Source organism: Bradyrhizobium guangzhouense (assembly GCF_004114955.1).
Taxonomy (GTDB): domain Bacteria; phylum Pseudomonadota; class Alphaproteobacteria; order Rhizobiales; family Xanthobacteraceae; genus Bradyrhizobium; species Bradyrhizobium guangzhouense.
Window position 1 is genome coordinate 3,621,291 of sequence record NZ_CP030053.1, and the last position, 112,584, is coordinate 3,733,874.

The 112,584-nt window shown below is 64.1% G+C and carries 104 protein-coding genes and 1 tRNA gene (2 of these 105 running past the window's edge); 62 read left to right on the forward strand and 43 right to left on the reverse strand.

What is annotated here, in order from left to right; genetic code table 11:
• From glmS to panE, 4 genes are all read left to right on the forward strand, one after another.
• Positions 1-1,521: the 3' portion of a glutamine--fructose-6-phosphate transaminase (isomerizing) gene (gene glmS / locus XH91_RS17530; RefSeq protein WP_128951723.1), read on the forward strand. 306 nt of this gene lie to the left of the window's left edge; the window shows 1,521 of its 1,827 coding nt (coding positions 307-1,827); the start codon falls outside the window, past its left edge; it ends in the stop codon at positions 1,519-1,521.
• A 79-nt stretch (positions 1,522-1,600) separates the two neighbouring features.
• Positions 1,601-2,371: a DUF502 domain-containing protein gene (locus XH91_RS17535; protein ID WP_128951724.1), complete on the forward strand. Its 771-nt coding sequence runs from the start codon at positions 1,601-1,603 to the stop codon at positions 2,369-2,371.
• Between the two features lie 105 nt (positions 2,372-2,476).
• The gene (locus tag XH91_RS17540) at positions 2,477-3,334 is read left to right on the forward strand and encodes an NAD(P)-dependent oxidoreductase (protein ID WP_128951725.1); all 858 of its coding nucleotides are present in this window, start codon (positions 2,477-2,479) and stop codon (positions 3,332-3,334) included.
• 83 nt (positions 3,335-3,417) lie between these two features.
• Positions 3,418-4,353 (forward strand): 2-dehydropantoate 2-reductase, encoded by a 936-nt coding sequence (gene panE, locus XH91_RS17545; protein WP_128951726.1) that lies wholly within the window; start codon positions 3,418-3,420, stop codon positions 4,351-4,353.
• On the opposite strand, the gene XH91_RS17550 is transcribed toward panE, so the two are convergent.
• Both XH91_RS17550 and recG read right to left on the reverse strand, forming a co-directional pair.
• Positions 4,350-5,738: a sensor histidine kinase gene (locus tag XH91_RS17550; protein ID WP_245470775.1), complete on the reverse strand. Its 1,389-nt coding sequence runs from the start codon at positions 5,736-5,738 to the stop codon at positions 4,350-4,352. The genes panE and XH91_RS17550 overlap by 4 nt on opposite strands.
• A 439-nt stretch (positions 5,739-6,177) precedes the next feature.
• Positions 6,178-8,286: an ATP-dependent DNA helicase RecG gene (recG, locus tag XH91_RS17555; RefSeq protein ID WP_128951728.1), complete on the reverse strand. Its 2,109-nt coding sequence runs from the start codon at positions 8,284-8,286 to the stop codon at positions 6,178-6,180.
• Positions 8,287-8,470: 184 nt separating this feature from the next.
• Here recG and XH91_RS17560 point away from each other — a divergent pair, with 184 nt between their 5' ends.
• The 3 genes from XH91_RS17560 to XH91_RS17570 all read left to right on the forward strand — a co-directional run bounded on the left by XH91_RS17560 (position 8,471) and on the right by XH91_RS17570 (position 13,704).
• Positions 8,471-8,761 carry an FAD assembly factor SdhE gene (locus XH91_RS17560; RefSeq protein WP_128951729.1) on the forward strand — a complete coding sequence of 97 codons (291 nt, stop codon included), beginning with the start codon at positions 8,471-8,473 and terminating at the stop codon, positions 8,759-8,761.
• A complete protein-coding gene (mfd, locus tag XH91_RS17565; protein ID WP_128951730.1) occupies positions 8,758-12,276 on the forward strand; it encodes a transcription-repair coupling factor in 3,519 nt (1,172 codons plus the stop codon). The genes XH91_RS17560 and mfd overlap by 4 nt, the downstream gene beginning before the upstream one ends.
• Positions 12,277-12,573: 297 nt before the next feature.
• Positions 12,574-13,704 (forward strand): acyl-CoA desaturase, encoded by a 1,131-nt coding sequence (locus XH91_RS17570; RefSeq protein WP_164934267.1) that lies wholly within the window; start codon positions 12,574-12,576, stop codon positions 13,702-13,704.
• A gap of 201 nt (positions 13,705-13,905) precedes the next feature.
• Here XH91_RS17570 and XH91_RS17575 read toward each other — a convergent pair whose 3' ends face one another.
• On the reverse strand, positions 13,906-14,259 hold the full coding sequence (locus XH91_RS17575) for a hypothetical protein (RefSeq protein WP_128951732.1): 354 nt from the start codon (positions 14,257-14,259) through the stop codon (positions 13,906-13,908).
• On the opposite strand from XH91_RS17575, the gene XH91_RS38870 reads away from it, so the two are divergent.
• Positions 14,258-14,416, forward strand: a complete 159-nt coding sequence (locus tag XH91_RS38870; RefSeq protein WP_164934266.1) for a hypothetical protein — start codon at positions 14,258-14,260, stop codon at positions 14,414-14,416. The two genes, XH91_RS17575 and XH91_RS38870, sit on opposite strands and share 2 nt — an antisense overlap.
• Positions 14,417-14,760: 344 nt before the next feature.
• On the opposite strand, the gene XH91_RS17580 is transcribed toward XH91_RS38870, so the two are convergent.
• From XH91_RS17580 to XH91_RS17590, 3 genes are all read right to left on the reverse strand, one after another.
• Positions 14,761-15,984 carry a GGDEF domain-containing protein gene (locus tag XH91_RS17580; protein ID WP_128951733.1) on the reverse strand — a complete coding sequence of 408 codons (1,224 nt, stop codon included), beginning with the start codon at positions 15,982-15,984 and terminating at the stop codon, positions 14,761-14,763.
• A gap of 85 nt (positions 15,985-16,069) precedes the next feature.
• Entirely contained in the window at positions 16,070-17,572 is a 1,503-nt protein-coding gene (locus XH91_RS17585) for a class I adenylate-forming enzyme family protein (protein WP_128951734.1), read from the reverse strand.
• A 4-nt stretch (positions 17,573-17,576) separates the two neighbouring features.
• The gene (locus XH91_RS17590) at positions 17,577-19,421 is read right to left on the reverse strand and encodes an extracellular solute-binding protein (RefSeq protein ID WP_128951735.1); all 1,845 of its coding nucleotides are present in this window, start codon (positions 19,419-19,421) and stop codon (positions 17,577-17,579) included.
• Positions 19,422-19,680: 259 nt separating this feature from the next.
• Here XH91_RS17590 and XH91_RS17595 point away from each other — a divergent pair, with 259 nt between their 5' ends.
• Positions 19,681-20,487, forward strand: a complete 807-nt coding sequence (locus XH91_RS17595) for an invasion associated locus B family protein (RefSeq protein WP_128951736.1) — start codon at positions 19,681-19,683, stop codon at positions 20,485-20,487.
• A gap of 154 nt (positions 20,488-20,641) precedes the next feature.
• On the opposite strand, the gene hspQ is transcribed toward XH91_RS17595, so the two are convergent.
• Entirely contained in the window at positions 20,642-20,974 is a 333-nt protein-coding gene (gene hspQ, locus XH91_RS17600; RefSeq protein ID WP_018317973.1) for a heat shock protein HspQ, read from the reverse strand.
• Positions 20,975-21,080: 106 nt separating this feature from the next.
• On the opposite strand from hspQ, the gene XH91_RS17605 reads away from it, so the two are divergent.
• Positions 21,081-22,034 (forward strand): AEC family transporter, encoded by a 954-nt coding sequence (locus tag XH91_RS17605; protein WP_128951737.1) that lies wholly within the window; start codon positions 21,081-21,083, stop codon positions 22,032-22,034.
• Positions 22,035-22,050: 16 nt separating this feature from the next.
• Here XH91_RS17605 and XH91_RS17610 read toward each other — a convergent pair whose 3' ends face one another.
• Positions 22,051-23,235, reverse strand: a complete 1,185-nt coding sequence (locus XH91_RS17610) for a UbiH/UbiF family hydroxylase (protein ID WP_128951738.1) — start codon at positions 23,233-23,235, stop codon at positions 22,051-22,053.
• A 140-nt stretch (positions 23,236-23,375) separates the two neighbouring features.
• Between XH91_RS17610 and pcsA the strand changes: the two genes are divergently transcribed.
• The 8 genes from pcsA (at position 23,376) to XH91_RS17650 (ending at position 30,422) form a co-directional block, all read left to right on the forward strand.
• Positions 23,376-24,101 carry a phosphatidylcholine synthase gene (pcsA, locus tag XH91_RS17615; protein ID WP_245470776.1) on the forward strand — a complete coding sequence of 242 codons (726 nt, stop codon included), beginning with the start codon at positions 23,376-23,378 and terminating at the stop codon, positions 24,099-24,101.
• A complete protein-coding gene (locus tag XH91_RS17620) occupies positions 24,098-24,826 on the forward strand; it encodes a TerC family protein (RefSeq protein WP_128951740.1) in 729 nt (242 codons plus the stop codon). Before pcsA ends, XH91_RS17620 begins: the two co-directional genes overlap by 4 nt.
• Positions 24,827-24,901: 75 nt before the next feature.
• Positions 24,902-25,876, forward strand: coding sequence for a quinone oxidoreductase family protein (locus tag XH91_RS17625; RefSeq protein ID WP_128951741.1), 975 nt, complete (start codon positions 24,902-24,904; stop codon positions 25,874-25,876).
• A gap of 408 nt (positions 25,877-26,284) precedes the next feature.
• Complete coding sequence (locus XH91_RS17630; RefSeq protein ID WP_128951742.1) at positions 26,285-26,662, forward strand: hypothetical protein; 378 nt, start codon at positions 26,285-26,287, stop codon at positions 26,660-26,662.
• On the forward strand, positions 26,659-26,922 hold the full coding sequence (locus XH91_RS17635; protein ID WP_245477136.1) for a DUF5985 family protein: 264 nt from the start codon (positions 26,659-26,661) through the stop codon (positions 26,920-26,922). The genes XH91_RS17630 and XH91_RS17635 overlap by 4 nt, the downstream gene beginning before the upstream one ends.
• Positions 26,919-27,188 carry a DUF5985 family protein gene (locus tag XH91_RS17640; protein ID WP_245477138.1) on the forward strand — a complete coding sequence of 90 codons (270 nt, stop codon included), beginning with the start codon at positions 26,919-26,921 and terminating at the stop codon, positions 27,186-27,188. Before XH91_RS17635 ends, XH91_RS17640 begins: the two co-directional genes overlap by 4 nt.
• Positions 27,189-27,190: 2 nt before the next feature.
• Positions 27,191-29,476: an alpha,alpha-trehalose-phosphate synthase (UDP-forming) gene (locus XH91_RS17645; protein ID WP_128951744.1), complete on the forward strand. Its 2,286-nt coding sequence runs from the start codon at positions 27,191-27,193 to the stop codon at positions 29,474-29,476.
• A 178-nt stretch (positions 29,477-29,654) separates the two neighbouring features.
• Positions 29,655-30,422, forward strand: a complete 768-nt coding sequence (locus XH91_RS17650; protein ID WP_128951745.1) for a Crp/Fnr family transcriptional regulator — start codon at positions 29,655-29,657, stop codon at positions 30,420-30,422.
• Between the two features lie 81 nt (positions 30,423-30,503).
• Here the strand turns inward: XH91_RS17650 and XH91_RS17655 are convergent, their stop codons facing one another.
• From XH91_RS17655 to XH91_RS17665, 3 genes are all read right to left on the reverse strand, one after another.
• A complete protein-coding gene (locus XH91_RS17655; RefSeq protein WP_128951746.1) occupies positions 30,504-31,700 on the reverse strand; it encodes an acetylornithine transaminase in 1,197 nt (398 codons plus the stop codon).
• Positions 31,701-31,971: 271 nt separating this feature from the next.
• A complete protein-coding gene (locus tag XH91_RS17660; RefSeq protein WP_128951747.1) occupies positions 31,972-32,613 on the reverse strand; it encodes a hypothetical protein in 642 nt (213 codons plus the stop codon).
• A 97-nt stretch (positions 32,614-32,710) separates the two neighbouring features.
• Complete coding sequence (locus XH91_RS17665) at positions 32,711-33,859, reverse strand: tetratricopeptide repeat protein (RefSeq protein ID WP_128951748.1); 1,149 nt, start codon at positions 33,857-33,859, stop codon at positions 32,711-32,713.
• Positions 33,860-33,984: 125 nt separating this feature from the next.
• On the opposite strand from XH91_RS17665, the gene XH91_RS17670 reads away from it, so the two are divergent.
• Positions 33,985-34,926 carry a hypothetical protein gene (locus XH91_RS17670; protein ID WP_128951749.1) on the forward strand — a complete coding sequence of 314 codons (942 nt, stop codon included), beginning with the start codon at positions 33,985-33,987 and terminating at the stop codon, positions 34,924-34,926.
• A gap of 169 nt (positions 34,927-35,095) precedes the next feature.
• The gene (locus XH91_RS17675) at positions 35,096-36,274 is read left to right on the forward strand and encodes a methyl-accepting chemotaxis protein (RefSeq protein WP_245470777.1); all 1,179 of its coding nucleotides are present in this window, start codon (positions 35,096-35,098) and stop codon (positions 36,272-36,274) included.
• Between the two features lie 138 nt (positions 36,275-36,412).
• Here the strand turns inward: XH91_RS17675 and rimO are convergent, their stop codons facing one another.
• A complete protein-coding gene (gene rimO, locus XH91_RS17680; RefSeq protein ID WP_128951751.1) occupies positions 36,413-37,738 on the reverse strand; it encodes a 30S ribosomal protein S12 methylthiotransferase RimO in 1,326 nt (441 codons plus the stop codon).
• Positions 37,739-37,849: 111 nt separating this feature from the next.
• On the opposite strand from rimO, the gene XH91_RS17685 reads away from it, so the two are divergent.
• From XH91_RS17685 to XH91_RS17705, 5 genes are all read left to right on the forward strand, one after another.
• Positions 37,850-38,440, forward strand: coding sequence for an ANTAR domain-containing response regulator (locus XH91_RS17685; protein ID WP_128951752.1), 591 nt, complete (start codon positions 37,850-37,852; stop codon positions 38,438-38,440).
• Positions 38,437-39,600: a CmpA/NrtA family ABC transporter substrate-binding protein gene (locus XH91_RS17690; RefSeq protein WP_128951753.1), complete on the forward strand. Its 1,164-nt coding sequence runs from the start codon at positions 38,437-38,439 to the stop codon at positions 39,598-39,600. The genes XH91_RS17685 and XH91_RS17690 overlap by 4 nt, the downstream gene beginning before the upstream one ends.
• A gap of 349 nt (positions 39,601-39,949) precedes the next feature.
• A complete protein-coding gene (locus XH91_RS17695; RefSeq protein ID WP_128951754.1) occupies positions 39,950-40,780 on the forward strand; it encodes a formate/nitrite transporter family protein in 831 nt (276 codons plus the stop codon).
• A gap of 13 nt (positions 40,781-40,793) precedes the next feature.
• Complete coding sequence (locus XH91_RS17700) at positions 40,794-42,596, forward strand: NirA family protein (protein ID WP_128951755.1); 1,803 nt, start codon at positions 40,794-40,796, stop codon at positions 42,594-42,596.
• A complete protein-coding gene (locus XH91_RS17705) occupies positions 42,593-44,203 on the forward strand; it encodes a sulfite reductase subunit alpha (RefSeq protein WP_128951756.1) in 1,611 nt (536 codons plus the stop codon). Before XH91_RS17700 ends, XH91_RS17705 begins: the two co-directional genes overlap by 4 nt.
• A 433-nt stretch (positions 44,204-44,636) precedes the next feature.
• On the opposite strand, the gene XH91_RS17715 is transcribed toward XH91_RS17705, so the two are convergent.
• The 3 genes from XH91_RS17715 to pxpB are packed head-to-tail and all read right to left on the reverse strand — an operon-like array spanning position 44,637 to position 47,203.
• Entirely contained in the window at positions 44,637-45,407 is a 771-nt protein-coding gene (locus XH91_RS17715) for a LamB/YcsF family protein (RefSeq protein WP_128951758.1), read from the reverse strand.
• A 30-nt stretch (positions 45,408-45,437) separates the two neighbouring features.
• Positions 45,438-46,475, reverse strand: a complete 1,038-nt coding sequence (locus tag XH91_RS17720) for a 5-oxoprolinase subunit C family protein (protein WP_128951759.1) — start codon at positions 46,473-46,475, stop codon at positions 45,438-45,440.
• Positions 46,472-47,203: a 5-oxoprolinase subunit PxpB gene (gene pxpB, locus XH91_RS17725; RefSeq protein ID WP_128951760.1), complete on the reverse strand. Its 732-nt coding sequence runs from the start codon at positions 47,201-47,203 to the stop codon at positions 46,472-46,474. Before pxpB ends, XH91_RS17720 begins: the two co-directional genes overlap by 4 nt.
• Before the next feature lie 247 nt (positions 47,204-47,450).
• Between pxpB and XH91_RS17730 the strand changes: the two genes are divergently transcribed.
• On the forward strand, positions 47,451-48,149 hold the full coding sequence (locus tag XH91_RS17730) for a ribonuclease activity regulator RraA (RefSeq protein WP_128951761.1): 699 nt from the start codon (positions 47,451-47,453) through the stop codon (positions 48,147-48,149).
• Positions 48,150-48,166: 17 nt separating this feature from the next.
• Entirely contained in the window at positions 48,167-48,571 is a 405-nt protein-coding gene (locus tag XH91_RS17735; protein WP_128951762.1) for a (R)-mandelonitrile lyase, read from the forward strand.
• A gap of 10 nt (positions 48,572-48,581) precedes the next feature.
• Here the strand turns inward: XH91_RS17735 and XH91_RS17740 are convergent, their stop codons facing one another.
• The 4 genes from XH91_RS17740 to XH91_RS17755 all read right to left on the reverse strand — a co-directional run bounded on the left by XH91_RS17740 (position 48,582) and on the right by XH91_RS17755 (position 51,471).
• The gene (locus tag XH91_RS17740) at positions 48,582-48,938 is read right to left on the reverse strand and encodes a hypothetical protein (RefSeq protein ID WP_128951763.1); all 357 of its coding nucleotides are present in this window, start codon (positions 48,936-48,938) and stop codon (positions 48,582-48,584) included.
• Between the two features lie 173 nt (positions 48,939-49,111).
• On the reverse strand, positions 49,112-50,017 hold the full coding sequence (locus tag XH91_RS17745) for a DUF2147 domain-containing protein (RefSeq protein ID WP_128951764.1): 906 nt from the start codon (positions 50,015-50,017) through the stop codon (positions 49,112-49,114).
• Positions 50,018-50,171: 154 nt separating this feature from the next.
• Complete coding sequence (locus XH91_RS17750; RefSeq protein WP_245477140.1) at positions 50,172-50,672, reverse strand: hypothetical protein; 501 nt, start codon at positions 50,670-50,672, stop codon at positions 50,172-50,174.
• Between the two features lie 4 nt (positions 50,673-50,676).
• On the reverse strand, positions 50,677-51,471 hold the full coding sequence (locus tag XH91_RS17755) for a transporter substrate-binding domain-containing protein (protein ID WP_164933971.1): 795 nt from the start codon (positions 51,469-51,471) through the stop codon (positions 50,677-50,679).
• A 114-nt stretch (positions 51,472-51,585) separates the two neighbouring features.
• Between XH91_RS17755 and XH91_RS17760 the strand changes: the two genes are divergently transcribed.
• Positions 51,586-52,083, forward strand: coding sequence for a DUF1993 domain-containing protein (locus XH91_RS17760; protein WP_128954887.1), 498 nt, complete (start codon positions 51,586-51,588; stop codon positions 52,081-52,083).
• A gap of 170 nt (positions 52,084-52,253) precedes the next feature.
• On the opposite strand, the gene XH91_RS38875 is transcribed toward XH91_RS17760, so the two are convergent.
• The 6 genes from XH91_RS38875 to XH91_RS17790 form a co-directional block, all read right to left on the reverse strand.
• Positions 52,254-52,850 (reverse strand): hypothetical protein, encoded by a 597-nt coding sequence (locus XH91_RS38875; RefSeq protein WP_430648521.1) that lies wholly within the window; start codon positions 52,848-52,850, stop codon positions 52,254-52,256.
• A 46-nt stretch (positions 52,851-52,896) separates the two neighbouring features.
• On the reverse strand, positions 52,897-53,886 hold the full coding sequence (locus XH91_RS17770) for a hydroxyacid dehydrogenase (RefSeq protein ID WP_128951765.1): 990 nt from the start codon (positions 53,884-53,886) through the stop codon (positions 52,897-52,899).
• A gap of 35 nt (positions 53,887-53,921) precedes the next feature.
• Positions 53,922-55,022 carry an ABC transporter ATP-binding protein gene (locus XH91_RS17775; protein ID WP_128951766.1) on the reverse strand — a complete coding sequence of 367 codons (1,101 nt, stop codon included), beginning with the start codon at positions 55,020-55,022 and terminating at the stop codon, positions 53,922-53,924.
• Between the two features lie 20 nt (positions 55,023-55,042).
• Positions 55,043-55,948, reverse strand: a complete 906-nt coding sequence (locus tag XH91_RS17780; protein ID WP_128951767.1) for a carbohydrate ABC transporter permease — start codon at positions 55,946-55,948, stop codon at positions 55,043-55,045.
• Positions 55,948-56,886: a carbohydrate ABC transporter permease gene (locus tag XH91_RS17785; RefSeq protein ID WP_128951768.1), complete on the reverse strand. Its 939-nt coding sequence runs from the start codon at positions 56,884-56,886 to the stop codon at positions 55,948-55,950. Before XH91_RS17785 ends, XH91_RS17780 begins: the two co-directional genes overlap by 1 nt.
• A 141-nt stretch (positions 56,887-57,027) precedes the next feature.
• Positions 57,028-58,368 carry an ABC transporter substrate-binding protein gene (locus tag XH91_RS17790; protein WP_128951769.1) on the reverse strand — a complete coding sequence of 447 codons (1,341 nt, stop codon included), beginning with the start codon at positions 58,366-58,368 and terminating at the stop codon, positions 57,028-57,030.
• Positions 58,369-58,854: 486 nt separating this feature from the next.
• Between XH91_RS17790 and XH91_RS17795 the strand changes: the two genes are divergently transcribed.
• The gene (locus tag XH91_RS17795) at positions 58,855-59,697 is read left to right on the forward strand and encodes a Spy/CpxP family protein refolding chaperone (protein WP_128951770.1); all 843 of its coding nucleotides are present in this window, start codon (positions 58,855-58,857) and stop codon (positions 59,695-59,697) included.
• Positions 59,698-59,825: 128 nt separating this feature from the next.
• Entirely contained in the window at positions 59,826-60,203 is a 378-nt protein-coding gene (locus XH91_RS17800; protein WP_128951771.1) for a response regulator, read from the forward strand.
• 83 nt (positions 60,204-60,286) lie between these two features.
• On the opposite strand, the gene XH91_RS38880 is transcribed toward XH91_RS17800, so the two are convergent.
• From XH91_RS38880 to glk, 3 genes are all read right to left on the reverse strand, one after another.
• Positions 60,287-60,442, reverse strand: coding sequence for a hypothetical protein (locus XH91_RS38880; protein WP_164933970.1), 156 nt, complete (start codon positions 60,440-60,442; stop codon positions 60,287-60,289).
• A gap of 146 nt (positions 60,443-60,588) precedes the next feature.
• Positions 60,589-60,792: a hypothetical protein gene (locus XH91_RS17805; protein ID WP_128951772.1), complete on the reverse strand. Its 204-nt coding sequence runs from the start codon at positions 60,790-60,792 to the stop codon at positions 60,589-60,591.
• A gap of 131 nt (positions 60,793-60,923) precedes the next feature.
• Positions 60,924-61,892, reverse strand: coding sequence for a glucokinase (gene glk, locus XH91_RS17810; RefSeq protein WP_128954890.1), 969 nt, complete (start codon positions 61,890-61,892; stop codon positions 60,924-60,926).
• 243 nt (positions 61,893-62,135) lie between these two features.
• Between glk and pncA the strand changes: the two genes are divergently transcribed.
• The 13 genes from pncA (at position 62,136) to XH91_RS17875 (ending at position 77,276) form a co-directional block, all read left to right on the forward strand.
• Positions 62,136-62,762, forward strand: a complete 627-nt coding sequence (pncA, locus tag XH91_RS17815; RefSeq protein ID WP_128951773.1) for a bifunctional nicotinamidase/pyrazinamidase — start codon at positions 62,136-62,138, stop codon at positions 62,760-62,762.
• Between the two features lie 13 nt (positions 62,763-62,775).
• Entirely contained in the window at positions 62,776-63,894 is a 1,119-nt protein-coding gene (locus XH91_RS17820) for an alpha/beta fold hydrolase (protein ID WP_128951774.1), read from the forward strand.
• 130 nt (positions 63,895-64,024) lie between these two features.
• A complete protein-coding gene (locus tag XH91_RS17825; RefSeq protein ID WP_128951775.1) occupies positions 64,025-66,058 on the forward strand; it encodes an NAD(+) synthase in 2,034 nt (677 codons plus the stop codon).
• 38 nt (positions 66,059-66,096) lie between these two features.
• On the forward strand, positions 66,097-66,480 hold the full coding sequence (locus XH91_RS17830; protein ID WP_164933969.1) for a GrlR family regulatory protein: 384 nt from the start codon (positions 66,097-66,099) through the stop codon (positions 66,478-66,480).
• A 105-nt stretch (positions 66,481-66,585) separates the two neighbouring features.
• A complete protein-coding gene (locus XH91_RS17835; protein ID WP_128951777.1) occupies positions 66,586-67,860 on the forward strand; it encodes a DUF1236 domain-containing protein in 1,275 nt (424 codons plus the stop codon).
• Positions 67,861-68,342: 482 nt separating this feature from the next.
• On the forward strand, positions 68,343-69,158 hold the full coding sequence (locus XH91_RS17840) for a sugar phosphate isomerase/epimerase family protein (RefSeq protein ID WP_128951778.1): 816 nt from the start codon (positions 68,343-68,345) through the stop codon (positions 69,156-69,158).
• 29 nt (positions 69,159-69,187) lie between these two features.
• Entirely contained in the window at positions 69,188-70,825 is a 1,638-nt protein-coding gene (locus tag XH91_RS17845) for an ABC transporter substrate-binding protein (RefSeq protein ID WP_128951779.1), read from the forward strand.
• Positions 70,826-70,829: 4 nt separating this feature from the next.
• Positions 70,830-71,813 carry an ABC transporter ATP-binding protein gene (locus XH91_RS17850; protein WP_128951780.1) on the forward strand — a complete coding sequence of 328 codons (984 nt, stop codon included), beginning with the start codon at positions 70,830-70,832 and terminating at the stop codon, positions 71,811-71,813.
• The gene (locus XH91_RS17855; RefSeq protein ID WP_128951781.1) at positions 71,810-72,802 is read left to right on the forward strand and encodes an ABC transporter ATP-binding protein; all 993 of its coding nucleotides are present in this window, start codon (positions 71,810-71,812) and stop codon (positions 72,800-72,802) included. The genes XH91_RS17850 and XH91_RS17855 overlap by 4 nt, the downstream gene beginning before the upstream one ends.
• On the forward strand, positions 72,802-73,731 hold the full coding sequence (locus XH91_RS17860) for an ABC transporter permease (RefSeq protein WP_164933968.1): 930 nt from the start codon (positions 72,802-72,804) through the stop codon (positions 73,729-73,731). The genes XH91_RS17855 and XH91_RS17860 overlap by 1 nt, the downstream gene beginning before the upstream one ends.
• A complete protein-coding gene (locus tag XH91_RS17865) occupies positions 73,728-74,588 on the forward strand; it encodes an ABC transporter permease (protein ID WP_128951783.1) in 861 nt (286 codons plus the stop codon). The genes XH91_RS17860 and XH91_RS17865 overlap by 4 nt, the downstream gene beginning before the upstream one ends.
• Before the next feature lie 275 nt (positions 74,589-74,863).
• On the forward strand, positions 74,864-76,714 hold the full coding sequence (ilvD, locus tag XH91_RS17870) for a dihydroxy-acid dehydratase (RefSeq protein WP_128951784.1): 1,851 nt from the start codon (positions 74,864-74,866) through the stop codon (positions 76,712-76,714).
• A gap of 235 nt (positions 76,715-76,949) precedes the next feature.
• Complete coding sequence (locus XH91_RS17875; protein WP_128951785.1) at positions 76,950-77,276, forward strand: hypothetical protein; 327 nt, start codon at positions 76,950-76,952, stop codon at positions 77,274-77,276.
• Between the two features lie 68 nt (positions 77,277-77,344).
• Here XH91_RS17875 and XH91_RS17880 read toward each other — a convergent pair whose 3' ends face one another.
• A complete protein-coding gene (locus tag XH91_RS17880; protein ID WP_128951786.1) occupies positions 77,345-77,761 on the reverse strand; it encodes a hypothetical protein in 417 nt (138 codons plus the stop codon).
• A gap of 214 nt (positions 77,762-77,975) precedes the next feature.
• On the opposite strand from XH91_RS17880, the gene XH91_RS17885 reads away from it, so the two are divergent.
• A tRNA-Ser gene (locus tag XH91_RS17885) sits at positions 77,976-78,065 on the forward strand.
• A 93-nt stretch (positions 78,066-78,158) separates the two neighbouring features.
• On the opposite strand, the gene XH91_RS17890 is transcribed toward XH91_RS17885, so the two are convergent.
• Positions 78,159-79,364 (reverse strand): MFS transporter, encoded by a 1,206-nt coding sequence (locus XH91_RS17890; protein ID WP_128951787.1) that lies wholly within the window; start codon positions 79,362-79,364, stop codon positions 78,159-78,161.
• 102 nt (positions 79,365-79,466) lie between these two features.
• Positions 79,467-79,886 carry a cupin domain-containing protein gene (locus tag XH91_RS17895; RefSeq protein WP_430648558.1) on the reverse strand — a complete coding sequence of 140 codons (420 nt, stop codon included), beginning with the start codon at positions 79,884-79,886 and terminating at the stop codon, positions 79,467-79,469.
• A 322-nt stretch (positions 79,887-80,208) separates the two neighbouring features.
• On the opposite strand from XH91_RS17895, the gene XH91_RS17900 reads away from it, so the two are divergent.
• Complete coding sequence (locus tag XH91_RS17900) at positions 80,209-80,925, forward strand: peroxiredoxin-like family protein (RefSeq protein ID WP_128951789.1); 717 nt, start codon at positions 80,209-80,211, stop codon at positions 80,923-80,925.
• Positions 80,926-80,965: 40 nt separating this feature from the next.
• On the opposite strand, the gene XH91_RS17905 is transcribed toward XH91_RS17900, so the two are convergent.
• On the reverse strand, positions 80,966-81,853 hold the full coding sequence (locus tag XH91_RS17905) for a LysR family transcriptional regulator (RefSeq protein WP_128951790.1): 888 nt from the start codon (positions 81,851-81,853) through the stop codon (positions 80,966-80,968).
• 190 nt (positions 81,854-82,043) lie between these two features.
• Between XH91_RS17905 and XH91_RS17910 the strand changes: the two genes are divergently transcribed.
• Together XH91_RS17910 and XH91_RS17915 are read left to right on the forward strand one after the other, a co-directional pair.
• A complete protein-coding gene (locus XH91_RS17910) occupies positions 82,044-82,868 on the forward strand; it encodes a 3-hydroxybutyrate dehydrogenase (RefSeq protein WP_128951791.1) in 825 nt (274 codons plus the stop codon).
• 70 nt (positions 82,869-82,938) lie between these two features.
• Positions 82,939-84,081, forward strand: a complete 1,143-nt coding sequence (locus XH91_RS17915; protein ID WP_164933967.1) for a patatin-like phospholipase family protein — start codon at positions 82,939-82,941, stop codon at positions 84,079-84,081.
• A gap of 80 nt (positions 84,082-84,161) precedes the next feature.
• Here the strand turns inward: XH91_RS17915 and XH91_RS17920 are convergent, their stop codons facing one another.
• The 5 genes from XH91_RS17920 to XH91_RS17940 all read right to left on the reverse strand — a co-directional run bounded on the left by XH91_RS17920 (position 84,162) and on the right by XH91_RS17940 (position 87,823).
• Entirely contained in the window at positions 84,162-85,220 is a 1,059-nt protein-coding gene (locus XH91_RS17920) for a class I SAM-dependent methyltransferase (RefSeq protein ID WP_128951793.1), read from the reverse strand.
• 69 nt (positions 85,221-85,289) lie between these two features.
• Positions 85,290-85,802, reverse strand: coding sequence for a DoxX family protein (locus tag XH91_RS17925; RefSeq protein WP_128951794.1), 513 nt, complete (start codon positions 85,800-85,802; stop codon positions 85,290-85,292).
• Complete coding sequence (locus XH91_RS17930) at positions 85,799-86,584, reverse strand: HvfC/BufC N-terminal domain-containing protein (RefSeq protein WP_128951795.1); 786 nt, start codon at positions 86,582-86,584, stop codon at positions 85,799-85,801. The genes XH91_RS17925 and XH91_RS17930 overlap by 4 nt, the downstream gene beginning before the upstream one ends.
• Positions 86,574-87,476, reverse strand: coding sequence for an MNIO family bufferin maturase (gene bufB / locus XH91_RS17935; RefSeq protein ID WP_128951796.1), 903 nt, complete (start codon positions 87,474-87,476; stop codon positions 86,574-86,576). The genes XH91_RS17930 and bufB overlap by 11 nt, the downstream gene beginning before the upstream one ends.
• A gap of 41 nt (positions 87,477-87,517) precedes the next feature.
• On the reverse strand, positions 87,518-87,823 hold the full coding sequence (locus XH91_RS17940; protein ID WP_128951797.1) for a BufA1 family periplasmic bufferin-type metallophore: 306 nt from the start codon (positions 87,821-87,823) through the stop codon (positions 87,518-87,520).
• A 296-nt stretch (positions 87,824-88,119) separates the two neighbouring features.
• Here XH91_RS17940 and XH91_RS17945 point away from each other — a divergent pair, with 296 nt between their 5' ends.
• The 4 genes from XH91_RS17945 (at position 88,120) to XH91_RS17960 (ending at position 92,949) form a co-directional block, all read left to right on the forward strand.
• Positions 88,120-90,213, forward strand: a complete 2,094-nt coding sequence (locus XH91_RS17945; RefSeq protein ID WP_128951798.1) for an adenylate/guanylate cyclase domain-containing protein — start codon at positions 88,120-88,122, stop codon at positions 90,211-90,213.
• A gap of 218 nt (positions 90,214-90,431) precedes the next feature.
• Entirely contained in the window at positions 90,432-91,517 is a 1,086-nt protein-coding gene (locus tag XH91_RS17950; RefSeq protein WP_164933966.1) for an AI-2E family transporter, read from the forward strand.
• A gap of 121 nt (positions 91,518-91,638) precedes the next feature.
• Positions 91,639-92,094, forward strand: a complete 456-nt coding sequence (locus XH91_RS17955) for a potassium channel family protein (protein WP_128951799.1) — start codon at positions 91,639-91,641, stop codon at positions 92,092-92,094.
• A gap of 204 nt (positions 92,095-92,298) precedes the next feature.
• Positions 92,299-92,949, forward strand: coding sequence for a MarC family protein (locus XH91_RS17960; RefSeq protein ID WP_245477141.1), 651 nt, complete (start codon positions 92,299-92,301; stop codon positions 92,947-92,949).
• 15 nt (positions 92,950-92,964) lie between these two features.
• On the opposite strand, the gene XH91_RS17965 is transcribed toward XH91_RS17960, so the two are convergent.
• Complete coding sequence (locus tag XH91_RS17965; protein WP_128951801.1) at positions 92,965-93,648, reverse strand: helix-turn-helix domain-containing protein; 684 nt, start codon at positions 93,646-93,648, stop codon at positions 92,965-92,967.
• A gap of 299 nt (positions 93,649-93,947) precedes the next feature.
• On the opposite strand from XH91_RS17965, the gene XH91_RS17970 reads away from it, so the two are divergent.
• Positions 93,948-94,571, forward strand: a complete 624-nt coding sequence (locus XH91_RS17970; protein WP_128951802.1) for a response regulator transcription factor — start codon at positions 93,948-93,950, stop codon at positions 94,569-94,571.
• 164 nt (positions 94,572-94,735) lie between these two features.
• A complete protein-coding gene (locus XH91_RS17975) occupies positions 94,736-95,059 on the forward strand; it encodes a response regulator (protein ID WP_347338592.1) in 324 nt (107 codons plus the stop codon).
• Between the two features lie 13 nt (positions 95,060-95,072).
• Here XH91_RS17975 and XH91_RS17980 read toward each other — a convergent pair whose 3' ends face one another.
• The 3 genes from XH91_RS17980 to XH91_RS17990 all read right to left on the reverse strand — a co-directional run bounded on the left by XH91_RS17980 (position 95,073) and on the right by XH91_RS17990 (position 98,250).
• Positions 95,073-95,597, reverse strand: a complete 525-nt coding sequence (locus tag XH91_RS17980; protein ID WP_245477143.1) for an invasion associated locus B family protein — start codon at positions 95,595-95,597, stop codon at positions 95,073-95,075.
• A 68-nt stretch (positions 95,598-95,665) separates the two neighbouring features.
• Positions 95,666-96,517 carry an alpha/beta hydrolase family protein gene (locus XH91_RS17985; RefSeq protein ID WP_245477144.1) on the reverse strand — a complete coding sequence of 284 codons (852 nt, stop codon included), beginning with the start codon at positions 96,515-96,517 and terminating at the stop codon, positions 95,666-95,668.
• A gap of 44 nt (positions 96,518-96,561) precedes the next feature.
• On the reverse strand, positions 96,562-98,250 hold the full coding sequence (locus tag XH91_RS17990) for an aspartate:alanine exchanger family transporter (RefSeq protein ID WP_128951804.1): 1,689 nt from the start codon (positions 98,248-98,250) through the stop codon (positions 96,562-96,564).
• 133 nt (positions 98,251-98,383) lie between these two features.
• Here XH91_RS17990 and XH91_RS17995 point away from each other — a divergent pair, with 133 nt between their 5' ends.
• The 5 genes from XH91_RS17995 (at position 98,384) to XH91_RS18015 (ending at position 105,832) form a co-directional block, all read left to right on the forward strand.
• The gene (locus tag XH91_RS17995; RefSeq protein WP_128951805.1) at positions 98,384-99,064 is read left to right on the forward strand and encodes a YoaK family protein; all 681 of its coding nucleotides are present in this window, start codon (positions 98,384-98,386) and stop codon (positions 99,062-99,064) included.
• Complete coding sequence (locus XH91_RS18000) at positions 99,061-100,767, forward strand: SulP family inorganic anion transporter (RefSeq protein ID WP_128951806.1); 1,707 nt, start codon at positions 99,061-99,063, stop codon at positions 100,765-100,767. Before XH91_RS17995 ends, XH91_RS18000 begins: the two co-directional genes overlap by 4 nt.
• Before the next feature lie 138 nt (positions 100,768-100,905).
• On the forward strand, positions 100,906-103,659 hold the full coding sequence (locus tag XH91_RS18005; protein ID WP_128951807.1) for a decarboxylase: 2,754 nt from the start codon (positions 100,906-100,908) through the stop codon (positions 103,657-103,659).
• An 18-nt stretch (positions 103,660-103,677) separates the two neighbouring features.
• The gene (locus tag XH91_RS18010) at positions 103,678-105,378 is read left to right on the forward strand and encodes an aspartate:alanine exchanger family transporter (RefSeq protein ID WP_128951808.1); all 1,701 of its coding nucleotides are present in this window, start codon (positions 103,678-103,680) and stop codon (positions 105,376-105,378) included.
• Positions 105,379-105,397: 19 nt separating this feature from the next.
• A complete protein-coding gene (locus XH91_RS18015; RefSeq protein ID WP_128951809.1) occupies positions 105,398-105,832 on the forward strand; it encodes a hypothetical protein in 435 nt (144 codons plus the stop codon).
• A 72-nt stretch (positions 105,833-105,904) separates the two neighbouring features.
• On the opposite strand, the gene ppk2 is transcribed toward XH91_RS18015, so the two are convergent.
• Both ppk2 and XH91_RS18025 read right to left on the reverse strand, forming a co-directional pair.
• A complete protein-coding gene (ppk2, locus tag XH91_RS18020) occupies positions 105,905-106,705 on the reverse strand; it encodes a polyphosphate kinase 2 (RefSeq protein WP_128951810.1) in 801 nt (266 codons plus the stop codon).
• Positions 106,706-106,745: 40 nt separating this feature from the next.
• Positions 106,746-107,198, reverse strand: a complete 453-nt coding sequence (locus XH91_RS18025) for a hypothetical protein (protein WP_128951811.1) — start codon at positions 107,196-107,198, stop codon at positions 106,746-106,748.
• Between the two features lie 161 nt (positions 107,199-107,359).
• Here XH91_RS18025 and XH91_RS18030 point away from each other — a divergent pair, with 161 nt between their 5' ends.
• The 4 genes from XH91_RS18030 to XH91_RS18045 all read left to right on the forward strand — a co-directional run.
• Complete coding sequence (locus XH91_RS18030; RefSeq protein WP_164933972.1) at positions 107,360-107,797, forward strand: hypothetical protein; 438 nt, start codon at positions 107,360-107,362, stop codon at positions 107,795-107,797.
• A complete protein-coding gene (locus XH91_RS18035; protein WP_128951812.1) occupies positions 107,790-109,022 on the forward strand; it encodes an HlyD family secretion protein in 1,233 nt (410 codons plus the stop codon). Before XH91_RS18030 ends, XH91_RS18035 begins: the two co-directional genes overlap by 8 nt.
• Positions 109,023-109,118: 96 nt before the next feature.
• Entirely contained in the window at positions 109,119-111,014 is a 1,896-nt protein-coding gene (locus tag XH91_RS18040) for a sensor histidine kinase (RefSeq protein ID WP_128951813.1), read from the forward strand.
• Between the two features lie 105 nt (positions 111,015-111,119).
• Positions 111,120-112,584 carry the 5' portion of a DUF3300 domain-containing protein gene (locus XH91_RS18045; protein ID WP_128951814.1) on the forward strand. Its footprint extends 260 nt past the window's final position, so only the first 1,465 of its 1,725 coding nucleotides appear in the window; the start codon lies at positions 111,120-111,122; its stop codon lies beyond the right edge, outside the window.

Below are 112,584 nucleotides of genomic sequence, written 5' to 3' on the forward strand. Positions count from 1 at the left end.
AATTTCCGCGAGTTGCGCGAGGAGCTCGAGAGGAAGGGCACGGTGTTCCACACCGAGACCGACACCGAGATCGTGCTGCACCTCGTCGACGATCTCCTCGCGCGGGGCAACAAACCCGTCGAGGCCGTAAAGCTCACGCTTGGACGGCTGCGCGGTGCCTTCGCGCTCGGCTTCATCTTCGCCGGCGACGACGACCTCATGATCGGCGCCCGCAACGGCCCGCCGCTCGCGATCGGCTATGGCGACGGCGAGATGTATCTCGGCTCGGACGCCATCGCGCTCGGCCCGTTCACCGACACGATCAGCTATCTCGAGGACGGCGACTGGGTGGTGCTGACCCGCAAGGGCGCCGCGATCTTCGACAAGGACGGTCAGGCCGTCGAACGCGACAAGATCAGGCATGCCGCCTCGACCTCGCTGGTCGACAAGGCGAACTACCGTCACTTCATGGCCAAGGAAATCCACGAGCAGCCGGAAGTGGTCGGCCACACGCTGGCGCGCTATGTCGACATGGCGACCGAGCGCGTCTCGCTGCCGGTCAAGCTGCCGTTCGACTTCAAGGACATCCAGCGCATCAACATCACGGCCTGCGGCACCGCGAGCTACGCCGGCATCGTCGCCAAATACTGGTTCGAGCGCTTTGCGCGCCTGCCGGTCGAGGTCGATGTCGCCTCCGAATTCCGCTACCGCGAAGCGCCGCTGCGCAAGGGCGATCTGGCGATCTTCATCTCGCAATCCGGCGAGACCGCCGACACCCTGGCGGCGCTGCGCTACGCCAAGGCGGAGGGCGCACACACGATCGGCGTCGTCAACGTGCCGACCTCGACGATCGCGCGCGAGAGCGAGACCGTGCTGCAGACGCTGGCCGGCCCCGAGATCGGCGTCGCCTCGACCAAGGCTTTCACCTGCCAACTCATGGTGCTGGCAAATCTGGCCATCGCGGCCGGCAAGGCGAGAGGCGTATTGTCCGATGACGACGAGACCAAGCTCGTCCACGGCCTCGTCGAGATCCCGCGTCTGATGTCGGACGCGCTCACCACCGAGCTTCAGATCGAGAAGCTCGCGCACCGGATCGCCAAATCCCGCGACGTGCTCTATCTCGGCCGCGGCACCAGCTTCCCGCTGGCGCTCGAAGGCGCGCTGAAGCTGAAGGAAATCTCCTACATCCACGCCGAAGGCTATGCGGCCGGCGAGCTCAAGCATGGTCCGATCGCGCTGATCGACGAGACCATGCCGGTCGTCGTGATCGCGCCCTATGACCGCGTGTTCGAGAAGACCGTCTCCAACATGCAGGAGGTCGCCGCCCGCGGCGGCAACATCATCCTGATGACGGACGCCAAGGGCGCGGCGGAGGCGACGGTGAATTCGCTCGTCACCATCGTCATGCCCGACATGGCCGCGGCTTTCACACCGATGGTCTACGCCGTCCCGGTCCAGTTGCTTGCCTATCATACGGCGGTCGTGATGGGCACCGATGTCGACCAGCCGCGCAATCTCGCCAAGTCGGTGACCGTGGAATAGGCACAAGGGATCAGGTCGCGCTCTTCCAAAACCTGCTAGAAGACCCTAGCTTGACCGAAGCGACCGACCTGGAACCCGAATGACCGCCCGCGACGACGCGCCTGCGCCTCTTGATCCCGCCCCGGAACCGCATACCGGCCTGATGGGCCGGTTTCGCAACTATTTCCTGACCGGGCTGATCGTCACCGGCCCGATCGCGATCACGCTGTATCTGGTCTGGTGGTTCGTCACCTGGGTCGACGGCGTGGTGCGGCCATTCGTGCCGCTCGCCTACCGGCCGGAAACCTATCTGCCTTACGGCGTTCCCGGCTGGGGACTGATTGTCGCATTCTTCACGCTGACGCTGGTCGGCTTCCTCGCGGCGAACCTGATCGGCCGCACGCTGGTCGATGTCGGCGAGACGTTCCTCGGCCGGATCCCAGCGGTGCGCGCGATCTATCGTGGCCTGAAGCAGGTGTTCGAGACGTTGTTCTCGGGCAAGGGTTCGAGCTTCCGCAAAGTGGGCCTCGTCGAGTTTCCCTCGCCCGGCATGTGGTCGATCGTGCTGATCTCGCAATCGCCGAACGAAGAGGTCTCGCGCAGCCTGCCGGGGCAGGAGGAACATGTCTCGGTGTTTCTGCCGTGCTCGCCGAACCCCACTACCGGCTTCTTCTTCTATGTGCCCAAGAGCAAGATCATCGAGGTCGAGCTCACCGCCGAGGATGCCGCAACGCTGATCATGTCGGCCGGCGTGGTGCAGCCCGGCTCGGCACCCGACCCGAAGAAGGCGGCCGCGCTCGCGGGCATGGCCAATGCCGCGCGCATCGCCAATGCCTCCACGCTCCAGCCCGAGCCTGCGAAGGCGGAGTAGGGCTATTCCACGGCGGGATAGAATGCGGTCAGCGGGCGATCGCGTCCTCTGCTATTGTTCCGGTCGGACCGAGCGTCGCGCTCGGAAGTCGAACTGGAGTGCCCGATGTCGAAGACCATTGCGATCCTCGCGCCCGGTGCCATGGGCAGCGCGGTGGCCCGTCGCCTGAGCGAGAACGGCGCGCGTGTGCTGACGTCTTTGAAGGGACGCAGTGAGGCGACGCTGAAACGCGCGGCGGTTTCAGGCATGATCGGCGCCGAGGACGATGCGATCGCGGATGCCGATATCATTCTCTCGATCGTGCCGCCGGGCGAGGCGGAGGCACTGGCGCAGCGGCTCGCCGCATTGATCGTGAAGCGCAACAAGAAGCCGGTCGTGGTCGACTGCAACGCCGTCAATGTCGACACGGTGAAGCGGATCGAGGAGATCATCGGCTCGGCGCAGGCGCCCTTCGTCGACGGCGGCATCATCGGCTTCCCGCCGCAGCCGGGCGGCAAGAGCCCGGCCTTCTACATGTCCGGCGCGCACGCCAGGGATATCGCCGTGCTCAGGGATTTCGGGCTCGACATCCGCATCGTCGAAGGTCCGGTCGGTGCGGCCTCTGCGCTAAAAATGTCCTATGCCGGCATCGTCAAGGGTCTCGCCGGGATCGGCTCGGCCATGGTGGTCGCGGCGACCAAGGCGGGGGCCGCGGATGCGCTCCGCGACGAGCTCGCGCTCAGCCAGCCCGCGATCCTGGCGCGGCTCGAGGTCGCGCTGCCCGACATGATCCCGAAGGCCTATCGCTGGATCGCGGAGATGCACGAGATATCAGGCTTCCTCGGGCCCGATCATCCGGCAAGCCAGATCTACGAAGGCTTTGCCAAATGGTTCGAGCATCTGGCCGCCGATGCCGGGGGCGACGCGGTCGATGCGTCGCTGCTGAAGGCGTTCGCGGCCGGTATCGCGAAGAAGAAAGTCTGATTTCGAAGCATTCGCGATCGAAGCGTCAGTCCGGCTGAACCAATCGGCGATGGCGGAATATCGCCAAGGACGCAGGAGATGGAATGAGAGTATTGGTGATCGGCGCGGGAGCGCTCGGAGGCTATTACGGAGCCTGCTTGGTCCGAGCGGGCGCCGACGTGACTTTTCTGGTGCGGTCTGCCCGCGCGGCGCAATTGCGCCGCGATGGATTGCAGGTCAAGAGCCCGCACGGCGACTTCACCGTGCAGCCGAAGATCCTGATGGCGAACGAGCTGAGAGAGCCCTTCGACGTCGTTCTCGTCGGCGTGAAAGCCTATTCGCTCGATGACGCCATGAGCGAGTTTGCTCCGGCCGTTGGCCCGGGCACGATGGTTCTCCCCATCCTCAATGGATTGAAACATATCGACGCCCTGACCGCGCGGTTCGGCGCGGCGTGCGTCCTCGGTGGGTTGGCCAATGTCAGCGCCGGGCTCGATGCGGATGGCCGTGTCGTTCAGTTCATGGCCAACCAGACCATCGTCTTCGGCGAGACCAAGGGGTCGCTGAGCGAGCGCACGCTCGCTCTGGAGAAGCTGCTCAATGTCCGCGGGATCGACGTGCGCGCCAGCGAAGCGATCATGCAGGACATGTGGGAGAAGTTCGTCCAGCTCTCGACGCTCGCCGGCATCACCTGCCTGATGCGCGCCAGCATCGGCGACATCCTGGCGGTGCCGAACGGTGGGCAATCGATCTTCCGCCTGTTCGCGGAATGCTGCACGGTTGCGACCGCCTCGGGATTTGAGCCGCGCGCCCCGTTCATCGAGTTCGACCGAAAACTGTTCACGACCATGGACTCACCGCTCAAGGCCTCGATGCTGCGCGACATCGAGCGCGGCTCGATGACCGAGTCCGAGCATATCCTGGGTGATATGGCCAATCGCGCCCGCAAGCTTGGCATCGACACGCCACTGCTGGATCTGGCACGGGCGCATGTGGCGGCCTATGAAGTCGGGCGGCGGAGAGCTTCAGGAGGGAGCTAGCTCGCTTCCATCAATGTCACATCGTGGTCGGCCTGGTCGCGCGACCAGAACTGCATGAGACAGCGAAGTCCTCCCGGATTGAAATCCAGGCTGACCGACCAGCCGGCTTCGCCGGCGAACATACCGGTGATCATCTTCGTTCCAAAGCCGCGACGCGTGGGCTTGTGGACCAGCGGGCCACCTCTCTCGGTCCAGGACAGCCGCACCAAACCTGTCTCGTCGACATTCCAGGATAGGTGCAGCTTGCCCGACGCGACCGAGAAGGCGCCGTATTTTGCCGCGTTCGTGCTGAGCTCCTGGAGCGCGGCGGAAATCGCCAACGTGAGTTTGGGCGGCAACAGAATATCGGGGCCGTCAATTTCGAGACGTTCAGGACCGGCGTAAGGAGCCAACGTCTGTCTGACGATGGATACCAGGCTGACGCCAACCCAGTTGTTCTCGGTCAGCAGATTGTAGGCTTGCGACAGGGCCAGGAGGCGGCCTTCGAAGGCGGCGGCGTATTCGTTCAGGTCGTTCGAACTGGCACGTGACAGACGCGCGATCGACTGGACGGTCCCGAGCGTGTTCTTCACCCGGTGATTGATTTCATCCAGGAGCGCCTTCTGCTGCTTCAAGGCGCCTGCGAGTTCGCTGCCGACGTGATACAGCACCTTCTTCATCCGGTTGACTTCGCTGATCGTGCCCGGCTTCGGAGCACGTGCACCCGAGCGCAAGCCGCCGACATATCGTTCGAGGTCGGCGAATTCGGCGAGGAAGCGGCGGGACAACAATCTCGCCAGCGCCAATCCCAGTGCGATCGTAAAAAGAGTCAGCGCAATGATCCCCTCGGCCGTCCGATGCAGCGGGCCGTCGATGACATCACGCGGAACGGCAAGATTGATCGACCAGCCGGTCTGATTGGAGCGCAACAGCGATGTGTAGGTCGGAACGCCCGTTCGCGATACGGCTTTGATCCACCAGGCGGAAGGCTGCCCGATATGGGCCATCACCTCCGGAATGGTTGGCCGGCCGACCAGATCGTCGCCGTCCATCAAAGGCCGCCTTGCCAGCAGAATTCCGTTCGCATCGATGATGCTGCCGACCATTCGGGCGGAAACGTAGTCGTCCATCAACGAGGAAAGATACTTCGTCGATAGGCCGATATTGAGCGCATAACGGATCTCTCCGCCGATGCGGACCGGCACCGCGATCGTGACGATGGGCTGACCGTCGACGACCGCGCGCTGCAGACCGGACACTTGAGGTCGCCCGGTTTCAATCGCCCGTCGCTCGAACTCGAATTCGACGCGCTTTGGCAGCGGCGCATTGAGCTCAAGGCGCGTGTTGACGATCTGTTGGCCATCGGGCGCATAGAGGACGATTGCTGTCCCGCCGATCAGCTTCACTGACTGAATGGCATGCTCTCTAAACTCGGCGTAATTCTGTTGTGACAGCGAGGGAGACAGCGCCAGGATCTGGAGATCCTCGATGATGTTGGCAACGCGAAGCTCGGCCGCATTGCGCATGAGGCGAAGCCTGTCCTCGTAGTCCGCCCTGGTGAGCTGGGACGATTCCGCCACGAAATGGTAGGCCAGAAAGGCGGCACAGGCCGCGACGGGAATTGCGGTGACGAGCGCGAGCAGCAACAGATAGTTGGAAACCGGCCAGGTCCGAAGGGATCGCCTGATCCATATCCCGGTTCGACGCCCCAAGGCACGCACACTCACCCCCAAAGTCACGCCAGTCTCACCAAGCTGATTCCTTCAAGGTACCGACTCGGTGGCGGCTAGCAACATGCGGTTTGTGGGAACCAGCTCAAGGAACTTTTGTTCCAAACCTCGAGGCTCAACCGGCTCCGATCAACGGAATCGCCTCGTCCCGCTCGTAGAGATACAGCAGGCAGCGCAGCGCTTCGCCGCGCTCGCCCTTCAGTTTCGGGTCGTCCTTCATGATGCGCAGCGCCTCGTCTCGGGCCTGCGTGATGAGCTGGCCGTGGACCTCCGAGCGCGCGATGCGGTAGCCGGGCAGGCCGCTCTGGCGCACGCCGAGAACGTCGCCTTCGCCGCGCAGCTTCAGGTCCTCCTCGGCGATGCGAAAGCCGTCGGTGGTCTCGCGGATCACTTTCAGCCGCGCCTTCGACATCTCGCCGAGCGGTTCGCTGTAGAGCAGGATGCAGGTCGAGGCCTCCGAGCCGCGGCCGATGCGGCCGCGCAGCTGGTGCAGCTGGGCGAGGCCGAAGCGTTCGGCATTCTCGATCACCATGATGGTCGCGGCCGGCACGTCGACGCCGACCTCGACCACTGTTGTCGCGACCAGAAGGCCGATCTCGTGGGCGGCGAACTGGCCCATGACGCGATCTTTCTCCGCGCCCTTCATCTGGCCGTGCACGAGGCCGACGCGATCGCCAAAGCGCTTCTGCAAGCTCTCGAAACGTTTCGTTGCGTTGGTGAGATGCTCGCTGCCCTCGGCTTCGGACTCCTCGACCAGGGGGCAGATCCAGTAGACCAGCTTGCCTGCGTCGAGCGCGCGGCCGACGCCATCCATGACTTCACCGAGCCGGTTCATGGCAACGGCGCGGGTGTCGATCGGCTGGCGGCCGGCGGGCTTTTCGCGGAGTTCGCTGATGTCCATGTCGCCGAAATAGGTGAGCACCAGCGTGCGCGGAATGGGCGTTGCGCTCAGCACGAGAACGTCGACCGCTTCCCCCTTCGACGTCAGCGCCAGCCGCTCGCGCACGCCGAAGCGGTGCTGCTCGTCGACGATCGCGAGCGCCAGATCCCTGAAGATGACATCGTCCTGGATCAGTGCGTGGGTGCCGACGAGCAGGTCGATCTCGCCTTCGGCAAGCTGGGTGATGATCTCGCGCCGCTCCTTGCCCTTTTCGCGGCCGGTGAGGATGGCGACCCGCATGCCGGCGCGCTCGGCGAGCGGGGCGATGGTCTTGATATGCTGGCGCGCCAGGATTTCGGTCGGCGCCATCAGCGCGGCCTGCTTGCCGACCTCAGCGACGGCGCTAGCTGCCAGCAGCGCCACCACCGTCTTGCCGGAGCCGACATCGCCCTGGAGCAGGCGGAGCATGCGCACCGGCTGCTTCAGATCGTCGGCGATAGCCGCAGCAGCGTTGCGCTGGGAGGGTGTCAGCGCATAGGGCAGGGCGTCGATGATCTTGTTGCGCAAATGCCCGTCGCCGGCATTGCGTACGCCGGCAGGCCGCCGCAATTGAGCCCGGATCAAGGCGAGCGCGAGCTGGCCGGCCAGCAGCTCGTCGAAGGCCAGGCGCGACCAGAAGCGCTGATCGGGCAGGATGTCCGTCAGCTCGACCGGCTGGTGCACGCGATTGAGTGCTTCTGCGACTGGCGGGAAATTGCAGCGGCGCAGCACGTCAGGGCTGATCCATTCTGGCAGGGGCGGCAGCTTCTGCAGCGCCTGCGCGATGGCGCGGCGGAGCGAGCCGAGCGCGAGACCCTCGGTGAGCGGATAGACCGGATCAATCCCGGACAGTTTCGAGATCGCTTCCTCGTCCAGCACACGGTCGGGATGCACGATCTGCGGGATGCCGTCATACATCTGCAGCGTGCCGGAGACGAAGCGCTTCTCGCCCATTGGCAACAGCTTCTCGACATAGCCGGGCTTTGCGCGGAAAAAGGTCAGCACGACATCGCCGGTATCGTCGCTGGCATAGACCAGATAGGGCGCGCGCGCGTTGCGCGGCGGAGGCGGGCGGTGGCGATCGACGGTCACCTCCAGCGTCACCATGGTTCCAACGCCGGCGTCGCGGATCTTCGGCCGGGCCCGGCGGTCGATCACCTGGCTCGGCAGATGCAGGAGCAGATCCACCAGCCGCGGCGTCTCGCTCCGGCTGAGCAGATATTGCAACAGCTTGTCCTGCTTCGGACCGACGCCGGGCAGGCTGGTCACGGGAGCAAACAGCGGATTGAGCAGGCTGGGGCGCATGAGGGCGAATCTAGGATCGTTTCGCCCCGTCATGCCCGGCTTTATCTAGGGCATCCACGTCTTTTTTCGTGGGCCTCCAGCGGGTGCGGTCATGCCAAATCGAGGGCTGACACCGGCGGTTCCAGTGGCTATATCACGGCGGCCCGGCACGTCCGGGCTTTCGGCGTTTGACTGGATTTGAGACATGACGGGAACGACACGATCGAGCGACGGGCTGGACGATCGCCGCAAGCGGCTGCTGTTCCGCTGCTGGCACCGCGGCACGCGCGAGATGGATTTGATCCTCGGCCGCTTCGCGGATGCCGAGATCGGCAACCTCACGGAGGCGGAGCTGACCGAGCTCGAGACCCTGCTCGAGGTCAACGATCCCGATCTCTATGCCGCCATCACGGGTGACAAGCTGCTGCCAGAAGATGTCACCGGCGCGCTGTTCGCCCGCATCAAGGCCTATCCGATCGCGGACGGCAATTTATGAAGCAGGGAATGAAATCTCCGGCCGAGCTGCTGACGCCCGGCCGCGCGCTGACGCTTGCCAACGTCGCCGAGGGCGCCGAAGGCCTCGTCGTCTCCGATCTGGCGCGCGCGATTGCGGCGCGGCCGAAGAAGCCGGCTGTCAGCCTCGCCGTGGTCTGCCGCGACGGCGGGCGGATGCAGCAGCTTGAGCGCGCGCTGCAATTCTTTGCGCCCGATCTACCCGTGCTGACCTTTCCCGCCTGGGACTGCCAGCCCTATGACCGCGTCTCGCCGCATGGCGGCATTCTGGCGCAGCGTCTGACCACGCTGGCGCGGCTCGCCGCGCTCACCGGCAGCGACAAGCCGCTGATCGTGCTGACGACGGTCAATGCCGTCGTGCAGCGCGTGCCGGCGCGCGAGCTGGTCGCGGCGCAGGCGCTGTCGGTTGCACCCGGCAACGTTGTGCCGATGGACACCATCGTCGCCTGGCTCGAGCACAATGGCTACAACCGCTCGTCCACCGTGCGCGAGCCCGGCGAATATGCCGTGCGCGGCGGCATCCTCGATCTGTTTCCGGCAGGCCTCGAGCAGCCGGTCCGCTTCGACTTCTTCGGCGACAGCCTGGAATCGATCCGCTCGTTCGACGCCGAGACGCAGCGCACGCTGCTCGACATGCGTTCGCTCGATCTGGTGCCGATCTCGGAATTTCAGCTCGTCACCGACACGATCCGCCGATTCCGCATGGGATATGTCGCCGAGTTCGGCGCGCCCGAGCGCGACGACGCGCTGTATGAGGCGGTCAGCGAGGGCCGCCGCCATCCCGGCATGGAGCATTGGCTGCCGCTGTTCCAGGACCGCATGGACACGCTGTTCGATTATCTGCAAGGCGCGGCCGTTGCGATCGAGCCGCAGGCCGAGGACGCCGTCCGCGAGCGCTTCAAGCAGATCCAGGACTATTACGAGGCCCGCCGCGATGCCATGGAGCATCCGGGCGGCGGCGCCATCTACAAGCCGCTGCCGCCGGACCGGCTCTATCTGACCGAGGAGGAGTGGGGCAAGCGCGAACGCGACATCCCGCTGGCGCGATTGACGGCCTTCGCGGTGCCGGCCGACGGCACCAGCGTGGTCGATGCCGGTGCGCGCAAGGGCCGCGACTTTGCGCCCGAACGCAACGACTCCAAGGTCAACGTGTTCGAATCCGTGGTCAGCCACGTGATGGCCTTGCAGGCCAGCCGCAAGAAGGTCGTGATCGCGCTGTGGAGCGAAGGCTCGCGCGACCGCATGACCTCGATGTTGCGCGACCACAAGCTGACGCACACCACCAGCGTCAATTCCTGGCGCACGGTGCAGGCGACGCCGCGCAACGAGACCATGCTCGCCGTGCTCGGCCTGGAGAGCGGTTTCGAGACCGACGAGATCGCCGTCATCAGCGAGCAGGACATTTTGGGCGACCGCCTGGTGCGGCCGCGCAAGGCCAGCCGCAAGCTCGACAACTTCATCTCGGAGGTGACGAGCCTCACCGCGGGCGACATCGTCGTCCACGTCGATCACGGCATCGGCCGCTTCATCGGCCTGCAGACACTCGACGTCGCCGGCGCGCCGCATGACTGTCTCGAGCTGCATTATGCTGCCGAGACCAAGCTGTTCCTTCCCGTCGAGAACATCGAGCTGTTGTCGCGCTACGGCTCCGACCAGACCACGGTCGAGCTCGATCGCCTCGGCGGCTCCGGCTGGCAGACCCGCAAGGCCAAGCTGAAGAACCGCATTCGCGAGATCGCGGGCGAGCTGATCAAGATCGCAGCCGCACGCCATCTGCACGAGGCGCCGAAGCTGCCGGTGCAGCAGGGGCTCTATGACGAGTTCTGCGCACGTTTTCCCTATGACGAGACCGAGGACCAGCTTGGCGCCATCGAATCCACGCTGAAGGATCTCGAGCTCGGCCGTCCCATGGACCGCCTGATCTGCGGCGACGTCGGCTTCGGCAAGACCGAGGTGGCGCTGCGCGCCGCCTTTGCCGTCGCGCTGGAAGGCAAGCAGGTTGCGGTGGTGGTGCCGACCACGCTCTTGGCGCGCCAGCACGCAAAGACCTTCACCGAACGTTTCAAGGGCTTTCCGGTCAACGTGGCGCAGGCCTCGCGCCTGATCCCGACCAAGGAGCTGAACCAGGTCAAGAAGGGCATCGCCGACGGCTCTGTCGACATCGTCGTCGGCACCCACGCGCTGCTCGGCAAGGCCATCAAATTCCGCGATCTCGGCCTCGTCATCGTCGACGAGGAGCAGCACTTTGGCGTCACCCACAAGGAGCGGCTGAAGGCACTCCGTTCCGAGGTGCATGTGCTGACGCTGTCGGCCACCCCGATCCCGCGCACGCTGCAGCTGGCGCTGACCGGCGTGCGCGAGCTCTCGATCATTGCTTCGCCGCCGGTCGACCGTCTTGCGGTCCGCACCTTCGTTGCCCCGCATGATCCGCTGATGATCCGCGAGGCGCTCTTGCGCGAGCGTTATCGCGGCGGCCAGGCGTTTTATGTGGTGCCGCGCATCGACGACCTCGCCGAGGTCAAGGATTTCCTCGACAAGAACGTGCCGGAGATGAAGGTCGCTGTCGCGCATGGCCAGATGCCGCCCGCTGTGATCGAGGACATCATGACCGCGTTCTACGACGGCAAGTTCGATATCCTGCTGTCGACTACGATCGTGGAATCCGGTCTCGACATTCCCAACGCCAACACGCTGATCGTGCATCGTGCCGACATGTTCGGCCTCGCGCAGCTCTATCAGCTCCGCGGCCGCGTCGGCCGTTCCAAGCTCAGGGCCTATGCGCTGTTCACGCTGCCTTCGCAGCAGAAGATCACGGCGCAGGCCGAGCGCCGGCTCACCGTGCTGCAATCACTGGAGACGCTGGGCGCCGGCTTCCAGCTCGCCTCGCACGATCTCGATATCAGGGGCGCCGGCAACCTGCTCGGCGAAGAGCAGTCCGGCCACATCAAGGAGGTCGGCTTCGAGCTCTATCAATCGATGCTGGAGGAGGCGATCGTCAACCTCAAGGCCGGCGTATCCGAGCCCGCCGCCGACCGCTGGTCGCCGACCATCACCATCGGCATGCCCGTGCTCATTCCGGAGGATTACGTCGGCGATCTCTCGGTGCGACTGTCGCTCTACAGGCGCCTTGCCGATCTCGACAGCGAGGAGGAGATCGAGAACTTTGGTGCAGAGATGCGCGACCGCTTCGGCGTGCTGCCCGACGAGGTGCGCTATCTCTTCAAGGTTGCCGCGATCAAGGCGTTCTGCCGTCAGGCCAATGTCGAGAAGATCGATGCCGGTCCGAAGGGGGCCGTCATCACCTTCCGCGACAATTCCTTCGCCCATCCCGATCGTCTCGTGTCGTTCATCAGGAGTTACGGCCAGGCCGCCAAGGTGCGGCCCGACATGAAGGTGGTGTTCCTGCAGGATTGGGAGACGCCGGAAGAGCGCCTCGCCGGCACCACCGAGATCATGCGGCAATTGGCGCAGCTCGCAAAGAGCAAGAAGGCGGCGTAGGGTCCGTAGTAATGCGGAGGCGGCGCACCACGATACAGGCTGCGCCGTGCCACGGTCTGAAAACAGCGACATATCGGCACTTGCGGAACGACGAAGCAGCCGCCAGATTCCGAATTCGCTAACTGAGTCCTGCGTACCGTATCCGTCGATCCGCGACTGGTTTACCGGCCGCGGTTTTTTTATACCGGTTTGCGGGTTGGCCCGCACGTCGAAGCAGTTGAGGTCGCGCGCGTGTCTATCAATACCGGTTCGGGCCAGGAATCAGAGCGTGATTCAAAGCACGACCACGACGATGTCATGTATCCGCAGGTTCTGCCGTTCGTGTTGATCCATGCGGGATGCCTCGCGGCGGTCTGGTCCGGCGTCACGTGGCAAGCGGTTGCGATCTGCGCCGCGCTGTATTGGCTGCGCATGTTCGGGATAACAGGCGGATATCATCGGTACTTCTCGCATCGATCCTACGTGACGAGCCGGGTGTTCCAGTTCATCCTGGCCGTCCTCGCCCAGAGCAGCGCCCAGAAGAGCGTGCTTTGGTGGGCTGCCAAGCACCGCCATCATCATCTTCACTCGGACACGGTGCAGGATGTGCACTCACCCCGGCACAAGGGTTTTGTGTTCAGCCATGTCGGCTGGATCTTTTACCGGCAGCATGATGCGACTGACCTCGTGAAAGTCGCGGATCTGGCGTCATATCCCGAGTTGATGTGGCTGCACCGGCTGGAGCTGTTGCCGGCCATCGTGCTCGCCGCGCTGTGCTTCCTTGTTGCCGGATGGCCGGGGCTCGTGGTCGGATTCCTCTGGAGCACGGTGCTGCTTTATCACGCCACGTTCTGCATCAACTCGCTCGCGCACGTTCACGGGCGCAAGCGGTATGTGACCGGTGATGACTCCCGCAACAACTGGCTGCTTGCTTTGCTGACGATGGGTGAGGGCTGGCACAACAACCATCATGCCTATCAGGCCAGCGCGCGGCAGGGCTTCCATTGGTACGAGATCGACCTCACCTACTATGTGCTGGTGGCGTTGTCCTGGCTCGGCATTGTCAGGGATATGAAGATGCCGCCCAAGCAGGTCCTGCGCAATGAGCACCGGTTGGGATCACGTGTGATCAAGCAGGCGGCCGAGCAGCTCGCAGCTCGCTTCAACCCGGAGCACATCGCGCATGCGATCAGGGTGTCGATCCACGAGACCGAATTGTCGGTCCGGGATACGCTCAGTCAGTTGCAGCACCATGCCGATTTGCGGCTGTCCAGCATGCCGACACGCGACCAGTTGCTGGCCGAAGCGCAGCGCATGTTCGCCAAGACGATATCGCTGGACGACATTGTCGACCGTGCCTACGAGCTCCTGAATGATTCCGTCGGCTTTCTCCTGGCCGCTCCTGCGCCCGCTTTGGCGACCAACGCGAAATCCAAGGGCCGCGTTTAGCGCGCGGTTATGTCTTCTTGAGGTCTAGCGTGCGGATGGCAGGACGCAGCGCGCGATGCGGCCAGGTCGCCCAGGTGCGGCCCGACATGAAGGTGGTATTCCTCCAGAACTGGGAGACGCGGAGCTCGCGTAGAAAAAAGGCAGCATGAGGATCTCCGCCTTAGTTTCCATGCGACGACGTCCGAACCCCTGCTGAGACGATCAATCGAGGTGAAATCTCAGGTAAATGTTTCCAGCCGGCTCATTCTGGAAATACAACAGCCCTCGCGCCGCCGCGCCAACAAAGAAGCGAAGCTTCGGTGGCGGGTTGCTGGGCGCGATCCCCTGTGATCGCGCGCCGAGCTCGAAGAAGCAGCAGCCGGGCTTGCCCTCGATTTGAATGCGCGCATGGCCAAGGTCATCGCGAGACAGGAAAATGATGATCGTCAGGTTCAGCTTGTCGACCTTCACGCGGCAAACCCCATAAGGGCAGGCCGTCGACCCCGCATCGCTCTCGGTTGGCGTTTCAATGCCGTATTCCACCCTGTAATCCTTCGCATAGGCGGAAGACGCCATGAGCATGACCCCAGCAATGAATGCTGTTGCGAGTTTTACAGACTGCGTCACAGGCCAAAATATTGAAGCGCAGGTAACTGTCATGCGCTTTGTTCATCCAAAGGTTGTAGGAAACTCATATTGGAACATATCGGGAACATTGTCAATCGGTTCATGACGCTAACGCTTTGACGACATGGCCGATGTTGCTGCGGGTGCGGCTTCTCAGCATCTGACGGACTATCTCAATCCCTGACGATCCGACGGAGAACACGAATGTTCGGGTCGGCACGATCCGGAGTCTTCTCGACGCGGGGTGCGAGGAGAGCGCGATTGGTTGGAGCTGCCGAGAGCACGCCCTGATTTGTCGGCGCTGCAAGAATTGGCATTCTCCCATTAGTTGTGGGCGGCGCAAAGATTGGGGGGCGCGCTCGCATGGGGTTGATTTTCAGATTCTGTGGGATCTCATGGGCAGCCGAGGTCCCATGAATGGATGATCCGTACAATCAGGTGCGGTAAAGACTACGACGCCGCGCGCGACGCATCCGCCGACAGCCGCCCGAGCAGCGACCTCGCCGTGTCCGACGGCGACAGCGAATCCACGCTGACCACGGGATCGCTGCGCATCTCGTGCTTGCCGTTCGACGTGTGCTTCATCACCGCCGACAGGCGACGGGCGATCATGTGCGCCGTGCGGAAATCGGTCTCGGCGAACACCACGATCACGGAGCCGTCCTTCTGCGCCGCGCCAAAGTCCATCTGCCGCATCAGGCGGCTGAGGATCCGCGCGGCATCGAGCTGCGCGCGGGGATTGCCGGGGTCGAAGGCGAAGCGCGCCACCGACAGCCCGCCGCCGCGGGCGAGCGTCTGCTCCACCGCCTTGGCGAAATCGCGGGCGAAGGCTTCGACCGTGAGCAGGCCGCTGCGCGGATCGAGCCAGCCGCCGGCATCGATCGAGCGCAACGTGCGGCTCAGTTGCGCTTCCATCGCGTGCTGGCGGATCAACGGCAGTGCGTTGGCGGCGACCTTGGCAGGCTCGCCCGGGATCAGCTCGAGATTGGGCAGGTCGTAGCTCTGGGTCAGCTGATGCGCGGTGACGACCACCGGCAGGTTGCGGAAGCGCGTATCCTCCGCGAGCACCGTGAGAAAGGCGTCGGTGACGCGCGGGGTGAAACCGTCGGACAGAACGACGCCGTCAATATCGCGCGTGTTGAGATGTTTTGCGGCGGCCTCGATCGAGAGCGCGCCGACGACGCCGGTGCGCTCGCCGAGCGCGACTGACAGCGCAGGATAGGCGGCGCCGCGGCCGATCAGGAGCACGATGGCATCGCGCACCGGATCGGCGTCCGGCAGCGCGACCTTCACTTCCGGCAGGCGGCGCATCACGGTGGCATGCAGTGTGCGGACGCGGATCGCGGCGCGCAGGCGTGCGATCAGGCGCTCGGCTGCATTGCCGCGTGTGGCGAAAGGCAGCGCATTGTGGGGCAGTGTCGCTTGCGCATCCAGCGCGACCATCGGCAGATAAAGCGGCTGTTCGGCGATCTTCTTCGCGAGCAGGGGCATGTACGGCTCATGCCCGCCGGACATCGCGGCAAGGACGGCGGCAGGCTGCACCTCTTCGACGGCGCGCGACGCGCTTGCCCAATCGCTGTCCACAACCGGAAAAAGACGCGCCTCGTCCAGCGCCGCAATGAAGGCCGGGCGCTCGGCATTGGACACAAAGAGAATGGGGCCCGCCTGGGACATCAGGAAACTCTGATCGCGCAATCGATGCTGCGCAATCTAGTCCGGCCGCCTTAATGCAGCGTCAATGTTCCCCGCAAAACTGCGCCTAGACCGGGCCGGAGCGGTCGCGAAAAGCCTCAACCATCAGAGGGTTAAGCCCGAGTTCGCTGAGTGCCTCGCGGGCGCGGGCATTGTCCTGGGCCCGGCCCGCCAGCCGGTGGCCGGAGAGCCGGTCGGGCAGGGCCGTCAGCAGCGCGCCCTGGCCGAGTCGGCGTGCCCATTCCTGCAGGTCGTTGGAGAGGAAGCGATAGCCACCGACGGCCATGATGCCCGAGGGCGGCGCAGTGATGCAGATCGCGCCGCTGGCGCGGTCGATCCGGGCGGCATAGCCGGTGTCGACATAGTCGCGCGGCGGCTGCGCCGTCAGCGTCTCGCCGACCGGCTGCGGTGGCGCGTAGGCCGCGATCGGCACCATCGGGCCGCGCAGGCCGAGCGTGCCCTTGGGGGTGAGCAGAATCTCGCCCGCGATCGAGGAGCCGGACTGCTCGCGTGGCGCGCCGTGCGGGCCGGGCATCACCGCGACAGGCACGCCATCCTCGCCGCGCCTTGCGCCGAACAGCCCGGCTTCGCCGAACAGATAGACGTCTGTGAGCGGCGCATGCGGCGCGATCCAGGCTTCGCTCGCCGCAACCTGCTCCGGCGCGCGCCAGAGCCCGACGACGTTGCGCAAGGTCGGCATCCGGGCCGCCAGACCGGAATCGCCGAGCCGTAGGGCAAGCTGGGCCGGTGCGATCAGCACGTTGCAGGCGTGCTCGTTGATCTGCTGCTCCAACACCTCGCTTTCGAAGGGGTGATGCAGCGCCAGCGTGCCGCCGCAAAGCAGCCACACCGCGAGCGAGGAGGCGAGGCCCGCGAACGACATCGGCGTGAACGCCGACATGACGGTCGCGCCCTGCTGGATGTCGGCCTCCAGCGACATCGCGAGCCCTCCCGCGATCAGGCTGAAGTGTGGCCGCGGCACCGGGCGGAAACCTTCCGCAGTGACGTCGAAGGAGATCATGGCCGCCTTGCGGCCGTCCTGGATCACGGCGCGCGTCGTGCCGGGCGGGCGCGACAGCACCTCGTCGAGCGAGGCCATGCCCTCGGGCAAATCGGTGCCGAAGCCGAACACGTGGCGGATCGAGAACGCCTCGGCGGCTGCGTGCATCGCAAGGTCGGCATAGCTGACCCCGTCGACCTTGCTCATGGTGACGATCGCGCGTGCCGCGGTGCGGTTGAGCGCGGCCGCCAGTTCCGCCTGTCGCCACAGCAGCGGCAGCACGGCCACGACCAGGCCGGCGCGATGGGCGGCCAGCACGGTCAGCACGAACTCGACGGTCGAGGGCAACTGGATCGCGATCACCGAATTGGCCGGCAGGCCCGATTCGACGAAATGCGCCGACAGCGCCTCGATGGCGGTGTCGGCCTCGGCGTAGGTCAGCCGCCGCGGCTGGTGGCCGGTGATACGGGATTTGTTGAGGGGATCGAGCAAAGCGGGCGCGTGCGGCTGCCGCATCAGCGTCCGCTGGAACAGCGTGTCGAGCGTCGGCGATACGGCTGGCTGGTTCACGGCGTCACTTCGCTGGACTGGCTTGAGGCTCACCCTTCGACCACCAGGTCTCCGGCAAATAGCCTGAGAGCGCGGTGGCCTGTGGCCGTTCTATCCGATTCCAGCGCGCGATCCATTGCTCGGATACGTTAAACAGGGGGATTGTGTAGAAGCCCGCCATCAAGGCGCGGTCGAGCGCCCGCACGGCGTCGACGAAATCCGTATGATCACGGGCCTCCAGCAGGGCCTTGATCATGGCGTCGACCGCGGGATCCCTCGCGCCCATGTAGTTGCGGGTCCCCGGACTGTCGGCGGCGGCGCTGCCCCAATAGAAATATTGCTCGTTGCCGGGCGACAGCGACTGGTCCCAGCGATTCTGGATCATGTCGAACTCGTAGGACAGCCGTCGCTGGTCGAACTGCACCGGATCGACCGCGCGGACGCTCACGTCGATTCCGGCGCGCTTGAGGTCGCGCTGGAACGCGAGCGCGATGCGCTCCTGGTCCCGGGTCGTCACCAGCATCTCGAACGTGAAGGGGGCTTTTGTCTGGCGGTTGCGCAACACCGTGCCTTCGAGGTCGTAGCCGGCGTCCGTCAGCAGCTTGAGCGCCGCACGCAGCGTCGTCCGGTCGCGCCCCGAGCCATCGGTGACAGGCAGGCGGTAGCTGCCCTCCATGATGTCTTCGGGGATCTGCGCAGCGAACGGCTTCAGCAACTCGCGCTCGTGCGCATCCGCGGGCCGCGCATAGGCCGACAGCTCTGAACCTGCAAAATAGCCGGCGATGCGTGAATACAGCGAAAAGAAGTAATTGCGGTTGACCAGCTCGAAATCGAACAACAGGGTGAGGGCCTGGCGCACGCGGATGTCGGCGAAGATTGGCCGGCGGGTGTTGAACACCAAAAACTCCGAAGGCTGCGGCACGCCCGGCTTGAAGGTGTCGCGGATCACCTCGCCGCTTTTGGCGGCCGGAAAATCATAGCCGTCGTGCCAGCGCAGCGGTTCGTTCTCGACACGGAAATCATAGAGGCCGCGCTTGAACGCTTCGAACTGGCCGTTGGCCTCGCGATAATAGTCGAGCCGGATCTCGTCGAAATTGAACAGCCCACGATTAACAGGGAGATCGCGGCCCCAATAATCGGGATTGCGTGTGAGGGTCACGCTGGCGCCGGGCTTGACCGCGGTGACGCGGTACGGGCCGGAGGCGATCGGCCCCGACAGCGTGGTCTCCTCGAAGGTCGCGACGTCGACGGCGTGCTTGGGCAGGATTGGCATCAGGCCCAGGATGAGCGGCAATTCGCGGTCGTTGGCCCCGGTGAGATCGAAGCGGACGGTGAGGGAATCGGGCGCCTCCGCCTTGGCGACCTTGGAATAGTACTGCCGGAGATTGGGACGGCCGTGGTCGCGCAGAAGCTGCCAGGAGAACAGCACGTCCACGGCGGTCACAGGCTTGCCGTCGGAGAAGCGGGCACGGGGGTCGATGTGGAACGTGACGTAGCTGCGCTCGTCATCGGTCTCGACGGTCTTGGCGAGCAGGCCGTAGAGCGTGAACGGCTCGTCCTGGCCGCGCGCCAGCAGGCTTTCGACCACATAGGCGCGGATCGGCTGCACGGCCAATCCCTTCACGATGAACGGATTGAGGCTGTCGAACGTGCCGAGGATGCCCCAGGTCAGGCGGCCGCCCTTGGGAGCGTCAGGATTGGCATAGGGCATGTGGGTGAAATCGGCCGGCAGCGCCGGCTTGCCGTGCATGGCGATCGCATGCATCTCCTCGGCCTGCCCAGCACCTGCAATCAGGCCGACGCTGAGGATCAAGGCGAGGCTGCAAAGACGCAGGCCGGGCCCCTCGAGCAGGCGCTGGAACATGAACATTCGGACACGTTGATTCGAGGGGCGGCTCGGGAGAATCCTATCACAGGGATTTCACTGGGCGCCCGCCCGGATGTGGTCAAAGACGCTTGTCGGCATTGATCTTTCCGTCGACCACGTTAAGAAGGCACGCAATCGCGCAAGAGCGCCGAGCCCGTCACTTATCTGCCTCAATTGACGGGGAGAGAGCCGCGCCCAAGGCGGCTTGGTTCGGTGCTTCGGAGCGGTCCGGGCACTTCCCGTTCAGAAAGGGTTTTCTGCAATGAATTTCCGTTATTTGGCCGCGTCCGTCCGGCCGCGCGGGCGAGTTCTCGCTCTGTTGACGGCGACGGCACTGGTCATTCCGTTTGCCGCCGAAGCCCAGAACCCCGCACCGGCCCCCAAGGCGAAGGCCGCACCGAAGGCTGCTCCCAAGGCTGCCCCGGCACCCGCGCCGGCTCCCCAGGCCCAGCAGGCCCCGGCACCGCAGGGTGCCCCGGCCGCGCAGGCCCAGCCGGCCGATCAGCAGATCCAGCTGATCTACGCCCCCTGGACCAAGTTCTGCCTCAAGGGCCAGGACGCCAACGCCAAGCAGGTCTGCTTCACCGGCAAGGACGGCCGCATCGAATCAGGCCAGCCGGTCATCGCCGCTGTCATCATCGAGCCGGAAGGCGAGCCGAAGAAGATCCTGCGCGTGACGCTGCCGCTCGGCATGCAGCTCGTGCACGGCACCCGGATCATCGTCGACAACAACCCGCCGCTGCAGAGCCCCTATGTGATCTGCTTCCAGAACGGCTGTATGTCCGACTACGAGGCAACACCGGAACTGATCAACAACCTGAAGAAGGGCCAGAACCTCGTGGTGCAGGCGATCAACGCCAACGGCGCGCCGCTGACCCTGCCGCTGCCGCTTACCGGTGAATTCCAGAAGGCCTATGACGGTCCGCCGACCGATCCGAAGGTGTTCGAGGAAACCCAGAAGAAGCTGCAGGAAGAGCTCCAGAAGAAGGCTGAAGAGCAGCGCAAGAAGCTCGAGCAGCAGGGTGGGGCGCCTGGCGCACCCGGTGCAGCTCCGGCCGCTCAGAAGTAATCGGGCTCAGGTACCGGACATGAAAAAGGCGCCCGATCGGGCGCCTTTTTTGCTGGCCGCGCATTGGTCGACCGTGCCTCGCTGTTGCTTGGAGGGTTCGTCCACCTCTCCGAAGGGAGAGGTGGACCGAGGCGACCGCTCGAGTCTCTTGCGCTCAGTTCAACGAAGGATTGCGCGGGCGGTAGCCGCCATCCTTGTTCTTGATGAAGATCTCGGCCACCTGGGAATGCCGGATCGGCTCGCCGGATTCATCGGGCAAGAGGTTCTGCTCGGAGACATAGGCGACGTACTCGGACTCCGCGTTCTCCGCGAGCAAATGGTAGAACGGCTGATCCTTGTGGGGCCGCACCTCTTCGGGGATCGACAGCCACCACTCCTCGGTGTTGTTGAACTCCGGATCGATGTCGAAGATCACCCCCCGGAACGAGAAGATCCGGTGGCGCACGACCTGTCCGATCTGGAATTTGGCTGTCCGCGCTTTAATCATCCTTCGTCGATAGACCAGGATTGTGGCCGATGCTAGTGGCCTGATTTGGAATTAACCTGCCGTTAAGGGGTGGGTAGCCCCCACATCTTCAGAAAATACTTCATCAATGGCCGATATCCTCAATCTAGCGCTGCCGTATTTCGGCTTGATCTTCGTTGGTTTCGCCTGCGGCAAGGCGAAGTCCCTGCCAGAATCGGGGCTCGCATGGATGAACTTCTTCCTGCTCTACGTGTCGTTGCCGGCGCTGCTGTTTGCCATCATGTCGAAGACGCCGTTCTCGGAGCTGAACAACCCGCCATTCCTGGTAGCGACCACGCTGTCGACGGTGGCGGCGTTCACCATCGCGCTGGTGGTCGGCAAGCTGCTGGGGAAGCTGACCCTGCGTGAGGCGACGCTCGCCGGTCTCTCCGGCGGCTACGGCAATATCGGCTACATGGGTCCGGGGCTGGCGCTCGCCGTACTCGGGTCGAAGGCGGCGGCGCCGACCGCGCTGATCTTCTGCTGCGACAGCATCTTCCTGTTCACGATCGTGCCGCTGCTGATCGAGCTGTCGGACCGCGACCATCCCTCCATCATGCACGCCTTCGGCGTGGTGTTGAAACAGATCGTGCTCAATCCGCTGATCATGTCGGCCTGCTTTGGTGCGGCTGTTGCCGCGCTGCATATCGAGCTGCCGGTCGCGCTCGACCGCACCATTGCCTTCCTTCAGAATGCGGCGGCCCCGACGGCGCTGTTCGTGCTCGGTGTCACCGTGGCGTTGCGGCCGTTCGACCGCGTGCCCTGGGAGGTGCCCGGTGTGATCGCGGTGAAGCTGCTGATCCATCCGCTCGCGGCGTTCGGCCTGATGCTGGCGTTCGGGCCGTTCGCGCAGCCCTGGGCCGCCACGGCGATCCTGATGGCCTCGCTGCCGCCGGCGCTGAACGTGTTCGTGATCGCCCGGCAGAACGATGCCTGGATCGAATCCGCCTCCGTTGCCGTGCTGCTCGGCACGTTCGCGTCGGTGGTCACACTGACCAGCGTGATGTGGCTGCTGCAGACGGGACGGTTGGTGTTTCCGTAAGAGCGACTTGCGCCAATTATCTGCGCCAGGTCGGCGTCAGGCCCTCGCGCATGGCAAAGCGCCTGAGCGGGCCGATGGCACCTAACAGGTGCATGCCGACGGCGCGGACCGGCTGAAGCGGCAGGAAATCGTTGAGCAGCGAGCGATTGGCGATGTCGATCGCAAAGGTCCGGCTCAGAATATCCGGTCGCCGGGCCCGGTCGTAGCGCCTGAGCACCTCGTCCGCGCCGGGGTCCCGTCCTGATGTGATGGCCTCGCCGGCGAGCCGGGCGATGTCGGCCGCATCCCTCAAGCCGAGATTGAGACCCTGGGCCCCGATCGGGGGAACCACATGGGCGGCTTCGCCGACCAGCGCGATCCGGTCGCGCGCGAAGGATTGCGGCCGCTCGATCGCCAGTGGAAACACATTGCGGCCGGGCTCGACCGTCATGCGGCCGAGGATGGAATGCGACTGCTTCTCGATCGCGGCCGAGAGGTCTTCGTCGCTGAGGGCGCGAAGCCGCTCGGCCTCGGCCGGGGCCGAGACCCAGACCACGCTGGAGCGGTTGCCGGGCAGCGGCACGAATACGCACGGGCCATGCGGCGTGTGGAACTCGGTCGACACGTTGCGATGCGGGCGGGCATGACCGACGTTGAAGGTCAGGGCGGTCTGCGTCAGGTCGCGCCGCGTCACCGCAATGCCGGCGGCCTCCCGGCACAGCGAATGCCGGCCATCGGCGCCGACCACGAGCCGGGCTGTCAGGAATTGTCCACCAGCCGTGCGGATGGCGACGTCGTCGGCTTCGATGACAACGCTCTCGGCCTCGTCGTCGTAACGGGTGAGATTGGGCAATTCGGCCGCGCGCGCTTCGAGCGCGAGCATCAGCGAGCGGTTGTCGATATTATAGCCGAACGCATCGAGCGCGATCTCGTGACAGGAGAACCGGACCTCGGGCGCGCGGAACAGCCGTTTGGTGTCGTCGACGAGGCGCATCACCTCGAGCGCCGCCGCCTTGTCCCTGCAGCGAGACCAGACGTCGAGGCTCTCCAGGAGCTCGACGGAGGCACCCAGCAACGCGGTGGTCCTGTTATCGGCATAGGGCAGGCGACGCGCCACCAGCGCGGTGCGCGCTCCCCGCTGCGCCAAGGCGATTGCCGCGGCGAGGCCCGCCGGTCCACCGCCGATGATGCTTGCGTCAAAAGGTGTCGATGCGTCTGTCATGGCACGACATTTGACACGGCTCGCGGCAAATTCAAGCCCACCTATTTTGCCTGGTTTTATGACCGATCGCGCGGCACAACGCCGCGGTGGCGGATGTGCAAACCGGTCCCGTTCTGGTAGCAGAGGCCATGGAAACTCAAATGGACAGCCAAGGGGATTCCCTCAAGCCGACGCCCGTGGTCCGTGCCGCGGCGTTTTCGGTGCACATTTTCACCGCCTTCGGTGCGGCGATCGCGCTGCTCGCGATGCTGGAGGCCGTGCGCGAGCATTGGGCCGCGATGTTCGGCTGGCTGGGTGTCGCCCTGATCATCGACGCCATCGACGGGCCGATCGCGCGCCTGCTCGACGTCAAGACCGTGCAGCCGAACTGGTCCGGCGATGTGCTCGACCTCGTGGTCGACTTCGTCACCTATGTATTCGTGCCCGCCTATGCGATCGTGGCGAGCGGCATGCTGCTGCCGGTGGCGGCGCCTCTGCTTGGCATCGCCATCATCGTCACCAGCGCGCTCTATTTCGCCGACCTGCGCATGAAGGCGGACGACAATCACTTTCGCGGCTTTCCGGCGCTGTGGAACGCGGCCGCGTTCTATTTGTTCCTGCTGCACTGGCCGCCGCTCTCGTCGACCTTGCTGGTCGCGGCGCTGGTGGTGCTGACCTTCGTGCCGTTCCATGTGCTGCATCCGGTTCGCGTCGTGCGGCTGCGCTGGCTGACGATGTCGCTGGTCGTGCTGTGGGGCCTGCTCGGCTTCTACGCGCTGGAGATGGATTTCCGCGCCGGCACCGCCGTGACGATTGCGCTCTGCGCGATCGCGTTGTGGATCGCATTCAGCGATGCGTTGATCCGTCTCGTGAGATCGTTCGGATGATGCACTTGTTGACCAGCCCCGAGGCCTGGGCGGCGCTGCTCACCCTGACCTCGCTCGAGATCGTGCTCGGCATCGACAACGTCATCTTCCTGTCGGTGATCGTGTCGCGCATCCCCGAGCCGCAGGCGCATCGCGCCCGCCAGATCGGGCTGGCGCTGGCGCTGGTCTTCCGCATCATCCTGCTCAGCGTGCTGGTCTGGCTGATCGGCCTGACCGCGCCGGTGTTCTCATTCTCGGGCTACGACTTCTCCTGGCGCGACCTCATCCTGATCGGCGGCGGCCTGTTCCTGATCGCCAAGGCGACGCACGAGATCCACGCCGAGGTCGACGCCGACGATGAGGAGGGCGAGGGCAAGACCGCTCGCAGCGCCTTCTTCTGGGTGATCGTCCAGATCGTCATCATCGACATCGTGTTCTCGCTGGACTCGATCATCACCGCGATCGGCATGGCCCAGGACCTCGAGATCATGATTGCGGCCGTCGTGATCGCCTGCCTGATCATGTACATTTCCTCAGGGCCCGTGGCGCGATTCGTCGCGGAAAATCCGACCACCAAAATGCTGGCTCTGGCATTTCTGGTGCTGATCGGCGTTGCCTTGGTTGCGGACGGCTTCAAATTCCACATTCCGCGCGGCTACATCTATTTCGCAATTGCGTTCTCGGCGGCGGTGGAATTCTTCAACGTGCTGGCCAAGCGCAACCGCAGGAAGGCCGGCAAGCCGTAACCGTTCCAATCCGGGGCGAGTTGACAAGGCGGTCGCGATGTCTTTCGCTGGCTGCTGCGAAGAGGAGGTCAGGTGATGACCAAGGCGGTCCGTGTGCACAAGGTCGGTGGCCCCGAAGCGCTGGTCTATGAAAGCGTCGAGCTGCCGGCGCCCGGACCCGGCGAGGTGCGCATCCGCCAGCACGCGGTCGGCCTGAACTTCATCGACGTCTACTACCGCACCGGCCTCTACAAGGCGCCGGGATTGCCGTTCATCGCCGGCAATGAGGCCTCGGGCGAGGTGGTCGCCGTGGGGTCGGGCGTGACCAATTTTCATCCCGGCGACCGCGTCGCCTACTATCACAATCTCGGCGCGTACACGAGCGAGCGCAATATTCCCTGGGAGAAGCTGGTCAAGCTGCCCGATCACATCACCCACGAGCAGGGTGCCGTGCTGATGCTCAAGGGCCTGACGGTCTGGTATCTCCTGCACAAGACCTTCAAGGTCGAGCCGCATCATCGCGTGCTGATCCATGCCGCTGCCGGCGGCATCGGCCTCCTGGCCTGCCAATGGGCGAGCGCGCTCGGCGCCCACGTCATCGGCACGGTCGGCTCGCGCGAGAAGGCCGAGCTCGCGGAGGCCAATGGCTGCGACCACGTCATCCTCTACAACGAGGAAGATTTCGTCGCGCGCGTCAGGCAGATCAGCCGCAACGAGGGCTGCGACGTCGTCTATGACGGCGTCGGCAAATCGACCTTCCCGGGATCGCTGTCGTGCCTGAAGCCGCGCGGCATGTTCGTGTCCTTCGGCAATGCCTCGGGTCCCGTGCCGCCGTTCTCGATCGCCGAGCTGAACAATCACGGCTCGCTGTTTGCGACGAGGCCGAAGCTCAACGACTATATCGGCACGCGCAAGGAGCTGCTGGAAGGCGCCGATACGCTGTTCTCCGCCGTCATCAACGGCAAGCTGCACGTACCGATCAACCACGCCTATGCGCTGAAGGACGCCGCGAAGGCGCATATCGATCTGGAAAGCCGCAAGACGACCGGGGCTTCGATCTTGAAGCCTTGACCACCGTGCCCAAGCGCGGGAGCGTTGCCTCTTTCTCGGTACGGTATCGGACCGATTGGGCCTTCCGGTGGATTGCGTCCACTCCTTGCCCGCATCAAGTTCACGCGGCGGCCACGATTCGATCGTGATTGTGGCGACGGAGCGATGGCGGTCTGGCGGGGGCAAAATGTCGGAAACTGCAGCGGTCAAGTCCAGACAACCGGAGGCGCACTGCGCAGTCTGCGCGACGCGGACGCCGCACCTGCACGAGCGGCGCGCCGTGGCGGGCCGCATTGTGGTGCGATCGCTCTGTCTTGCGTGCAACACCGAAACGCCCTCAGCCGAAGCCAAGAGCTAGTCGTCGGAACCGTCGATGTCCACGTTCGCGGGATGTCCCCGGTCACGAAATGCATTGCCTGTACTCTCGCTATGGCAGATCAATACGTATCGGACGAATTGCGCAGCTTCATTTTGGAGCGGATCGATTCGGTGGCACAGATCGAGGCGCTTCTTCTCGTTCGATCCGATCCCCAGTCGCAATGGAACGCAGAGCGACTTGCGGAGCGGCTGTACATCAGCAAGACCGAGGCGGCCGACGCGTTGAGTCGGCTTTGCGCTTCCGAACTGCTTTCCCGTGACGATGCCGTCTATCGCCTCGAAGGTGTGCCCGAGCAGAATCGGGTGTTGATCGAGCAACTGCTGGAGGTGTATTCGCGCCATCTCATTCCCGTGACGAACCTCGTCCACTCGAAACCGCGCCGGATCGGCTCCTTCGCGGACGCCTTTAAGTTCCGCAAGGGGGGATGACCGTGTCTTCTTTCATCTACGGTCTGTGCGCGGCGACTTCGGCTGTTTGCGCCGGGATGCTGCTCGGTGCCTACCGCCGGAACAAGTATCGGTTGCTGTTGTGGAGTGGGCTTTGCTTCGTCGGCCTCGCCCTGAACAACGTCATTCTGGTCCTCGACAAGGTGATATTGCCTGACGTCGACCTCTCGTCGCTGCGCTTGCTGGTTGCGCTGATCGCGATGACCGTACTGCTCTACGGGTTGATCTGGGACGTCGAATGATGACGAGCAACTTGTCTGCGGTTCTCTCCGGTGCAGTAGCGATGGCTTCGTTCGCGACGACGCTGTTCTTCGTAAGGTTCTGGCGCCAAACCTCGGACGTCTTCTTCCTGCTGTTCGCCCTGGCGTTCGCGATCGACGCCGTCTCCCGTGCGGCGCTCGGATTGACTCACGTTTCGAACGAGATCGAACCGATGTTCTACCTCCTGAGGCTCGCAATGTTTGCGCTGATCATCGCGGCGATCTCAGTCAAGAACCGGTCGCGCTGAGCATGCCCTTCCGTTTCTGGGATTTCCTGCGATTCGGCGTCTTCGGGGTCGGTGTCGCCTTGATCGTCGCGTTCGGCATCTCCCCATTCGCTGGCGGGATCGTTCAGCAATGGTCGCGCAGCGACGTGGAGACGCGATCAAGGCTCGTCTTCAATGCGATCCAGCCCTTTCTCGATCGCGACATCGAGGATCAATCCTGGGATAGCCTGAACGATCTTTTCGGGAGGGTGGCGCAGGATAAGAAGATCCTGGCGGTCGGCTTCTGCAGTCATACCGGAACACTGATTGCGCCGACTCCGGAAATGCCCGAAAGTTTTCGTTGCGAGAATATCGCAAGGTCCGAAAATGAAAGCTTTTCGGACGTCGCGGCTGGCGGCCGGCGGATTCTCGTGGCGGCATTCCCCGTCAACACGACCAGGGGTCGATCCCATCTCGTGATACTGACCGATTTGAGCTTTGCCAGCGCGCGCTCGAGTCAGGTCTTGGCCTATGTGCTTGCATCGCTCGCCAGCGTCGTGCTGGTTCTGACGGTCGGTACCATCATCTTTGCCGTGTTCATGCTGAGGAGTTGGATGGGTTCGCTTAGGCGGGCGGTCGATGAGGTGCGCCTGGGCACGGCAGGGGCGCATCCTTCGGCCGCGAGCTCGGCCATGGATCGCGAGATCCACAAGCTGCTGCGGCGGACGGAAGACTTCACCTTGGCCCATCAAATCGATTGGACGCCGAAAGCCCTCCAGGAACTACTGCACGGCGCGTTGCCGGGCGCCGAGGTTTTGGTGGTCTCGAACCGTGAGCCCTATATCCACAACCGGCAGGGTGACGAGATCGTCGTGCAGCGGCCGGCCAGCGGCCTCGTCTCCGCTCTCGAGCCTATCATGCGCGCCTGCGGCGGTACCTGGGTTGCGCACGGAAGCGGCTCGGCGGACCGGGAGACGGTCGATGCAAACGGCAGAATAAGGGTTCCGGAGGGGACGCCTGCCTACACGTTGCGTCGCGTCTGGATCTCGGATGCAGAGCAGGACGGCTACTACTACGGTTTCGCCAACGAAGGATTGTGGCCGCTCTGTCACATCGTGTTCGTGCGGCCGTCTTTCCGGGCGGACGATTGGCGGGCATATCGGGAGATAAATCAGCGCTTCGCCGACGCGGTGGTCGCGGAGTCGCGGACCGAGGATCCGGTCGTCCTGGTTCAGGACTATCATTTCGCCCTGGTGCCAAAAATGATCCGTCAACAGCTGCCGAAGGCAACAATCATTGCGTTTTGGCACATCCCCTGGCCCAACGCCGAGACGTTCAGCATCTGTCCCTGGCGAAGGGAAATCATCGAGGGAATGCTGGGCAGCACCATTTTCGGGTTTCACACGCAGTTTCATTGCAACAATTTCGTCGAGTGCGTCGATCGGTTCGTGGAGAGCCGGATCGACCGCGAGGTGCAGGCCGTCAGTCTCGGCGGCCACGAGACCAGGATCCGCGCTTATCCAATTTCGATCGAATGGCCTCCCAGTGCACTCGGAAGCGTGCCGGCGCGTGACAAGTGTCGCGCGGACGTTCTGAAGGACTTCGGCCTCGCCGCGGGAACGAAGCTGATCGTCGGCATTGAGCGGTTTGACTACACCAAGGGCATACCGGACCGCATGAAGGCGATCGACGCGCTTTTGACGCGAGATCCCTCCTGGAAGGGACGGCTCGCATTTATTCAGGTCGCGGCCCCGACGCGGAGCAAGCTCGACACCTATTCAAGTCTGCAGTCCGAAGCGAAAAGCCTCGCGGACGCCATCAATACCCGCCATCGCGACGGGCAGGCGCCCATCCACCTGGTGGCGCGGCACTACGAATCCACTGACGTCTTCAAGCTGTTTCGCGCCGCCGATGTCTGTGTCGTCAGCAGCCTGCACGATGGTATGAACCTCGTCGCCAAGGAATTCGTCAGTTCTCGCGACGACAACGCCGGTGTGCTCGTTCTCTCCAGCTTCACTGGGGCGTCGCGCGAGCTGTCGGAGGCGTTGATCGTCAATCCCTATGACACGGAGGAACTCGCAGCCGCGATCAAGAGGGCGATGACCATGCCTCTGGAAGAGCAGGTCGAACGCATGAAGCTGATGCGACAGCAGGTCAGGGAGAACAATGTCTACCGGTGGGCAGGCACTATGCTGGTCGACGCGGCGCGAAGCCGCACGCGAGAGCGAATTCTCGGTTTGACGGAAACCGGCGAAAGCTCGCGCTCGATGACGCCAGCTGCGCGAACGTCCAGGCCCAAGCCTCCGGCCAGGATCCAGATTGGCGGTTGATGCAAGCGGCCCCGTCTCAGCGATAGTTTTGCCTCGGTTCCACGCGTGGTTGAGGCGCCTGCGCTACTTTGCCACAATGCAGCTCGGTGACCGGAGACTAATTTGCGCAAGGGTCCGCCATTGCTTCGTTGCGGAGGCCATCGTTGTGCCGATTGTGACTTAAGGATTTGTGCGGGACATGTTCGATCCCACCACATCGAAGCCTGTCGGTGGCGCGAATTCGACGCGGCGCACGGTGCAGAATGCGATTTTGGCGACCTTGCCAGAGCAGCAATTTGCATTGTTTCGGCCGCACCTGAGGGCTGTGCCGCTGAAGCTGAACGAGGTTCTCCAGGATGCGTTGCGCTATCCGGATGCTGCTTACTTCATCGAATCAGGCGTTGTTTCTCGCATGGTGCGGACGGCGAGGGATGGTCCTGTCGAAGTGGCGGTTGTCGGGAAGTTCGGCTTTGTCGGCGTGTCCCTGGTGCTGGGAGCGAAGCAAACGATACAGCGAAGCGTCGTCCGCGTTCCTGGCAGCGCCCTGCGCATAGATGCCGACGCGTTTCGCGATATCCTGCAACAGAGTCCGCAAACGCGCGAACACTTGCTCAGATACGTGCAATTATTGCTCGCGTTGAATGCCCAGATCGCCTTGTGCAATGCCAGGCACGATATTTCCGAGCGCGTGGCGCGATGGATGCTCCTCGCCCAGGATCGGATCGGGGGCGACCGCATTCCCGTGACGCACGGACTGATCGCCACGGCTCTCGGCGTCAGGCGGCCGGGGGTGTCGAAAGCTTTGTCGGACCTGGAAGCGAATGGCATCATCACGGGAGGGCGCGGCAGCATTCGCATCCGGGACATGGAAAGGCTCCGCGGACAGGCCTGCGAATGCGAACGAATTCTGAAAGATCGCTTCCGCGTCTTTCGCGACATGCCTCATTACCATCATCGCGTCGTGTAGTGCGGGTTCGACGTCTGAGACCGTGTTGGCCGTCGCACGTTCCGCGCGACAGCCGCCGTAGGCGATGAAGCCATAAAGCCATTACGCCACGCGCCGTGCCGCCCCGACCTTGGTCAAGATCTCGTCGAGACAACAGATCATCTCGGCAATCTCGGCCTTCGTGACGTTCAGCGCCGGCATGAAGCGCAAACTGTCGAGTTGCGGCGCGTTGAGCAGCACGCCGGCCTCGAACGCCTGCGCGACGATGCCGGGCGCGATCGGCAGCTTGAGGTCGAGTGCGAGCAACAGGCCGCGGCCGCGCACGCCGCCGAGGCCATGCCGCGCCGAGACCTTCTGCAGCTCGCTCTCCAGCAGCAGCCCGCTCTCGGTGACCTGCTTCAGGAAGTCCGGCTTGCCGGCCTGTTCGAGCACCGCAAGTCCCGCCGCGCACATCACCGGGTTGCCGTTGAACGTGCCGCCCTGGTCGCCGTGCGCGAAGCAGGAGGCACGTTCGGTCGCGAGCAGCGCCGCGAGCGGCACGCCGCCGCCAATGCCCTTGCCGAGCGTCATGATGTCGGGCGCAATTCCCGCGTGCTCATAATGGAAGAGCTTTCCGGTCCGGCCCATGCCGGTCTGGATCTCGTCGAAAATGAGCAGCAGACCGTGCGCCTCGGTCAGTGCGCGCAGCTCCCGCAGGAACTGGTCGGTCGCGGGCCACACGCCGGACTCACCCTGGATCGGCTCCAGCATCACGGCGACGGTGTTGCCGTTGATCAGTGTCTCGACCGAGGCGATGTCGTTCAGCTTTGCCTTCTTGAAGCCTGATACTTTCGGTTCGAACAGCGGCTCGAACGCCTTCTTGCCCGAGGCCGACATCGTCGCCAGCGTCCGGCCGTGGAAGCCGCCTTCGAAGCTGATGATCTCGAACGCGCCGCCTCTGTGCATACTGCCATATTTGCGCGCGAGCTTGATCGCGCCCTCGTTGGCCTCTGCGCCCGAATTGGCAAAGAACACCTGGTCGAACGCGCTGGTCTCGACGAGTGCCTGTGCGAGCTTGAGGCTCGGCTCGTTGTAGAAGGCCGGGCTCGGCGTCAGCAGCCGCTTGGCCTGTGACGCAAGCGCGTCCACAACAACAGGCGGGGAGTGGCCGAGGCAGTTCACGGCCCAGCCCTGCACGAAATCGAGATAGCGCTTGCGGCTGTCGTCCCAGAGGTATGAGCCGGCGCCGCGGACGAACACGGCTTTTGGCCGTGCAGTGATGTCCATCAGCGCGTCATACGGATGGGTGGCGGTGGTCATGTCGAACTCCTCTTGAGGCATGAAGGTGAGGGCAGGCGAAAAGGGGACGCGAAAACCAAGAAGGCCGCACTTTGCGGGTGCGGCCTTCTCGAAAACTGAAGCTGAATTTACTGGTTCAGCGGCGTCGTCGGACATGGCGCAACCCATCATCGTCGCTGGAGCGACGACGGAAAGCTGCGCGGCGGTTGGTCCGAGAGTTGATCATGGGGCGCGTCCCTACAGCCTGATGGCAGGGTTTGTCAAGCGGGTCGCTTCCGAGCCATCCGGGCGTTCAGGTCAGATGCGCGGCTTCCTCGCTATCCTCGTCCCCCCAGTCGGCATCCGCAATCGCGCTGTCGATCAGCTCGCCGCGCATCAGCTTGAGCGGCGAATTCCAATACAGCGCGATGTTGTGGAGGGGATCGGTCAGCACCTTGAAGCTCCACACCAGTCCTGTGGTGACGCCGCGCGTTGCGAACAGCTGCAGCATGCGCGCCAGTCCTCCGCCGATGCCGATCGCGAGCCAGAGCGCGCCGACATGACGCACGAAATCGAGGCGACCGGCTGGCGGAGCAAACAGTCCGAACAGCGTCGGATAGGCGTAGAGCGCGATCGGCGCGCTGCCCCACACGAGCAAGAGCACGATCTTGCGCGTCTGGTTGTAGCCGACCTTCACCGCTTCCTTGTATTCGTTGCTGACGTCGTTGACCGCGTCGTAGCCGTTCGGCTCGAAGAAGAAATGCCCGGTCTGCCGCGTCAGCATCGCGAGCCAGCCGACCAATCCGGCGAGCGCCGGATCCCTGAACAGCAGCGCATAGCAGGCCAGGAAGATGATCGCGCTGAACAGGTGCAGCGTCTGGTTGACGGTGCTCTGGTGGTAGAAGCGGTAATCGTCGAAGCGCTGCGTGCGCAGCATGTCCGGGAGGCGGCTCATCAATCATCCTCACTCGCGTTGAAAGCGCGCGAGGATTAGGACGAGTCCGTGACCTCTGCGTGAATGCACTATAGTGTCACATTCGCGCGCGAGACGATCACTCGGCGCCGTAACGTGCGAACTCCTCGGCGATGGCGGCATTGATCGCCTTCGCGGCAGCGATGTCGCGCGCGGCGCCTTCAGTGTCGCCCTTCTTTCGCTTCGCGAGCCCGCGGCCGTAGAGCGAGGAGTCGAGCTTCGGCTTTGCGTTCAGGGCGGTGTCGTAGTCGGCAATCGCCGCGTCGAGATTGCCGAGCTTCAAATAGGTGAGGGCACGGCTGTCCAGCGTGTAGGGATCGTCCGGTCGCATCCGCAGCGATTGCTCGCAATCGGCCAGCGCGTCCTGCAGCCGACCGAGGATCGCGCGCGTCATGCAGCGCGAATTGAACACGCCGGCATAGCTCGCATTGGCCTCAAGCGCGTGATCGTAATCCGCAAGCGCCTGCACATAATCATGCGCGTCGAAATGCATGTTCGCGCGCGCATAGAGATCGCGGTCGTTGTTCGGGTTGAGCTCGATCGACTTGGCAAAATCGGCGAACGCGCGATCGCGATCGCCGCGGTCGCGAAAGATGCGCGCACGGTTGCCGTAAGCGGGGCCATAGCTCGGATCGAGCTTGATCGACAAGTCGAGATCGGCCAGCGCACGGTCGGCCTCGCCATGTTCGCGATAGGCCGTGCCCCGGTTGTAAAGGGCGAGCGCGAATTTCGGATCGAGCTTGATCGCCTTGTTGTAATCGGCGAGCGCGCGCTCGTAGTCGTCCTTGCCGATGTAGGAATTGCCGCGATTGTTGTAGTACCACGCGTCATCGGGAACGAGCTTGATCGCGCGCGTGTAGTCCATGATGGCGTGGTCGCGGTCGCCGAGATCGTCATGGACGATGCCGCGATTGAACCACGCGGCGGCATCCGTCTCGTCGAGATCGATCGCGCGGTTGAGATCGGCCAGGGCGCGCTCGGTCTCGCCCTTGCGCCGAAGCATCTCGCCGCGATTGGCGAGCGCGATCGCATTCGACGGATTGGCCTTCAGCACGACCGAGCAACCGGCGAGCCGCTGGTCGTCATTGACCTTGTCGGAACCGAAGCACCATTGCCGCGCCTGCGCCATTGGTGGGGATTGCGCCGCGGCCGGAAACGTGAGCAGGGTCAATGCGGCGGCTAGCGCGCGCAGCGCTGGCCGGATATCGATCTTGTGATTGCGTGTCATTTGTTTGCTGCGCAGAAACCTATAAGCCTCTAGCGCGTTTGTGATCTCGGAGCGCGAATTGGTTCGAACCGGAGTTCAGCCGGGACAGACCAAGGGGGACGGGACCATCAAGATAGATTTCAGCCTTGTCCGACACGCCTTATCCGATCGACCTCGACAGCATTCGCGGCGCATTCCCACCGGGCATCGAGGCGCCGCCTTTGCTGCTGGATTTTGCCGGCTGGCTGAACGGCCGGCCCTGGGGCAGCGTCGGCTGCTTCTCGCTGCAAGGCCAGTTCTCCGATCAGGCCCCGATCTTCGACGGCAGCCCCTTGCGCGACCGCTTCGCGCTGTTCATGCGGCTGCCTGATGGTTCGGCCGTCGGCGGCTGGTATGGCGCCGGTCTCGATCGTGACGATCCCCCGATTGTGGGTCTGGGCTCGGAGGGCGATTACGAGTTGCTCGCGCCGTCCCTCGATGCGCTGCTGACAAAACTGACGTCGCAGCAATTCGACAAGGCCTGGCACGATTTGCGGCCGCATGACGAGGTCGAGCCGCAGACCGTCGAGCTTGCGCAATGGCTTGCCCGACGCCCGGCCGGCGAACCTGTCGCCTGTGACGACGGGGAGCTGCCTGACTTCCGCGGCTTCGTCGAAAAGTGGAGCCGGGACCGGGAGGAATATTGGGCCAATCATCGCCTGATGGCCGAACTCGGCTGGCGGCTGGCCGCGCATCTGCCCAAGGGCAAGAACGCCTGGGACAAGACGCATTTCGAGGTCGCGATATCAGGCAAGCAATATGAGGCGCGCGTGCTGTCGCGCGGACCGCAGCCGTTCGAGGAGGCCGCCTCGATCGAATCCCTGCTGCGCGATTTGCGCGAGGAGATGCGGAAGGCGCAGCCCGAGCTTGGCCTGTGGTATGCGATGAAATTCGGCCTCTATGCCGACGGCCGCGTCATGCCGAGTTTCGAATATGACATGCGCCCGACCATCGGCGGTGAGCCGGCGCTGCTCGCTGAGGCCAAGGCCGATCTCGCCCGCGCCCCGCGTCCGGAGCGCTGGGTGCCGAAATGGCTGGCAGCTGGCTGATCTCGCCCCGAACGGCACGCAACCCTTAAGTGTTTGGTTAATGATTTCTTGCTAATCATTGCGCCGCTTCGAACGGGGGGAGCGGATGAGATTCCTTGGGCGACGGACGAGTCAGGATCGCGATAGTCAGATCCGGCAAGCAGTCTTCGAACGTTCTGTTGATGCGATCATGGTGCTGGCGGGGCCCAAGATCATCGCCTGTAACGAGGCGGCGGTCAGGTTTGGCGGTTATCGCAGCAAGGCCGATCTGCTGTCCCGGTCGCCGGCCGATATGGCTCCCGAATTCCAGGCGGACGGCCGTCGCTCGTCGGACTGCGTCAAGGAGACACTTGCGCGAGCGATGACGGAGGGCCACGCCCGCTTCGAATGGATCACGCGCCGGGCGGATGGTCAGATGGTCCCGGTGCAGGTCACACTCGTTCCCGCGGAGATCGACGGCCAGCCCGTCGTCATCAGCTTTCGCCGCGATTTATCGGAGCTGATTGCCGCGCGGGAAGAGAAGAAACGCGCGATCGCCAAACTCGCCGGCGAATTCGAGGAAACCATCGGCTCCATCGCCAACGCCGTGTCGTCGGCTGCCAAGGACGTGGAGGCGACGGCCGGCTCGCTCAGCTCGACCGCCGAGAACGCCGCGCAACGCGTCTCGACAGTCGCCGCTGCTTCGTCCGAAGCATCCGCCAACGTCCAGTCAGTCGCGGGCGCGACCGAAGAGCTGTCGAGCTCCGTTGCCGAGATCAACCGTCAGGTCACGACCTCATCAAGCATTGCCGGCGAGGCGGTGCAGGCATCTGCGCGCACCAATGATCTCGTGAGGAGCCTGTCGGAAGCCGCAGCCAGGATCGGTGCGGTCACCGAAATGATCAATGCGATCGCGAGCCAGACTAATCTTCTGGCCTTGAACGCCACGATCGAGGCAGCGCGAGCCGGCGATGCCGGGCGCGGTTTCGCCGTCGTTGCCGCCGAAGTCAAAAGCCTATCGAGCCAGACTGCCAAGGCCACAGAAGAGATCAGCGCTCACATCAGTGCCATGCAGCGGGCGACCGACGATACCGTGGCCGCGATCCAGGGGGTCGGCACGACGATCGGACAGATCAGCGACATTGCCAAGACGATTGCCGTTGCTGTCGATCAGCAAGGACATGCGACCCAGGAGATCGCGCGCTCGGTCAGTCAGGCCGCCAAGGGCACCAGCGAGGTCGCCAGCAACATCAATGCCGTGACGCAGACGATCGACGCCGCCGGCGCATCCGCCACCAACATGCATGGCGCGGCGGGCCAGTTGTCGCGCCATGCCGATGCGTTGCGCGACAAGGTGTCCGGTTTCCTGAAGGCCGTGCGCGCCGCATAGCGCGCGGCGATCTCGACGACCCGCAACGGTCGGCGGCCAGGCGGTCTCGATGGCGGGATCGCCCCCATATCGTCGTTGCGACCGCAGAGCTGACGGGGATGGAGCGTTCATCGCCGCACCGGCAATGACGGCGTACCTTCAAAATCCCGCGACGCTTCCGTGCAGATCGTATTGATCTGCGTGCTCGATCTTCGCGGTGACGATCTCGCCGACGCGCAACGGCCGGCGGCTCGACAGATACACCGCGCCGTCGATCTCGGGCGCATCGGCCTTGGAGCGGCCCTTGGCCACCGTCGGCCCGACCTCGTCGATGATGATCTGCTGGCGCGTGCCGACCTTGCGCTTCAGCCGGCGCGCCGAGATCTTCTGCTGACGCGCCATCAGGGCGTTGTAGCGCTCCTGCTTGACCTCTTCCGGCACGGGATTGGCGATCGCATTCGACGTCGCGCCCGCAACCGGTTCGTATTTGAAGCAGCCGAGCCGATCGATCTCGGCTTCATCCAGCCAGTCGAGCAGATAGGCGAAGTCGGCATCGGTCTCGCCCGGGAAGCCGACGATGAAGGTCGAGCGCAGCGCAAGATCGGGACATTCCTCGCGCCAGCGCTTGATGCGCGCTAGCGTCTTGTCCTGCGCGGCCGGGCGCTTCATCGCCTTCAGCACCTCGGGGCTTGCATGCTGGAACGGGATGTCGAGATAGGGCAGCACCTTGCCCTCATTCATCAGCGCGATGACCTCGTCGACATGCGGGTAGGGGTAGACATATTGCAGGCGGACCCAGGCGCCGAGCTCGCCGAGCTCGCGCGCGAGATCGAGGAATTTGGCGCGAACCTGGCGGTCCTTCCACGGGCTCTCGGCATATTTGAGATCGACGCCGTAAGCCGAGGTGTCCTGCGAGATCACCAGCAACTCCTTGACGCCGGCGCCGACCAGCCGCTCGGCTTCGCGCAGCACATCATTGGCCGGACGCGAGACCAGGTCGCCGCGCAGTTTTGGAATGATGCAGAAGGTGCAGCGGTTGTTGCAGCCCTCGGAAATCTTCAGGTACGCGTAGTGACGCGGCGTCAGCTTGATGCCCTGCGGCGGCACCAGGTCGAGATGTGGATTATGCGCCGGCGGCAGCGCGCGGTGCACGGCATCGAGCACGCTCTCATATTGCTGCGGGCCTGATATGGAGAGCACGCCGGGATAGGCTTCCTCGATCTGCTCGGGCTCAGCACCCATGCAGCCCGTGACGATGACCTTGCCGTTCTCGGCCATGGCCTCGCCGATCGCCGAGAGCGATTCCTGCTTGGCGCTGTCGAGGAAGCCACAGGTGTTGACGATGACGATGTCGGCCCCGTCATGCTTGCGCGCGAGCTCATAGCCCTCCGCGCGCAGGCGCGTGATGATGCGCTCGGAATCCACCAATGCCTTGGGACACCCGAGCGACACGAAGCTGACCTTGGGCGCAGCCGTCTGATTCATATCCAAATCTGCCTGATTGACAGGCTTGAGCTAGTCCCAATTGCCCATAATTACAACCCTTTGCATGGCCCTCCGGCATGCTATGGATGAATCGCCTGCCGTGAGTGAGCCATGAGCGCCGAACAGTCGCCCAAAATCGTGATCGTTGACGAGAGCCCGGTCAGGGCCGCGATCCTCGAGGAGGGCTTGCGGGAGGCCGGATTCACCCAAGTGGTCCATATCCGCGAGATGCAGAGCCTGCTGGCCCGTATTTATGCGGTGGACCCCGACATCATCCTGATCGATCTGGAAAACCCCAGCCGCGACGTGTTGGAGGCGATGTTTCAGGTCAGCCGTGCGGTGAAGCGTCCCATCGCGATGTTCGTCGACCAGAGCGATTCCGCCTCGATCCAGGCCTCCGTGGAAGCGGGGGTGTCCGCCTACATCGTCGACGGGCTGAAGAAGGAGCGCATCAAGCCGATCCTCGACCTCTGCGTGTCGCGCTTCAACGCCTTCGCAAAACTCCAGGAGGAGCTGGAGCGGACCAAGTCGCAGCTCGAGGATCGCAAGATCATCGAGAAAGCCAAGGGCATCCTGATGAAGGTCAAGGGCCTCACCGAGGACGAGGCCTACGTGCTGCTGCGCTCCACCGCCATGCGCGAGAAGAAGAAAATCGGCGAGATCGCCCAGTCGATCATCACCGCGTCGGAGATGCTGAAATGACCGCACCCCTTCGCATCGGATTCATCCCGCTGGTCGATGCCGCCGCGCTGATCGTTGCCGTCGACAAGGGCTTTACGGCCGCCGAGGGGCTCGAGGTCGAGCTGGTGCGCGAGGTCTCCTGGTCGAACGTCCGCGACAAGCTCAACATCGGCCTGTTCGATGCCGCGCATCTGCTGGCGCCGGTGGCGATCGCGTCCTCGCTCGGGCTCGGCCACATCAAGGTGCCGATCGCGGCGCCCTTCAATCTCGGCATCAATGGCAATGCGATCACGGTCTCGCCGGTGCTGTATGCCGCGCTGATGGAGCAGATCGACGGCGACCGCTTCGATCCGATGGCCACTGCAAAGGCGCTGGCGAAGGTGGTCGCCATCAGGCGCAAGGCTGGCGCCGATCCGCTGACCTTCGGCATGACCTTTCCGTTCTCGACCCACAATTACCAGCTGCGGTTCTGGATGGCGGCGGCCGGTGTCGATCCCGACGAGGACGTGCGCCTCGTCGTGCTGCCACCGCCTTTCATGGTCGACAGCCTCCGAAGCGGCCATGTCGATGCCTTCTGCGTCGGTGCGCCCTGGAATTCGATCGCCGTCGATCTCGGCATCGGCCATATCCTGCACTTCGTTTCCGACATTCTCGAGCGCGCGGCGGAGAAGGTGCTGGCTGTGCGGCAGGTCTGGGCCGACAAGCATCCGGACGTGGTCGCGGCGCTGGTGCGGGCGGCCGTGAAGGCCGCAGAGTTCATCGAGGGGCCCGCCAACCTCGACGAGGCCACACGGATCCTGGCGCAGCCGGAGCGGATCGGTGTCGATCCTGAAGTAATCCAGCGGTCGCTCACCGGACGGCTGAAGATCTCGCCCGATGGCACGGCGCGCGAGAGCGGCCGCTATCTCCTGGTCGGACGTGAGGGGGCAGGGCGCCCGGACCCGGTCCAGGCTGCCTGGCTCTACGCGCAGATGGTGCGCTGGGGACAGACGCCGCTCAGCCCGGAGGCTGTGAAGACCGCCATGGCCGTGTTCCGGCCAGATCTCTACGACGCCGCCCTCGGCCGGAGCGGAGATGGTCAGCCCGGCGCGCCTTTCAGCGCCTTTGCCGGCCCCGCCTTTGACGTCGGCGATCTCGCTGGCTATCTCGCCTCGTTTGAGGTCGGACGGCGCGCCTTCTAAAGGCTTGCACAAAACTTAATCATGGCGATTCGAAGCTTAAACTTTGGGCTATTGCTGCCCGAAGCAGCATGAACCATGGTCCACTTCATGCGCTGCACACAAATCTAAATTACTGATTTCACGGCATTTTGCAGCGTATGCTGCGTTGGCACACTCCTTGAATAGGTAGGCCCAAGCCGCCCGGCGTGGGCGCCGGCGGCTCCAAGTCCATGGTGGATTTCCGCAGCAACGAGGCTGATCGGATCGCCCAGGGTTCCGGCCAAGGCGCGTGCCTGTAACCGGCTCCCCAGCGATCAACGTCCGTTTCACCCGTTGACGCCGCCGACGCGCGGCAAGCTGGAGCTTCGATATGGATTACGCAAAACCCTCCGACGTTGTGGCCTCCATGGTCGATGCCAGCCTGAAGAAGCTGGCGCTCGCCCCACGCGACATCATGATCCGAGGTGCGATCTCGGGCGCGTTGCTGGGTGCGGCCACCACGCTTGCCTTCACCGGCGCTCTCACCACCGGCCAGCCGCTTGTCGGCGCCCTGATCTTTCCGGTCAGCCTCGTGATGATCGTGCTGCTCGGCCTCGAGCTCGTCACCGGCAGTTTCGCCATCGTTCCGCTCGCGCGCCTCGAAGGCAAGGCGAGCTGGAATGCGGTGATTGCCAACTGGTCCTGGGTGTTCGTCGCCAATCTGCTCGGCAGCCTCGCCTTCGGCGTGCTGATTGCGATCTCGCTCACCAACATGGGCAAGGTCGAGGTCGCCGGCGTTGCCGCCCGCATCGTTGCCGTGGCCGAAGCCAAGACCATCGGCAATGCCGCGATCGGCACCGCCGGCATGGTTTCGGTCTTCGTCAAGGCGATCCTCTGCAACTGGCTGGTCTGCCTCGGCGTCGTCATGGCGATGACCTCGACCTCCACGGTCGGCAAGATCGCGGCGACCTGGCTGCCGATCTTCCTGTTCTTCGCGCTCGGCTTCGAGCACGCCGTCGTCAACATGTTCGTCATCCCGACCGGCATGCTGCTCGGCGCCAAGGTCAGCCTTTCCGACTGGTGGCTGTGGAATCAGATCCCGGTGACGCTTGGCAATCTCGTCGGCGGCTTCGTCTTCACCGGCCTTGCGCTCTACGCGACGTACAAGCCCGCCAAGCCCGTGGCCGACGTCGCCCAGGTCGCGGTCCAGGCAGCAGAGTAGGTTCATTCAGTCCATGAAACTCGATACCACCCCCACCGCTGATTTTTCCGACGAGCAGAAGCGCTATCTCGAAGGTTTCATGTCCGGCATGCAGGTCGGACGTGTCGGGCGCGCCTTCGCAGCCGGCGGCGCGCCTGCCGGCGGCGGCGCTGCTCCGGCCGAACCATCAGGGCCGGACGCCGCGGCGATCAAGGCACAGGACAAGCTCACGGCGGCCGGCAAGAAGCTCGCCGACCAGGAGAAGTTCAAGCGCGAGCTGCATCCCTTCGACGCCTATGAGCGGCTGAAGGACCAGGCGCGCAACAACGCCAATCCGACGCCGGCGGACAATTTCCGCTGGCGCTACTACGGCATCTTCTGGGTGGCGCCGGCGCAGACCTCCTACATGGCGCGCCTGCGCATTCCCAACGGCATTTTGAAGCACTGGCAGATGTCGGGCCTCGCCGATATCGCCGAAAGCTGCGGCGGCGGCTACACCCACGTCACCACGCGCGCCAACTTCCAGATCCGCGAGATCGAGCCGAAGAACGCGGTCAAGCTGATCGAGGGCGTGCAGGACATCGGCCTGTGCTCGCGCGGCGCGGGCGCCGACAACATCCGCAACGTCACGGGCACGCCGACGGCCGGCATCGATCCGCAGGAGCTGCTCGACACGCGCCCCTATGCGCGCGAGTGGCACTATCACATCCTCAACGACCGCTCGCTGTTCGGCCTGCCGCGCAAGTTCAACGTCGCCTTCGACGGCGCCGGCAAGATCGCCGCGCTGGAGGAGACCAATGACATCGCCTTCACCGCGGTCGAGGTGAAGGACGGCCACGGCGTCGAGCCCGGCGTCTGGTTCAAGCTCGGCCTCGGCGGCATCACCGGCCACAAGGACTTTGCGAAATATTCCGGCATCGTCGTGCGCCCGGAGGACGCGACATCAGTGGCCGATGCCATTGTGCGCGTCTTCATCGAGCACGGCGACCGCACCAACCGCAACAAGGCGCGGCTGAAATACGTGCTCGACCACATGGGGCACGACGGCTTCCTCAAGCTGGTCGAAGAGCGGTTGAAGACGCCGTTCGCGCGCGTGCCTGCGGAAGCGCTTCTGCCGCGGCCCTTGTCCGATCGGATGGCCCATATCGGCGTGCACAAGCAGAAGCAGGCCGGGCTCAACTGGGTCGGCGTCGCGCTGCCGGTCGGCAAGCTCACCTGCGAGCAGATGCGCGGCATCGCCAAGATCGCGCAGGATCTCGGTGACGGCGAGATTCGCCTCACGGTCTGGCAGAACCTCCTGATCTCGGGCGTTCGCAATGAAAGCGTCGCGCTCGTCACCGCCGCAATCGCGAAGCTTGGCCTCGCCACCGAGGTCTCGAACGTGCGCGCCGGCCTGATCGCCTGCACCGGCAACGCCGGCTGCAAGTTCGCGGCCTCCGACACCAAGCGCCATGCCGCCGCGATCGGCGACTGGTGCGACGAGCGCATCAATCTCGACACGCCGCTCAACATCCATCTGACCGGCTGCCATCACTCCTGCGCGCAGCACTACATCTCCGACATCGGCCTGATCGCGGCCAAGGTGCCGGGGGCGAGCGAGGATGACCAGGTCGAGGGCTATCACCTCTTCACGGGCGGCGGCTTCGGCCCCGATGCCGATATCGGGCAGGAGGTGTTCCACGACGTGAAGGCCGAGGATGTGCCCGTGAGGGTCGAGGGCCTGCTCAAGGCCTATCTCGCCAATCGTGCTTCGCCTGAAGAGACCTTCCTGACCTTCTCCCGTCGCCATGACGGCGAATCCTTACGCAAACTCGCCGAAGCGGAAGTAACAGCATGACCCAGATGTCCGTGCCTCCCAAGATCGAGATCATTCCGGCCAATGCACCGTTCAGCGAAGGCCAGCGGCTCTGGCTGAACGGATTCCTCGTCGGCATGCTCGGTCTTGACGGCTCGACGGCGCTGTCGCCGGTCGAGAACGGCGCCATGCTCGGCCCGCAGGGTGACGGTGATGACGGCGAGGCGCCCTGGCACGATCCGGCGATGCCGATCGCCGACCGCATGAAGCTTGCCGAGGGACGTCCGCTCCGCCGCCGCATGATGGCGGCGATGGCGCAGCAGGATTGCGGCCAGTGCGGCTACAATTGCGCCGACTATTCGGATTCGATCGCCAACAAGAGCGAAGCGCGCCTCAATCTCTGCGCCCCCGGCGGCAAGGAGACGGCGCGAATGCTCAAGCAGCTGTTCGAGGAGGTCGACAAGGCGCCGGCCGCAAAGCCAGTCGGTGGAGCGCCCGCCGCAACCGCACCGGCCGCGCCCGAGGTGACGGCCGAGCTCGGCCGCGCCCGCGAAAATCCGGTCGAAGCGACCTTCCTGTCGCGGCGCCTGCTCAACAAGGGCGGCTCTGAGAAGGAGACCTATCACATCGAGTTCGATCTCTCCGAGAGCAAGCTCGATTACGTCGTCGGCGACAGCTTTGGCGTGTTTGCACGCAACGACCTTGGCCTCGTCGACCAGATCATCGCGCTGCTCGGCGCCTCCCACACCACCAAGGTCAACAACAAGACGCTGCGCGAGGCGCTGGTCGAGGACGTCTCGCTGTCACCGGCGCCGGACAAGCTGTTCGAGCTGCTCTCCTTCATCACCGGCGGCGCCCAGCGCGAGAAGGCGAGGGCGCTGGCGCAGGGCGAGGATCCCGACGGCGATGCCGCAACGCTCGATGTGATGGCGGCGTTGCAGAAGTTTTCCGGCACGCGGCCGCACCCAGAGGCCTTCGTCGAGGCGCTGGAGCCGCTGCAGCCGCGACTTTACTCGATCTCCTCGTCGCACAATGCGACGCCCGGAAAGCTGTCGCTGACGGTCGATTCCGTTCGTTACGTCATCGGCAAGCGTAAGCGTCTCGGCGTTGCCTCAACCTTCCTCGGCGAGCGCATCGCCGAGGGCGAGAAGCTCAAGGTCTATGTGCAGAAGGCGCACGGCTTCGGCCTGCCGCAGGATCCGAAGACACCCGTCATCATGATCGGCCCCGGCACCGGCGTTGCGCCGTTCCGTGCCTTTCTGCTCGACCGCAAGGCGACCGGCGCGCAAGGCAAGAACTGGCTGTTCTTCGGCCATCAGCGCAGCGATTGCGATTTCTTCTACCGCGACGAGCTCAATGCGATGAAGACTTCAGGGCTGCTGACGCGCCTGTCGCTGGCCTGGTCGCGCGACGGCGAGAAGAAGTTCTACGTGCAGGACCGTATGCGCGAGCTCGGCCGCGAAGTCTGGACCTGGCTCGCGGAAGGCGCGCATCTCTACATCTGCGGCGATGCCAAGCGCATGGCCAAGGACGTCGAGCGCGCGCTGGTCGACATTGTCGCCCAGTTCGGTGCGCGCTCGACCGACGAGGCTGTCAGCTTCGTCGCCGATCTCAAGAAGAAGGGCCGTTTCCAGGCCGACGTGTACTAAGGCGCGGCAAGATCAGCGTGAATCGCCGCCGCTGCGCATCGCACCGGCGGCGCCGTGCTACTGTGCATGGGGTTGTTTTCGAAAGTTTGGCCCGGGCGGAACCGGAACCGGTTCCATTCGGCTTGGACTTTAACGAATAGCATTCCTGGAACCCACTGCCGCGGAGAATTTTCGCCTGCAAAGCGGGCCAGAGAAGCGCTTCCATCGCTATTTGCACGACGGTCTTACAGCCGTCGTGCTGGATCGTCATACTCGCCCGATGGTGCGTTGGAAATCGACCATCCGGGAATTGTCGGCGGAGGCCAGGCTTCATCTCTATGCGCGATCGCTCGCGCGCAGGACAAGAGCGAGCGCGCACCACATCGGCATCTACGGCGCGTGCGCACTCATTGCAGTGCTCCTCTTCGGCACGTTCTCGGCGCGCCCGTTCTGATCACGACCCGCGCTTGAACGGCGCGACCTCGATCCCCGCGTCTTTCAGCGCCTGGCGCAAGGTCCGCGCGATCTCGACCGCGCCGTGCGTGTCGCCATGGATGCACACCGTGTCCGTGCGCATCTTGATGACCTTGCCTGTGACCGACACCACGGCGCTATCCTGCACCATCCGCACCACGCGCTCGGCGATCGCCTTGGCGTCATGCAGCACTGCGCCCGGCTTCTTGCGCGAGACGAGGTTGCCGTCGTCCTCATAGGCGCGGTCGGCAAACACTTCATGCACCATCGGCAGGTTCGCGTCCTCGCCGGCCTTCACCAGCTTCGAATTGGCGAGCACGACGAAGATCAGGCTGGGGTCGACCGCCCTGATGCCCGCGGCAATCGCCTTCGCCGTCATGTCGTCCTCGCAGGCGACATTGGACAGCGCGCCATGCGCCTTCACATGCGTGACCTTGTGGCCGGCCGCGGTCGCGATCGCCTGCAATGCGCCGATCTGATAGGCGACGAGGTTTTCGATCTCGGAGGCCTTCAGGCCCGCGATCGGATGCCGGCCGAAGCCGTGCAGGTCGCGATATCCAGGATGCGCGCCGACCGAGACGCCGCGCGCTTTCGCGAGCTCGACCGTCCGCCGCATGATGTCGGGGTCGCCGGCATGGAAGCCGCAGGCGACGTTGACCGAGCTTGCGAGCTCGATCATGGCAGCGTCGTTGCCCATCTCCCATGCGCCAAAACCTTCGCCGAGGTCGCAATTGAGATCGATCGTCTTCATGGTTGCTCTCCGCCTTGGTCTTGTTGTCGCTTACGGCTCCGCCGTGACCTGCCAGGTCCCGGCATCCACGGCGCTGACCGCATAGCCCGCCACATTGGCATCGCTCAGCGCCTCGATGTTGAGCTCGACCGTGTCGGACGAGCGCAGGCGATCGGGCAGGGTGCGGATCAGCTGCTGGAACTTGCGCGCCTCGTCCTGCGCCTCGGCCATGGTGACGGCCTTGAAGCGGAATGCCGTGCCCGCCGAGGTCTGCGCGAGACGGCCGACATCGGCCGTGATCACGGTTGCGATCTTGGGGTAGCCGCCTGAGGTACCGCGATCCATCATCAGCGCGATCGGCGAACCGTTGCCGGGCACCTGGATGCTGCCGTTGACAGTGCCATCAGAGACGATGTTGTGGCCGTGCAGGTGCTTGATGGCGGGACCTTCGAGCCGGTAGCCCATGCGGTCCGACGTCGCCGAGATCTTCCACTCGCTATCCAGGAACAGCGCCTTGTTGGCGTCGTCGAACTCGTCGTCCTGCGGACCCAGGACGATGCGGATCGGGCCGCCCACCGGCTTTGGCAATTCAATCCGCAACTCAGGCGCGCCGCTGGCGGCATCGACCGCGAATTCGTCGCCGGCCTGGAGCGGGCGCGGGTAGGGGCTGCCGAGCCCGGCGCGGGCGTTCACCGCGAGGCTGCCGAACACCTCTTCGCCCTTGATGGCGCCTTCGATCGCGAGATACGTGAACGAGCCGCCACGCGCAAAGCCCAGCGTCAGCGTCTCGCCGTCCTTCAACGTCACCGACGTGTCCATCACGACCGGTTTCCCGGCGACATCGGCATTGCGCGGCGCACCCGACAAGGCGACGCGCACGGCGCCGTCCCTGGCCGTAAACGTCGCACCGAACGGGCCGATCTCGACCGCGGCTGCGAACGGCTCGTTGCCAACGAGCGTATTCGCCGCGGCCAGCGCCAGCCGATCCATCGCGCCGCTGACCGTGAGGCCATAGCGCTGCGCGCCGAAGCGGCCGCCATCCTGGACGGAGCTCGCAGGCCCGATGCTGGCGACGATCAGCCGGCTCATGCGTCGACCCGTTCGGCGATGATCTCGCCGGCCTCGGCGGCGCGATCCAGCTCCTTGAACGTCTTGGGGTCGATGGCAAAAAACGTCACGCGATCACCGGGCTCGGTGAGGAAGGTCGGGTTGCGGTGGAGTTGATAGGTCCTGACGGGCGTGCGGCCGAGCAGATGCCAGCCGCTCGGCGCCGCCAGGCACTGGATGCCGGCCTGGATGCCGCCGATCGAGATCGTTCCTGCAGGCGTGAAGAGCCGCGGCGACTGCCGCCGCGACATGTGCAGCGATTTGTCGAGACCGCTGAGATAGGACCAGCCCGGCGTGAAGCCGATCATGGCGACGCGATAATCGCCGCCGGCGTGCCGGGCGACGATGTCGTCGGGCGTGGTATTCAGTGCCTTAGCGACATCCTCGAGGTCGATGCCGTGCTCGCCGCCATAGGCGACGGGAATGCGCCAGCGCCGCGCTTTTGTGGTGGGCGGCAACGACTGGCCGGTGAGCGCAAGCAGCTTTTCGCCGAGCGCATCGAATCCGATCTTGTCGGGGTCGTAATGTACCAGCAGCGAGCGATAGGTCGGGATCGTCTCCGAGATGCCGCTGATCGGCGAAGCTGCAAGCGCCTTGTCGAGCGCCAGCACACGCTCATTGGCGGCGTCGTCGATGGTGCGGCTGAACTCGACCGTGACGGCGCTGTCGCCACTGGGCAGAAGGCGGGGCGGGTGGAGCGTCGCGGCCATGAGATGTCGAATTCGGGCCTTGAGGAATGCGCGGGCTCGACCTTGAGTTCCGCCTCAACCCTGCTTCGCGTAAATGCGCCCGCAAGTCCAATAAATTAATGCCGGGGGTGACGATAAAGCCTTGTTATCGCGTCGCATAACAGCCCGGCAGGGCCGCATTCTTGTCAGGGCTTTGGCCCTTGACGGGAAGCCCCCGGCTCGCAAGATGCGCGCGTTCTTTCCCGCACCTCGGAGCTCGTTCTCGTCCATGTCGCTGTCACCCGAAGCCCGCAAGACCCTCGCCGGCATCACCACCGCCACCATCACCACGGTCCTGCTGAAGAAGGGCCTGCGCAATGTGTGGATGCGCGGGGCGCGTCCGCTGCGTCCGGGCCTGCCGCGCCTGGTGGGACCGGCCTTCACGCTGCGCTTCGTGCCGGCGCGCGAGGATCTGGCGACGCCGGAATCCTGGTCGTCGCCGATCTCGACCCGCACCGCGATCGAGGCCATGCCCGAAGGCTGCATTGCCGTGGTCGACGCCATGGGCATCACCGACGCGGGCATCTTCGGCGATATCCTCTGCGCCCGCATGATGAAGCGTGGCGTCACCGCGCTCGTCACCGACGGCGTCGTGCGTGACGTCGAGGGCGTGCTCGGCACCAACCTTCCGGTCTGGTGCGACGGCTATGCCGCGCCGCCGTCCGTGGCCGGCCTGACCTTCGTCGGCTGGGGCGAGCCGATCGGCTGCGGCGGCGTCGCCGTGTTCCCGAACGACATCGTCGTCGCCGACCAGGACGGCTGCGTGCTGATCCCGCAGGCGATGCTCGATCACGTTCTCGCCGAGGGCGTCGAGCAGGAGCGGATGGAAGCCTGGATCGTCAACGAGGTGAACAATGGCGCGGTGCTGCCGGGCCTCTACCCCATGAACGCCGAAACCAAGGCGCGCTACGCCGCCAGCAAGAAGTAACAGGAAACGAGGACACCATGGACATCACGCTCGCAGGCACGCGGCCGACCCGCCGCGCGCCCAAGGAAAACTTCACCGGCACCGTGTTGCAGGATCCCATCAACATGGCGCCGGCGCCTGCGCGGCTGAACGTCTCGCGCGTCTCGTTCGAGCCCGGTGCTCGCACCAATTGGCACCATCATCCGCTCGGGCAGACGCTCTACGTGATTTCGGGCGTCGGCCGCGTCCAGACCAAAGGCGGCCCGGTCAAGGAAATCCGTCCTGGCGACACGGTCTGGATCCCGCCGGGTGAAGTGCATTGGCACGGCGCCTCGCCGGGTAACTCCATGTGCCACATCGCCATGCAGGAAGCGCTCGACGGCGTGTTCTCGACCTGGCTCGAGCCGGTCACCGACGCCGAATACGGCGCGGCGCTGGGCTAGAGCGCTCCGGCTAGATCCGCTCCGCGGTCCACGTCCCCGAGCACATGGCGCCACGCCATGTGCCGGAGCCTGATGTGCCGCTGAGCCGGCCAGAACCGACGGCGTGCTTGATGCCAGTGCTCAAGGTCACGTTGATGCTGCCGGCATCGGCGACGCGGCCCGATGCCGTCACTGCTGTGCTGCTTGAGGCGATCTGGCCGTTGCTGATGCCGATTGCGACCGTCGCGCCGTTGCCGCAGGTTTCGCTCGACGACGAGATGCGGACATTCCATGTCCCGTCGAAGGTCGAGCCCGCGGCATCCGCCTGTGTGAGCGGAAATGCGATCGCGATAATGGTGGCTAGGAGACCCTTGCAAAATCCGTTCATGACACACCCCTGTGGTTGACCATGCGGGGATCGTGTCATCGGCGCAAGGTTCGCGATGTGAGGACTGTCACGCGCGCCAAAGCCTGTGTGAGGTGACGCACATCGCGACACCTTCGCAAAACAAAGGGGCCCGGATCACGGGCCCCTTGTCATCTCGAAATCGTCGAGCCGGTCTAGTTCACGCGAGTCCAGGTCTGGCCGCCGCAGAACATGCCGCCAAAGGCGCAGCCTTGCACGCGCAGGCGGTCAGTGCCCCTTAACGTGATCGTCGAATCGTAAGTCGAGCCCGAATTGGGATCGAGGATGCGGCCGGACCATTTCTGGTCCTTGCCGGGCTTCATGTTGATCAGAACCTGCTCGCCATTCTGGTTCGATTTGCTGTCGACCGAATAGCCGCAAAGGTTGTTGCCGCACTGCTCGATGCGGACCTTGCCTTCCTTCTCCTCGGTGAGCCAGACGCCGAGCGGTGAATTGAGGTCGCGCGCAGTCGCGGCTGCGGGAGGCGGCGGTGCGACAGCGGCGGCCTGCACGGGAGCAGGGGCTGGCGCGGGTGCTGGTTGCTGCGCCGGTGCAGGTGGTGCGGCGGCGACGGTTGGAGCCGGCGGTGGAGGTGGTGCGGGTGGCACCGCAGCCACCGTCGGGGCCGCGCTCGGAGCCGGTTGAGGCGGCGGCACCATGTCTTCTGCCGGGGCGGTGCTGGCAGTCGCCGCAGCAGGCGGAGCGGGCGATGATGGTGGCGCGGGCGGCGGCGCTGCGGCGGCCGGGGCGGGCGCCGCTGGAGCGGCAGGAGCCTGCTCAGCCGCCGGAGGTGCGACGACGGGAGCGGGGGCCGGCGCGGGAGCAGGCTGCGTTTGCGGATCGACCTTCGCCTGCTGCGGCGCTTGCTGGTCCTGCTTGGTGTCGTTCTTCTTGGCTTTCTTGGATTTACCCTGACCGGTGTTGTCATACACGCCGGGGATCTGAACCGTGCCGCGGTCCGGATCGATGCGGATGGTGCGGCCACCATACTCGAACGTGTACTGCGCCTGCGCTGCGGTGCTCGCCAAAAGGAATGCGGCCGTGGCCAACAGCTTCCTCATTTCCATCTCCCGAAAAGCTGGTCCCCGCACCGACGCTTACGCCTCGGTTCATCTGCGAAAAGTGATCTAGATCACTGTCACGGTATGAGTCGCCTACCGGTGGTTCCGGGTTCAATAACGCCGAACTCGGTCCCGAGTTGGATGGGCGGTCCAGCTACTTCTCCGGGCAGCGCGAATCCGCAGCCCGCTCGGCACGGGCGAGGGCCGCCGCGTTGGCCTTCTCGGTGTGGATCTCGACTGCACCAACAAGGCAGGCTGTCTCGCCGTTGATCGCGAACACTGATAGTTCCTGGACCTCGCGCTCGTCGTCACCGACCCGGCTCCAGGTCCGGATCACCGCGGCCCTGGGAACGCCGGCGCGCATGATCCACTGCACCCTGTCGCCAAAGGCCTTGCCGGCGCCGCGCCATTGCGCCGTCGGCCCCTCCACCTTCTCGATCGCGCGCTTCGGCGCAATCGTCAGCGAGACGATGTTGCCCTCGTCGGCGAAGCGGACGACGTAGCCGGCGGGTCCCGGGCAGGTCCACAGCCCGAACCCTTCCTTGGATTGATCCTTGCAGGCGGGACCCGTCGCCGGCGTGAAGGGCGTCTGCCCGAATGCACTGCCGGCTCCGGCCGTTGCGAGTACAGCCGCGACCGCGATCACGTGACGCATGATGCTAGTCGAACCAGGCGGCGTAGATCTTCTTGTAGCTGCCGTCCTCCATGGAGATGTGCAGCCACTGGTCGACGAAGGCCTTCAGCGCCATGTCGCGCTGGAGCCAGTAGGCCTTCTCCGAGAAATCGAACGGCTTGTCCGGATGCACCGCGCAGAGCACGCCCGAGTTCTGCTTCTGCTGGTAGCGGGTCTCGGAGGCGTCCGTCATCATCAGATCGGCGTTGCCCTTGGCGATCTCGTGGAAGATCTCGGTGTTGTCGGGAAATACGGTGATGTCGGCGTCCTTGATGTTGGCGCGCGCGAAACGCTCGTTGGTGCCGCCGGGATTGACGATGACACGTGTGCCTTTCTTGTCGATATCGGCAATGGACTGGTACTTGCCGACGTCGGCGCAGCGCGCGATCGGCGTCTTGCCCTCGCGCATGATCGGCATCGAGAAATAGCCCTTCTTCTGCCGATCGAGCGTCACGGAGACGCCGCCCATCGCGATATCGAACTGATCGGCCTCGAAATCCTTCATGAGCTTCGGCCAGGCCGTCGGTACGAACTCGACCTTGACGCCAAGCGCCTTGCCGAGCGCCTCGGCCATGTCGACGTCGAACCCGGAGAACTGCTGCGTCGTCTTGTCCAGATAGGTGAAGGGCTTGTAGTCGCCGGTCATACCGACGCGCAAGGTGCCGCGCTTGATGATCTCGTCGAGGCGCGAGGTCGATGCCTGCTGCGCATGCGCCGAAAGGTTTGTCAGCGATATTGCGGCCAAAACTGCAAGGATTCGAACTGATATTCGAACGATCATCTCTTTTCCACCCACGCCCGAGCTGTCATTGTGCAGCTCTTCTGAGGTGGATTTAGACCAGATGCCGGTTTCTGGCGAGATGGAATTGAAGGGAATTGTGAAGTGACGATCTCGATGTACGAGGCCTCGGTCGGCCTCTTCGTACCCTATTTGCGCAATCTGTCCGTGCTGCTCGACAAGGGCGTCGCCTATGCCGAGACCCGCAAGTTCAATCCGGCGGTTCTGCTCGGCATGCGCATGGCGCCGAACATGTACGATCTGGCGCAGCAGATTGGCGAAGCCTGCCGACACGCCACCGTTGCGCCGGCCTTGCTGGCGCAATGCGAGCCGGTCGCGCTGCCGCCGCTGGAGCACGACATGGCCGGGCTCCAGGCGCGGATCGCCACCTCAATCGAGTTCATTGAAAGCCTGCCGCGTGCCGAGATCGATGCGGCGGCGGAGCTGAAAGTCTTCTTCAAGCTGAAGAACGGGACCGAGCTGCCCTTTACCGGGCGGACGCTGCTGCTCACCAACAGCGTCCCGCAATTCTTCTTTCACGTTACGACCGCGTACGATTTGTTGCGGCACGCGGGTGTCGAGCTCGTGAAGAAGGACTTCTTGGGAAGGAAGTAGCGCTTGGTGTTCACCTCTTCCCAGCGGGGAGAGGTCGGATTGCGCAGCAATCCGGGTGAGGGGGCGCAACGTACATTGAGACCTGAACCCCTCACCCGGATCGCATCTTCGATGCGCTCCGACCTCTCCCTTCGGGAGAGGTGCACGGAGAGAGTGGCCCCCAAGCTAACTTATGCCTCGCCCTTGCGCTCGTAATCGGCAAGCGAGCTGCGACCGGCGATCTCGCTGCGAAGCAGTTCGAAGCGCCGGCGCGCCTCGTTCTCGTGTTCATCGACAAAATTCACGGCGGCCTCGCTGGTCATGGGGCCGCTGACCACGGGGGCGGACTGCTCGCCGATGGTCTCGTGCACGTAATACTGCCCGTCGTCGCCGCGATGGACCGTCCATTTCAGGCGGATCGCCACCATCGGGCCGGGACCGACCTTGCTGTAGCCATCGGCATCGGACGGGTGCTCCGGCGCCAGCGGCTGTTCCTCGACCACGGGATGCTCGTGCGCGTCCAGGCCAGAATGTTCGGCTTCGACCGGATGCTCATCGGCGACGGCCGTTTCGGTCCCGGCGTCCCGGACGACGAAGGTGGGCTCGGGGTGCTCGAAAATGCTGGCGATGGTCGCCAGCGCTTGGTCGGTCGGGTCGATCTCTGACAAGGTCCATCCTCCAGCTCGACGCGGCCGGCAAATCTGTCCCACTGCCGCCGCGGCCGGATACATTACGCGGGTTTGATTAAGGCTGAGTTGGGGCCCGATCTGCACCAAAATGGGACGCATTCTGGCCCTCCGAAGGCGGGTCGAAACACCCGCCTTCGGAATTACGTTAGCCGAGCACATCCTGATTGATGATGTTCTGCCTGATCGGATCGCCGTCCAGCACACTCAGGATGTTGCGCGCGGTCTGCTCGCTCATGCGCTGGACCGCCTCGACGGTCACGCCTGCGACATGCGGAGCCATGATGACGTTGGGCAGCGCGAACAGCGCATTGCTGACCGGCGGCGGCTCGACCTCGAACACGTCGATGCCGGCGCCGGCGATCTTGCCAGAGACAAGTGCGTCATACAGCGCGGCTTCCTTCACGATGCCGCCGCGCGCGGTGTTGATCAGATAGGATCTCGGCTTCATCCGTCCGATCCTGTCAGCGTCGAACAGGGCGATAGTCTCGGGCGTCTTCGGGCAGTGGACGGTGACGAAGTCGGCGCTGGGCAGCGCTGCGTCGAGATCGGTAACAGGCTCGCAACCGGCAGCCTTGATTTCGGCGGCAGGCTTGTAGGGATCATAGACCTGCACGTTCATTTCCATCGCCAGGCAGCGCTTGGCGGTGCGGCTGCCGATGCGGCCGAAGCCGATGATCAGCACGGTCTTGCCATAGAGATCGAACGGCAGCATGCCGAGCCGCTCGGCCCATCTGCCGTCCTTGACGCAGGCGTGCATCTCATTGGCCCGCTTGGCCAGCGTCAGCATCATGAACAGTGCCTGCTCGGCTACCGAGGGCGAGTTGGCGCTGCCCGCGACCATCAGCGGGACCTTGCGGCGGGAGAGGGCGGGCACGTCGACGGCGTCGTAGCCGACGCCGATGCGGGTCACCACTTTCATGTCGCGGGCGGCCTCGAGCTCGGTCTCGCCAAAGGCCGTGGCGCCGAGCGCGACGCCGTGGACCGGCGCATGGCTCTTCAGCAGGGCCTCGAAATCCCCGGCGGAGATCAGGTTCGAGAACTCGACGAGCTCGATATCGTCTCGCTGGGTGAGGAGGGCGCGAGCCCCTTGTGACAAAGTTTGTGTAACGAAAATCTTCTTCTTGTTGGTCGCCATCGCTCCCCGCCTGCTTCGAGTTTCTTAAGACGGCGTCACAGCACGGCGCCGGTCTCCTCGTTTAGCAGGTGCATGTTGTTGAGGTCCATCGCCAAACGCATGGGAGCCCCGTCCTTGGCGCCGGCATTGGGATTGACGCGGCCGCAGACCGGCGTGCCCTCGAGGCCGAAATAGACCAGCGTCTCCATTCCCATCGGCTCGGTGACGTCGAGCACCGTGTCAAAGGTCTCGATGCCGGGATCCAGATGCGCATGCGCCTCGGTAAGATGCTCGGGCCGGATGCCGAGCAGCAGCCTGTCGCTACGCGGCAGCGCGTTGTAGCGCGCGGCGCGGGCCGGAGGCAGCGCAAAGGCGATGCGGTCGGTCAGGCGGACCTGGAGCGAGCCGCCGGCGTCCTCCAGACGGCACGGGATGAAGTTCATCGCGGGCGAACCGATGAAGCCTGCGACAAAGCGCGTCGCAGGCTTGTGGTAGAGCTCGTTCGGCGTACCGATCTGCTCGATCCGCCCCTTGTTCATCACCACGACGCGATCGGCCAAGGTCATCGCCTCGACCTGGTCGTGGGTGACGTACACTGTGGTGGTGCGCACCTTCTGGTGCACCTTCTTGATCTCGATGCGCATCTGCACGCGGAGTTTCGCGTCCAGATTGGACAGCGGCTCGTCGAACAGGAACACCTTTGGATTGCGCACGATGGCGCGCCCCATCGCGACGCGCTGGCGCTGGCCGCCGGAGAGCTGCTTGGGTTTGCGGTCGATCAGGTCGGTGATGTCGAGCAGGCGTGCGGCTTCAGTCACCCGGGCCTTGATCTCGGCCTTGGGATAGTGCTTCAGCCGCAGCCCGAACGACATGTTCTCGGCGACCGTCATATGCGGGTAGAGCGCGTAATTTTGAAACACCATGGCGATGTCGCGGTCCTTCGGCGGCACGTCGTTGACGACGTCGCCGCCGATCATGATGTCGCCGTCGCTGATGTCCTCGAGCCCCGCGATCATGCGCAGCGTGGTCGACTTGCCGCAGCCGGACGGACCGACCAGCACGATGAACTCATGGTCGGCAATATCGAGGTCGATACCACGGACGGCTTCGACCTCGTCGTAGCGCTTGATCACCTTACGCAGGGAAACGTCGGCCATTGCACTTCAACCCCTCGATTTCAACCCTTGGTCGCGCCGGCGGTGAGGCCGGCAATGTAGTAGTCCATCAGGAAAGCGTAGATGATTAGCGGCGGCGCCGCACCGAGCAGCGCGCCGGTCATGATCTGCCCCCAGTTGAACACATCGCCCTTGATCAGCGTCGTAGTGATGCCGACCGGCAGCACCAACTGGTCCACCGACGTGGTGAACACCAGCGGATAGAGGAATTGGGCCCAGGACACCGTGAAGGCGAAGATCGTCGCGGCGATCAACCCCGGCAATGCCACTGGAATGAAGATCCGCAGCAACGTCTGGAGCCACGAGGCGCCGTCGATGATCGCGGCCTCGTCGAGCTCCTTCGGGATCGAGGCGAAGTACCCGATCATGATCCATGTGCAGAATGGTACGGTCAGCGTGGGATAAATGAACGCCAGCACATACCAGCGGTTCAGAAGCGTAATGCCGGTAAGGTCCTGGACCATCGCCAGCATCTTGAACAGCGGAATGAACAGCAGGCTGTCCGGGATCAGATAGGTCAGGAAGACGCCGGTTGCCAGCGTCGCCGAGCCCCAGAACTTCATCCGCGCCAGCGCGAACGCCGCGGGGATGCTGATCAGCATGGTCACGATCACGACCACGATCGAGATGATCGACGAGTTCCAGAAGAACCGCAAAAACTGGTTCGAGGTCAGCAGCTCGACATAGTTCGAGAGCGTTGGGTGAAACACCCACCACGGATTGGTCGCCGCCGAAATCTCCGCGCTGCTCTTAAGCGAGGTGATCACCATGTAGACCGGCGGTGTCAGGAAGAAGATCGCAAACAGCACCAGGAAGAAATAGGACCAGCGCAGCGCCCAGGCGCGGTCCCGGCTCATGCTGCCGAGTTTGCGGGTTGGTCCGGCCTTGTCGATCGCCAGCGTGCTCATCAGGCTTCGTTCCCACGTTTGGTGACGTCGCGCAGGATGAAGATCGCCGCGACGGCGAGGATCGGCACCATGAACAGCGAGACGCAGGCGCCGAGCGGAATATCGCTGCTCTGGATGCCGACCTGGAATGCCCAGGTGGCAAACAGATGCGTCGTGTCCAGCGGCCCGCCCGAGGTCAGGATGCGCACGATGTCGAAATTGGCGAAGGTTACGATCAGCGAGAACAGCGTGGTGATGGCGATGATGTTGCGCATCATCGGCAGCGTGACGTACCAGATCTTCTGCCACCAATTGGCGCCGTCGATCGCCGCTGCCTCATAGAGCTGGTCGGGAACCGATTTCAGCGCCGCCAGATACATGATCAGGAAGAACGGGGCGCCGTACCAGACGTTGACCAGGATGACGGAGAAGCGCGCCCAGAACGTCTCACCGAGCCAGGGGATCGGGCCGACGCCGAAGAAGGAAAGGGTATAGTTGAAGGCGCTGTAGGAGGGGTCGAACAGCCAGAGCCAGGCCAGCGTGCTCATCGCCGGCGGAATCACCCAGGGCACCAGCAGCATGCCGCGCCACTTACGCTGTTTCTTGCCGGGAATGTTGTGGACGAAATGAGCGACGATGAAACCGATCAGCGCCTTGAAGATCACGGCGGTGACCGCAAAAATGCAGGACTGCTTCACCACCATCCAGAACGTCTCGCGCTTGAACAGGAAGGTGAAGTTGCCGAGGCCGACGAATTTCGTCATCGCCTTGTTCAGCGTCGCCAGATAGAGCGAGAAGAAGGCGGGATACAGCACGAGCAGCGCGATCAGGAGGATCAGCGGCAGCGTCAGGAAGAACGCCACGGTCGATTTCCGTCCGAGCGTATTGCGCAGGCTCGCACGCTTTCGCGGGCGGACGGAACTGACGTGGCGACCTTGCTCGACGACGACATCGGCCATGGGCAAACTTTCCAGGACAAGCATTCAAACGGAAGGTCAACGGCAACGCCGGCGACCGCTCGGCTTCGCAGGGGGACGGACTGAGAGGGCGCCTTGGCGGCTCACGCAAGCGAGCATGAACCGCCATGGCACACACCCGGCTCAGGTCCGCATGAAGCCCTCACACTCGTCCTCGGCCCAGGCGAGAGCGGTTTCCATCTTCTCGCCCTGCGCGAAGCGCAACGCCATTTTGGTCAGCGTCGCCTGGAAATAGATCTGCTGGGCGATCTTCGGCGGCGCCGGCGACGCGGCGATCGACAGGGTCTGACGATGGTAGGGATCCGGATAGTGGAACAGCGTGCCCTTCGGCGGCCCTTCCTCGGCCCAGGTCTTGAACTTCGTCATGTTCGCGTAGGCAGGGAGATCGTATCCGCCGCTCGCCACGACGAATTTTTCGATCGCCGCCGGCGAGGACAGATGGACGAGCAGACTCTTGGCCGCCTCCTTGTTCTTGCCGAAGCTCCACACGCCCCAGAAATAGGGCAGGAACGGCGCGAAGCGGCCTTTCGGCCCGGACGGGAAGCCATGAGTCCAGCATTGCTCGGCGACCTGCGGCGCATCGCGCTTGGCGACGGCCCAGGCACTCGGTGGGTTCATGATCATCGCGCCGCGGCCCGAGATCAGCCATTTGTTGTTGGAGGCGTCATCCCAGGATGGCGCATCTGCCGGCAGCACCGCGATCAGCTTCTTGTAGAATTCGAGTGCCTGCCGCACCGCGTCGGTCTTGACGGTGACGTCGCCCTTGGCGTTGACGAGTTCGGCGCCGAACGACTGGAAGATTGCACCCGCCGTATCGACACTGTCGGTGGTCTCGCCGAGACCGATGCCAAACGGGAAGCCGGCCTTCTGACAGGCTTCCGCCGCTTTCAGGAATGTCTCCAACGTCCAGTTGTCATCTTTCGGCGGGCTGCCGGCCGGATACATCTCCTGGACGTCGATGCCGGCGTGCTTCTTCATGAGATCGATACGGGAGCAGGGACCCTTGATTTGGCTTCCCGGGGTTGCCGGTACTGCAAGCCATTTGCCGCCCGACTGCGCCAGATATTTGACGGTGCCGTTGACCTCGCCATTCTGCTTGATGAGCGGCTCCATGACGTCGTTGAGCGGCTCGAGGTTTTCGGAATAAGCGTGCGGCCACCAGCTCGGCATCTGAAGAATGTCGTGACCCGACTTGGCCTGGGCTTCGGCCGCCGCGGTCAGCTCAATCTTCTTGTTGTTGCTGGTGATGTAGTCGATCGAAACCTCGACCTTTTCCTTTTCGCCCCATTCCTTGACGAGCGCGGTGGAGGCATCGTTGGCACCGGGCACCCAGTGGTCCCAGAAGCCGATCGAGAGTTTGCCGGCGGCGTAAGCGCCTCGGACGTAGGGCGCTGCGATCAGCGCCGTGGAGGACATTGCAGTGGCAGCCACAAATTGACGTCGCGTCAGTGTCTTGCGTGACATCTCGTTTCCTCGCCTTGGTTCGTTTTATTGTTCTGTCGTTTCCTCTGACTTTCCCAAGTTTGTTTTTGATCTTGTTGTTGGACGTTTCTTGTTGGCCTCGTCATCCCCAGTGGCAAATTCACGCGAGGGGACGCGGCGAATTGGTAGCGCGATCAGATCATGATTGATTGCGTCTGTCGAGAAAGCCGAATGCCACGATCTCTAGAACTAACGTTGTGTATGGGACACCGACAGCGCACGTCGGACGCGCCGTGAGCTGAGGCAGTTCTTATTGCGACGCACACGTCGAGCGAAGACGCCATTTGCCGTGCGCAATTACGCCGCAGTTCCGAATGAGCTTGCAGTGCCGTTTAGCGCCAGAAGTCCATCAATCGGGGACAGTGATGGTCCGTACCTAGACCTCGGCTCGGCGAAAACGGTAGAGTTGCAACCGGCAGGACACCTGCCGTTTCGTAAGAAAGCAAGCGGATCGAGATGGAGACCCAAATGATCAACCCGGCGCCGCCTGCGCGGCTTGGCCTGCGACGATGGCTCGCGCTCGGGTCCCTGCTGACACTGCTTGTCGGCGCGGCCGCAGTTGCGAATGCACAAGGTTTGGTCAAGGGCGTCCAGGACGGCGCCGCAGCCGGTAACAAGGCCGCGGGTCCTGTCGGAGGCGTCCTCGGCGGCGCCATCGGCGGCGTGGTCGGCGTCTTTACCGGTGTGCTCGGCGTCGGGAATAATAACAACGGTCAGGCGCCGGCGGCCAAGGACGCCGGCAAAGATGCCAGCAAGGACGCCACCAGGGACGCATCCAAGGATGCGAAGGACGGCAAGCAGTCGGGCGCGGCCAAGGACAAGGATGCCAAGACGGCAAAAGGCGCCAAGGGGGCCAAGGCGACCAAGGAAGCCAAGAATGCTCCCCAGGACACTAAGAATGACACCAAGGACAATAAGGACGTCACCGTCCTGACCCAGCCCGGCGCGCCGCAACTGACCGCCGACCAGATCGTCGCCAACAGCGATTCCTATATCGAGCGGATCAAGACCGAACTGAATCTCACGCCCGCGCAGGAGAAGAACTGGTTCGGCTTCTCCAGCGCGATGCATTATCTCGGGCATAATGGCGCGGAGCGACTCAACCTGCGGATGGAGCGGGCCAAGCGCGATCCGCCCGACGACATCATCGAGCAGATGCGCAATGAGGCGCAGTTCCTGATCGACCGCGCCGCCGACCAGCGCAATGTCGCCGATGCCGCCGAGCCGCTGTACTCGAGCCTCGATGACAAGCAGAAGCAGGTGTTCATCCAGGAGATGGTTCGTCTCAGCCATGAGCGCGGGCTGGATTGACCTGGTTGGATTGATCGAGCTTGAATCGGATTGCATGCATTCGTGGAAATTGAAGGCCACGAATTCGTGAATCCTTTTCGCAAATCGGTTATGCTTACCTTCGCAGCGACGTTGCTTGCGGGGTTGATATGGCGGACGGACTCTCCGTTTTCCTGGTCGAAGACGAGGCGTTGATCCGGATGATGATGGCTGACATGGTGGAAGAGCTTGGCCACCATGTCGTCGCGGAAGCGGACAATGTGCGCGATGCGAGCGCCTTTGCGATGACCGCGCAGTACGATTTCGCGATCCTCGACATCAATCTGATGGGCGTTTATGTCGATCCCGTCGCGGATCTGATCGAGCGGCGCGGCAAGCCGTTTCTGTTTGCCACCGGCTATGGGCCGGAATTGCTGCCGTCCTTGCTCCGTCGTCGGCCGATTCTGCGTAAGCCGATTGCGCTCGATCAGCTCAAGACCATCATCGACTCGCTGTTTCCGGATATGCCCGCCAAAGTGCCGCACTGACGCTGTCGACGGTGGAGGCATCGTCCATGAAAATGGCCGCCCGGAAGGGGCGGCCATTTTGCGACGGAAGATCCGTCAGGAGATCACATCAGACCGGCGCTGAGGTCGACGCCCTGCGCCATCAGGCTGAACGAGGCGAGCAGTCCGAGGCAGCAAAAGATAATAATGGCCTTGAAAGAAGTATCGATTGACCGGGACTGGACGGCAGCCGGCATTTCGGTGAGCGAAATCATGCTCATGTTCATTCCCCCTCTGTTTAATCCTGAATTGCATCAGGTGAGGGAACTTCTAGAGCAAAAAGTTTGATACAGGATTGCCAGGGATCCTTAACGGAATCGCAATCGATCGCTGACTCCTCGCCGCCGGGCCGTCGTCTCTGCAAGCCCTAGTTGCGGCCGCCCCTCAGCACCGTCGCGATGGTGTGCGCCGTCATGGCGGCGCGGTCCGAGGCGCGCTGCGCTGCCAAGCGATCCCTTGCTCCTTCCTCGATCAACAGCTCGATCAGTGCCATGCGCTTTGCTTCATCGTCAGCCTCGGTCAGCAGCCGGTGATAGCGGTGATAGTCGAAGCCCACATCCTGTTTACGCATGTCACGCCCCCGTACCTACGCACACGGTTGCGATTGTTTCCCATCGGACAGAAACGGGCAAGCACGATCCTGCATGGAACCGCGCGCGCGTTGCAATCAGCTGTGGAATTGACGGACGTGTTGGCCGCGCCTCAATCGAGATTGTGGTCGGCGAACATCTTCAGGCCAACGAAGCTTGCATCGGGCTTCATGACGAGGCGGGTCGGGATGTTGCGCAAGTAGTCCTGAAAGCGCCCCTTGGCTTCGAAACGCGCGCGGAATGCCGAAGCCGAAAGGAATTCCGGAAAGCGCGGGACGATTCCGCCGGCAATATAGACGCCGCCCCTGGCGCCGAAGGTCACCGCGAGGTTGCCGGCAACGGAGCCGAGGATGGCGCAAAACATCTCCAGCGTCGCGCGGCTGAGGTCGCAAGACCCGTCCAGCGCCGCCTTGGTGATCGCTGCGGCATCGCGTTGCGGCACCTGGGCCTCATCGATCTCGGCCATTGCCTCGTAGAGCGATTGCAGGCCGGAACCGGATAGCGCGCCGCGCTCGATCGAGACGTGGCCGAAGCGCCGGCGCATCGAGGCGATTACCCGTTCCTCGCGCTCGTTCTCCGCCGGAAGCGTCGCATGGCCGGCTTCCGTGACGACGGCGAGCCGGGAGCCGTGGCGCTCGACCAGGCAGGAGACGCCAAAACCGGTCCCGGGCCCGACCACCAGCAATGGCTCTCCTGGCATGCCGTCCTGCCCGCCGAGCGGAATCAGGTCGGCCGGCTGCAGGGCGGGCAGGGACCAGGCCACGACCTCGAAATCATTGAGCACGTGGACGCTGTCGAAGCCGAGCGCCGGCTGGAGCTCGTTGCCGTCGATGACCCAGGGGCTGTTGGTCATGACGCAGCGGTTGTTGGTGACGGGGCCGGCGACGGCGAGGACGGCCCGAACAGGCTTCTCGCCGTCGGCCCGCCGCAGCACGTCGGTGATGGCCTCGCGGACCGTGGGATGGTCGGCCACCTTCACGTAGTCGATCGGTCCGATCCGCTCGCCATTGCTCAGCGCGAACCGTGCATTGGTGCCGCCGATATCGGCGAGAAGAATATTTCCTGTCTTGCCGATACCCATGATCATCTGGCTGCCGTGGCCTTTGGCCACAGGAACCTTTCTCCTCTGCTTCGTCGCACCAATCCGTATGGCGCGGATATCAGAGATTCCGCGGTCAGGTACAGCTAGTCAACACGGTCGCCCCCAAAGCGTTGCATTGAGGACGGAGGTTGCGAAGCCGCGCGGGAAGATCGACATTGGCAAGAACGGCCGGTGCCGAGCGCGCCGGGCGGATGACACTAGACCCGCGACTGGGACCTCTCGATGAAGATATCCGACCGCGACGTGCTGCTGGTGATCGACGTGCAGAACGATTTTTGCACCGGTGGGGCGCTCGCCGTTCCCGGCGGCGAGAAAGTCGTCCCCGCCATCAACCGCATCGCCCAAAAATTCGCCAATGTGGTGCTGACGCAGGACTGGCATCCGGGCAACCACGTCTCGTTCGCGCCGAACCATCCGGGCAAGCAGCCGTTCCAGACCATCGAGCTCGACTATGGCACCCAGGTGCTGTGGCCGACCCACTGCGTCCAGGGCACGGCCGGAGCCGAATTCCATCGGGATCTGGACCTCGCGCGGGCAAGCCTGGTGGTGCGCAAGGGCTTTCGCCGCGGGATCGATTCCTATTCGGCGCTGTTTGAGAATGACAAGACGACGCCGACCGGCCTGCTTGGCTATTTGCGCGAGCGCGAGCTGAAGACCGTTTTCGTGGCGGGCTTGGCGCTGGATTTTTGCGTCCGCTTTTCCGCGGAGGATGCCCGCAAGGCGGGCTTCGAGGTTGCTGTGATCGAGGATGCCTGCCGTGGCATTGACCTCGACGGCTCGGTCGCGGCGACCCATCGCAGCTTCAGGGAACGCGGCATTTCCATCATCAGCCTGGAGGCGTTCCTGTGAGGACCACACGGTAATGGCGGCGGAGAAGAGCGGCGAGCTGCCCGGCGAGGCGGGGCGTGGCCCTGATGACACCATGCTGTGGCCGTTTGCGGCAGCAAGGCTCGCGATGGATGCCTGCTTCTGGTGGCTGGAACGCAGCCCGGCGGAGCAGGGTGAGAGCGAGCTCCCCTGGACCACATCAGGCACCGTGGCGCTGGAGCTTGCCACCATGCGGCTTCGTGATTGTGCGCGGACGCGATCCGGCCAGCCGGCGCTGGTCTGCGCCCCCTATGCGCTGCATCGGGCCCTGATTGCCGATTTCGCGCCCGGTCACAGCGTGGTGCAGTCGCTGCAACAGGGCGGTATCGATCGAATCTATCTCACCGACTGGCGCTCGGCCACGCCCGAGATGCGCCACCTCTCGATCGACAGCTATCTGTCCGATCTCAACGTCGCCGTCGACGAGATCGGCGCCCCGGTCGATCTGGTCGGCCTTTGCCAGGGTGGTTGGCTGTCGCTGCTCTATGCCGCGCGCTTTCCGGCCAAGGTGCGCCGGCTGGTGCTGGTGGGTGCGCCGGTCGACCTCTCGGTCGAATCCAGGCTGGCGCAGCTCGCCCGCAACGCGCCGGTGATGGTCTATGATCAGCTCGTCGCGCGCGGCGGCGGCAATGTCAGCGGAGAGGAGATGTTGCATGTCTGGTCCAAGGTGCCAGGCCCCGACGACATCGCGGCGGCATTGCAGCGAGACCTCTCGGACGAGGAGGGCGCGGCCCTGCTGGCGCGCTTCGACCGTTGGAACGGCGAAACCCTCAATTTGCCCGGTGCCTACTATCTTCAGATCGTCAACTGGATCTTTCGCGAGAACCGGATCGCATCGGGCCAGTTCACCGCGCTTGGCCGTGCCATCGACCTGAGGGAGGTCAAGGCGCCGGTCTTCCTGTTGGCCGGGCTCGATGACGACGTCGTGCCGGCCGCGCAGGCATTTGCCACGGCGAAGCTCGTCGGCACGCCGCCGGCTTTCGTTGCAGCACGCTCCGAGCCGAGCGACCATCTCGGCCTGTTCATGGGTGCGCGGACCCATGCCCATGCCTGGCCCCGGATCGCCGAATGGCTGCGCAACGATCTCTCCAGCGTGCTGGCGCGCAGCGCCTGACAGCAGGCGCGGCTTGCAAGTCCGTTATGCATGATGGCGGATGGCCTGCACGGGGCCCGGTCGATGGGCTACATAGTATCCGGAGCCGGCTGCGGCTGGCTTGCGACAAGGTTTAAGGGTCCTCCGCGCGATGAGCTTCTATTCGATCTACGCCCACGGCTTTGCGCGCGTTGCGGCCTGCGTCACCACCTCCCATGTGGCCGATCCGGCGGCCAATACCAAGGCGGTCGTCGCGGCGGCGAAGGCTTGCGACGCGCAGTCGGTCGCAGTCGCCGTGTTTCCCGAGCTGTGCCTGTCCGGCTACGCGATCGAGGACCTCGTCAAGCAGGATCCACTGCTCGACGCGATTGAGCGCGGCCTCGTTTCGATCGTCGAGGCTTCCTCGGCGCTGATGACGGTGTTGATCGTCGGCGCTCCGTTGCGCTTCGGCCATCGCATCTACAATTGCGCCGTCGTCGTTCACCGCGGCAGCGTTCTGGGCGTCGTGCCCAAGAGCTATTTGCCGACCTATCGCGAATTCTACGAGGGGCGCCATTTCGCCTCGGGCGCGGGCATCGCCGGTGAGGCCATTGCCATCGGCAAACTCCAGGCGCCATTCGGCACCGACCTGCTGTTTGCGGCTGACGACGTCCCGGGCCTGACCATCGGCGTAGAGATTTGCGAGGACATGTGGATCCCGGTGACGCCGGCCTCCGAGCTGGCGCTATCAGGCGCCAGCGTGCTGATCAACCTCTCGGGCAGCCCGATCACGATCGGCCGGGCGCGCTCGCGTGCGCTGCTCTGCCAATCGACCTCGGCACGCTGCCTGGCAGCCTACGTTTATTCCGCGGCAGGCGCTGGGGAATCCACCACGGACCTGGCCTGGGACGGCCAGACCTCGATCTACGAGAACGGCGTGCTGCTGGCCGAAGGCGAGCGCTTCAGGCAGGACGGCCAAATCACGATGGCCGACGTCGACCTCGACCTGCTCAGGCAGGAGCGTGCCTCGATGGGCACGTTCGACGACAACCGCCGGCAGCGCGAGGCGCTATTCCGGAAAGTGACATTCGCCCTCAAGCCGCCCTCTGTGGACATCGGCTTCCTGCGCAAGGTCGAGCGTTTCCCGTTCGTGCCGAGCGACGAGCATTTGCTCGAGCAGGACTGCTACGAGGCCTACAACATCCAGGTCGCGGGGCTTGTGCAGCGCATGCGCGCCACCGGCACCAAGCGTGTCGTGATCGGCGTATCGGGCGGCCTGGATTCCACCCACGCGCTGATCGTCGCCGCCAAGGCCGTCGACCTGCTCGGTCTGCCGCGCGAGAATATCCTCGCCTACACCATGCCGGGCTTTGCCACCGGCAGCGAAAGCAAGACCAACGCACTGGCGCTGATGAAGGCGTTGCGGACCACCGGGCAGGAGCTCGACATCCGCACCACCGCCACGCAGATGCTGAAGGACATCGGCCATCCCTTCGGCAAGGGCGAGAAAGTCTACGACGTGACCTTCGAGAACGTGCAGGCGGGCCTGCGCACCGACTATCTATTCCGCCTTGCCAACCACCACGGCGGCATCGTCATCGGTACCGGCGACCTCTCGGAGCTCGCGCTCGGCTGGTGTACCTATGGCGTCGGCGACCAGATGGCGCACTACAATGTCAACGCCGGCGTGCCAAAGACGCTGATCCAGCATCTGATCCGCTGGGTGATTGCTTCGAAGCAGTTCAGCGGCGATGTGAACGGGACACTGGCCTCAATCCTCTCGGCCGAAATCTCGCCGGAGCTGGTTCCAGTGAAGCCTGGCGAGAAGCCGCAAAGCACCGAGGCTTCGGTCGGGCCCTACGAATTGCAGGATTTCAATCTGTTCTACACGCTGCGCTTCGGCCTGCGGCCGTCCAAGATCGCCTTCATGGCGTTCCAGGCGTGGAAGGATGTCGCTGCGGGCGAATGGCCGCCGGCTTTCCCGGCCGATAAACGCCGCGCCTATGATCTCCGGGAGATCCGCCGCTGGCTCGAGGTCTTCCTGCGCCGGTTCTTCGCTTTCAGCCAGTTCAAGCGCTCGGCCATGCCGAACGGGCCAAAGGTTTCAGCAGGCGGCTCGCTGTCGCCGCGCGGCGACTGGCGGGCGCCGTCGGACTCGAGCGCTGCGGCCTGGCTTGAGGATCTGGAACGAAACGTGCCGAACTGAGGGCGCAGCCCGATCGGCATTGTTGGGGAGACGATCTGATGTCGGCCGGGGACGGGTCGGGAGCAGGCGAGGAGGCCGGGGTCATCAATGGCCTCTACATCTTCGACATCGAGATGCGTGACGGCAAGCGCGGCCAGGCGAGAGGCGTGGTCGTGCTGTGCGACGGGCGCATCATGGGGGGCGACAGTTATTTCTACTATACCGGCAGCTACACCTTCCGGAACGGCAAGTGGCGCGGCGACATGATCGTCAACCAGCACACCGAAGCAGTCGGAAGGACTCTCGCGTTCGGAGGCAGGGAGGTCACCTGCGGCTTTTCGGGGGACTATTCGGCTGGCGGCGCAGAGGTTGATGGCATGGCACTGGTCGGCAAGACCAGCGTGACCTTCACGGCGCGGCTGACATTACAGGACGCGATGTAGGCGCGATCTATCTTCCCACGGGTTAATCGCGGCGTTCCGGGTCAGGAACATTCGCACCGACAGAGCGTTCGCGTCTGTCATTGCGATTTGTTCAGGAGAGGGACCATGCGTAAACATCTGATGTTATCGACCGCAGCGATTGGACTTATGCTCGCATCCGGCGTTGCCTATGCTCAGGCGCCCGAGCGCAAGGACGAGCCGAAACGGACCGAGGAACCGGCGAAGGGCGCCGCGCCGCAGCGCGGCGGTGCTGCCCAGGAGCACGCCCAGGAGCGTGTCCAAGAGCGCGCACAGGGCGCCCAGGAAAAGCTGCAGGGCGCGGGCCGCGAGGAGACGGGCGGCGCTGCCAAGCACGAGACTAGCGAAGACAAGCGTCAGCCGACCACCGCCGCCGAGCACAACGCGCCGAACGCTAAGGAGCAGGCACAAGAATCCCGCGAGCCGTCGAAGGATCGCAACCGGGAGGCCGAGAGCGCGAAATCGGGACACGACGCCGACAAGAGCCGCGCCGAGACGAAGTCGGACAAGTCTGCGCCGCAGAAATCAACGGCCGAGTCCGAGAAATCAAAGAGCGGTCCTGCTGGCCAACAGAACGAGCGCACGGGAGCTGCAGCCAACCAGGGCGAGCGTAACCAGACCCAACCTCCACGCAACGCAGCGGAGCAGCAACCCGCACAACAAGGCAATCGGCCGGCCACGGCAACCGACACGAGCCGGACGCAGCCAACCAACAACGCACAGAGCGCACCTGCCACCGGGACGCAAACCAATCAAGCCAATCAAACCACCCAGACCAACACGCAGGTCAGCCAGCAGACCCGTGTGAACTCCGAGAAGCAGGTGCAGATCTCGGAACGACTGAGCCACGAGCACCTGGCGGAGCCGGAGCGCAACCTGAACATCTCGATCCGTGTCGGCGAGGCGATTCCCCCGCGTGTGCATCTCTATCGGCTGCCGCCCGAGATCGTCTCGATCGAGCCGGAGTACCGGGACTACGAATATTTCGCGACGGATGATGACGTCGTCATCGTGGAGCCGCGGACGCATCGCATCGTCAGCCAGGTGCCTCGCGATCCGTCGCGGGCCCGCGCGGAGATGAGCAGTGGCGCATCAACGAGCATGGCCGCGACCGGCGGCAGCAACGCAAGCAGCAACGTCAATTGCCGGATCATGCGGCGTGACGCCTCGGGTAACGTTGCCGAAGTCGAGCCGTCAACGGTGGGCTCGAATGCGCGCGTGGATACACTGAGCGTGACGGTTCAGATGCCCGGCGGCGGCTCATCCGCCTCGATTCCGCTCGGTGCCCCCGTTGGCGACATCATGGTCGCGACGCAAGGACAGGGCGATTGCACGGTGACCATCGAGCCGCAAACCCGCTGAGGGCGCGACCGGCAAAGGCGCTGTCAACAGGACGCCTCCAGAAACGATTTCGCGCCGCGTGGCTGATCAAGCCGGCGGCGCGAAATTGCGTTCGAAGTAGAAAGTTCCGAGGTCCGGAGTGCCTAGGAGTCCGGACCTCGTCACCTTGCCCCAGCCTTCAATCCCCCGCCCCATGTGGTCCCCCAACCCCATAGTGCGCGATCAGAGGGTGATGCCCGTGGAAGTGGCCGCCGATCGATGTCGTGCGATGTACGCGAGATCGAATTAGGATTCCATTCCGGATCACTACGGACTGAAAAACACTTGATCCCGCACGCCGATCCGTGCGCGAGCGCACGCTGTATTTGCCTGCACGAAATCGATGCAAGCGCGCGACACGATGTCCACATTTCCAGCAACTTGCGGAACCTCGATTTCACCGGCCTGTCATTGAACTGGTCTAGCGCTGCTCCCTGTCATTGCTGACAATCGAGGAGCAAGCCATGTCGAAGCCGGTGTTGGGCGCCGCACTGTCCATCAAGTCGATCCCCGCTCACCGCGACTGGCTTCTCGAACGGCAGCGCGATCTCGAAATTCAGGACTTCTTCCGCGCCGACCTGCTTGATGGCGACTGGCGCACGCCCGCCGCTGAAATCAAGCAGATGCTCTCGGGCCATACCGGGCGCCTCGGCATCCACGGCCCGTTCTGGGGCTTCAAGATCGACAGCCACGATCCCCTGATCAGCCAGGTGGTGACCAAGCGGCTGCTGCAAGGTCTTGATGCCGCAGAATTCCTCGGTGCGACGCAGATGGTCGTGCATTCGCCGTTCACGACCTGGGACCACAACAATCTCGATCTCTATCCGGACAACCGCGCCAACATCGTCGAGCGCGTCAAGGCGACATTGGCCGAGGTGATCGCGCGCGCCGAGACCATCGGCTGCGAGATCGTCATCGAGAACATCGAGGACAAGGACCCGCGCGACCGGGTCCGTCTCGCCAAGGCGCTCGAAAGCAGCAAGGTCCGCGTCTCGCTCGACACCGGCCATGCCAACTACGCGCACATCTCCACCGCAGCGCCGCCGGTCGACTATTACGTCGAGACCGCCGGCGACATGCTGACGCATGTGCACCTTCAGGACACCGACGGTTTTGCCGACCGGCATTGGGCGCCGGGCGAGGGCAACATCCCCTGGGTCGCCGTCTTCCGCTCGCTCGGCCGGCTGACTTCCAATCCACGGCTGATCCTCGAGCTGCGCAACCACGACGACGTCCGCAAGGGCGCCGCGCATCTCGCCGCGCTCGGTCTCGCCGAATAATCAGATCACACAGGGCAGGGGTCACCGCCATGAGCAAACTTACCCGTCGCACCGTTCTGAAGGCTGGCGGCGCTGCCACCGGCACGCTGCCGCTGCCGCGTTTCGCGATCGCGCAAGGCGACAACCGCCCGTCGGTGACGATCGCCGTGCAGAAAGTGACGAACGCCAACGTGCTCGACGTGCTGCGCGAGCAATCCAATGTCGGCGAGCGCGTGTTCTTCTCCTCGATCTGGGAAGGCCTGATCTCCAAGAACTGGCGCGGCAATCTCGAAGCCGTGCCGGGCCTTGCCACCGAATGGCGCCGCATCGACGACCAGACCGTCGAGGTAAAGCTGCGCCAGGGTGTCAAATTCCAAAATGGTGACGAGCTGACCGCTGAAGACGTCGTCTTCACCTTCAGCCGCGAACGCATGTTCGGCGAGACCGAGGCAAAGAGCCGCACAACCATTCAGGCATTCGAAAAGATCCCGATGCCGAAGCCCGGCAAGGAGTTGCCGCCCGACGTGCCCGCGGTCGCGCGCCGCATCTGGCCGGACCTCGTCCGCGTCGACGCCGTCGACAAGTACACGGTTCGCTTCTACAACGCGACGCCCGACGTCACCATCGAGGGACGCCTGTCGCGCTACGGCTCTGATATCATGAACCGCCGCGCCTGGGACGAATCTGCGAGCTATCTCGACTGGGCGCGCAAGCCTGTCACCACGGGACCGTACAAGGTCGTCGAGCTCAAGCCCGACGTGTCGCTGACGCTGGAAGCGCATGACGAATATTGGGGCGGCCGCCCGCCGCTCAAGCGCATCCGCTTCCTCGAAGTGCCTGAGGTCGCAAGCCGTATCAACGGTCTGTTGTCGGGCGAATACCAGTTCGCCTGCGACATCCCGCCGGACCAGATCGCCGGCATCGAGAAGAATGCTGCCTTCGAGGTGCAGGGCGGCACCATCCTCAATCACCGCCTCACCGTGTTCGACAAGAACCACGCCGTGCTCGCCAATCCGCTGGTGCGCCGCGCCTTCACCCATGCAATCGACCGCCAGGCCATCGTCGACAGCCTGTGGGCCGGCCGCACCCGCGTGCCGAAGGGCCTGCAATGGGAATTCTACGGCGATATGTTCATCGCCGATTGGGACGTGCCGGCCTACGATCCGAAGCTCGCGCAGGATCTGTTGAAGCAGGCCAACTACAAGGGCGACCCGATCCCGTACCGCCTGCTCAACAACTACTACACCAATCAGGTCGCGACCGCGCAGGTGCTGGTCGAGATGTGGAAGTCGGTCGGCCTCAACGTCGAGATCGAGACCAAGGAAAACTGGTCGCAGATCATGGAACGCGCACCGACCCGCGCGCTGCGCGACTGGTCGAACTCGGCCGCCTTCAACGATCCGGTGTCGTCGCTGGTCGCCCAGCACGGTCCGAACGGCCAGCAACAGCAGATCGGCGAATGGACCAACGCCGAGCTGAACAAGCTCTCCGAGTTCCTGGAGACGTCGACCGACCGCGCCGCGCGCAAGAAGGCGTTCCACCGCATGCTGGAGATCGCCGAGCGCGAGGACCCCGCCTACACGGTGCTCCACCAGAACGCGACCTTCACGGCCAAGCCGAAGTCGATCAAGTGGAAAGCCTCTCCCGCCTTCGCGATGGATTTCCGCGCCGGCAATTTCGAGGCGTAAAGCCATGACACCGCTGGTCAGCATCGCAGGCCTCAGCGTCGCGTTTGGCGGCGTGCCGGTTCTGCGCGGCGTCGATCTCGCTGTCGGCAAGGGCGAGGCCCTCGGCCTCGTCGGCGAGTCCGGCTCGGGCAAGTCGGTGACGTGGCTAGCCGCGCTCGGGCTGCTGCCGCGCCATGCTGATGTCTCCGGCTCCGTCCGCCTCGATGGGCGCGAACTGCTTGGCGCGCCCGCCTCCGCGCTCGACCAGGTCAGGGGCGGGCGGATCGCCATGATCTTCCAGGATCCGGCGAGTGCGCTCAATCCGGTGTTGACCATCCGCAAGCAGCTTTGCGAAGCACTGGCCCTGCATCGCGATCTCTCGGGCGAGGCGGTGAAGGCAGAGGCGCTGCGCTTGCTCAATTTGGTCGGCATTCCCGACGCGGCCCGGCGTCTGTCCGCCTATCCGCATGAATTCTCCGGCGGCCAGGTCCAGCGCATCATGATCGCGATGGCGCTCGCCGGAAATCCTGATCTCTTGATCGCGGACGAGCCGACCACCGCGCTCGATGCCACCATCCAGGCGCAGATCCTGGAGCTGCTCTCCACCATCCGCCGCGAGATGGGCATGGCGATGGTGCTGATCAGCCATGATCTCGGCGTCGTCGCCGAGAACTGCGACCACGTCGCGGTGATGTATGCCGGCCGTATCGTCGAGCAGGCGCCGGCTCATCAGCTGTTCGCCGATCCAGTGCACCCCTATGCGCAGGGCCTGATCGGCGCGCTGCCGCCGCTCGACGGACCGCGCCGGCGCCTGACCGCCATTCCCGGCACGGTGCCCGATCCCGCGCACATGCCTGGCGGATGCGCGTTCGCGCCGCGCTGTGCTCTTGCAGCCGAACCTTGCGGCGCTGTGGTTCCAAGCCTTGCGCCCATCGCCGACGACCGCACCGTCGCCTGCATCCGCGCCGAGGCCTCACGCCGCGCGTTGCTCGGGATCGCCGCCGAATGAGCGCGCCGCTCGTCGAAGTGTCCGCGATCTCGCGCAGCTATGCGATGCGCTCCGGAATGTTCGGCCGAGCTACGGCCGTTCATGCTGTCGACGGCGTGTCGCTGACGATTCCCAAGGGCGAAACGCTGGGCCTCGTCGGTGAATCCGGTTCGGGCAAGTCGACGACGGGACGCATCGTGCTCGGCCTCGAGCCGCCCGATCGCGGCGAGGTGCGGTTCGACGGCAAGCTGATCGCTGCGCCCGGAACGCCAGCATGGCGGACGCAGAGGGCGCGCATGCAGATGATCTTCCAGGATCCGCTGGGCGCGCTGGACCGGCGTTTGCCGGTCGCGACCCAGATCCGCGAACCCCTCGACACCCATGGCGTCGGCACGCCGGCCGAGCGCAATGAGCGCGTGCGCGAATTGCTGCGCGCCGTCGAGCTGACGGTTGCCCATGGCGCACGCTATCCGGGCGGCCTTTCCGGCGGCCAGCGCCAGCGCGTCGTGCTGGCGCGGGCGCTGGCGACGAAGCCCGACTTCCTCGTCTGCGACGAGCCGGTCAGCGCGCTCGACGTTTCGATCCAGGCCCAGGTCGTGAATCTGCTCTGCGACCTCCAGGCCCGGCTTGGGCTGACACTGCTGTTCATCAGCCACGATCTGCGCGTTGTCAGGCAGATCAGCAACACCGTCGCGGTCATGTATCTCGGTCGCATCGTCGAGATCGGCCGCGCCGACGATCTGTTTGCGCGGCCCGAGCATCCGTACACGCAGGCGTTGGTTTCGGCCTCGCCTGCGCCCGGCCGCCGCAGCGCGGGTCGCATCGTCTTGGCAGGCGATCCGCCGAACCCGGCCGCGCGCCCGCAAGGCTGCGCCTTCCATCCGCGCTGCCCGCGTGCCATCGCGCGCTGTGCGAGCGAGGCGCCGGTTCTCGCCGCTGTCGGCGGCGATCGCCAAGTGGCCTGCCATCTCGTGACGGGGCAGCAAGCCCAGACTCGGGACGCGGCGTGATGGGGCGCTATTTCGCCATCCGCATTGGACGTGCGGCGCTCACGATCGTGCTCGTCGTCACGTTCGCCTTCGTCGTACTGCGTCTCTCGGGCGATCCCGCGCTGATGATCCTGGGACCGGAAGCGCCGCCGGAAGTCCTCGCGGCCTTCCGCAAGGCCTGGGGCCTCGATGATCCCATCTGGTTTCAGTACCTCGATTACTTCGGTGCGATCGCCAAGGGCGAGCTGGGCCGCTCCATGCGTGACGGGCGTCCGGCGATCGAGCTGGTGCTGGAGCGGATCCCGGCGACGCTGGCACTGACGCTGCCGGCCTTCGTGTTCAAGGTCGCGCTTGGCGTTCCCGCCGGCATCTACGCCGCGCTGCATCGGGGCTCTGCGATCGATCGTGCGGTGATGATGACTGCGGTGGCCGGGTTTACCGTGCCGAGCTTCGTGCTCGCGTTGCTGCTGGTGCTGATCTTCGCCGTGCAGCTGGGCTGGCTGCCATCGGGCGGGCAGGACAGCTGGCGCCACGCCATCCTGCCGATTGCGACACTCAGCCTCGGCGGCGCCGCCGTGCTGGCGCGCTTTACCCGCAGCGCGATGCTGGAGGTGCTCGGCCAACCCTATATCCGCACCGCCTCGGCCAAGGGCGTGCCGTGGCGCAAGGTGGTGATGTCGCATGCGCTGCCGAACGCGGCGATCCCGACTGTCACCATCCTCGGCTTTATGGTCGGCTCGCTGATCGCGGGCGCGGTCGTGGTCGAGAGCGTGTTTGCCTGGCCGGGAGTAGGGCGGCTGCTCGTCGTTGCCGTCGCCAACCGCGATCTCGCGGTCGTGCAATGCATCCTCTTGCTGGTGGCGCTGACCATGGTCACGTCGAACCTGATCGTCGACTTTCTCTACGGCTTCCTGGATCCGCGTCTGCGTGCCAAGGGAGCCCACGCATGACCGACGCGACGCTGAAGGACGCACCCATTCGCCGCCGCATCAGCCTGCCGGCGATCCCGGTGTCGGTCGCGCTGGCGATCGCCTGGATCGTCGCGATGCTCGTCATCGCGGCCTTCGCGGAGAAGATAGCGCCCTATGGCTACACTCAGTTCGACCTGCGCAATCGCCTGGCTGCGCCCGGCAACGTCGCACACTGGCTCGGCACCGACGAGCTCGGCCGCGACGTGCTGTCGCGGCTGCTCGTCTCGGTCCGCATCTCGCTGCTGATCGCGTTCGGCGCCACCGCGATCTCGGCCGTCGTCGGCACCACGCTGGGCTTCCTCGCTGCGCATTTCCGCGGGGCCGTCGAGCAGCTCGTGCTGATGTTGTCCGACTTCCAGGCCAGCATGCCGTTCCTGATCATGGCGCTGGCCGTGCTCGCCTTCTTCGGTAACTCGTTGCCATTTCTGATCGGCCTGATGGGCCTGTTCGGCTGGGAGCGCTACGCCCGCATCGCCCGCGGCCTTGCCATCTCCGCCAATGCGCAGGGCTATGCGGCCGCCGTCCGCCAGTTGGGCGCAACGCCGGCGCGGATCTACATCAGGCACATCCTGCCCAACATCGCCTCGACCCTGATCGTCTCGACCACGCTGGTTTTCCCCGAGGTGATCCTGATGGAGTCTGGCCTGTCCTTCCTCGGCCTCGGCGTCCAGCCGCCGATGACCAGCCTCGGCAACATGGTCGGCTATGGCCGCGAATATCTGACCCGGGCGCCCTGGATCATGCTGGCGCCGGCGGCGACCATTGTAGTGACCACGCTGGCCGTCTCTGTGATCGGCGACTGGCTGCGCGACAAGCTCGATCCGACGTTGCAATAGCCCCAGTCTCGTGTCCCGGACGCGCTGCAGCGTGAAACGCTGCTGCGCAGAGCCGGGACCCACGCCTCCGCGAGTTTTCTGGGCCCCGGTTCTGCAGCGCACCGTTCCACGCTGCGCCGCGCCCGGGGCACAAGACCCCGCGCCGGGAGCAGGGGAGCCCTGTCCGGCCCAAGTTCCCGTTGCGCCCGCTCATCCCGTGCGCTATCCGGCCGGAAAGGCCTGAGGCGGCTCCATATTTCCCGCCCGGCCGGTCAAACCCGAGGACGGAAACCGCCATGCCAGCCTATCGCTCCCGCACCACCACCCACGGCCGCAACATGGCGGGCGCCCGCGGCCTCTGGCGCGCGACGGGCATGAAGGACGGCGATTTCGGCAAGCCGATCATCGCGGTCGTCAACTCGTTCACCCAGTTCGTGCCCGGCCACGTGCACCTGAAGGACCTCGGCCAGCTGGTCGCCCGCGAGATCGAGCAGGCCGGCGGCGTCGCCAAGGAATTCAACACCATCGCAGTCGACGACGGCATCGCCATGGGCCATGACGGCATGCTCTACAGCCTGCCGTCGCGCGAGCTGATCGCCGACAGCGTCGAGTACATGGCGAACGCGCATTGTGCCGACGGCCTCGTCTGCATCTCCAATTGCGACAAGATCACCCCCGGCATGCTGATGGCCGCGCTGCGGCTCAATATTCCCGCCGTGTTCGTCTCGGGCGGCCCGATGGAGGCCGGCAAGGTCAAGCTCCAGGGCAAGACCAAGGCCGTCGATCTCATCGACGCCATGGTGGCCGCGGCCGATTCCAAGGTCAGCGACGACGACGTCAAGGTCATCGAGCGCTCGGCGTGCCCGACCTGCGGCTCCTGCTCGGGCATGTTCACCGCCAACTCCATGAACTGCCTGACCGAGGCGCTCGGCCTCGCGCTGCCCGGCAACGGCACGGTGGTTGCCACCCATGCCGACCGCAAGCGCCTGTTCGTCGAGGCCGGCCACACCATCGTCGATCTCGTCCGCCGCTATTACGAGCAGGACGATGCCTCCGTGCTGCCGCGCAACATCGCGAATTTCAAGGCGTTCGAGAACGCGATGACGCTCGACATCGCCATGGGCGGCTCGACCAATACCGTGCTGCATCTGCTCGCCGCCGCCCATGAAGGCGAGGTGGCCTTCACCATGCAGGATATCGACCGCTTGTCGCGCCGCGTGCCCGTGCTCTGCAAGGTCGCACCCTCGGTTGCCGACGTGCATGTCGAGGACGTGCATCGCGCCGGCGGTATCATGGGTATTTTGGGCGAACTCGATCGCGCCGGCCTGATCGACACCTCGGTTACGACCGTGCACGCGCCGACCATGAACGAGGCGCTGGAGCGCTGGGACATCAAGCGCTCCAAGAGCGAGGCTGTCCGCACCTTCTACCGCGCGTCGCCCGGCGGCATCCCGACGCAAGTCGCCTTCAGCCAGGAGCGCCGCTACGACGAGCTCGATGCCGACCGCGAGAAGGGCGTGGTGCGCGATCTCGCGCACGCCTTCAGCAAGGACGGCGGTCTTGCCGTGCTCTACGGCAACCTCGCGCAGGACGGCTGCATCGTGAAGACGGCGGGCGTCGATTCGTCGATCCTGAAATTCTCCGGCCCGGCGCGCGTGTTCGAAAGCCAGGATGCGGCCGTCGAAGGCATTCTGGGCGGCAAGGTCGTCGCCGGCGAAATCGTGGTCATCATCTATGAAGGCCCGCGCGGCGGTCCCGGCATGCAGGAGATGCTGTATCCGACCAGCTATTTGAAATCGATGGGCCTCGGCAAAGCCTGCGCGCTCGTCACCGACGGCCGCTTCTCCGGCGGCTCCTCGGGCCTGTCGATCGGCCATCTCTCGCCTGAGGCGGCCGAGGGCGGCAACATCGCGCTGGTGCGCACCGGCGATCGCATCGCGATCGACATCCCGAACCGCAGCATCAACCTCGAGATCTCCGACGAGGAGCTCGCGAGCCGTCGTGCGGCGGAAGAGGCGAAGGGTGATGCCGCCTGGCAGCCTGCGGCGCGCAAGCGCAACGTCTCGACCGCGCTGCAGGCCTATGCTGCGCTCACCACCAGCGCTGCCCGGGGCGCCGTGCGAGAAGTGAAGCGTCGCACGAAGTAAGCCCGTCAGCCATCGGCGCAGTCGCAGCTCTCGCGATCGCGCATGGTCAACAAGTTCTGAACGGCCGGCGAAAGTCGGCCGTTCGCATTAAGGATGCCCCGACGAACTTCGGCAGAGATGCGATTTGCGGCGTATAATGCGGCGACCTTCGCAAATCCATTTCGTGCAATTGGGGCGCCACATAATGTCTCGTACTCTTGCTGTTGCATTCTCTACTGTCGTCGCTGCGATTTCGATGACATCAGCGGCGTCTGCCGGCTGCTACAATTGCTATGCGCCGCCGCAGCCGTGCACGACCTGCTATCAGCAGCAATACGTCGCGCCGCAATACCGCACTGTCGACGAGACCGTCATGGTGTCGCCAGGTGCGACCGTCGCGCATCGCACGCCGGCGCAGTATCGCACCGTGATGGTTCCGCAGACGGTGATGGTGGCGCCGCCCGGCGTTCAGTACGAGCGCATCCCGCCGCAATACGCCACGCGCCAGCGCGTCGAGATGGTCTCGCCGGGCTATTCCTACTACGCGCCGGTGCAGCCGGCTTGCGGCCATTGCGGCTACTGAGCCGACATCGTAACGGACGGATTTTGGCGCGGCGCTCTCATGGGGCGCCGCGCTTTCTTTTGTCCGGCTTACGGAATCGCCACCTTGTTCGAGACGACTATTCGGCGCCGCAGCCGGTCGATGAGAGTGATGTAAACCGCCCTTGGCCGATTCGCTTCCGGAATCGAGAACCAGAACTCTGAGAGAAGGGACGGGTCTGTGAAACCGCAGAATCCATAGAGCCTCTGGCCTCTGGCGTTGAAGATCTCGACCCAGGTGCGAGATGCAGAGGTATTGAGCCCGCACGGTGGCAGCTTTGGCGAAGCTGCAAAGAGTGCAGGCGAGTAATCGCTCCAATTGACCACCCTCAGCCCGACGATAAGCGTCGGTCCAAAAATCACTTGCCCGGCAAATTGGAGAACGGGACGTGGAAACGGCTGCGCCAGCGCAGGTGTTGCAAATCCAACCAGAAGAACGAGGGTCCAAAGAATTCGCTTCAGCCTCATATTGATCCTCCGTCGAAGGCGTAAGCCGACGCTAGCGACGACCGACGGAAGTCCATTGATCCTGGTCAACGGAGGGGCGGGTCCGTTTGGCGGCGAAGCAACCGTCGGATCGGTCGCGATGACAACCGTTCTCGGAAGGCCCGACGATCAAGCCGCCAAGGCCAAACTTCGCGTTGCCTTCCCGAACGGCCTGCGATAAGCGACAGCCAGGTTTGGAAGGGTGGCCGAGTGGTTTAAGGCACCGGTCTTGAAAACCGGCGTGCCCGCAAGGGTACCGTGGGTTCGAATCCCACCCCTTCCGCCAGCTCCAGGGTCAACCGCTCTTCCCGCCAAAAACAGGGAACACTCTGAAGTCATTGGCAATTTTGTACCAATGACATCCGTCTGCATCCGCGCTTCAGTCGGTCTTCAACTTGAACGTCAAGAGAGCCGCTGCGCCGAGGGCAACCGCGACGCCGATCGCGCACGCCGTCCATCCCATCAAATCGAAGATCTGTCCAAGCACGGCGGTGCCTGCCAGACCTCCCAGGAAATAGCAGGCCAGATAAATGCCGCTGGCGACGCCGCGGTTTTCGGTTGCGGCCTGTCCGACGAAGCCGGTCGCGGCCGCCTGGGCGAAGAACGTCCCGACGCCGACCAGGACCATTCCGGTCAACACCTCGGCGAGACGTGGGCTCAGCGTCAAGAGCACGCCGAGCGCGGCGAGGCCGAGCGCGCCCCAGATTGCCGGTCGTGTCCCGATGCGCGCGGCGATCTTGCCGGCGAGAAGCGTGGTGACGATCGAGGGCAGGAAGACGAAATAGACGAGGCCAAGGTCCATCATGCCGAGCGAGAGTGGCGGCCGCACCAGCACGAAATTCACGAACGTGAAGGTGCCGATGAAGGCGAACAGGATGCAAAAGCCGATGCCGAAGGCTGCGCGCAGCCGCGGATTGCGCCAGTGCGCGAACAGGGCGGCAAGCGGGGAGGCGGCCGTGGTCATCGCGTGCATGGGCCGGACGCGATTGATGGTGAAATAGACCAGAACCGCGCCGGTCAGATTGAGCGCGGCAAAGAAGTAGAAATTCCAGGATAATCCGAGACGATCGGCGACGGCGGCCGAGATCAGCCGCCCGATCAGATTGCTCGCGACGTTGCCGGTGATGTAGGCGGCAAAGGCGCCGCCGGCATCCATCGCGCTGCATTGTTCGCCGAGATGAGCGAGCGTCAGCGCAAACGCCGACGCCATGCACAGCCCTTGCGCCACGCGGAGAGCCGTGAAGACAGCGAGATTGGGGGCCACCGCAAGCAGGCTGGTCGGGATCGCGAGCAGCGTGAGGCTGAGGAGAATGCCAAGCCTCCGGTCGATATGCGGGCTGAAGAAGCCGACGACGAGGCTCGATATCGCCATGCCAAAGGTGGAAGCGTTGACTGCAAAGCCCATGGCGGCCGGCGTCACGCCGTAATGGCGCGTCAGAGACGGCAGGATGGCCTGGGTCGCAAACAGATCGACGACCGTCAGGAACGCGGTCAGGCCGATGACGAGCGAGCGGAAGGCGACGCCGGACGAGGGTCCATGCATCGCCATGTTGGCCGCTCTGATCTGCGCGGACAGTTCGGTCATGACACGGCATCTCCTGACAAGGGAAATGCGACGCCCGGCACGCGGGGGGATGGGGCTTCCGGGCGTCGCATCCGTTAGCGAGAGCAGGGGCTGATGCGCTCGCTACATGTTGTGATCGTGCTGATCCTTGCGGACGTCGCCGACGTAGAGAATGACGCTCTCCTTGCCGAGGTTCTTCCACCAGTGCGAGGTACCGGCGACCTCGGCCCTGATATCGCCGGCCTTGTGCGCGATCGGATCGACGCAGTTGGAGGCATATTCGACGATCTCGCCTTGCTGCACGAAGATCAGTGCCGGACGGTCGTCATGGCTGTGCCAGGGCACGATGCCGCCGGGCTCGATTGTCAGCTTGCGGAAGCGCAGCTCGCGATCCCTGATGTTGGCCGGCTGCTTCTCGAGGTCGATCGAGCCGAGCGTGACGTCGGTGACGCCGACCGGCTTGTAGTCGACCATTTGCCGGGCATTCGGCTTGACCTTGTCGGCCGGGCATTCGCCGGCAGATGCGGGGTGGATCGCGAACATCACCGCGCCGGCCAAGGCGACGGCGGGCAAGAATGTATGCGAGAGTTTCGAACGCCTGATCATGGATCGTCTCCGTTGTTGGCCGCAACCGCGATGGTCATCGGCGATGGCGTCAGGCTCGCCGATGACACGCGCTGAATGAAATACCGTCTCGCTCTCGACGCGATAGCCTCGCGCTATAGCGGCGCGATAGGCGGCGGCTATCGAACCAATTGGGGAATGGCATTTCTATCGCCGGAAGATCTGGCGTCGGATGGCCGTGACCCCTTGCAGGGTGGCCCGAACGTCAAAATAATGCTGATACATGGTACCGGAGCGGAAGATGACGTCGTTGACCCCAGCCGATGCCGAACGGCTCAAGCTTGCCTTTCAGCGCTGTCGCGACATGGAGGGCACGCTGAACGAGCAGCTCCGTGCCTATGCGGATGCGGGCCGCGAGATATTCCCTGCTTACGGCAACGCGGTCGATCGCCTGGTCGAGCGGCTGGGCCAGAATGGCGGCGGCGAGAACGCGCCGCGTCCGGGTGAGGTGATGCCGCCCTTCATGCTGCCCGACGATCGCGGGCAGCTCGTTGGATTGCCATCGTTGCTGACGCGCGGGCCTGTGGCCGTGATGTTCTTTCGCGGGCACTGGTGTCCCTACTGCCGGCTCAACGTCCGCGCGGTGATCCAGGCGCAGGACCGGATCAATGCGATGGGCGCGCAGATCGTCGCGATCATGCCGGAGACGCAGGAATATACCGAGAAGTTCATTGCCGATTCGGGCGCGCCGTTTCCGGTGCTCACCGACCTCGACAACGGCTATGCGCTGTCGCTCAACCTGGCGATCTGGCTGGGCACCGAGATCCAGCTTTTATTGTCTTACCAGGACATGGCAAAATTCCACGGCAATGACGGCTGGATGCTGCCGATCCCGGCTGTCTTCGTTGTCGGTCGGGACGGCCTCGTCAAAGCCCGCTTCGTCGATCCCGATTTTCGCAAGCGCATGGAGATCGACGATTTGCTCGCGGCGCTGGAGAGCGCGTGCCGGGAGAACTAGTTCCGCCGTTGCCAAATCGTCCCCGACAGGAGGGGGAAGATCACCCCGCGATGGCCCGCCAATCCGCGCCGCGCAGCATCCGCATCACCGCGTTGGCGACGGCCGTCCGCTGACGGCCGGCGACACCGTAGAGGTTGACGGTGCGGCGCGCGTCGAGGCCGCTGAGAGCGACGCGCCTGAGGTTTTCGGGCACCGGTGAGGTATGCGGCAGCATCGCGATGCCGATGTCGGCCTCGACCAGTTCGATAAGGTCGCGCTCACAGGAGATCTCATGGCCGTGATCGACATCGACGCCGTGCTCGCGCAAGCTCGACGAGATCCGGCTGGCATGCTCGCAATAGTTTCGGCTCAGCATTTGCTCTGCGCGAAGATCGTCGCATTCGATCGTGCTCCGGCCCGCAAGCCGGTGGCCTTTCGCGATCACGAGATCGAAATTCTCGGTGAATAGCGGCCAGACGTCGAGCCGCTCCCAGGCCTCGTCGATCTCGGCGGCAATGCCGAGCTCGGCTTCACCCTTCCTGAGATAGTCTGCGACCTCGCGGCTCGAGCCGCGCAGGAAACGAAACTCGAGCCGGTTGAACTGCCGCCTGATCTGGTTGAGATGTGGAATGAGCAATGAGAGGTCGATGGCGTGGGTCAGCGCAACGCGCAGCGCGCCGACTTCGCCGCTCTTATAGGACGAGGCGAGCGAGCGTGCACCGGCCGCGGCCTCGTAGCACTGCTTCAACAGCGGGTGCATCCGCTGGCCGAGCTCGGTCAGCTGCGCGGCCGGCCGCTCGCGGCGAAACAGGTCGCCGCCAAGCTCAGCCTCGAGCTGCTTGATGGCCCGCGTCAGCGAGGGCTGCGTCACATTGCATTCCTCGGCGGCGCGCGTGAAGTTCAGGAGTTGTGCGACCGCGAGGAAATAGCGGACCTGGTGCATTTCCATGGATGGCTCCCGGCAGGATCGGGATGGAACCTAACCGATCGGGACGGGGAAAGACATCCCGTGCCCGATAGCGGGCGCGTATCGTTTCGGAAGCCATCCGGCATTTCCGCTTCTTGAGGCCATCGCTCACAATTCGCATCAGTCAGGGATCCGGTCACGAGGCCGACCCGTCGTCACAGGAGGATTGGCCATGAATATCCCCGTCAAGCCACAGACATCCCGGACCACACGGGCGCTCGCCGGCAAAGTCGCTCTCGTCACGGGCTCGACCAGCGGCATCGGGCTCGGCATCATCAAGGCGCTCGCCGCTGAAGGTGCCGACGTCGTCCTGAACGGGCTCGGCATCGCCGCCGAGATCGGCAAGATCCGGGAGCAGATCGCGGTCGAGTTCGGCGTCAAGGCAAGCTTCTCGCCGGCCGACATGACGCGGCCGAAATCGATTGCCGAGATGATCGCAGCGACCATCGCGCAGTCCGGCCGGCTCGACATCCTCGTCAACAATGCCGGCATCCAGCACGTCGCGCCGCTTGATCAGTTTCCGGTCGACAAATGGGACCAGATCCTTGCGATCAATCTGACTTCGGCCTTTCACACCACGCGGCTTGCGCTTCCCGCGATGCGCCGGAACGGGTTCGGCCGCATCATCAATATCGCCTCGACGCACGGCCTGGTGGCTTCGCCTTTCAAGGCGGCCTATGTCACCGCCAAGCACGGCATCGTCGGCCTGACCAAGGTGACGGCGCTGGAAACCGCGGAGGAGGCGATCACCTGCAACGCGATCTGCCCCGGCTATGTCTACACGCCGCTGGTCGAAGCGCAGATCGACGATCAGGCCAAGGCGCACGGCATTTCCCGCGATCAGGTGATCCGCGACGTCTTGCTGGCCCAGCAGCCCAACAAGCGCTTTGCCACGGTCGAGGAGCTCGGCGCGCTCGCGGTGTTTCTGTCGACGGAGGCTGCGGCCTCCATCACCGGCATCGCGCTTCCGGTGGACGGCGGCTGGACCGCGCATTGACATGAGCCGGCGTAACAAACCGCGACGGTTCACGAACATTCAACCGGTGCAAGCTCACGGGGAGCGCGACATGAACGGCAACACTGAGAGTATCGGGTCGGGGAACCTGCCTGGCCAGGTCGTGCTGGTGCTGCAGGGTGGCGGCGCGCTCGGCTCCTACCAGGCCGGCGTCTACCAGGCTCTGCACGAGGCCGGCATCGAGCCGGACTGGATCATCGGCACCTCGATAGGTGCGATCAATGCCAGCCTGATCGCCGGCAACGAGCCGCAGCATCGGCTCGAGCGCCTGAAAGTGTTTTGGAAGCGGATGGAGCAGAGCCCGCCCTGGAGCTTCCGCTCCGCATTCCCCGGCTTCAACGAAAAACTCACCTATTGGTCGACCGTCACAAGCGGCATTCCCGGCTTCTTCCGGCCCAATCCGCTGGCGCATGCCGGCGATTCCTATCCGCTCGGCGCCGATCACGCCGGCTTCTATTCCACCGCGCCGCTCGAGAAGACGTTGAACGAGCTCGTCGACTTCCGCCTGGTCAATCGCTGCACGCCGCGGCTGACGGTGGGCGCGGCCCATGTGCGCTCGAGCCGGATGCGCTATTTCGACAGCCGCGACGGCGAGTTGACGGTGAAGCATGTGATGGCGTCAGGTGCGCTGCCGCCGGCGTTCCCAGCGGTGCGGATCGACGGCGAGCTCTACTGGGACGGCGGCATTCTCTCGAACACACCGACGGAGGCGGTGTTCGACGACAATCCGCGCAAGGACTCGCTGATTTTCGCCGTGCATCTCTGGAATCCGGTAGGTGGTGAGCCAACCACGATGGCCGAGGTCCTGAACCGCCATAAGGACGTGCAGTATTCCAGCCGTATCGCAAGCCAGATCACGCGCCAGCAGCAGGCGCATCGTTTGCGTCACGTCATCAACCAGCTGGCTGCGAGGCTCCCCGAGCACGAACGCAGCAATCCGGCCGTCCGTGAGCTGACGAGCTACGGCTGTCCGACCCGGATGCACGTGGTGCGGCTGCTCGCTCCACAACTCGATCACGAGACGCACACCAAGGACATCGACTTCAGCCCGTCGGGCATCTTCAGGCGCTGGGACGCCGGCTATGCGCACACCCAATCGGCGTTGGCCAGCAAGCCATGGCAAGGCGAGTTCGACCCGCTCGCCGGCGTGATCCTGCATGATCAGCAGGAGATGATGCCGATGGCAGCCGAATGAGCGGTGCGATCAGATCGTCATCGCCTGTCGAGCTGGTCGCGTGAGATGGAACGATGTTCCTGGCGACATCCCGTTGCTTCTCACGGGCGCGCCTCGAGAATGAGATTGAACGGCGTCTCCGCGGCACGGCGGAAACGCGTGAAGCCGCCCTGGCGGGCCACCTCGCGCAGTCGCGCTTCGCCAGCCTGAGCTCCCAGTGCGAGGCCGACTTCCTGGTCCAACGACGCCGGCGTGCAGACCATTGTCGATGCCGCATAATAGACGCGGCCGACCGGGTTCAGATTGTCCTCGAGACGGTCCTTGGCGAACGGCTCGATCAAGAGGCAGGTGCCGTCATCGGCAAGCGCGGAGCGCGTGTGCCGCAGCGCGCCGACGGGATCGCCCATGTCGTGCAGGCAATCGAAGAAGCAGACGAGGTCGTAGGCTTGGGCTGGGAACGTCTTGGCCGAACAGGTGGCGAAGTGAACGCGATCGGAAAGCCCGGCCTCGGTTGCGGCCTTGCGGGCCGCCTCGATCGAGCCGTCGTGGTAGTCGAAGCCGTAGAACGTCGAATTGGGAAAAGCCTCGGCCATCAATCGCGTCGAAACGCCGTGCCCACAGCCGACGTCGGCGACCTTGGCGCCGCGTTCAAGCTTGTCGACGACCCCTTCGAGGGCCGGGAGCCAGCCATGGACCAGATAGTGCTTGTAGCTGGTACGGAAGAAGCGCGCCGTTCCGCAGAACAGGCACTCGCTGCGCTTGTTCCAGCCGACGCCCTTGCCGGTCTTGAAGGCGTCCGCGATCTTGGGTTCGTCGAGAAAGGTCGCTGAGACGAGGCTGCCGACGGCGGCGAGGAAGATCGGGCTGTCCTCGTCTGCCAGCGCCAGGATCTGCTCCGGCAGCATCGAAAATTGGCCTGATGCGCTGTCGTATTCGACATAGCCCGATGCGGCCTGTGCCGCGAGCCATTCGCGGACGTAGCGCTCGGCAGTGCCGGTCGCCGCGGCCAGGGCGGCGGCATCCATCGGGCCGTCCTGGGCGAGAGCCTTGTAGAGACCGAGCTTGTCGCCCAGCAGCATGAGCGAAGCGCTCATCGCCGCGCCGATATCCCCGATCATCTTGCACATGAAAGAATTGAGGCGATCTTCGTTGATTTCCATGACGCTCCTCCATTGCGTTCGCGTTGAACTTGAGGGATTCGCGCACGGACGGTCGCAACTATCCGGGCGTTAGTGGTCGGGACGCATCACAAACCTGCAAAGCAAATGATCGAGCGAGACCCGGCCCGGTCCATAGGCCATGATGGCCAGCGCCATTGCCGCCCAGGTGATGTGGACCGGCCAGCCGTCGGGCACGGTGAGCTCGACGATGACGGTCATGAACAGGAGCCCGAGCGCGGCAAAGCGTGTGCCGAGGCCGAGCACCAGCAGGACCGGAAACATGACCTCGCCGCAGCCGGACAGGAAGGCCATCGTCGCGGGGATCGGGTAGTGATAGGGGCCGCCTGGCAGATGCAGCATGAACTCGTCGGTGAAGAGTGTCACCGCAACGTCGCTTAACTTGAAGAACCCGGTCCATTTGAGGATGCCCGAACGCCAAAACGGGACCGCCAATGCCAGGCGAAGAACGAGCTGCACCATGGATGGAGTTGCGATCGTCCGGACCAGAGCATTGGCCCTGTCGACCAGCTCGCCGAAAGAGGGCAGGGCATTTGCCGGTGCGATGCGTTGTTCCGAAATCATCTTGCGTCTCCAGACGACAGCGAGGCGAAGGCGCCCGCCTCGAACAGGCCGGCGATATTGGTGGCGAGATCGAAATCAGGTGCGTCTTCCAGCGCCGCAGCGGCGGCTTCTGCCAGCATGGATCCCGACATCAGGCAGGTCAGGAAGACCGCGCCGCCCGGCGGTAACAGCTGCACCACGATTTCGACGTCCGGCCGCGTGATCAGGGCATCTTCCGGTACGGAGGCGTCGATGGTGCCGGCAGACTCCGAGCCGCCGCGGTTGGCGGCAAAGATGCTCACCGCCGCGTAAGGCGACCGTACCACCCGGGTCGCCGGATGCACGGTGAAAACGAGGCCGGCCAGACGATCCGGCGCGACCCTGGCGAGAGAGGATGGCAAGAGCGGCGCGCTGTCGGCGGCGTGATAGGCGTCAAGCCAGGCCCGCTCGATCCGCGCGACATCGGCGAGCCAGGGCAGCGATTGAGCGTGCTCGTAGCTTTCGATGAAGGCGGGAAAATCGCGCCCGTAGTCGAACAGCAGCGGCGACGCCGGCGGGGTCTTGCGAACATGGATACGCGCCATGGCGCGAAAGAAATCTGCACCGGTCAGGCGCTGCACCGCCGGGTAGATCGACGCGAGCGCGTCGATCAGGCTAACCGTGACGTTGTTGCGATGGACGTTGTAGCACTTGACGGCTGACTTGCCGCAAGGCCCCGTCACGATGCTCGGAATCTCGCCGACCGGATCGAGCAAGGCAGGCGCGAACGCGGCCGCGTAGGAGGCATCCGGTTCAGGCTGCATGACGAATCCTCCCGGCATGACGATCCAGGATCGCCTGTGCAGCCGCGGCCTCGGCCTTCAGGAGCGGCCAATGGGGAATGTTGCTGTCCCATTCGATCAGGGTCGGAACGGGGCCGCGGCGTGCTATCACGATCTCGAACAGCTTCCAGACCGCGTCCGCGACCGGGCCGTCATGACTGTCGATCAGCAGCTTGCCTTCATCGTCGTCTTGCTCGGTATGGCCGGCAAGGTGAATTTCGCCGACGCGCGCCAGGGGGAAGTCGTCGAGATATTGCAAGGCCGAGAAACAATGGTTTGCCGCGGAGACGAACACGTTGTTGACGTCGAGCAACAGGCCGCAGCCGGTGCGCTCGGCGACAGTGCGGATGAAATCCGTCTCGCACATCGCGGAGTTGCGAAACGCCACATAGGTCGAGGGGTTTTCCAGCAGGATCGGCCGCCGAATCGCCTCCTGAACCTCGTCGATGTGGTCGCAGACGCGGGCCAGCGTCGCCTTGTTGTAGGGCAATGGCAGGAGATCGTTGAAAAAGCTGGTCCCGTGCGTCGACCAGGCCAGATGCTCGGAGACGAGCGCCGGCTGATAGCGCGCGACAAGGCCGCTAAAGCGTGCCAGATGCGCACGGTCCAGCGGCGCGGGTCCACCGATCGACATGCAGACGCCGTGCAGCGAGAGCGGATGGTCACGGCGCAACCGTTCCAGCATCCGATGGGGCGGTCCGCCCGCGCCCATGTAGTTCTCGGCATGGACCTCGAAGAAACCGCGCTGCGGGCCTTCGTCGAGAATTGCGCCGAGGTGCTCGGGCTTGAAGCTGGTCCCGGCGACGCCGCCGACGGGAGGCGAGAAGCGGAGGGGAATGGCCGTAGAGGCCCGTGGCATGATCGTTGCGGCCATGTCGCTCCTCCGCGATTGTTTGCCTCGATGTTGCCCTTGCCTCAGACCGGCTTGAGCGAGCCCTTCTTGCCACCGGGCAGCTCGATGCCGGTGCAGGTGCCGCCCTGGACGAACTTCCAGGCGTTGCCCTGGAAGTCGACGGTCGAGGTCCCCTGGCAGGTCGTGCCCGGTCCTGCGGCGCAATCATTCTGGCCCTTCAGCGCAACGCCGAAGCACTTTTCCTTCTTGGCTGCGATGGCCGCATCGGCCTCGGCCTTGGTCAGCGGAGCGGCGTGTGCGAGGGTTGCGAGCGCGGTCGAGACGGCGCCGGCGAGTACGAGCGAGCTGATGGTGGTCTTGGCAGACATGCAATATCTCCTCTGGGGTAGGGCGATGGGCCCAGTGTCTCGTTCGTTCTCGCCGCAGCCGCCGTTACCGGAGAAACCGCTCACGAGTTGGTGAGACCGTTGGGTGACGCGCACGACGCCGTGCGCTTGGGGGCGGATTAGCGGCGGGCGAGGCGGCAAATTCCAATGCCTAATCTCTATGGAGACGTTGCCCGGCGGGCATTGGCCAGGATCGCGGGCATTTGCGAGACGTAACGAACGGCTCCGGCCTGCGAAGGAGCCTACCAGTCGGCCTCGCCAACCTGTCGGGTCAAGCCATGAACGCCAGTTCCGGTCGTGAGACATCGAGCCAGACGCTGCGGCGGCTGACGGTCAGCATCCGTCTGGCAGTGTCGGCGCTGGTCCTGACCGCCATCCTATTGACCGCGGCCTTGTCCAGCCTCCTGTGGTGGCGCACGGCGGAGGCGACCAGCCGACAACTCGCCTTGACCATCAATGAGCAGATCGTGGCCGCCGTCCGCAAGGAAGTCGCCACGATCGTCGACGAGGCGCGCGCGGCGCACACTGCGATCCGCACGCTATTCCTGCAGAACGTCCTCGATACCCGCGAGGCCGACAAGCGCGAATTCGTGTTCCTGTCCCAGCTGCAATCGCAGGCCACGATCTCCTGGGTCGCGTTCGGTTGGCCCGATGGCGCGTTCTTTGCGGCCCACAAGCTCGGCGACGGCCGTCTCGAGATGATGGAGATCTCGCTCACCGATCATGCCGGCCAGCGCCGCGTCGACGAATACGATGTCGTGCCCGGCGATATCGAGTTCGCCAGCCGCCGCTTCGAGCCGACCGATTTCCGTGTTGCCGACCGCACTTGGTTCAAGACCGGCCTCAAGGCCGAGGAGCCCGAATGGTTCAAGGTCACCGACCATCCGATCGGGCAGCGCCCGTCGATCGCTTTCGCGGGCCCGATCGACGTCTATCAGGAGCGCCAGGGCGTCCTGGCGATCATGATCGAATACACCCGCCTTGCGCGCTTCCTCGCACAGCTCGAGGTCGGGCGCACCGGAACGGCCTTCATCTTCGATGGAAGCGGCGAGCTGGTTGCCGCCCCCGACAAGAACGCCGACGAATTGCATCCCGCGCACGGTGACCAGAAGCTGCTGTCACTGGCACAGACGGCGCTGGCCCAAGCCGGCACGGGGCAGGAGAGCTGGCGTAGCCGGCTGGTCTCCGACGGAGCCGCCTATGAGTTCGCGCTCACGCCACTGCCGTTTCCCGGCTGGCGGCTCGCAACCATCATTCCTGAGGCCGAGTTTCTCGGCCCTGTCGAGACGACGTTACGGCGCCTGATCCTCGGCCTCGCCGTCGGCGCAGTGCTTGCGGCGCTCGCCTCCGCCTTGCTCGCGCGTACGGTGATCGCGGCACCGCTTTCTCGCGTGGTCGGCGAGATCCGGCACGTCGAGACCTTTGCGCTCGAGCTGGTGCGCCGCCATCCCTCGCGATTGAAGGAGATCGCAAGCTTGTCGGGCGCCATTGCAGAGATGGCAGCGGGCCTTTCGGCATTCCGAAAATTCATCCCGGCCGATCTCGTCCGCGCGCTGTTGCGCCAGGGCGTCGAGGCAAAGCCAGGCGGGGCGATCCAGGAGTTGAGCGTGATGTTCGTGGATGTGGCGGGCTTTACCGGCCTCTCGGAGCGCATGGGCGACCGCGTCGTGCCCTTGCTGTCGCATTATCTCGACCTTGCCTCGGAAGTTGTCGTCGCCAATGGCGGGACGATCGACAAGTTCATCGGCGATGCCGTGATGGCGTTCTGGGGCGCGCCGCAGCCGCAGGCCGATCACGCGGAACGCTGCTGCCGGGCCGCGCTGGACATCCGGCGCGCGATCGCGGACTCCGGCCTTGTCGACGATCTCGGCCACGCCTTGCAGATTCGCATCGGAATCAATTCCGGCCGCATGCTGGTCGGAAATATCGGCTCCGAGCTGCGGCTGAACTACACGGTGATCGGCGACGCTGTGAACGTGGCAAGCCGTTTGGAGAGCGCCAACAAGAGCTACGGCACGCAAATTCTGATCGGCGAGACGACCGAGCGCCTTGCTCGTGGGGCCATTGTCACACGCGAGATCGACAGTATTGCAGTCTACGGGCGCGAGGAGGGCATCGCCGTCCATGAACTGATCGGTTTGGCAGGCGAGGCCGACGCGGAGCGCCACGCCGCGACGTGGATCGCGCGCTACGAGCATGGTCTCGCCAGATATCGGAGCCGCGATCTCGAGGGCGCGATCGTTGATTTCGAGAAAGTGTTGTTGGACCAACCGCATGATATGCCGACGCAGGCAATTTTGGCCCGTTGCAGAGAGCTGCGGGATGACAAGCAGAAATCTTGGCGACCGGTCACCGCCTTGAACTCAAAATGATGTCTGCAAGCCATCATTCTTGAGTCTTGCATCCTGCGGCGGACCGCAACCGCTCATGGCGTAACCGGACGCATTTCGCGTGGAATCAAAGCGATGACGGGCAATCGGGGGTGTCCTTCAAGCGGAATCCCGCGATCCGCCTTGATCTGGGTCAAGTCTGCTGCGTGACGGTGGTCTCTCCTCGCGAAGGCATCGCTCATGCAGACAAGGGCCTCGCCTTGAAAACGATTCGCCAATTTCTCTTCGCGGACGAGGTGATCCAGCTTGTGATCCGGCTCGGATTGCTCGGGCTGCTGCTCGTGTGGACCTTTCTGATCATCAAGCCGTTCGTGCCGATCCTGACCTGGAGCGCGGTTCTGGCGGTGGCGTTCTATCCGGTTTTCAGCTGGCTGGCCAAATTCCTCGGCGGTAGTCCACGCATCGCGGCGGCGATTCTCACGCTGATCATGCTCGGCATCGTCATCGGCCCCGCGGCGTGGCTGGGCTTGAGTGCTGTCGAAGGGATCAGGGACATCGCGAACCAGATCAGCGCCGGCGAGCTCGCGCTTCGGGCCGCACCCGAGCAGATCAAGAGCTGGCCCTTGATCGGACAGCAGCTCTACGATCTCTGGACTCTGGCCTATACGAATATCCGTGCGGTGCTGCAGGAGGTGACACCCTATCTGAAGCCGGTTGCGGGGTTCATGCTGTCGTTCGTCGGCAGCGCCGGCGTCGGCACGCTTCAGTTCCTGCTGTCGGTGCTGGTCGCCGGATTCCTCTTCCCGTACGGGCCACAGCTTGCCGGCGCGATCCGAGGCTTCCTGTTCAGGATCGTGCCGGAACAGAGCGAGCACTTTATGGAGCTCTCCGGTGCGACCATCCGCGCCGTGTCGCAAGGCGTGATCGGGGTTGCGATCATTCAGGCGCTGCTGGCCGGCATCGGCTTCAAGCTCGCCGCCATTCCGAGCGCAGGCTTGCTCGCCATTATCGTGCTGTTGCTGTCGATCGTGCAGATCGGTGCGGCCATTGTTCTCATTCCTGTCGTGATCTGGATCTGGATGGTCAAGGATGTGACGACGGCGCTCCCTCTGACCGTGTTCCTCGTCATCGTGGGACTTCTGGACAACATCCTGAAACCGTTGGTCATGGGGCGCGGGCTGACCACGCCGACGCTCGTGATCCTGATCGGGGTCATCGGCGGAACGCTGGCGCATGGGATTATCGGGCTCTTCATCGGGCCGATCATCCTGGCGGTCGCCTGGGAGCTCGCGGCCGCTTGGATCCGGATCGGGCGGGCTGCGCCGGGCGATATTGCTGATCGTTGACCCAAATCAACGTCACCGATTGCGGCCCGTTTTGGATGGCTGTTCGGCGCGCCATGAGGGGCGATGCCGGGCAGTGTCGCGAGCCCCGGACAGCTGTTGCGATGAGGTCTGGTCAATCCCCATGGTGTTGCAACTGACGGTCGGCGCCCTGATCAGCGCGATCAATATCGGCATCCACGCGCTGGTGACCGTCGTCGCTGTCGCAATTGCCCGACGCGCGGGTCTTCGAAGGGTTGAACGACCGAGCTTGCACCTGATGGGCGTGATGGTAGCGACAGCAGCGGTCCTGAATCTCGCGCACGCGTTGGAAGTCCTGGTATGGGCATGGACCTATGCCATCGTCCAGGCCGTGGCCGCTCCCGACAGCGAGCTCGTCTATTTCGCTTTCGTCAACTATACGACGCTCGGCTATGGCGACATCACGCCGGTGCGCGAATGGCGGCTGATCGGACCGCTGACCGCGATGAACGGCGTGCTGCTGTTCGGTTGGTCAGCCGCAATCCTGTTCGAGGTCTTGCGCAAGACGCTCGACCACGTCGGATTGATCAAGGAGCATGTCTTCCGAGGAAAGGAATAAGCGCCGTGAACGCGACTGGCAGCGTCCCCAAAAAAATGACTACACTAACGCAATTTCGCTGGATATGGACCGAAGCGACCATTGGGCGGAGCTGACTTGATGTGCGCATCGTGCCCGCCCGGCTCGTACGGGAACCTTTCGCGGCGCAACGGGATCTGAGGCCAGATGCCCAATTTCGTGACATCCCGGTGGGTTGCCGATTTCTTGTTCGGCTTTGGCGCGCTGTTCGCGATCATCAATCCCTATGGACTGGCTTTTATCTTCCTTGACCGGACCAGTGGCCTGTCTGAGGACGAGCGCGCCGATCTCGCGCTGCGCGTTGCCGGATATGCCTTTGCCGTTCTATTGGTCTCGCAGTTTCTCGGCAGCCAGATTCTGAACTTCTTTGGCGTGACCATACCGGCGCTCCGGATTGCCGGGGGACTCGTGGTCGCCGCAACCGGCTGGTCGATGTTGCATGCCTTGCCAGGTACGGCCGGGCCCCATGCGGAGGCGACTGCCGATCTTGCGACCATGAAGCGGATGGCGTTCTTCCCGCTGACGATCCCGCTCACAACCGGACCTGGGACGATTGCGACCGCCATCGCCATCGGAATAAGCCGGACCGACAGTCTGGACGCAATGTTCGGATCATCGATTGTTTCACTGGCAATTGCGATCGCCGTAACCGGGGCGATATACCACGCCTACCGCAAGTCGAGCGCGATGGCGCGCGTGTTCGGAGAGGAAGGCACCAGCGTGGTTACAAAGCTGTCGGCGTTCCTGCTGCTCTGCATCGGCGTGCAGATCATCATCACCGGGACGACGGACGTCGCGCGAACCATCCTGGATGGTGCCTCGCACACCGTCCAGTAACAGGCCCCCGTCAGATCAAGCCGGCAGATCGAGGCTTGCAAGCCCGTGCCGGTCCACCAACACGATCTGGCGCTGCGTGTTGCCGATAAAGCCGATGATGCCGAGCTCATGTAGCCGTGACAAGGCCCGTGAGACGGTCTCCAGGGTCAGGCCAAGATAGTCGGCGATGTCGCGCCTCGACATCGGCAGCGCCATGACATCAGCCGCGGCCAGCCGCTTGTCCATCTCGAGCAGGAACGCCGCAACGCGCTCCAGCGAGGTCTTGCGCCCGAGCAGCAGCATGTGATCTTCCGCATGCTGGAGATTGTTCGTGGTCATGCTGAGCAGGTTCCTGGCGACCATGGCGTCGTTTTCGGCCACCAGCTCGAGGCTCTGCCGCTTGACGAGACGTACCGTGGTATCGACGATCGCCTCGGCCGTGAACCTGTGCTCGCTGCCATTCTCTAGGCCGAAGATATCGCCGGTGAGATGAAAGGCGCCGATCTGCCTGCGACCGTCCGACAGCAACTTGTAGCTCCGCACCGCCCCGGACTTGACTTGATAGACATATTCGGCGGGTTCTTTCTCGCCGTAGACTTCAGCGCCTTTCCTGTAGGAAAATTCGCTCAGACTGACTCGCGCAGTTGAAGAGCTCGTCATGCCGAGGTCGCGCAGCGAATTGGGGCGGGGTGCGGAATCCGTGGTGATGCGAACGAACATAGGCCAACTCCTCAGCTCGACGCCGAATTGGTCTGTCGGACAGAAATCTCGCCGCAGGAAATGCGCCGCGCAATCCCACTCCCGCTGAAGTTGATTTACGACTAACGCGGTATTCCCATCCATTGTCCCAAGGTTCAATGTATCCGGGGACAGAATGAAATTTCGTTGCGCGGATTGAGAAGCCCCTGCCGCCTTCGGAAGGGATCTCGTGGGGAATCGTACATTTTGATTTTGGTTCAATTCGCCGAATATTGCTCGGTCATTCATTCGTTATTGTTTAAATTTGCGAGAGGTGAGGAGTGCCCGGCCTGGTCCACGTGGTCGATGACGACCCATCGTTCCGGACGGCGATCGAACGTCGGCTTAAGCTCGCCGGCTATGATGTCGCGACCTATGCGTCGGCGCAGGATCTGCTGGACGCCGCACCAGGCGACGATCAACCAGGATGCATTCTGCTGGACGTGCGGATACCGGGACTGAGCGGCCCCGAATTGCAGAGCCGGCTGGTCGCATCGGGCTCGACTCTGCCGATCATCTTCCTGACAGGACATGCCGATACGGCGACCACGGTGCGGACGATCAAGGCCGGAGCGGAAGATTTTCTGACCAAGCCGGTCTCGTCAGAGTTGCTGCTTGACGCGATCGAGCGTGCGCTGGTGCGGCAGGAGGCGGTGCGAAGCCAGCGCGGCAGGCTGGAGGTGTTTCGCGCGCACCTCGCCAGGCTGACTCCGCGGGAGTGGCAGGTGTTTGATCTCATCGTCCGTGGCAAGATCAACAAGCAGATCGCATACGACCTTGGGACGACCGAGCGAACCGTGAAAGCCCACCGCCACCAGGTGATGGAAAAAATGGAAGTCCATTCGCTTGCAGAGCTTGTATCGATCGCGGAGCGGCTTGGAATGCTGGATACGAAGGGCGGTTAGCTCTTTCATCGCCGGGATCGTGGTTTGCCGCACTGGACTGCCCCAAGGGACAATATGAAAATTCGCGGGGCGGTGCTGCCATACGGGTACAGACAGCGCCGGACCGAAAGGTCGCTCCCTTGCCGTCCCGCGACACAGTTTTCGTCGTCGATGACGACCCTTCGATGCGGACCAGCCTGAGCAGGCTGCTTCGTGCGCACGGGTTCGTTGCAACGTTGTTCGACTCCGCGAACGCGTTGCTCGATCAGGGCAAGTTCGAGGAGGCGATCTGCATCGTGCTCGACATCAATCTCGACGGGAAGTCGGGCATCGAGTTGCGGCTCCGACTGGCAGGGCAGGGGGTCGTTGCGCCGATCATCTACATCACCGGCAACGATAGCGCGGCAAATCGTGCCGCCGCGATTGCATCAGGCTGCGTTGCGTACCTGACAAAGCCGTTCTCGGCGCAATCGCTGATCGCCTCGGTCGTGCGTGCATCGGCTGCCTGACCTGCCGGCGCCCTCATTCGTCGACATATTGCTCCAGCGTTTTGGCCGGCGCGCCCTTGTGAACCGACGCGAAATTCGCGAGCGGCACCGACGTTGTCAGCGCCAACAGGCTTGAATCGACGACCTTGAGCATCAAGACCTGTCCCGTGTCCATCTCTTTGATGATCCTCGGCGGCGCGACGTCGCCCGCGATGCATGCGTTGGTCAGGCACCAGCTATAGGGCACGCGGACGGGTTTGCCCTTGTCGACGCTCAGGGTGGCCGGCTGCTGAAGGTACATGCCGACGGGGACAAAGAGTTGCAGCCGGGCCGCCGAGCTGTCTTCGCGTTCGATCAGGTCGATGCGCACGGCCATCTGGCCGGTCGGGAATTTTCCGGTGATCGACGTCCGACACAGGGTGGGTGCGCCACCGGCCTTGAAGCAGAGCTTCTGCCAATCGCCATAGACAATGTCGCTGGCCTCGCGTTGACCGCGGTGGGCGACTTCGGCGGCCTTGTCGGTGTCTGTGGTCTTTGGCGCCGCGTCGGCCGACGGCATCGCGGCGGCTGCGACGAGCAAAGCCAGAGGGGCCATCAGGCGGTCACGAACGTGGGGCATGGCTGCCTCTATTTTTGCGCGTCGAGGAATTTGGCCACCAGCGGCGACCAAAGCGGGATCGCGCTCGGCGAGCCGATGAAAAAGTGGCCCTCGGTTCCGAATGGCGGCATCAGATGGTACTCGGCCTTGCCGCCGGCCGCCGTGAACGCGTCGCGCATCCGCTTCGACAGTTCCGGGCCGAAGAACGTGTCGTTCTCGATATAGATCCAGAGCATCGGCACCCGCGAGGTGCGGCCGAAATCGGCGGTCGCTTCAACCAGCTTGTCAGGCGCGCAATTGTTGTTGGGCTTGCCGCCGACGCGGCCGCCACGGCCTGCGGCGAAGGTGATGATCGCCTTGACCGGCGGTGGGTTCACACTTGACAAGGCGATCGCCGCCCAGCCGCCGGCGGACTGGCCGACCACGACGACGTCTTTCGGAACGATGCGTTTCTCGGCGGCCATGTAGTCGATGATCCAGAGATCGACCTGTGCGACGGCGAGCCCTGCGTCATGGAAGTTGGGATTGATGCATTTGCCGATCTTGGAGAAGAACGGGCCGTAGAGCGCCCGGTCGGGAATGTCGATGGCGGCGGCGCCATAGCCGGTCCCGACCGGCGCCACCACCATATTGCCGCGCTTGGCGAACCATTTGGCGGCATCGCGGAATTCGACCAGCGGAAAGAAGCTGCGTTCGGTCGGATTGAGCGAGACGCCATGGTTCATGATCACCAGCGGGAAGGGACCGTCACCGACCGGTCGGACCACATAGGCGAACATCGGCAGCGGCAGCGGCAGTGCCCAGATCTCCTCCTGAATTCGGACGTCGTCGTCGGCGTATGCGGGCACCGCAAAGACGAGAAGACCAAGGATGGCAGTCATCAACCCGCGGCGTATTTCAGGCAGGGGACCCATGATGCCCTCCCTCATCCGGAATACGTGGCGGCGACGACGATCGGACCGAGCACCGTCAACACGACGTTGCCGACCGCATAAGGCACCGCAACGCCAAGCACCGGCGTCTTGCTCTCGGCAACATCGCAGACGCCGGTTACGGCAGCATCCACGGTCATGGCACCCGCCAGTGCGCCGCACGTCACGACCGGGTTCATCCGAAGCACATAACAGGCGACCAGCGTACCGACCGTCAGCGGGACCAGCGTGACAACCATCCCCATGGCAACGAGCAACACGCCATGGGCCTGGATCGCCGACCAGGCGGCGAGGCCGTTGCCGAGGCCGATCGCCGCAATGAAGCCGCCCAGGCCGATATCGCTCAAGGTCTGCTGTGCGGCGGGCGGCATGGCGCCCATGGTGGGCCTGCGCGAACGCAGCCAGCCGCAGACCAGGCCCGCAATCAGCGCGCCGCCTCCGCCGCCCAGCGTCAGCGCAACGTTGCCAACCTTGAAGCTGGCGAGACCGGCCAGAAGGCCGGCGGCTATGCCGGCGGCGACAAACGCAATATCGGTGCGATCGCTCGTGGTCAGGGCAGAACCAACCTGCGCCGTCGCCCGCGCGATATTGGCGGTGCTGCCGACCAGCGTCATGACGTCGCCGATATAGACGCGCGTATCGGGCCCGAGCGGCACTTCGCGACCCATCCGGGTCAGTGCGCGCAGGAAGACGCCGCGCGCGCTGTCGCCGACGATCTCGGCCACTTCGCGGATCGAGCGGCCGTGCAGCTTGCGGTTCTCAACGAGCACTTCGACGACGTTGCCGGGCAGGCTGCGCAACAATTCGTCGGCGTCGATTTCGGCGCCGATGACCGGCTTGGCCGCGACGATCACCGCGGTCGGACCGGTCAGGACGATGGCGTCACCATTTTCGAGCACGACATCGCGATGCGGCCCGACGTCGGCGCCATGGCGGACGATCCGCTCGACGACGGTGCGCCCGCCGATCTCGGCTTCGATGGATTCGACAGTGCGGCCGGTGGCGGTTGAGACGCGATAGGCCCGTGCCTGGAACTTGCGGTAGGCGAGATTGTCGGTCTTCGCAGGGACGCCGCCGGCAAGCTCGGCCTCGAGTTTCTTGGCCTCCGCCTTGAGATCGACCCGCATCAGCCGCGGCGCGACGAAAGGGACGAACAGCAGCGTCAAGATGTAGCCGAGCACATAGGTAACGGCATAGCCGGCGGCGATATTGGCTTCCTGTTGCTTCAAGGTGTCGGCCGCGAGGCCGAGTTGCGCCAGCGCGCCTGATGCGGTGCCGATCACCGAGGATTGGGTCAGCGCACCGGCGGTGAGGCCCGCGGCGGTGCCGGTATCGAGCTTGAACAGGCGAGCAAAGATCAGCACGAGCACGAGGCCCGTTGCACCGATCACCAGCGACAGCACGACCTGCGCCAGCGTCCGGATGCTCAAGGAGGCGAAGAACTCCGGGCCGGAGCGATAGCCGATCGTGAAGACGAACAGGCTGAACAGGATGGCACGCAGGATCGGCGGGAAGGTGAAGCTACCGAGCTGTCCGATCAAGACAGCGACGATCAGGATGCAGGCGGTGGTGCCGATCGAGAAGCCGCGCACCTTGATGCGGCCGAGAACGGTACCGATCGCAATCGCCAGCAGCAGGAAGATTTCCGGTGCGGTGGCGATGATCCACCTGACGGTTTCCATGGTCGACGTTCCCCGGCGCGTTTCCCGCGATTTGATTTGCTGGGGGAGGAGATTGCTTGATCCAGATCAAGCCCCGGCGTGGAGCCGGCGAGGCCTATGAGCCCATGAAGGATTTAAGCCCCGTATTGTCGACATGAGCACCCTGGACGTTGCCGCCGGCGCGATCCGCCGCGATGAAACGGTCGAGATTGTCCTGCTGCTGGCCTTTGTCGGCGGCTTCATCGATGCCTACACATGGATCATTCACGGCGTCATGGCGAATGCCCAAACCGCGAATGTGATCTTTCTCTGGGTCTACGCCATGACCGGCGATTGGACCAAGGCACTGCATTTCGTGCCGCCGATCCTGGCCTTCGCCGTCGGCATCGTCCTCGCCGCCTGGCTGCGCCGCGTGGTCGGGGAGCGCGCCAGTGCGCTCAGTGTCCTGGTCGAGATCATCTTCTTGATCGTGGTCGGCATCTTGCACAATCGGGTGCCGGATATGGCAGGAACGCTCGGCATTTCCATGGTCGCGGCGATGCAGTCGGCAATATTCATCAAGGTCGAGGGCGCGGCCTGCAGCACGGTGATGATCACCGGTAACATGCGTCAGACCATCGAGAACATCTTCGCGGTCGTCTACGGAGGCGCGCCGCTGGGGACGCTGCGCAGATCGGCCATCTTCTTCGCCCTGTGCGCGGTGTTCGGCTGTGGCGCGGCCATTGGTGCTTTCGCCACCGAGACCATTCCCAACCTCGCGCTCGGCGGTCCCGTCGTTGCGCTGCTGATTGTCCTGCTGCGCTGCGAGGCGACACCGCGCGAGGTGATCACATGATTACGCCATCCGAACCGAAATGGACGCGGTTCTTTCCACCGGCCGACTGGCTTGCCGCCTATCGTCGCGAATGGCTTCCAGCCGATGCCGTCGCCGGCGTCACACTCGCCGCTTACGCCATTCCGGTCTCGCTGGCCTACGCGGCACTTGCCGGCCTGCAGCCGCAGATCGGTGTCTACGGCTACATGCTCGGCGGCATTGGTTATGCCCTGCTTGGGGATTCGCGGCAGTTGGCGATCGGCCCGACGTCGGCGATCTCGCTGATGATCGCAGCGACCGTCGGCGCGCTCGCCGGCGGCGACGCCGTGAAGTATGCCCAGATTGCAAGTCTCGCGGCGTTCGGCGTTGCGGTGCTCTGCTTCACGGCCTGGCTGTTCAAGCTCAGCGTGCTGGTTCGGCTGGTCAGCGACAGCATTCTGGTCGGATTCAAGGCCGGTGCGGGGCTCACCATCATCATGAGCCAGTTGCCGAGCCTTTTCGGTGTCGCCGGCGGCGGGCACAATTTCTTTGACCGTGCCTTCAAGCTGGCCGGGCAGCTCGGTCATCTCGATCCCCTGGTGCTGGCGATCGGTGCTGTCGCGCTCCTGCTGCTTCTGCTCGGCGAACGGCTCTTGCCTGGCAAGCCGGTCGGTATCACCATCGTGGCTCTCGCGATCGTGGTGGCGACGCTATCAGGCTTTCCCGGCCGCGGTGTGCCCGTGACCGGGAAGATCCCGGAGGGCCTACCGGCGCTGGGCATGCCGACCTTCGGCCTGCTTGAATTCGACGATTTGTTTCCGCTCGCCGCCGGCTGCGTGCTGCTGGCGTACATCGAAGGCGTTTCGGCGGCCCGGAGCTTTGCCGCCAAGCACGGCTATCCGCTCGACGTCCGCCAGGAGTTTTTGGGGCTGGGCGCCGCGAACCTCGCCGCCGCCTTCGGTCATGGCTATCCCGTCGCCGGCGGCCTGTCGCAATCGGCGGTCAATGACAGCGCGGGTGCGCGAACACCTCTTGCGCTCGTGATCTGTTCGGTCACGCTCGGGCTCTGTCTTCTGTTCTTCACGGGGCTGCTGACCAACCTGCCGAAGGCGGTACTCGCGGCCATCGTCTTTGCCGCGGTCTACAAGCTGGTCGATATCCGAGCGCTGGTGCGGATGTGGCAGGTGAGCCGGATCGACTTCTACGCTGCGTCGATCGCACTGATCTCGGTGCTGTTGCTCGGCATCCTCCAGGGCGTCTTGCTGGCCTCGATCGCGTCGATCATCCTGCTGCTGGCGCGCGCCTCGCGGCCCAACGTTGCCTTTCTCGGCCGCTTGCCGGGCAGCGGCCGCTATTCGGACAGCGCGCGACATCGGGACGTCGAGCCGCTCGTCGGCATCATCGCGTTTCGTCCCGAAGCTTCGCTGCTCTACATCAATGCCGAGACGATTCTGGATACGGTGCTGACCGCGCTGCGTAGTTCGCCGGGCGTCCATCTGGTCGCCTGCGACCTTTCCGCGTCGCCCACGATCGATCTGGCGGGCGCGCGCATGCTGCACGATCTCCATGACGAGCTTGCGTCGCGCCGGGTGACCCTCTGCATCGTCGGCGCGCACGCGCAGCTTCGCGACCTGCTGCGCGCCGAAGGGCTCGGGGAGAAGACCGACAGCGGTCAGTGGCTGCGCTCGCTCGACAGCGTGCTCGGCGAAAACACCGGCGGTCCGGCGGCCCAGCGAACGGCGTGACGAGCTTGTTGCGTTGCGAATGGCACCGCACGCGGCCTGCCGAGAATGAACGCGACCGTTGACTTGGATCAATGGAGCGACCGGCGCCCAAAGCACGATCCCGCATCATTTTTCGCTTGTAAGGATCGGGAGAGATATATGTCCAAGGACACCAAGGCCGCGCAGAAGCGCATCGATCAGTTCTTCTCCGGTCCCGGCGCGCGCGCGGACGATTGGCGCGATCTGGTCGAGGCTGCCAAAGTCTGGGCGCGCGGCGGCGATCGCGCACCTTATGACGAGGCGCTGGCCAATCTGTCGGTGACGGAAGAATTCCACGGCTATCCCGGCCTGCAATTGATGGCGGCCCTGCGCGAGGCAGCCTCGTCAGGCGATGCGGCCGCCTCGCGCTCGCTTGCGACCCGGATCACCCAGGCGTTGGCCACGCGATCCTTCCGCCAGCATGCCGGCGATTGGAATGCGAAGGATGATGGCAATGGCGATGCGCCCGAACTGGCGTCGCCCACCTTCGCCGGGCATAAGGCGCGCCGACCCTATTTCGAGACCTTGATCGTCACCGGCGTGTCATCCAGCCAATGGCCGGCTCTCGCGGCCGAATGGCGCAAGCTGCGCCGTCCAGAAGACGGCTTCATTTACGAGCCGGTCATCGTCGGCAGTCTCGAAGACGCCTTCTGCGCGACCATGCTCAATCCGAATCTGGGGGCCGTCATCATCAACGAGGGCTTTGGCCTTCGTTCCCGGCACGATGCGCCGGTGCTCCGTTCGCTCACGGCGACGGCCGGTCTCAAGGACGAATCCGATGCCTCCGCGCTGCGTCTCGCCCAGATCATCAAGCGCGTCAGGCCGGAGCTCGATCTCTACATGATCTCGAACCGCGACGTCGAGGAACTCGCCGGCAATCCCGAGGCCAACGTGGTTCGCCGCATTTTCTATTCGGTGGAAGAGCTGTTGGAACTGCATCTGTCGATCCTCGAAGGCATCCAGGACCGCTACGACACGCCGTTCTTCGACAATCTCAAGAAATACGCCCAGCGCCCCATAGGCACTTTCCACGCGCTGCCGATCGCCCGCGGCAAGTCGATCTTCAAATCCGACTGGATCCGCGACATGGGCGAGTTCTATGGCCCGAACCTGTTCCTGGCCGAGAGCAGCGCGACCACCGGCGGTCTCGACAGCATGCTGGAGCCGACCGGCAACATCAAGAAGGCCCAGGAGAAGGCGGCGAGGGCGCTTGGCGCCGACCGCGTCTTCTTCGTCACCAACGGCACCTCGACCTCGAACAAGATGGCGGTGCAGGCGCTGCTCGCGCCGGGCGACATCGCGATCGTCGATCGCAACTGCCACAAGTCGCACCATTACGGCATGGTGCTCGCCGGCGCGCAGCCGCTCTATGTCGAAGCGTTCCCGATGACGGAATATTCGATGTATGGCGCAGTGCCGCTCAAGACGATCAAGCAGGCCCTGCTCAACGCCAGGGCCGAGGGCCGGCTCGATCGCGTCAAGATGCTGGACCTGACCAACTGCACCTTCGACGGCCACATCTACAACACCCGCCGGGTGATGGAGGAATGCCTCGCCATCAAGCCGGATCTGATCTTCCTGTGGGACGAGGCCTGGTTCGGCTTCGCGCGCTTCTCGCCGTTCCTGCGCCGCCGCACCGGCCTCGGCGCCGCCAACGACATCGAGGCGTGGATGCGTGATCCCAAATCGGTCGATGCCTATGAGAAGCAACAGGCTCAGCTCGGCAAGACCCCGACGGACGAGGTGCTGCTCAACACGAGGCTCGTTCCCGATCCCAGGAAGATCCGCTTGCGGGTGTACCAGACCAACTCGACCCATAAGTCGATGTCGGCGATCCGGCAGGGTTCGATGCTGTCGGTCAAGGACGTCGAATTCCACACGGTCGAGCAGCAATTCAAGGAGGCCGTGTTCACGCATGCCTCCACCAGCCCGAACCAGCAGCTCATCGCCAGCCTCGACATCTCGCGGCGGCAGATGGAGCTGGAGGGCTATGGCCTCGTCGCCAATGCGATCGAGATCGCGTTCGCGATCCGGCAGGCGGTGAACAACAATCCGCTGCTCTCGAAATACTTCCGCATCCTCGGCGCCGACGGCATGGTGCCGGCGCAGTATCGCCAGACCGGCTTCACGGATTATCTCTCGGCTGGCGTGAACTGGGCGACGACACTGAAGAGCCTCGACGAGGACGAGTTCTGCCTCGATCCGACCCGCATGACGCTGGTGTGCGGCATGGCCGGTTTCGACGGGACCCAGTTCAAGGGCATTCTCGCCAACGACTACAATATCCAGGTCAACAAGACCTCGCGCAACTCGGTCCTGGTCCAGTCCAACATCAACAACACCCGCAGCGACGTCGCGCATCTCATTCGCGTCCTCGCCGAGATCGCAGGCGAGGTCGATCGGGGGCTGGTGCAAGGCGGCGAAAATGCGCGCAAGACGTTCGAGGCGCGCGTCAAGAGCCTGATGAAGGACGTGCCCGACTTGCCGAACTTCTCGCACTTCCATCCGAGCTTCCGCGGTGATTCCGGCACCAGGACCAACGAGGGCGACATCCGCAGCGGCTTCTATGCCGCCTATGACGTCGCCGGCTGCGAGCATATCCGCCTCAACGATCCCGAGATCGACCGTCGGCTGAAGGCCGGCCCCGAGCTGGTCTCGGCGAATTTCGTGATCCCTTATCCGCCGGGCTTCCCGATCATGGTGCCGGGCCAGGTGATCACCCAGGAGACCATCGACTTCATGCGCAAGCTCGATGTGAAGGAGATCCATGGCTACGACGCCAAGGAGGGGCTCAAGCTCGTGCGCACGGAGGCTCTGGCGAAGCTCGGCCGGCCCAAGCCCGGCACGCAGCCGAAGCTCAAGGCCGCGTCATAGGTATCGGAGGGGACCGACATGCAGGGATTTTTCACGTTCCTTCAGCAGAACCCGTATCTGCTGCTGTTCTTCGTCGTCGGCCTCGCCGTCTATATTGGCCGGGCCAGCATCAAGGGTTACGGCCTCGGCATGGTCGCCGGCGCCATTGTGGTGGGCGCCGGCCTGTCGGTGTGGTCGTCGACCTACGGCGTCAAGCTCGAGCTGAATAATTTTGCCAAGAGTCTGTTCTACTATCTCTTCATGTACGGGGTGGGCCTGCGTGTCGGGCCGTCCTTCATCAACAGCCTGAAAGGTGACGGGCTGAAGTTCTGCATATTGGCGCTGGTGTCGAGCGTGCTCGGCCTCGCGCTGGTCGTTCTTGGTGCCAAGATCTTCGATCTTCCTGTTGGTGCCGCGGGCGGCATGCTGGCGGGCTCGCAGACGATGTCCGCGGCGATCGGCTCGGCTGAGCAGGCAATCACCTCGGGCGTCGTCAAATTGCCCGAAGGCATGAAGCCCGAGCAGGCTTCCGGCATGATCGCGCTGTCCTACGGTATCACCTACATCTGGGGCACCGTCGGCATCATCCTGATCTGCAAATATCTGCCGCGCTGGTGGGGCGTCGACGCCCGGGCCGCCGCGAAGCAATATGAGCAGGAATTCGGGGTCAAGGATCTCGAAGGCGGCGGCCTCACCGGCTATCGCCAGTTCGGCCTGCGCGCGTACAGACTGGAGAACCCGGCCACGGCGGGCATCAGCATCGCCAAGTTCCGCGCGATGAATCCGGAATACCGGATCGTCAACGTCGGACGGAACGGCGAGCCGCAAGGCGCCGATGCCGATCTCGTGCTGCAAAAGGGCGATATCGTCGCCTTGGGCGGCTCGACCGAGCATCTCACCGACAAGATGGGCCTGATCGGTCCCGAGGTCGCGGATGCCAAAACACTCGGCGTTCCCATGGACCAGGCGGACATCCTCATCACCAACAAGGACATGGTGGGACGGACGTTCGAATCCTTCCGCGATACGGCGATTGCCGGCCAGTTGCAGGTTACCAAGGTCGAGCGCGGGGGCGTGCAGATCCCGGCCGGTCTCAAGACCAAGCTGGAGCGGATGGACATCGTCTCGGTCGTCGGCCTCAAGTCTGCGGTCAACGAGCTCGGCGACATGTGGGGCCGCATTGCGCGCACCAACACGTCGACCGACCTGCTGACGCTGGCGACCGGCATGATCCTCGGCTTCCTGATCGGCATGGTGGACTTCCCAGCGTTCGGCGCCAGGGTTGGCCTCGGCAATGCCGGCGGCCTCCTGCTGTCGGGTGTGATCGTGTCCTCGATCGTGTCGCGGCTCCGGTTCTTCGGCAATACGCCGAACGCGGCTCGCAACGTGCTCGAAGATCTCGGCCTCGTCGTGTTCGTTGCCATCGTCGGCGTCAATGCCGGCGCCGGGCTGCTGTCGCAGCTGACGGGTGCGATTGCCCTCAAGATCTTCATCGTCGGGTTCATTGCCTGCACGATCCCGCCGTTCATCGTCTGGGCGATCGGCTTCCACGTCTTCAAGATCAACCCGGCGGTGCTGATGGGCGGCGTTGCCGGCGCGCGGTCGCATTCCGGTCCGTGCCGGGAGGCCGCGGTCGAAATTCAGAGCTCCGTGCCCTGGATCGGATTCCCGGTCGGCTATGCCGTCTCGGGCATCCTGCTGACCATCTTCGGCTATTTCGCAATGCTGCTGGCGCAGTAAAACAAAGGGGAACTTTGCCATGAAAAAATTGACCGTCGGAGCTGCGCTGGCCGCTTCGCTTGCGATCCTTGCCGGATTCAGCACGCCCTCGCGTGCCGACACCGGCCAGGTCGCCGTCGTCTTCACCAAGGGCGGCTTCATCGTCGGCGTCGGCGGCGGGGAGGGCGTGCTGCTCTACAGGGGCCACAAATATCCCTTCACGGTGTCAGGGATGAGCGTCGGCTTTACCGTCGGCGCCTCGACCACGAAGCTGGTCGGACGCGCGCTCAATCTGAAGGGACCGCAGTCGATCGAAGGCTCCTATGCCGCGGGCGGCGCAGGCGGCGCCGTTGCAGCCGGTGCCGGCGCCGTGCAGCTGCAGAACGGCAATGGCGTGATCCTACAGCTCAGCGGACCGAAGGTCGGCGCGGAGCTTTCGGCCGCCGTCGGCGGCGTCACGATCCGGCTCAAATAGCGGGAGCGAGGCTTGCACCAAACAAAACGGGCTGCGTCACCGCAGCCCTTTTTCATATGGCGATCGTGCGCGTCAATATCGCTCTTCGACGAACTTCCGCCCGCGCAGGCTGGCCTGGTCGTTGTAGCGTCCCTTGTGGGAGCGAGGCGGCAGCTTGACCTTCTCGCGCTTGACCTTCTTGTAGGGGATCGTCTGCAGGATATGCGAGATGACGTTGAGCCGCGCACGCCGCTTGTCGTCGGAGCGGATCAGCCGCCATGGCGCATGCTTGGTGTCGGTCGCCTCGAACATCATGTCCCGCGCACGGGAATAGTCGTACCAGCGGCCGAATGACTCGGTGTCCATCGGGCTCAACTTCCATTGCCGCAGCGGATCCTCGATCCGCGCCTTGAAGCGGAGTTCCTGCTCCTCCATCCCGACCTCGAGCCACAGCTTGATCAGGATGATGCCGGCATCCACGGCGAATTTCTCGACCAGCGGGCACAATTCCAGGAAGCGCTTGTGGTCGGCCGGCGAACAGAAGCCCATGACATATTCGACGCCGGCGCGGTTGTACCAGCTGCGGTCGAAGATCACGATCTCGCCGCCGGCGGGATACTGTTCGATATAGCGTTGCAGGAAGAGTTGGGATTTCTGCCGGTCGGAAGGTGCGGGCAGGGCACAGACACGGAAGACGCGCGGGCTCACCTTTTCGGTCAAGGCCTTGATGGTGCCGCCCTTGCCGGCAGCGTCGCGGCCCTCGAAGAGGATGATCACCTTGAGTCTCTGCGCTTTGACCCACTCCTGAAGGTGACACAGCTCGACCTGGAGCTTTTCGAGCTCCTTCTCGTAGACTTTGCGCTTCATTTTCTCCGCGGACTTGTCCTTCGCCATGCTTGTCCCTTCGCCGTTGCGCTCGTCGCTCGTCTCGAAATCACTTGTCCCATGAAATGGTCACGCCGATATCGCCCGGCATGCCGCCCGGAAATTCGATGACCTGATAGGCAATGCGATAACCGCGCGGCTGAAGATAGTCGGCCCAGAGCTGGAAGATCTCCTTGGGGATCCCGGTCAGCGTGTTTTCCCAGCCCTTTTCCATCTGGTTGATGGCGCGTCCCTTGTCGGTGCAGAGCGAGTTGGGGAAGCGATAGACCATCACCTCGGTGAGGCCGTTTCGCACCGCGCGCTGGATGATGGTCGCCGCGAGCTTGATCTTCTCCTCCTCGCTCTTGCCGGAGGGCTTGCTCAGGCGCTCGATCAGCGCGTGCTTCTCGGCTTCGGCGGCCGCGGCGAGACGGACATACTCTTCCGCCTTCTCGGCCTCCTTCAGTGCCGCCTCTTTGCGGATCTGCGTGGCACTGGGAATGAGTTCGTCAAGCCCGGGCATGGCTTCGGCTCCCTGTGATTGTTCGAACGGCGTTCATGGACGCTAGGTCCGGCACGGCCGCGTTCCCTTGATTCAAATCAAGCAATCCGGGGGGCTTGCCGAACACAGTGCCGCCCAAGGCGTTTGACCGGGAGAGGCAATTGAACGATCAGCTCAATCCAATGGCTCCGCACCATCTGCCGTTCTATCTCGCGCCAGGGAGCGGGACCGACACCTTGATGGTGATCATGGGGGTCTTCCTGATCGGCACCGTGCTGTGGGTCGGCACGCTCTATTGGAAGCTGCACAGTCTGCCGGAGCGGATGGCGCACAAGTCGCAGAAGCTCCAATTCGAGTTCGTGGCCGTGCTCGGCCTGATCTCGCTGTTCACGCATATGCACATCTTCTGGATTGCGGGCCTCTTGATCGCGCTGATAGACATACCCGATTTCGGCACGCCGCTGCGCAGCATCGCCGATTCCGTCGAGAAGATTGCCGACGCGACGCCGGAAGGCGCCGCGATGAGCACGGATGCTGGCTCGGCGCCCTCGGCTGCCGAGACGCCGCCTTCAACCGACAAGCCGGGCCCCGCGAAGGAAAAGGAGCACAGCCATGTTTGAGCTGATGTTCTGCTCGCTGCTCACGATCGTTCCCGATTACCTCTATCGCCGCTACGGCCAGGGCAAGCGCTTCGGCAAGGAGATCACCTTCTTCTCGGTCTGGTACGAGCTGCGCTGGGGCATCACCGGCTGCCTGATGCTGACGATTTCGCTGATCACCATGATCTTCTACTTCCACCCGGCGACGGAGTCGGCGACGCTCTACTTTCGCACCGTGCCGATCGTGCCGGAGGGATCGGGCCGGGTTGCCGAAGTGAAGGTCGGCTTCAGCCAGGCGGTGAAGAAGGGCGACGTCCTGTTCACGCTGGATAGCTCCAAGCAGCACGCCGCATTCGAAACCGCCAAGCGGAAGGTTGCCGAGGTCGACGCCGCGATGCTGACGGCGCAGGCCGACGTGTCCAAGGCGGAAGCGCAAATTGGCGAGGCGAAAGCCAATCTTCAGCAGGCCAAGGACGAGCTCGACGTCAAGAGCGAGCTACAGCGCCGCAATCCCGGCATTGTCCCGCAACGCGACATCGAGAAGCTGCAGGTGCTGGTCGATCAGCGGCAATCCGGCGTTGACGCCGCGACGGCCGCGAAAGAGTCGGCAAGCCTGCAGGTCTCGACTTTGCTGCCGGCGCAGAAGGCGAGCGCCGCAGCGGCGCTCGATCAGGCCCAAGTCGATCTCGACAAGACCATTGTCCGAGCCGGTGTCGATGGCCGGGTCGAGCAGTTTCTCATCCGTCCCGGCGACGTCGTCAACCAGTTGATGCGTCCGGCAGGGGTTCTCATTCCGGAGGAAGCGGGCCGAAAGATGCTGCAAGCCGGTTATGGGCAGATCGAGGCGGGTGTGTTGAAGCAAGGCATGGTGGCGGAAGCTGCCTGCATCTCCAAACCCTGGGTCATCATCCCCATGGTGATCACGACGGTGCAGGATTACATCGCCGCGGGACAGTTCCAGGCGGGACAGCAATTGCTCGAGGTTCAGAACGCTCAACAGCCGGGCACGATCCTCGTGTTTCTCGAGCCGCTCTACAAGGATGGGCTCGACGGTGTCACACCGGGGAGCAGTTGCGTCGTCAACGCCTATACGAGCAATCATGAGGAGATTTCTGCCGAGCATACCAGCACCAGCCGGGCCTTCGCGCTCCACGTCGTCGATGGTGTCGGCCTCGTGCATGCGATGCTGCTGCGAATCCAGGCCTTGCTGATGCCCATCAAGACTCTGGTCTTGAGCGGTCATTGAATGCGCGGATGCCCGCTCTACGGCCTGTTGGAGCGCCGCAATTTTCGCTAGAATTGTGGCCGGAAGCTGCTGGAAAAGGCCGCCGGCGGAGGCGAGATGAGCGGGCGCAGATCCGGGGTGTCGGTCAAGCCGGGTGCTGTTTGGGTTGCGTGGCTCGGGCTCGGCCTGTTGCTGACGGCCTGCGTTCTCTCCGGCAGCGCCGATGCCGCCCAGCGCAGCGCGCGCGGTGAGCCCAAGCGTGTGCTCATATTGCATTCTTTCGGCCGCGAATTCCGCCCCTGGAGCGAGTATGCGCGGAGCATCAAGGCCGGGCTCGAGCAGCGATCGTCCTGGCCGCTCGACATCCAGGAACACACGCTGCTCAGTGCGCGATTCAACAATCCCGGCCCGGAAGCGCCCTTCGTCGAATATCTCGCCTCGCTCTATCAAGGCGCACCGCCCGACATCGTGATCAGCATCGGTGCTCCGGCGGCGCGCTTCGCGCAGCGCTATCGCGCCAAGCTTTTTCCCGATACACCGATGGTGCTGACCGTGGTCGAGGAGCGGCTGGTGGATCGCTCCGATCTCACCGACAACGACGTCGTTGTGTCGGCCCGCCTCGATTTCATGGCGGTGTTTGACAATATCCTGCGCGTCCTGCCGGACACCAAAGCCGTCGCCATTGTGATAGGAGCATCGCCGCTCGAGAAATTCTGGATCGACGCATTGAAGCGGGATTTGATTCCGCTCGGAAATCGTCTCGAGCTCGTTTGGCTTTCTGACCTGTCGTTCCAGGAGATTCTCGAACGCGCGGCCAAGCTTCCGCCCCACACTGTGCTGTTCTGGGGGCTGATGTCGGTCGATGCCGCTGGCGTCATGTACGAGGGTGACCTCGCCTTGCGAAGCCTGCGCGCGGTCGCCAACGCGCCTATTTTCTCCTACCAGGACCCTTTTTTCGGCGGCGGCACCGTTGGCGGCCCGATGCAGCTCACGGCGGAGACGAGCCGCAAGACGGTCGATGCCGTGATGCGAATTCTCGGAGGCGAGAAACCGTCCGCCATCAAGTACGAGCCGATCGAATTCGGGCGGCCGAAATACGACTGGCGCGAATTGCAGCGCTGGGGCATCAGCGAAACTAGCCTGCCTCCCAACAGTGAAATCCTGTTTCGCGAGCCGACCATCTGGGAGCGCTATCGCGGGCAGATGCTGCTGATTGCTGCGATCATCTTGGTGCAGGCCGGCCTGATCAGCGGATTGTTACATGAGCGCAACGGCCGCCGGGTCGCGGAGATCGAGTCGCGACGACGCCTCGCCGAGCTTGCCCACGCCAACCGCTATTCGTCCGTCGGAGAGTTGACGACCTCGATCGCGCATGAGCTCAATCAGCCGCTGGGCTCGATCCTGACCAACGCCGAGACAGCCGAGCTCATGCTGCAGGGAAATTCACCCGACATCAACGAGATCCGGCTGATCCTCGCCGATATCAGGCGGGACGATCAGCGGGCGAGCGAGGTCATCCGCCGGCTGCGCAGCGTCCTGAAGAAGACGCCGTTCGAGATCAAGAATATCGAACTCAACGAGACGGTCCGGGAAGCGGTCGGCCTCGCCAGGGCCGTCGCCGAGGGACGTCGGATCACGCTGATCTATACCCCGGTGTTGGCCGATCTGCGCGTCAAAGGTGATCCCATCCAGCTTCAGCAGGTCGTTCTCAACTTGATCATCAATGCGATGGACGCGATCACCGATGCGAACGCCGGCAAGCGCGAGGTCAGCGTCTGGACCGTGCGCGCCGGCAAAGAGTCTGAGGTCAATGTCGTCGATACCGGACCGGGTGTGGCGGCGTCCGATCTCGCCCATGTGTTCGATCCCTTCTTTTCCACCAAGCCTCAAGGCATGGGCATGGGACTTGCGATCGCAAGGACCATCGTCGAGGCCCACCACGGCACGATCAACGCGACCAACCAGCAGGCGGGTGGGGCACGGTTCACCATCCGGCTGCCGCTCCTCGGTTGATCGCCGCGTCGCAACAGCGCGGAGGCTCCGTTTCGTTGATCTCGATCAACAAACGACCGTGCCCCGGCCTGATGGTCGCGGACGGAAAGCTTTGTGGAGGTCGTGATGTTTCGCTGCGGCAAGATCCTGATGGCGCTTGCGCTGGTGATGGCGGTCCCCGTCGCTGCAATGGCTCAGGCCACTACCCCGGCGGCACCGAGTGCGCCGGCCGCGCCCAGCACCCAGGCCCAGCCGTCCGCTCCTGCAGCACCGGCAGCCGAGCTGCTGAAGCCAGAGCAGCTCGAGGCGCTGGTGGCGCCGATCGCGCTCTATCCCGACGAGCTGCTGGCCAACGTGCTGGCGGCCTCGACCTATCCACTCGAAGTGGTGCAGGCCGATCGTTGGCTGAAAGACAACAAGAGCTTGAAGGGCGATGCGCTGAGGGCAGGAGTCGAAAAGCAGAGCTGGGACGACAGCGTCAAGGCGCTTGCCAGCACGGCGGATGTGCTCGCCATGATGAGCGACAAGCTCGAATGGACCCAGAAGCTCGGCGATGCCTTTCTCGCCCAGCAGCCCGACGTGATGGATGCAATCCAGCGCTTGCGCAACAAAGCCTACGACAACAAGAAGCTGGTCACCACCAAACAACAGAAGGTCAGTGTCCAGTCCCAGGAGGGTAAGCAGGTCGTCGTGATCCAGCAGGCCAATCCCGCGGAGATGTACGTGCCATACTACGATCCGGCGACGGTGTATGGCACTTGGCCCTATGCGGAATATCCGCCGTATTATTGGGGCTATCCGTCCTACATCGGTGCGGGCGTGGTCGCAGCCGGGCTCGCCTTCGGCACCGCCTGGGCGATCGGGCGCTGGGGCAATTATTGGGGCGGCGGCTGCAACTGGGGCAACCGTAACGTCTACGTCAATCATCGCACCACCAACATCAATGGCGGTTGGCAACACAATCCGGCCCATCGCGGCGGAGTTCGTTACAACAACACCAACGTCCAGCAGCGCTTCGGCAACAACAACGTCAGGGCCGGCGCGTCGGACCGCATGGATTTTCGCGGGCGTGACGGCAAAGAGGTGCTGCGTCCGAGCCAGGGCGGCCCGGGAGACCGTGCAGGAGATCGTGCCGGCGACCGTGCTGGTGATCGTGCAGATCGTGCAGGTGATCGCGGCGGTCCGGGCGATCGGGCCCGAGATCGGGCTGGTGACCGCGCGGGCGATCGCGGCGATCGAGCGGGCGCTGGCGATCGTGCGGGTACCGGTGATCGCGCCAAGGGCGGCGGCGACCGCGCCAAGGCCGGCAACAAGGCTGGCAACAAGGGCGGCGGCGACCGTGCCAAGGCAGCGAACCGTGCCGGTGGCGGTGGCGGCAATCGCGGCGGCGCCATGAACGTCTCTTCCGGCCGGTCGGCAGCGGCGGCATCAGCGCGCGGACGCGAGAGCATGGCGAGCATGCCGCGTGGTGGCGGTGGCGGACCCAGCATGGCCGGGCGCGGCGGCGGCGGAATGGCCGCACGTGGCGGCGGCGGTGGCTTCGGAGGCGGAGGCGGCCGTGGTGGTGGTGGTGGCGGCGGCCGGCGCTCCG

What these genes read in the sequence shown, in the direction of transcription:
- XH91_RS17940 (WP_128951797.1), bottom strand. Translation starts at nt 87,823, where the DNA reads ATGTCTGCCAAGACCACCATCAGCTCGCTCGTACTCGCCGGCGCCGTC.
- XH91_RS17835 (WP_128951777.1), top strand. Translation starts at nt 66,586, where the DNA reads ATGCGTAAACATCTGATGTTATCGACCGCAGCGATTGGACTTATGCTC.
- XH91_RS17540 (WP_128951725.1), top strand. Translation starts at nt 2,477, where the DNA reads ATGTCGAAGACCATTGCGATCCTCGCGCCCGGTGCCATGGGCAGCGCG.
- XH91_RS17705 (WP_128951756.1), top strand. Translation starts at nt 42,593, where the DNA reads ATGACCCAGATGTCCGTGCCTCCCAAGATCGAGATCATTCCGGCCAAT.
- pxpB (WP_128951760.1), bottom strand. Translation starts at nt 47,203, where the DNA reads ATGGCCGCGACGCTCCACCCGCCCCGCCTTCTGCCCAGTGGCGACAGC.
- XH91_RS17785 (WP_128951768.1), bottom strand. Translation starts at nt 56,886, where the DNA reads ATGGCCGATGTCGTCGTCGAGCAAGGTCGCCACGTCAGTTCCGTCCGC.
- XH91_RS17640 (WP_245477138.1), top strand. Translation starts at nt 26,919, where the DNA reads ATGATGACGAGCAACTTGTCTGCGGTTCTCTCCGGTGCAGTAGCGATG.
- XH91_RS17890 (WP_128951787.1), bottom strand. Translation starts at nt 79,364, where the DNA reads ATGACCGAACTGTCCGCGCAGATCAGAGCGGCCAACATGGCGATGCAT.
- XH91_RS17830 (WP_164933969.1), top strand. Translation starts at nt 66,097, where the DNA reads ATGTCGGCCGGGGACGGGTCGGGAGCAGGCGAGGAGGCCGGGGTCATC.
- XH91_RS17840 (WP_128951778.1), top strand. Translation starts at nt 68,343, where the DNA reads ATGTCGAAGCCGGTGTTGGGCGCCGCACTGTCCATCAAGTCGATCCCC.
- bufB (WP_128951796.1), bottom strand. Translation starts at nt 87,476, where the DNA reads ATGGCCGCAACGATCATGCCACGGGCCTCTACGGCCATTCCCCTCCGC.
- pncA (WP_128951773.1), top strand. Translation starts at nt 62,136, where the DNA reads ATGAAGATATCCGACCGCGACGTGCTGCTGGTGATCGACGTGCAGAAC.
- XH91_RS17735 (WP_128951762.1), top strand. Translation starts at nt 48,167, where the DNA reads ATGGACATCACGCTCGCAGGCACGCGGCCGACCCGCCGCGCGCCCAAG.
- XH91_RS38880 (WP_164933970.1), bottom strand. Translation starts at nt 60,442, where the DNA reads ATGAGCATGATTTCGCTCACCGAAATGCCGGCTGCCGTCCAGTCCCGG.
- XH91_RS17945 (WP_128951798.1), top strand. Translation starts at nt 88,120, where the DNA reads ATGAACGCCAGTTCCGGTCGTGAGACATCGAGCCAGACGCTGCGGCGG.
- XH91_RS17675 (WP_245470777.1), top strand. Translation starts at nt 35,096, where the DNA reads ATGGTGCTGGCGGGGCCCAAGATCATCGCCTGTAACGAGGCGGCGGTC.
- XH91_RS17625 (WP_128951741.1), top strand. Translation starts at nt 24,902, where the DNA reads ATGACCAAGGCGGTCCGTGTGCACAAGGTCGGTGGCCCCGAAGCGCTG.
- XH91_RS17645 (WP_128951744.1), top strand. Translation starts at nt 27,191, where the DNA reads ATGCCCTTCCGTTTCTGGGATTTCCTGCGATTCGGCGTCTTCGGGGTC.
- XH91_RS17915 (WP_164933967.1), top strand. Translation starts at nt 82,939, where the DNA reads ATGAACGGCAACACTGAGAGTATCGGGTCGGGGAACCTGCCTGGCCAG.
- XH91_RS17860 (WP_164933968.1), top strand. Translation starts at nt 72,802, where the DNA reads ATGGGGCGCTATTTCGCCATCCGCATTGGACGTGCGGCGCTCACGATC.
- XH91_RS17605 (WP_128951737.1), top strand. Translation starts at nt 21,081, where the DNA reads ATGGCCGATATCCTCAATCTAGCGCTGCCGTATTTCGGCTTGATCTTC.
- XH91_RS18010 (WP_128951808.1), top strand. Translation starts at nt 103,678, where the DNA reads ATGCAGGGATTTTTCACGTTCCTTCAGCAGAACCCGTATCTGCTGCTG.
- XH91_RS17685 (WP_128951752.1), top strand. Translation starts at nt 37,850, where the DNA reads ATGAGCGCCGAACAGTCGCCCAAAATCGTGATCGTTGACGAGAGCCCG.
- XH91_RS17760 (WP_128954887.1), top strand. Translation starts at nt 51,586, where the DNA reads ATGTACGAGGCCTCGGTCGGCCTCTTCGTACCCTATTTGCGCAATCTG.
- XH91_RS17665 (WP_128951748.1), bottom strand. Translation starts at nt 33,859, where the DNA reads ATGACACGCAATCACAAGATCGATATCCGGCCAGCGCTGCGCGCGCTA.
- XH91_RS17575 (WP_128951732.1), bottom strand. Translation starts at nt 14,259, where the DNA reads ATGGCGTCTTCCGCCTATGCGAAGGATTACAGGGTGGAATACGGCATT.
- XH91_RS17620 (WP_128951740.1), top strand. Translation starts at nt 24,098, where the DNA reads ATGATGCACTTGTTGACCAGCCCCGAGGCCTGGGCGGCGCTGCTCACC.
- XH91_RS17920 (WP_128951793.1), bottom strand. Translation starts at nt 85,220, where the DNA reads ATGGAAATCAACGAAGATCGCCTCAATTCTTTCATGTGCAAGATGATC.
- XH91_RS17850 (WP_128951780.1), top strand. Translation starts at nt 70,830, where the DNA reads ATGACACCGCTGGTCAGCATCGCAGGCCTCAGCGTCGCGTTTGGCGGC.
- XH91_RS17715 (WP_128951758.1), bottom strand. Translation starts at nt 45,407, where the DNA reads ATGAAGACGATCGATCTCAATTGCGACCTCGGCGAAGGTTTTGGCGCA.
- XH91_RS17905 (WP_128951790.1), bottom strand. Translation starts at nt 81,853, where the DNA reads ATGGAAATGCACCAGGTCCGCTATTTCCTCGCGGTCGCACAACTCCTG.
- XH91_RS17875 (WP_128951785.1), top strand. Translation starts at nt 76,950, where the DNA reads ATGACATCAGCGGCGTCTGCCGGCTGCTACAATTGCTATGCGCCGCCG.
- XH91_RS18025 (WP_128951811.1), bottom strand. Translation starts at nt 107,198, where the DNA reads ATGCCCGGGCTTGACGAACTCATTCCCAGTGCCACGCAGATCCGCAAA.
- XH91_RS17990 (WP_128951804.1), bottom strand. Translation starts at nt 98,250, where the DNA reads ATGGAAACCGTCAGGTGGATCATCGCCACCGCACCGGAAATCTTCCTG.
- XH91_RS17695 (WP_128951754.1), top strand. Translation starts at nt 39,950, where the DNA reads ATGGATTACGCAAAACCCTCCGACGTTGTGGCCTCCATGGTCGATGCC.
- XH91_RS18000 (WP_128951806.1), top strand. Translation starts at nt 99,061, where the DNA reads ATGATTACGCCATCCGAACCGAAATGGACGCGGTTCTTTCCACCGGCC.
- XH91_RS17900 (WP_128951789.1), top strand. Translation starts at nt 80,209, where the DNA reads ATGACGTCGTTGACCCCAGCCGATGCCGAACGGCTCAAGCTTGCCTTT.
- XH91_RS18015 (WP_128951809.1), top strand. Translation starts at nt 105,398, where the DNA reads ATGAAAAAATTGACCGTCGGAGCTGCGCTGGCCGCTTCGCTTGCGATC.
- XH91_RS17780 (WP_128951767.1), bottom strand. Translation starts at nt 55,948, where the DNA reads ATGAGCACGCTGGCGATCGACAAGGCCGGACCAACCCGCAAACTCGGC.
- XH91_RS17635 (WP_245477136.1), top strand. Translation starts at nt 26,659, where the DNA reads ATGACCGTGTCTTCTTTCATCTACGGTCTGTGCGCGGCGACTTCGGCT.
- XH91_RS38875 (WP_430648521.1), bottom strand. Translation starts at nt 52,850, where the DNA reads ATGCGTCCCATTTTGGTGCAGATCGGGCCCCAACTCAGCCTTAATCAA.
- XH91_RS17580 (WP_128951733.1), bottom strand. Translation starts at nt 15,984, where the DNA reads ATGTCCCAGGCGGGCCCCATTCTCTTTGTGTCCAATGCCGAGCGCCCG.
- XH91_RS17595 (WP_128951736.1), top strand. Translation starts at nt 19,681, where the DNA reads ATGAATTTCCGTTATTTGGCCGCGTCCGTCCGGCCGCGCGGGCGAGTT.
- XH91_RS18040 (WP_128951813.1), top strand. Translation starts at nt 109,119, where the DNA reads ATGAGCGGGCGCAGATCCGGGGTGTCGGTCAAGCCGGGTGCTGTTTGG.
- XH91_RS17650 (WP_128951745.1), top strand. Translation starts at nt 29,655, where the DNA reads ATGTTCGATCCCACCACATCGAAGCCTGTCGGTGGCGCGAATTCGACG.
- XH91_RS17880 (WP_128951786.1), bottom strand. Translation starts at nt 77,761, where the DNA reads ATGAGGCTGAAGCGAATTCTTTGGACCCTCGTTCTTCTGGTTGGATTT.
- XH91_RS17855 (WP_128951781.1), top strand. Translation starts at nt 71,810, where the DNA reads ATGAGCGCGCCGCTCGTCGAAGTGTCCGCGATCTCGCGCAGCTATGCG.
- hspQ (WP_018317973.1), bottom strand. Translation starts at nt 20,974, where the DNA reads ATGATTAAAGCGCGGACAGCCAAATTCCAGATCGGACAGGTCGTGCGC.
- XH91_RS17535 (WP_128951724.1), top strand. Translation starts at nt 1,601, where the DNA reads ATGACCGCCCGCGACGACGCGCCTGCGCCTCTTGATCCCGCCCCGGAA.
- ilvD (WP_128951784.1), top strand. Translation starts at nt 74,864, where the DNA reads ATGCCAGCCTATCGCTCCCGCACCACCACCCACGGCCGCAACATGGCG.
- XH91_RS17740 (WP_128951763.1), bottom strand. Translation starts at nt 48,938, where the DNA reads ATGAACGGATTTTGCAAGGGTCTCCTAGCCACCATTATCGCGATCGCA.
- XH91_RS17660 (WP_128951747.1), bottom strand. Translation starts at nt 32,613, where the DNA reads ATGAGCCGCCTCCCGGACATGCTGCGCACGCAGCGCTTCGACGATTAC.
- XH91_RS17560 (WP_128951729.1), top strand. Translation starts at nt 8,471, where the DNA reads ATGACGGGAACGACACGATCGAGCGACGGGCTGGACGATCGCCGCAAG.
- XH91_RS17775 (WP_128951766.1), bottom strand. Translation starts at nt 55,022, where the DNA reads ATGGCCGACGTTTCCCTGCGTAAGGTGATCAAGCGCTACGACGAGGTC.
- panE (WP_128951726.1), top strand. Translation starts at nt 3,418, where the DNA reads ATGAGAGTATTGGTGATCGGCGCGGGAGCGCTCGGAGGCTATTACGGA.
- XH91_RS38870 (WP_164934266.1), top strand. Translation starts at nt 14,258, where the DNA reads ATGAGCATGACCCCAGCAATGAATGCTGTTGCGAGTTTTACAGACTGC.
- XH91_RS17805 (WP_128951772.1), bottom strand. Translation starts at nt 60,792, where the DNA reads ATGCGTAAACAGGATGTGGGCTTCGACTATCACCGCTATCACCGGCTG.
- XH91_RS17770 (WP_128951765.1), bottom strand. Translation starts at nt 53,886, where the DNA reads ATGGCGACCAACAAGAAGAAGATTTTCGTTACACAAACTTTGTCACAA.
- XH91_RS17980 (WP_245477143.1), bottom strand. Translation starts at nt 95,597, where the DNA reads ATGCCGTCGGCCGACGCGGCGCCAAAGACCACAGACACCGACAAGGCC.
- XH91_RS17825 (WP_128951775.1), top strand. Translation starts at nt 64,025, where the DNA reads ATGAGCTTCTATTCGATCTACGCCCACGGCTTTGCGCGCGTTGCGGCC.
- XH91_RS17895 (WP_430648558.1), bottom strand. Translation starts at nt 79,886, where the DNA reads ATGTTCGCGATCCACCCCGCATCTGCCGGCGAATGCCCGGCCGACAAG.
- ppk2 (WP_128951810.1), bottom strand. Translation starts at nt 106,705, where the DNA reads ATGGCGAAGGACAAGTCCGCGGAGAAAATGAAGCGCAAAGTCTACGAG.
- XH91_RS17570 (WP_164934267.1), top strand. Translation starts at nt 12,574, where the DNA reads ATGTATCCGCAGGTTCTGCCGTTCGTGTTGATCCATGCGGGATGCCTC.
- XH91_RS17630 (WP_128951742.1), top strand. Translation starts at nt 26,285, where the DNA reads ATGGCAGATCAATACGTATCGGACGAATTGCGCAGCTTCATTTTGGAG.
- XH91_RS17985 (WP_245477144.1), bottom strand. Translation starts at nt 96,517, where the DNA reads ATGACTGCCATCCTTGGTCTTCTCGTCTTTGCGGTGCCCGCATACGCC.
- XH91_RS17995 (WP_128951805.1), top strand. Translation starts at nt 98,384, where the DNA reads ATGAGCACCCTGGACGTTGCCGCCGGCGCGATCCGCCGCGATGAAACG.
- rimO (WP_128951751.1), bottom strand. Translation starts at nt 37,738, where the DNA reads ATGAATCAGACGGCTGCGCCCAAGGTCAGCTTCGTGTCGCTCGGGTGT.
- XH91_RS17730 (WP_128951761.1), top strand. Translation starts at nt 47,451, where the DNA reads ATGTCGCTGTCACCCGAAGCCCGCAAGACCCTCGCCGGCATCACCACC.
- XH91_RS17745 (WP_128951764.1), bottom strand. Translation starts at nt 50,017, where the DNA reads ATGAGGAAGCTGTTGGCCACGGCCGCATTCCTTTTGGCGAGCACCGCA.
- XH91_RS17790 (WP_128951769.1), bottom strand. Translation starts at nt 58,368, where the DNA reads ATGTCACGCAAGACACTGACGCGACGTCAATTTGTGGCTGCCACTGCA.
- XH91_RS17795 (WP_128951770.1), top strand. Translation starts at nt 58,855, where the DNA reads ATGATCAACCCGGCGCCGCCTGCGCGGCTTGGCCTGCGACGATGGCTC.
- XH91_RS18030 (WP_164933972.1), top strand. Translation starts at nt 107,360, where the DNA reads ATGGCTCCGCACCATCTGCCGTTCTATCTCGCGCCAGGGAGCGGGACC.
- XH91_RS17845 (WP_128951779.1), top strand. Translation starts at nt 69,188, where the DNA reads ATGAGCAAACTTACCCGTCGCACCGTTCTGAAGGCTGGCGGCGCTGCC.
- XH91_RS17720 (WP_128951759.1), bottom strand. Translation starts at nt 46,475, where the DNA reads ATGAGCCGGCTGATCGTCGCCAGCATCGGGCCTGCGAGCTCCGTCCAG.
- XH91_RS17590 (WP_128951735.1), bottom strand. Translation starts at nt 19,421, where the DNA reads ATGTTCATGTTCCAGCGCCTGCTCGAGGGGCCCGGCCTGCGTCTTTGC.
- XH91_RS17955 (WP_128951799.1), top strand. Translation starts at nt 91,639, where the DNA reads ATGGTGTTGCAACTGACGGTCGGCGCCCTGATCAGCGCGATCAATATC.
- XH91_RS17700 (WP_128951755.1), top strand. Translation starts at nt 40,794, where the DNA reads ATGAAACTCGATACCACCCCCACCGCTGATTTTTCCGACGAGCAGAAG.
- XH91_RS17690 (WP_128951753.1), top strand. Translation starts at nt 38,437, where the DNA reads ATGACCGCACCCCTTCGCATCGGATTCATCCCGCTGGTCGATGCCGCC.
- XH91_RS17865 (WP_128951783.1), top strand. Translation starts at nt 73,728, where the DNA reads ATGACCGACGCGACGCTGAAGGACGCACCCATTCGCCGCCGCATCAGC.
- mfd (WP_128951730.1), top strand. Translation starts at nt 8,758, where the DNA reads ATGAAGCAGGGAATGAAATCTCCGGCCGAGCTGCTGACGCCCGGCCGC.
- XH91_RS17925 (WP_128951794.1), bottom strand. Translation starts at nt 85,802, where the DNA reads ATGATTTCGGAACAACGCATCGCACCGGCAAATGCCCTGCCCTCTTTC.
- XH91_RS17750 (WP_245477140.1), bottom strand. Translation starts at nt 50,672, where the DNA reads ATGCGTCACGTGATCGCGGTCGCGGCTGTACTCGCAACGGCCGGAGCC.
- XH91_RS17655 (WP_128951746.1), bottom strand. Translation starts at nt 31,700, where the DNA reads ATGACCACCGCCACCCATCCGTATGACGCGCTGATGGACATCACTGCA.
- XH91_RS17975 (WP_347338592.1), top strand. Translation starts at nt 94,736, where the DNA reads ATGCGGACCAGCCTGAGCAGGCTGCTTCGTGCGCACGGGTTCGTTGCA.
- XH91_RS18005 (WP_128951807.1), top strand. Translation starts at nt 100,906, where the DNA reads ATGTCCAAGGACACCAAGGCCGCGCAGAAGCGCATCGATCAGTTCTTC.
- pcsA (WP_245470776.1), top strand. Translation starts at nt 23,376, where the DNA reads ATGGACAGCCAAGGGGATTCCCTCAAGCCGACGCCCGTGGTCCGTGCC.
- XH91_RS17910 (WP_128951791.1), top strand. Translation starts at nt 82,044, where the DNA reads ATGAATATCCCCGTCAAGCCACAGACATCCCGGACCACACGGGCGCTC.
- XH91_RS17610 (WP_128951738.1), bottom strand. Translation starts at nt 23,235, where the DNA reads ATGACAGACGCATCGACACCTTTTGACGCAAGCATCATCGGCGGTGGA.
- XH91_RS17755 (WP_164933971.1), bottom strand. Translation starts at nt 51,471, where the DNA reads ATGATCGTTCGAATATCAGTTCGAATCCTTGCAGTTTTGGCCGCAATA.
- glk (WP_128954890.1), bottom strand. Translation starts at nt 61,892, where the DNA reads ATGGGTATCGGCAAGACAGGAAATATTCTTCTCGCCGATATCGGCGGC.
- XH91_RS17930 (WP_128951795.1), bottom strand. Translation starts at nt 86,584, where the DNA reads ATGCAGCCTGAACCGGATGCCTCCTACGCGGCCGCGTTCGCGCCTGCC.
- XH91_RS17965 (WP_128951801.1), bottom strand. Translation starts at nt 93,648, where the DNA reads ATGTTCGTTCGCATCACCACGGATTCCGCACCCCGCCCCAATTCGCTG.
- XH91_RS17820 (WP_128951774.1), top strand. Translation starts at nt 62,776, where the DNA reads ATGGCGGCGGAGAAGAGCGGCGAGCTGCCCGGCGAGGCGGGGCGTGGC.
- XH91_RS18035 (WP_128951812.1), top strand. Translation starts at nt 107,790, where the DNA reads ATGTTTGAGCTGATGTTCTGCTCGCTGCTCACGATCGTTCCCGATTAC.
- recG (WP_128951728.1), bottom strand. Translation starts at nt 8,286, where the DNA reads ATGCGCCCCAGCCTGCTCAATCCGCTGTTTGCTCCCGTGACCAGCCTG.
- XH91_RS17800 (WP_128951771.1), top strand. Translation starts at nt 59,826, where the DNA reads ATGGCGGACGGACTCTCCGTTTTCCTGGTCGAAGACGAGGCGTTGATC.